The following is a 111,762-nucleotide window of genomic DNA, read 5'->3' as shown; positions in this document are numbered from 1 at the left end:
GCGCCGATAGCGGCCGCGCGCCCGGCATGGCGGAGACCATGGGCGCCGGGGCGGTGGCCGGCCGCCTCGCCACCTCGGCGGCGGTCGGTGGAGGCATGCACGGGGTCCTGGAAACCAGCCATGCCGACAGCGCCGATGAGGGAAAGGGCATAGGCAAGGCCCTGGCCCGGAAGCTCGCGCAGTTCTTCGCGCAGCAGGGCTGGGTTTCGGCGGCCGCGCTCCGGTAGGCAACACAAAGGGAGGATGGAAATGGTCGAACAGTGCAGGCGCCCTTCGGGGTTGATGTCGTTCCTTGTGCTGGTGCTGCTTGGCATGGGCGGAATGCCCGGCCTCGCCGCGGCGCAGCAGCCGAGCCAGGCGCAGGCCAGCGCCGTCCGGTCCTCCTGCCGCGCCGACTACCAGGCGCATTGCTCCAGTGTTCCCCCCCGGCGGCCAGGCGTCGCTGGCCTGCCTGCAACAGAACATGGCGAGCCTTTCGCCCAATTGCCGGCAGGCGGTGGGTGCCATCGGCGGGGGCGCGCCGCAATCCGGCGCGGCCGTTCCCGGCGCCGCGGCACCGCCGGCCGGCGGCGCGGCGGCGCCGATGGGGCGGATGCCGCCCCGGGCGGAAGCTGGGGTGCTGCGCGAGGAATGCGGCGCCGATTACGCGACCCATTGCCGCGGCGTGATGCCCGGCGGCGGCCGCGCCTTGGCCTGCCTGGCCGACCGGCGGGAATCCCTGTCGCATGGCTGCCGCGAGGCGCTGATGTCGCTGCGGCAGGGACGGTAGCCACCGTCCGGCACTCGGTATGGCGGCCGGGCGCGACCTGTGCCCGGCCTTGAGGCGATTGGGAGGAAGGCATGAGTGCGGCACCAAGACTGGCGACCGGCAAGGCCCTGCTCCTGTGCTGGATCGCGCTGGCCATGCCCTGCGCCAGCCTGGCGCAGCAGGCGGCGGCGCCACCCGAGGCACGCTGGCCGCACAATGTCACGGTGGGCGGCGCCAGCGCCGTGGTCTACCAGCCGCAGGCGATCTCCTGGCCCGATCGCACCACGCTGAACGCGCGCGCGGCGGTTTCCGTCACCCGGGCCGGGAGCACCACGCCGGTGCTGGGGACCATCGAGGTCACCATGGCCACCCGGACCGATTTCGCGACCCGGTCGGTGATCCTGTCCGATCCGCGCCTGACCTCCTCGCATTTCCCCTCGCTCGACACTGGCCAGGCGGCGCAGTTCGAGGCCGCCATCAAGGCCTCCCTCAGTGACCTGGCCTTCAAGCAGGTGCCGCTCGATACCCTGCTCATCAGCCTGCGGGACAATGCCGCGGCACCGGAGGCGGCCGAGGTCAGGAACGACCCGCCGGCGATCTTCTACAGCGCGCGCCCGGCAAGCCTGGTGGTCTTCGATGGCGACCCCGTGATGGCGCCGGTCCCAGGCACCAGCCTCTCCTTCGCGGCCAATACGAATTGGGACGTGTTCCTCGACCCGGCCGGGTCCGGCACCTGGTACCTGCTGGACAATGGCAGTTGGTTCTCGGCGCCCGCCGCCTCGGGCCCCTTCAGCCCGGTGGTGCTGCCGCAGCCGATGCAGGCGGCGCTGCAATCCCTTCCGGACGGCCCGAATTTCGCCGAGGCGCGCAAGGCCATCCCCGGCCGGATGCCGGAGCCCGGCACCGCGCCCACCATCTTCGTCAGCACCAGCCCGGCGGAGATCATCGTCACCGCCGGCCCGCCGGCCTTCCGCCCGATCGCCGGGACCGCCCTGCAATATGCCACGAATACCGACAGCGCCCTGTTCCGCCACACCCAGACCGGGCGCTTCTACTACCTCGTCTCCGGCCGCTGGTTCAGCGCCGCCAGCCTGGACGGCCCCTGGACCTTCGCCACCCCCGACCTGCCGCCCGATTTCGCCCAGATCCCGCAGAACAGCCCGGTCAGCAGCGTGCTGCCCTCGGTGCCCGGCACGGCGCAGGCGCAGGAGGCAGTGCTGCAGGCCCAGATCCCGCAGCAGGCCACGCTGGACCGCAGCACGGCGCGGCTGGAGGTCACCTATGTCGGCACGCCGCAGTTCCGGCCGATACCGGGGACCCCTATCGCCTATGCGGTGAACACCACCTATGAGGTGCTCGAGGTCGGCGGCAAATACTATGCCTGCTACCAGGGGGCCTGGTTCACCGCCGCTTCCCCGACCGGGCCCTGGGCCCTGGCCGACAGCGTGCCGCCCGCGATCCATGGCATTCCGGCCAGCAGCCCGATGCACAACACCACCTATGTGAAGGTCTATTCGGCGACGCCGGCCGCGGTCACCTATGGTTATACGGCGGGCTACATGGCCGGCATGATCACCGCCGGCGTCCTGGTCTATGGGACCGGCTACCACTACCCGCCCGTCATCGTGCCGGGACCCGTCCCTGCCTATCTGCCCTATCCCTATACCTATGCGGGCGGCGTCTACTACAACCCGGCGAATGGGGTCTGGGGGCGCGGCGGGACCATCTACGGCCCCTATGCCACGGCCACCGGACGCTCGGCCTACAACCCTGCCACCGGCGCCTATGCGCGGGGCGGCGCGGTCTATGGGCCCTATGGCGGCGCCGGGGCCTTCTCGGCCTACAATCCCTCCACCGGCGGCTATGCCCGGGGCAGCGCCGTATGGGGGCCGGATGGCGGCACCGCGCATGGCAGCTACTACAATCCGCGCACCGGCGTCTCCGGCAGCACCACGCAGAATGCCAATGCCTACAGCCGCTGGGGCTCCAGCACCTTCGCGGGACCGAACCAGACGGTGCATACGGAAAGCGGCAGCAACAGCCGGGGCTCGGCCGGGGCCTTCAGTTCCTCGACCGGCGCCGAGGGCGCGGGCTATCGCGGCCCCAACAACAGCGGCGGCATGGTGCGGGGGGCCGGCGGCAATGTCTATGCCGGCCATGACGGCAATGCCTATCGGCATACCGATGACGGCTGGTCCAAATGGAACAACGGCTCCTGGCAGCCGGTGCAGCCGCCGACCCGCTCGGGCAATACCGGGGCGCAGCAGAATCCGCTCGGCGCCTCCCAGCCAAATTCGCGGCCGAATGCCGGCAGCCAGCAGGGCCAGCGCAATGCGGCCGGCACGTCCCAGGGCAATCCGCGCGCCAACCGCCAGGGGGCGCAGAGCTCAAGCTGGTCGCAACTGGAGCAGGATCGCCAGGCCCGGCTGGGCGGCGAGCAGCGCCAGCGCCAATTCGGCGGCGGCTTCGCGGGCGGGCGCAGCGGCGGGGAGGGCGGCGCACGCGGCTTCCGGGAAGGCGGAGAGGGCGGGTTCGGCGGCGGCTTCCACCGGCGGTGAACCCGCCGGGCCATGCGCCTAGAGCATGATGCGTTCACCTTCGTTCACGCATCATGCTCCAGGCCTTTGTTTGATCGCGTGATTCACGCTTTTCGGTGCGAGCACCTCAAGCGATCACGCTCTAGCGACCCGCCATGCCACGCAGGCGGGGCGCCCTGCCGCTGCCTGCGGTGACGATGCCGTTCTCGCCGCTGGCGGCGACATAGGCGCGGATCACCGGATGGTCGCGCACCATGCGCTCGCCATAGCCCACCAGCGCGTCCACGTCGGCATCCGGGATCGTCAGCCCCGTGGGAATGGCCTGCAGCCGCAGGCGGTCCGCGGGGTCGGCGATGCCGGACAGCGCGAGATGCACCACCGTTCCCTCGACATCGCCGCAGGGATGGCCATTCACCTCCCGCGCCTCGCCGCAGCGGAGCGTGCGGAAGCGCTCCGTCATCTGCCTCACCTGTTCGGCGGTGAGGGCCAGGGTCTCGGAATTATAGGCGTCTATCTGGGTGCTGGAGACGGCCGAGAAGATCTGCGTGAGCCCGCTCACGACCCGCCGCTGCCCGAGCGCCCGGTCCGGCAGGGCCTCCCCATCCACGCTGAGCAGCAGGATGCGGCGCGTGCGCAGCGCCACCTGGCGGGCCAGCGTGTCGTTCGCCTCCAGCCCGGTGAGGATGTTCAGCAGCCCGCGCAGCGCCAGGTTGTCGGCGATGCCGCCATCCATCAGGTGCACCCATCGGGTCTGCCCGGGGTCGGCATAGAGATTGGCGATGCGCGCCAGCTCGGCCCGCCGCATGGTCGCGCTCGCGGATTGCGCCCATCGGGCGGTCGGGTCCAGGGGCGGGCGAAGCCCGTGGCATTTTTCGGCGTGGTTCTCCAGCGTGATCGGGCTGAACAGGATCGGGAAGGCATTGCTGGCCGCGACCGCCCGCGCCAGCGGAAAGGAATTCAGGTCCGAGCAGAGCATCCCGAAGGTGCCGCCCAGGAAGGGGAAGGCCACCTCATTGACGATGTCGGTGGCATTGACGGAGATGAGCGGCGGCCCGCGGCGGAGAAGATCGGCATAGGTCGCGCCACGGAACATGAGTTGGTCATAGACCGCGGCCATGTAGTCATTGGTGCCGACCAGCGGATTGGCCAGCCAGTCCCAGTTCCAGGGCAGCAGGTAGATGCCCCAGATATGCGCATTGATGTCGCGCTTGAGGAATTCCCGGGGGAAGGTCTCGAAGCTGCGCTCGCGGTGGAGGCCGTAATGCACGGCCGGGAAGCTGCCGCCGGAGACGCCGGAGATGTAGTCGACATCCTCCAGCAGCGTCCAGCCGGGCCGGCCCGCCGGGCGCACCGGTATGTCGCGCAGGCCGCGCAGCGCCCCATGCGCGAAGGCCGCGGACCGCTTACCGCCGCCTGAGAAGGCCAGCAGCACCAGCAGGTCGCTGCGGGCGGCCGGCCAGGTGGAGGTGCCGCCCAGGATCTCCGCCGCGAAGCGCCCGGGTCCGTAATTGGCGGCGAAATCCGGCCGCCCCGCCGCGTCCATCGGCAGGGGGCGGTTCATCGGCACATGCAGGCTCTCGCAGGCGGCCAGGAGGAGAAGCGCCGCTAGAGCGGACCGCCGCAGGGCGGAACCGCCCGGAGGCGTGAATCTGCTCACCAAACAACAGGCTACAGCGGCGTGCCGAACCATCAATTCGGCACGCCGCTGTAGGCCCGGCAGCAGCCTGGCCCCAAGCGTGGCGCCACGGCGGCGCGCGGCCGCGCCGGGGCGAAAACCGAGGGGCATGGCGGTCCTGTCCTGCCTGTTCCTGCCAGGCGGAGGGTGGAACGCCGGCGCGGAGGACTTCAAGCGGATTGATACGCCACTGCCATGATTCCCGCCGGGGTCAGGCCGCCAGCCGCTGCCGCGCCTCGGCCCGTACCAGATCGGCGCATTTCTCGCCGATCATGATGCAGGCGGCATTGGTATTGCCCGAGACCACCGTGGGCATGATGGAGGCATCGGCCACCCGCAACCCCTCGATGCCGCGCACCCGCAACGCGGGGTCCACCACGCTTTCCGGGTCGCCGCCCATGCGGCAGGTGCCGGAGGGATGGTAGATGGTCGAGCCGGTGCGGCGGATGAAGCCAAGGATCTCGTCATCCGTGGCGTGTTCCGCGCCGGGAATCACCTCCCCGGCGATCCAGGGCGCCATGGCCCGGGTCGCGGCCAGGCGGCGGCCGAGCTTCACGCCCTCGACCATGCAGCGCCGGTCGGTCTCGGTCGCCAGGTAATTGGCGTGGATCACCGCCTTCTCGCCCGGGTCAGGGCTGCGCAGCGTGATGCTGCCGCGGCTCTCCGGCCGCAACTGGCAGGCGCTGATGGTGAGGCCGGGGAAGGGGTGCAGTTCCAGCATGGTCTTGTCGGTGCTGAAGGGCAGGAAATGGTACTGCACATCCGGCGTCTCGCTGCCCGGCAGCACGCGCGCGAAGAGCCCCGCCGTGCCGGCGCTGACCGTCAGCGGCCCGGTGCGGCGCAGCGCGAATCCGGCCCCCATCAGGAAGCGCCCGAACAGGCTGTGCCGCTTGGTATTGAGCGAAACGGGCTTCGTCACGCGGAAGGCCAGCCGCGCCTGGAAATGGTCCTGCAGGTTGCGCCCGACGCCCGGCAGGTCATGCGCCACGGCAATGCCCGTCTCCCGCAGATGCTCCGCCGGGCCGATGCCGGAGAGCAGCAGCAGATGCGGCGAGGCGATGGCGCCGCCGCAGAGGATCACCTCCCGCGTCGCGCGCAGCACATGCTCCGCACCGTCCCGCCGCAGCCGGACGCCGGCGGCGCGGCGGCCCTCCAGCACCAGGCCGGTGGATTGCGCGCCCGTCACCACCAGGAGATTCGGCCGCTTCGCCGCGGGGCGCAGATAGGCCTTGGCGGCGCTGCACCGCCAGCCCCCTCGCGCCGTCACCTGGTAGAGGCCGGCGCCTTCCTGGGTGGGGCCGTTGAAATCGGGGTTGCGCGGGAAGCCGAGTTCCACCGCCGCCTCGATGAAGGCCAGCGCCAGCGGGTTGCGCTCGCGCAGGTCGCTCACCGCCAGCGGACCGCCGCTGCCGTGCAGGTCGTCGGCGCCGCGCTCCTGGTCCTCGGCGCGGCGGAAACAGGGCAGCACATCCTCGAAGGACCAGCCGGTGCAGCCGAGCTGGCGCCAATGGTCGTAATCCGCGTGCTGGCCGCGCACATAGAGCAGCCCGTTGATGGCGGAGGAGCCGCCCAGCACGCGGCCACGCGGCCAGGGGATGCGGCGGCCCTCCAGCTCCGGTTCCGCCTCCGTCATCAGGTTCCAGGAGAGGGTCGGGTGGTACATGGTCTTGGCATAGCCGATCGGCACATGCAGCCAGGGGTTCCAGTCCCGCGCGCCGGCCTCCAGCAGCACCACGCGAACCGCAGGGTCTTCCGAAAGCCGCGCCGCCAGGGCGCAGCCCGCGGAGCCGGCGCCGACCACCACGTAATCCGTGCCGGCGGGCAGGGCGCCGCTCATGCCTGCCGCCTCATCGGGCCGAAATGCACCATGATCGCTTCCCCCCGAAGCCGGTTCTGCGCGCAAGGCTAGGACGGCACCCGGCGCCAGGCCAGGGGGCTTGAAGCCGCCCCGGCGGCAGCGGAAACTCCCGGGCCATGAGCCCCCTCGACATGCTGGCCGAGACCCTCGGCCCCCGGAACTGCCTGCGCGATCCCGCCGATCTCGCGCCCTATGCGGTGGATTGGCGCGGTGCCTATCACGGCATGCCGCAGGCGGTGCTCAGGCCCGGCACGGTGGCGGAGGTCTCGGCGGCGGTGCGCGCCTGCGCCGAGGCGGGCCTTGCCATCGTCCCGGCCGGCGGCCGCACCGGCCTCTGCGGCGGCGCCGTGGTGCAGGAGAACGGCCCGCCCGCCGTGGTGCTGAGCCTGGAGCGCCTCAACCGCATCCGCGATGTCGATGCGCGCGACTTCTCGCTGGTGGCGGAGGCCGGCTGCATCATCCAGCAGGTGCAGGAGGCGGCGGCTGCGGTGGACCGGCTCTTCCCGCTCTCCTGGGGGGGCGCAGGGCTCGGCGCAGGTGGGCGGCGCGCTCTCCACCAATGCCGGCGGCATCCGCACCATCCGCTGGGGCAATGCGCGGGACCTGGTGCTGGGGCTGGAGGTGGTGCTGCCGGATGGCCGCGTGCTGAACGACCTCCGCCGCGTGCGGAAGGACAACAGCGGCTATGCGCTGCGCCACCTGTTCCTGGGCGGCGAGGGGACGCTCGGCGTCATCACCGCGGCCGCGCTCCGCATCGTGCCGGCGCTGAAGCGGGTGGAGACCGGTTTCGTCGCGGTCGCCTCGCCGGAGGCGGCGCTGAACCTGCTCTCCCGCGTGATGTCGAGCGGCGCCGAGGTGATCGCCTTCGAGCTCATCCTGAAGCGCTGCATGGAGATCGTGGAGCGCCACGGCCAGCGCGTGCGCATGCCGATGCCGCTCGACAGCCCCTGGTATGTGATGGTGGAACTGGCTGCCTCGCACCCCGCCGTGCCGCTGCGCGCCATGCTGGAGGACACCCTGGCCGAGGCCATCGAGGCCGGCGAGGCCACCGACGCCGTGCTGGCCGAGAACGAGGAGCACCGCGCCGCCTTCTGGCGCATCCGCGAGCACTACCCGGAATGCACCCGCGCGGCCGGCCCCTCGGTCAGCACCGATACCGCCGTGCCGGTTTCCGCCGTGCCGGGATTCCTGGCGCGGGCGGAGCGGGAACTGGCCGCGCGCTGGCCGGAAGGCCGAATGGTCGCGGTCGGCCATGCCGGGGACGGCAACATGCATCTCGGCCTGATGGCGCCGGAGGGCATGGGGCGCGACGAATGGCTGGCCCGCGCCGCCGAGGCGGAGCCGCTGGTCAATGCCATCGCGGTGGAACTGGGCGGCAGCTTCTCGGCCGAGCATGGCATCGGGCAATCCAAGCGCCATGCCATGGCGACGCACAAGGACCCGGTGGCGGTGGAACTGATGCGCGGCATCAAGGCGGCCATCGACCCTAAGGGGCTGATGAATCCGGGGAAGGTGCTGCCGTGACGGACCAGGCGCGGGAGATTGCCGAACTGCGGCGGATGATCGCGGCCTCCCGCCGCGCCGTGGTCTTCACCGGCGCCGGCATCAGCACCGAATCCGGCATCCCCGACTTCCGCAGCCCGACCGGCATCTGGGCGCAGATGAAGCCCATCTATTTCCAGGACTACATCGCCTCCGCCGCCCTGCGGCGGGAAGCCTGGCGCCGCAAATTCGCCAGCGAGCCGGTGATGCGCGCGGCCGAGCCGAATCGCGGGCACCGGGCGGTGGCGCGGCTGCTGCGCGAGGGCAAGGCGGCTTCGGTCATCACCCAGAACATCGACGGGCTGCACCAGGCCTCAGGCATCCCGGAGGACCAGGTGATCGAGCTGCATGGCAACTCGACCTATGCGCATTGCCTGGATTGCAGCCGGCGCTACGAAATCGACGCCCTGCGGGAGGCGTTCGAGCGCGAGGGCGAGGTGCATGGCTGCACGGCCTGCGGCGGGCTCATCAAGACGGCGACGGTCAGCTTCGGCCAGGCGATGCCGGAGGCCGCGATGCTGCGGGCCGAGGCCGAGATCCTGGCCGCGGACCTCTGCATCGTGCTGGGCTCCTCGCTCGTCGTCTATCCGGCCGCCGGCTTCCCGGAGATGGCCAAGGGCAATGGCGCGCGGCTGGTGATCGTCAACAACGAGGCGACCGGACTCGATCCCCTGGCCGACCTGGTGATCCATCGCGGCATCGGCGATGTGATGGGCGGCGCCGTCGGGGTGAATTATTGATCCGGCCTGGGTAATCTTGGGCTATGCAGCGTAGCGAAAGGTCCTATGCCCGAAGAAGCTGCGGACGCGATCGGGTAGCTTCGACAGCTTGCGCATGTGGCCGATGGCGGCACGCTTGAGCTGCGCCTTGCTGCGTGCCGGCTCCTGGCGGGTGACCGCCTGCTTCAGGTCGCCGTTGACGCCCTCGTCCGGATTGAGCTCGGGGCTGTAGCCGGGGAGGTAGAACACCTCGATCTCGGCCTCGCGCCCGACGAGCCAGTCACGGACCTTGGCCGAGCGATGGACCGGCAGGCGGTTGAGGATGAGGACGACTTTCTGGCCGGCATCCCGGACCAGACGGGCGAGGAAGCGGAGCAGGTCCGGTGCCGTGATGGCGCCGTCCAGCACCATCCAGCGCAGCTCGCCCTTGTTGGTCACCGCCGAGATCAGGCCGAGGTTGGCCCGCTTGTGGTTGACCCGCACCTCTGGCGTGCGGCCCCGGGGCGCGTAGCTGCGGCCGCGCACGTCATCAGAGCGCAGGCCGGTCTCATCACCCCAGAAGACAACGCTACCCTCGGCTTTGGCCCGGGCGGCAATCGCCGGGTAATCGTGCCGCAGCCAGCGCCGCACCGCTGCCGGGTCCTGCTCGTAGGCCCGTCGCAGCGGCTTCTGGGCGGTGAAGCCCCAGCGCGCCAGGTAGGTGCCCATGGTGCGCACCGCCAGCCGCACCCCGAAGCGCTGCCAGATCAACTCCCGCACCGCGGCTCGGCTCCAGAGCGCAAACGGCAGGCCCAACTCGTCAGGTGTGTGGCGCTGGATCAGGACCTGGGCCTCCAACTCCTCCTCGGCGCCAAGGAACCGTCCATGCCCCGGCTCCGGCCCGCGCGGACCAGTCTGCAGCCCGGCCGCGCCCCGCTCAGCGTAGCGCTTGACGATGTCGAATACCCCGGTCGGGCTCAGCCCCACCTGCGCCGCAATGGCATCATAGGTCTGGCCAGCTTGGCGTAGCCCGATCACCTGTCGCCGGCGTTCCTCTTGCGCCGCCGCCGGCAGCTTGCGCATGTCCACATGCTTCATGCCGCCCATCTGGGCCGATCCTACTTGCCCTCAAGAGCACCCAAACCGGATCAATAGGGCCTGCCACCACGCAACTAAACCCCCGCCGCATCCCGCAGCACCGCCTCCGCCGCCGCGGTGAAGCGCCCGTCGGCTTCGTGCAGCACCAGGCCCGGCTCGATCCGCGCCGGGCCGCGGCCGCCGCGGCAGGCCTGCAACAGCAGGCGCTTGGCCGGCTGCCCCGCCTTCGGCCAGAAGGGGAGCAGCCGCACGCCGCCGCAGCCCGTCGCCGCCAGCGCCGCCATCCCGGCCGCCAGCCGCGTCGCGGGCAGCACCAGGGTGAGGCTGCCGCGCGGCGCGAGGCCGGCGGCGAGGAAGCCGGCCCAGGCCTCCAGCCCGGCGCCGGCCTCATGCGTGGCGTGGCGCCGCACCAGTTCCGGCGGCGGGCTGCCGCCGGGCCAATAGGGCGGGTTGGCGAAGGCATGGTCGCAAAGGGGCAGGCCGCGTGCCAAAGCGGGGTCGCGGATGTCGCCGCAGATCACCTCCACCTGGCCGGCCCAGCCATTCGCCGCCGCATTGGCACTGGCCAGCGCCGCCAGGGCAGGGTCGCGCTCCACCGCCGTGATCCGCAGCCCCGGCACCCGCGCGGCCAGGCAGAGGAAGCCGGCGCCGCTGCCGCAGCCGGCCTCCAGCACGCGCTGCCCCGGCCGGGCCGGGATGCCGGCGGCCAGCAGCACGGCATCGAGCCCCGCCCGCAGCCCGCGCCGAGGCTGGCGCAGCAACACCCTGCCGCCGAGCAGGCGGTCTTCCGTCAGATCCGGGGGCGGCCCGCTCATTCGCCGGCCTCGGCCAGCACCTGGCGGGCCCGGGCGGCATCCTCGCTGGGCACCGCGAGGCGGCGGGGGAAGGCGCCGATGCCGCCCTCCATGGCGCTGATATGCGCATCCAGCACCATGCAGGCGATGCCGGCATCGCGCAGCAGGGCCGCGAGGAAGCTGATGCGCACCGGATCGGTGCTCTGCGCCACCACCTGCATCTTGGGTTGAAATCCTTGATTTTGCTGTGCTTGCCGCCAAAGGACCGCGTGGTTATGGTGCCGCCCTCCATGCCAGGGTCAAGCGAAGTGGATGCGGAAGCGGGTACCATGCCCGAAGCCTCGCCGATCAAGCCTGCTGCTGCCGGCGCCGAAGGCGCGCTGGACGCGCTGATCACGCTTGTCCAGGCCGATCTCGAATCCTGCAACCGCCTCATCGTCGACCGGATGCAGAGCCCGGTCGCGCTCATTCCGCAGCTTGCGGCGCATATCGTGGCGGCCGGCGGCAAGCGGCTCCGGCCGCTGCTCACCCTGGCGGCGGCGCGGCTATGTGGTTACGGGGGGGCAGCGGCATGTGGCGCTGGCCGCCTGCGTGGAGTTCATCCACACCGCCACCCTGCTGCATGACGACGTGGTGGATGAAAGCGCGCTGCGCCGCGGCCAGGCCAGCGCCAATGCGCTGTTCGGCAACAAGCCCTCGGTGCTGGTCGGCGATTTCCTCTTTGCCCGCGCCTTCCAGCTGATGGTGGAGGACGGGTCGCTGCGGGTGCTGGCCATCCTCTCCGAAGCGGCCGCGACCATCGCCGAGGGCGAGGTGCTGCAGCTCGTGACCCAGAACGACACCACCACGACCGAGGCGCAATACCTGCAGGTAGTGGAGGGCAAGACCGCGGCGTTGTTTGCCGCGGCGACGCGGGTCGGCGCCGTGGTCGCGGAGCGCCCGGCGGTGGAGGAGGCGGCGCTCGACGCCTATGGCCGCAACCTCGGCATCGCCTTCCAACTAGTGGACGACGCGCTGGACTATTCGGCCGAGCAGGAGCGGCTCGGCAAGACGGTCGGCGATGATTTCCGCGAGGGCAAGATCACCCTGCCGGTGCTGCTGGCCTTCGCCCGCGGCTCGGAAGCCGAGCGCGGCTTCTGGCGCCGCACCTTGGAGGGGCGCGAACAGGGCGAGGCCGACCTGGCGGAGGCGCTCGGCCTGATGCAACGCCATGGCGCGCTGCGCGACACGGTGGAGCGGGCGCGTGCCTATGGCGATGCCGCGCTCGCGGCGCTGGCGCATTTCCCCGATGGCGCGGAGCGGCGGGCGCTGGCCGGCATCGTGGAGTTCTGCATCGCCCGGGCACGATAGGCCAAGGCGCCTCCTCGCCGGATGTCGCGAGCAGTTTCACTGCCCTGCAATCAATGCGCGGTGCCACTTGCCAGGCTAATGCCCTAGCATGGAACGACCGGTCCGCGGCAGGGCCGGATCATTGCAAAAAATGTCATCCGGGAAGAACAACGGGAGGAAACCATGGCCCGTCATGGCGTCTATCCGAAGGATATCATCCCGCCCCTGTCCGACTATTTCGCCTCCGGCCGTTTCGGCCGGCTATTCGGCAAGCTCCCCGCCTTCGCCTCCGATACGCCGATGAGCCGCGCCGCGCTCATGGAGATCGGCAAGCCCGGCGGCATCATGGATGCGGGGGACGAGCTCGGGGCCGGCCCGGAGGCGCTGCTCACCGACCCCGCGCTCTCGGCCAACAACCCCAACAATCCGTCACTTACCGCCGGGATGACCTTCCTCGGCCAATTCCTCGACCACGACATGACCTTTGACCCGACCTCCAGCCTCGAACGCCAGGTCGATCCCGAGCAGATCGCGAATTTCCGCACCCCGAGCTTCGGGCTCGACAATGTCTATGGCGCCGGGCCCGGCGGCAGCCCGCATCTCTATGACCAGCTTGGCGGCCGCGGCATCGAATTCCTGCTGGAGGAATGCGGCACGCCGGGCAGGCAGGACCTGCCGCGCAACAGCCAGAATGTCGCGCTGATCGGCGACCCGCGCGACGACGAGAACCTCGTCATCTCGCAGTTGCAGGTAGCCTTCCTGAAATCCCACAATGCCGTCGTCGATTACGTGCAGAACGAGATCGGGCTCACCGAGCCCGGGCCGGTCTTCACCGAGGCGCAGCGGATCGTGCGCTGGCACTACCAATGGATCGTGGTCCATGAATTCCTGCGCCGCACCTGCGGCGACGCGGTGGTGGACGACGTGCTGCAGAACGGCCGCAAATCTTGCCAATTGGCGCAACGAGCCCTATATCCCCGTGGAATTCTCGGTCGGCGCCTACCGCTTCGGCCATAGCCAGGTGCGGCCCTCCTACCGTGCCAATTTCACCGGCAATGGCGGCGGCCCCTTCTTCGCCATGATCTTCACGCCCACACCCTCCGACCCCGCCGATCCGGATGACCTCTCGGGCGGGAGGCGGGCGCCGCGCCGCTTCATCGACTGGCCGACCTTCTTCGATTTCGGCGATGGCCAGGTGAAGCCCAACAAGAAGATCGATACCACGCTCTCGACGCCGCTCTTCCACCTGCCTGGATCGGTGGTGCCGAATCCGGGGGCGACCAACCCCGCCTCGCTGGCGCAGCGCAACCTGCTCCGGCACCTCACCTTCGCGCTGCCCTCCGGGCAGCGGGTGGCGAAGGCAATGCAATTGCCGGTGCTCTCGGATGGCGACCTCTCGGCGCTGAAGCCGCATGGGCTCGACGACCACACGCCGCTCTGGTTCTACGTGCTGCGCGAGGCCGCGGTGGTGCAGAATGGCGAGCGTCTCGGCCCGGTCGGCGGCCGGATCGTCACCGAGGTCTTCCTCGGCCTGCTGGAGGGCGACCGCACCTCCTACCTCTCGCAGGACCCGGATTGGGAGCCCTTCCTGCCGACCATCGACGCCTCCAGGACCGGCGAGGATTTCCGCATGGTGGACCTGCTGCGCTTCGCCGGCGTGGCCTGAAACCCGCGCCGCAGGTTCACCCGGTGCTCCGCGGCGGCAGCCCCGCGACGGCGGCTGCCGCCATCAACTCCGCCCCCACCCACCATTCCTGCCAGGCACCGAAGCTCAGCATGGCGGTGACGCTGCCGGCCGCCAGCACCGCCGTGGCCGCCGCCGGCCGTGCCGTGCGGGCGGCGGCCTGGCCGAGCAGCAGCGCCAGCAGGGCGCCCAGCGCCGCACCGGGCAACCCAAGCTCCAGCCATAATTGCAGCGCGCCGTTATGCGGGTGCAACGGCAGCATCTGGGCGGTGGGGAGCCAGCCCGCCGCATCGGGGCCAGTAAGGCCGAAGCGCTGCAACTGCGCGGCGGCGGGATGCGCGGTATTGCCGGGGACCACCCGGCTCGCCTCCATGCCCCAGCCGAGCAGCGGGCGTTCCGCGATGCGCCCGGCCACGAAATCCCAGATCAGCAGCCGATGCGCGGCGGAGGGAGGCAGGCCGCCCGCCGGCAACCCGCGCGCCAGGACCGGGCCAAGCACCGCCGGCATGGCCAGGATCGCCACCGCCAGCGCCGCACCCAGCAGCCGGGGCGCCAGCCGCGGCGCCATCCAGGCGATGCCGCCGGCCAGCGCCGCCACCAGCACCGCCAGCTTGGCCGATTCCCCCGGCAGTGCCACCAGCACCGCCGCCCCCGCGATCAGCAGCAGCCCGCGCAGCCAGCGGGCCAGGCCGGGCGCCACGGCGATCAGCGGCAGCCAGAGCGCCATGGCCGAAGCCGCGGGCTTCAGGCCGAAGGCGAGTTGCGGCGGAATCTCGCGCAACCCGCGCACCGCGGCGCGGATGGCATTGCCCGTGGCGGCATCCAGCCCCGCCAGCACCAGCCCCGCTACCAGCCCGCCCGTGGCGGCGAGCATCAGGCGCTGTCGCGCCGGCACCGTATCCGCCGCCACCGCCCTCGCCGCCGCCGCGCCCAGCGCGACGAAGCCGCCGAGTTGCAGCGCGGTGCCAAGCGCTCGCCAGGGCTGCAAGGCCCAGAGCGCCGTCACGGCACCCCAGGCAAACAGCGCCAGCGCCGCGGCGGCCAGGGCGCCCCGCGGCCAGGGCCAGGCGCCATGCCGCCGCCGGTGCAGCAGCACGCAAGCCAACAGGGCCGCCAGCGCGATCGGCGCCAGGGCCTTGGATTGCAGCACCCCCGCCACCGGCGCCACCGCGAGGGCGATGGCCAGCGGCAGGCTCGGTGGGGCGCCCGGATGGGAGCCGGGCGCCGCCTGGCTCAAACCGCGGCGAGGCTCTCGCGCCGCACCGTCACCGCGATCTCGTCGAGCGACTTGGCGAAGCGGTTCAGCATCTCGTCCACCTCCTCCTCGGTGATGATGAGCGGGGGCGAGAAGCCGATCGAGTCATTGGTCATGGAGCGCAGGATGATGCCGTTCTGCTCGCCGATCTTGGTCAGGCGGATGCCGACCTTCTGCGCCGGGTCGAAATTCTTCTTCGTGGCCTTGTCCGCCACCAGCTCGACCCCGGCTATCAGCCCGGTGCCGCGCACCTCACCGACCAGCGGATGGTCGGCGAAGCGGGCGCGAAGCTGCTTCTGCATATGCGCGCCGACCTGCCCGACATGCGCGCCGATGCCCATCTCGTCATAGATCTTCAGCGTCTCGATCGCGACCGCCGCCGGCACCGGGTGGCCGGAATAGGTGAAGCCGTGGCCCCAGGTGCCGATGGAGGAGGAGCCCTCGGCGATGCCCTGGAACACCCGCTCATTCACCAGCACCGCCGAGATCGGCAGGTAGGAGGCGCTGAGCGCCTTGGCGCAGACCAGGATGTCCGGCTGGATGCCGAGGGTCTGGCTGCCCCAGTAGTTGCCGGTGCGCCAGAAGCCGCAGATCACCTCATCCACCACGAAGAGCACGTCGTGCTTGCGCAGCACCGCCTGGATCTTCGGGAAATAGGTGGCGGGCGGCAGGATGACGCCGCCGGCGCCCATGATCGGCTCGGCCCAGAAGGCCGCCACCGTCTCCGGCCCTTCCTTGATGATGGCCTCGTCCAGTTCCTGCGCCAGGCGGGTGGCGAAATCCTCCTCGGACTCGCCGGGCAGCGCGCCATGGTAGTGGTGCGGCGTCGAGACGTGGTGGAAGCCCGGCAGCGGCAGGTCGAAGAGCTTGTGGTTCGCCGGCAGGCCAGTGAGCGAGGCCGCGGCCAGGGTGATGCCGTGATAGCCCTTCAGCCGGGCGAAGATCTTCTTCTTCTCCGGCCGGCCGATGGCGTTGTTCATGTACCAGATCATCTTGATCGCGCTGTCATTCGCCTCCGACCCGGAATTGGCGAAGAACACCTTGCTCATGGGCGAGGGCGCGCGCTCGATCAGCATCTCGCTGAGATCGACCAGCGGCTCATGCGACTTGGCGGTGAAGGCGTGGTAGAAGGGGAGCTTCCGCATCTGCTCCGCCGCGGCCTGCACCAGCCGCTCATTGTCGAAGCCGAGCGAGGCGCACCAGAGCCCGGCCACGCTCTCGATGTATTCCTTCCCCTGGTCGTCCCAGACCCGCACGCCCTTGCCGCGGCTGATCACCACGGGGCCATTCTGCAGATGCGCCTTGTGGTCGGTATAGGGATGCAGCGCATAGGCGATGTCGCGAGCGGCGGTGGAATTGCGCGGAGGGGTCATGGCGGGGTTCCTGGACGGTCCAACGGCAAGTCTAGGCCGGGATCACGCCGCAACCCAAGAGCCCTGGCGCCGCGCCCGTTGCGGCAGCATCCGGGACCGGCCACCGCCGCGCCCGGGCGGAGCCAGCCTCTTTCGCTTGCCCCGCCTCCCGCCGTCACGCTATGTCCGGTTGCATTCCTGCGAGGCGTTTCCAGCCATGGCGCGCAAGCGGCGGGCGATCATCCATATCGGCACCGCGAAGACCGGCTCCACTTCCATCCAGCGCATGCTGGCGGCAAATCGCGCGGTGCTGCTGCACCATGGCTTCGCCTATCCCGCCTCGCCCGGGGAGAAGAACCATTTCCGCCTGGCGATCTATGCGGGATCGAGCGCGCAGGTGGACAAGATGGCTCGCGTCACCGGCGAGGCCGGCGACGCCGCCTGGGTGGCGGAGCGCCTGGAGGCCGACCTCGCGGCGGAAATGGCGGCGCTGCCCGAGAGCGTCCATACCGTCATCTTCTCGAACGAGCATTGCTACCGGAAGGTGGATACGCCGGCGGCGGCGCGGCGGCTGAAAGCGCTGCTCGCCCCGCATTTCGACCGCTTCACCGTCATCGCCTATCTGCGCCGGCAGGATGAATTGGCGGTGAGCCTCTATTCCACCCGGATGCGCAGCGGCAGCAGCGACACGGATCTGCTGCCGCCGCTGGAGGGCAGGCGGCGCAACGCCCAGCGCTTCGACTGGGCGCTGATGCTCGACCGCTGGGCCGAGGCTTTCGGGCCGGAAGCGGTGGCGCCGCGCCGCTTCCTGCGGGAGGCTTTCCCGGGCGGCGACCTGCTGCGCGACTTCCAGGCCGCCTGCGGCATGGACGGGCTCCTGGACATCGCCGGGGAGGCGGTGCGGAACCCGTCGCTCAACGCCGCCGCCCAGGAATTCCTCCGCCGCCTCAACGCCGCGACCCGCGGCGGCGAGGCGGAGGAGGGGGACGAGAAGGTGCCGGAATTCATCCGCCATGTGGTGGACAGCCGCTTCGGCGGCCCCGGGCGCCGGCCCTCCCGTGCCGAGGCCGAAGCCTTCTGCGCGGCCTTCCGCGACTCCAACGAGCGGCTGCGCGCCACCTGGTTCCCGGCGCTCGACCAGGTCTTCCCGGCGGATTTCTCCCGCTACCCAGAGGCCGCCGACCCGCTGCCCGCGGAGGCCGAGGTGCTGGAGGTGGCCATGGCGGTGATCCGGCACCAGGCCGCGATGCAGCCGGGCCAGGTGGCGGAGGCCGCCTTCCGGCGCGCGCAGGAGAGGGTGGCATCCGGCGACCCGGCCGGGGCGCGGCGCCTGTTCCACAAGGTCCTGGGCAAGGAGCCGGCCCATGCCGGGGCGCTGCGCGCCCTGCTGGAACTCGGCCGCACCGATCCCGCCATCGCCGGGGAGGCCGCGGCGCGGCTGCGGCGCGCCCTGGCGGCGGAGGCCGGAAACCCCATGCTGCAGGAATTGGCCGCCGGGCTGGAATGAAGCCGCCGGCGTCTTGTATCCTCGGGCCGATTCAGACCTTCGGGCCAAGCCCCGCGGTCATCAGGCCGGCTCAGCGCCCCGCGACCATCCCGCTGGCGCCCAGGCCGCGCAGGATGGAATCGGCCAGGGCGGCGGCCAGGCAGCGATAGCCGCGATCGGTATGGTGCAGCCCGTCCGGGCCGATCATGGCACTGGCCGGCGCGCCCGCCGCTGCCCAGATCCGCATCAGGCCGGCACGGGAGAACAGCGGCAGGTGCTGCGTCGCCGCCAGGTCGCGCAGCGTGGCGTCGAAGCTTTCGAAGCGTGGCGAGGTCAGGATGCGCGGCGCCCGCTGGCTGTCCATCAGCACCACATCGGCGCCGGCCTCTTGCAGCCGGGCCAGGCCGCTGGCCAGGGCGGCGCGGAAGACCTCCGGGTCCATGCCGCGCAGCACCGCATTGGCACCGGCCTGCCAGACCACCAGGGTCGGCGACGAGTCCAGGACATCGGCCTTCAACCGGGCCAGCATCTCCTGCACCTCCTGCCCGCCGATGCCGCGGTTCAGCACGCGCAGCGCGACGCCGGGCAGCGCCGCCCGGAGCCGCGCCTCAAGCTGCGCCGGATAGGTCTGGTCCGGGCTGCTGGCGCCGGCCCCCTCGGTGGAGGAGGAGCCGAAGGCGATGATGGTGAGCGGCCTGCCCTGCCGCAGCGCCGCCCGCGTCACCGGCAGCGGCAGCGCCTGGCTGGCGGATGCCGGGCACCCGGAGGCCGGGCGGTCCGGGGCATCGCGCTCCGGGGCCAGGGGCTCCGCGGCCAGGCTGGGCGAGGCCAGCGCAAGCAGCAGGAGGGCGCCCAGCCAGCAGGTAAATCGTCTCATTCTGCGACATTGCCGCAACCGCGCGAGCAGCGCCAGCGGTTACAGGCCGTATGGCGGCCGCCTCCCGCGGGTGTCATGGGAAGGCGCTTGCGCGGGATGGGCCGCATCCCGCATTGCTTGCCGCGGAGGTGGCGATGCGGGCTCTCATCCGCGGCGGTGGCGGCCGGGACCTGCGGGCGGATTTCTTCCGCGGCCTGGCCCTGTGGTTCATCTTCATCGACCACGTGCCCGGCAACCTGCTGGGCGAATTGACGCTGCGGAACATCGCGCTCTGCGATGCGACCGAGGCTTTCGTCCTGCTGGCAGGCTATGCGGCGGGCCTCGCCTATGGTGCCTCCCTCGACCGCAAGGGCTGGACCTTCGCCGCCGCCGGGCTGGTGCGGCGGGTCGGCACGCTCTATGTCGCGCATATCTTCCTGCTGGTGGTCTTCACGGCCCAGGTGGGCTTCTCGGCCGCGGCGCTCGACAGCAATGCCTATCTGGACGAGCTGCATCTCGACATCTTCGGGGAGCAGCCCTACCGCGCGCTGCTGGAGGCGCTGCTGCTGCGCTTCCAGCCGGCCTTCCTCGATATCCTGCCGCTCTACATCGTGATCCTGCTGCTGCTGGTCCCGGCGCTGCCGCTGCTGCGGCGGCCGGGGCTGCTGCTGGCCCTCTCCGGTGCCTGTTATCTCGTGGTCCGGTTCTTCGAGCTGAACCTGCCGAGCTGGAACGGCGGCGGCTGGTTCTTCAATCCCATGGCCTGGCAGTTGCTGTTCTTCATCGGCTGCACCCTCGGCTATACGCCGCGCCGCGGGGCGGTGCGGGCCGCGGCACCGGCCGTGCCCCTCAACCCGGCGCTCGCGCTGGCCGCCGTGCTGGTCCTGCTGCTGGGCGTGGCGGCGCTGACGGTGGCCTGGCACCGGCCGGAATTGCTGGCCCTGGTGCCGGAGCGGCTGGCGGTGCTGCTCACCACCATCGACAAGACCTCGCTGCACCCCTTCCGGCTGCTGTCCATCCTGGCGCTCGCCTATCTGCTCGGCCATGCGGTGGCGGCGGACGCGGCCTGGCTGCGCAGCCCGCCGGCGGCACCCTTCGTGCTCATGGGCCAGCACGGGCTGCCGGTCTTCTGCGCCGGCATCTTCCTGTCCTTCCTCGGCCGCCTGGCGCTGGAGGTCGAGGATGGCTGGGCCATGCAGCTTGCCGTCAACTTGGCCGGGCTGGCGGCGATGGTGGGGATCGCGGTGGTCGGCGCCTGGTACCGGCGGGAGGCGGCGGCCGGCCCGAAGCCCAATGCCACCCTGGCCGCCGCCCCGGCCGGCCCCCGCGCCGGGGCGGCAACGGAATCCTTGCCGGTGCCCGCCGTCTCGCCTAGGACTCAGGCGTAATGTTCGCGCTGCGACCCGCGCTGCTGCTGCTGCTGGGCGCGCTGCTGGCCCCGGCCGCCGCGCGGGCCGAGTCTGCGGCCTGCGGCGCGCCGCCCGAATTGCTGGAAAGCGGCGCCGCCCTGCCGGTCACGGCCCGGGCCATCGCCACCGGCCGGCTGCGGGTGGTGGCGACCGGCTCGGCCTCGGTGCTCGGCCCCGGCACCAGCGGGCCGGAGGCGGCCTGGCCGATGCGGCTGCGGGCGCTGCTGGAGGCGCGGCATCCCGGGCTGCGGGTGGAGATGGTGGTGCGCGGCGCCCGCGGCCTCACCGCAACCGACACCGCGGCGCTGATCGCCGAGGAACTCGCCCAGGGACAGCTCCAGCAGGGAGGGGCGGTGCAACTGGTGCTGTGGCAGGCCGGCACGGTGGAGGCGGTGCGCGGCCTCGACCTCGACGACATGGTGGATGTGCTGAACACCGGCCTGGACCTGCTGCGGGCGCAGGGGGTGGATGCGGTGGTGATCGACCCGCAATTCTCCCGGTTCCTGCGCGCCAACGCCAATATCGACGCCTATCGCGACATGCTGCGGCTGGTGGCGGCGGCGCATGCGGTGCCGCTGCTGCGCCGCTACGAGCTGATGCGCTACTGGGCCGAGACGGAACGGGTGGACCTGGAACGGGCGCCGCGCAGCCGGCGCGTCGCCGTGGCGGACCGGCTCAACGACTGCCTCGCCCGCGCCATGGCGGAGTTGCTGCAAAGCGGCATGGCGGAGGCGCAACCGGCCCCGCGCCCCTGACCCCGCCGGCCAGCGGGAGCCCTGGAAGCCCCGGCGTTTCCGCCGCGCCGCTTCCCCCCCTATATCTGGCCCTTCCGCGCCGGCCACGCGCGCGCCCCGAGGACCCATGCAGACCAGCTTCACCCCGGAACAGCTCAAGGACCCTGATACGCGGGAGAGCAACGGCATCCTCCGCACCTGCGTCCATTGCGGCTTCTGCACCGCCACCTGCCCGACCTTCGTGCTGCTGGGCGATGAGCTGGACAGCCCGCGCGGCCGCATCTACCTCATCAAGGACATGCTGGAGAGCGGCAGGCCCGCCACGGCCGAGGTGGTGAAGCATGTGGACCGCTGCCTCTCCTGCCTCTCCTGCATGACCACCTGCCCCTCCGGCGTGCACTACATGCACCTGGTGGACCATGCCCGCCGCTATATCGAGGAAACCTATGAGCGCCCCTGGCCGGAGCGGATGCTGCGGCGGATGCTGGGGATGGTGCTGCCCTATCCCGCCCGATTCCGCGCGGCGCTGCTGGGCGCCCGGCTCGGCCGGCCCTTCGGCGGGCTGATCCCCGGCGCCTCCATGACCGGGCAGCGGCTGCGCGCCATGCTGGGCCTGGCCCCCGGCGCCGTGCCGCCGCCGAGCCCGATGCAGCACCCGCAGGTCCACAAGGCCAAGGGCGAGCGGCGCGGCCGGGTGGCGCTGCTGACCGGCTGCGCCCAGCAGGTGCTCGCGCCCTCCATCAACGAGGCCACCATCCGGCTGCTGACCCGCATGGGGATCGAGGTGGTGATCACCAGGGAGCAGGGCTGCTGCGGCGCGCTCTCCCACCACATGGGCCACCACGACCCGGCCATGCGGCTCGCCCGCGCCAATATCGCCGCCTGGAGCCGTGAGATCGAGGGGGAGGGGGAAGGGTTGGACGCGGTGGTGATCAACGCCTCCGGCTGCGGCACCACGGTGAAGGATTACGGCCACATGTTCCGCGAGGAGCCGGCGCCCTGGAAGCAGCGCGCCGAAAAGGTTGCCGCCCTGGCCATGGATATCTCCGAGGTGCTGACGAAATCGGCTACGCCCCCTCGCGCGAGGCGCCCGGCCTGACGGTGGCCTATCACTCCGCCTGCAGCCTGCAACATGGCCAGCAATTGACCGGCGTGCCGAAGGCGCTGTTGCAGCGGGCCGGCTTCACGGTGAAGGAACCGGCGGAGGCGCATCTCTGCTGCGGCAGCGCCGGCACCTACAACATCCTCCAGCCCGAGATCGCGGCGCGGCTGCGCGACCGCAAGCTCGGGAACCTGGACCGCACCGGTGCCGACCTGATCGCCGCCGGCAATATCGGCTGCCTCACCCAATTGGCCGGGGACCGGATGCCGGTGGTGCATAGTGTGGAACTGCTGGACTGGATGGCCGGCGGGCCGGAACCCGCCGCGGCGGCCGCGGCGCGGGCGGCCAGGGCGGCGCGCCTGCCGGCCTGAAAGCCGCCGCGGCGCCTGGTATCCTCGGACCGATTCAGACCTCCGGGCCCAGTGGCCCTGCGGTCATCGGGCCGACTCAGCTTGCCACCGTATCCGCCATCCGGGCGCCGCGCGTGCCCATCGGTCGTTCCGGGCCGGTAGTGGTGTCGCGGGCCGTCTGGTGCTCCATCTCCGCATCCAGCTCCGCCCCCGCCAGCACGATGGTGGCCGAGAGCCAGATCCAGGTCATGAAGCCGATGACGGCGCCGAGCGAGCCGTAGGTCTCGTTGTAATTGCCGAAATTCGACACGTACCAGGAGAAGCCGAGCGAGCCGATCGCCCAGAGCACCGCGGCGGTGGCGCTGCCCCAGGAGATCCAGCGCCATTTCGCGCGGTCGCGGTTCGGTCCGTAGCGATAGAGGAAGGCCAGGAACAGGCCGATGGCGGCCAGCAGCACCGGCCAGCGGGCCAGGCTCAGCAGCCATTCCGCGCTGCTCGGGAGGCCGACGAATTGCAGCACGACGGGCAGCACCACCACCCCCAGCATCGCCACCAGGATGAACAGGATGCCGCCCAGGGTGAAGGCCATGGTGATCGCCAGCCGGCGGAAGAAGCCGCGCGTCTCCCGCTCGTCATAGACGACGTTCAGCGCATCGACGATCGCCTTGCTCGCCTGGTTGGCGCTCCAGAGCGAGGTGGCGAGGCCGATGAGGGCACTGAGGCCCAGCGTGCCGCCGCCCTTGCTGGTGATGCGCTTCACCTGTTCCTCGATGATCTCCATGCCGCCGCCGGGCACCACCGCGGAGAGCGTCGCCAGATGTTCGGAGATGGTCGCGGGTTCGGCGAAGAGCCCGTAGAACGAGATCAGCGCCGCCAGCGCCGGGAACAGCGCCAGCAGGCCATAGAAGGTGACGCCGGCGGCCTCGGTCAGCACCCGGTCGTTGGACACCTCGGCGGCGGTGCGCTTCAGGATGTCCCACCAGCCGCGGGCCGGAATCTCGCTCGGGGCATCCGCGTTGCGGCCGCGGCCGGGCTCGCGCGCCCGGGCCCGGTCCTGCGCGCCATGTCCCCTGGAGGGGTGGCCTGACTCTGTCCGGGCGGGGGCGGAGCGGCGGCCGAAGCTGGCCAGCAGCAGGCCGGTGGCGGCGAGCGCGGTGGCAAGAAGGGCACTGGGTTTGCGGTCCGCCGGCATGGCCGTCTCCAGGGGAAGGGGCAGCGGCGATGCGAACGCATGAGGCGCGGCTTGGTGCCGCGACCGGCACGAAATGCCGTTGCCGCAACCGGCCCGGGCATGCAGCGCCCCTGCCGCGGCAGGCCCGGAGCATGGCCGCTTCTGGCCGCGGCGATCATGTTCTAGGGTCCGCGCCCCCCGATCCAAGGACCCGCGCATGACCCTGCCCCGCCGCCTCCTGCTGCTTGCCGGCGCCGCGGCTCTGGCCCGCCCCGCCCTGATCCGCCCTGCCCGGGCGCAGCCCGCCGCCTGGCCGGACCGCACCATCACCCTGGTGGTGCCTTTCCTGGCCGGCGGCTCCACCGATATCGCCGCCCGGGTCCTGGCGGAGCGGCTGGCGCCGCGGCTCGGCCCCGCCGCCCGGATCGTGGTGGAGAACCGCGGCGGCGCGGGCGGCGCGGTGGGCAGCGAATGGGTGCGGCACCGGCCGGCGGATGGCCATACGCTGCTGCTCGGCACCGCCTCCTCGCATGCCACCAATCCGGCGGCGCTGCCGGCCCAGACCCCCTATGACCCGGTGGAGGATTTCACCAGCATCGCCATGGTCGGCGGCGGGCCCCTGGTGCTGGTGGTGCCGGCGGCCTCCCGTTGGCAGACGGCGCAGGAGTTGATCGCCGCGGTGAAGGCGGCGCCGGGCCGCTATTCCTGGGCCACCTCCGGCGCCGGCGGGGTCGGGCATCTCACGGGCGAATACATGAAGATGGCGGCCGGCGGCATGTCGGCCGAGCATGTGCCCTATCGCGGCGGCTCCGCGGTGATGGAGGCGCTGGCCAAGGGCGAGGTCGAGTATTCGCTGGAGGTGCTGGCCTCAACCGCCGCGCATATCCGCGACGGGCTCTCGCGCGGCCTGGCCGTCACCTCGCGCGAGCGGCATCCGCTGTTTCCTGACATGCCGACCCTGGACGAGTCGGGGCTCAAGGGCTTCGAGGTCACCACCTGGAACATCCTGTTCGGGCCGAAGGGGATGCCGCCCGCCCTCACCGTGCGGATCAACGCGGCGGTGCGGGAGACCCTGGCCGACCCCGCCGTGGCGCAGCGCCTGGCCGCGGCCGGGGTGGACCCGGCGCCGCCGCGCTCGCCGGAGGAGACGCGCGAATTCCTGGCGGCGGAGCTGGCGAAATTCCGCGACATCGTGGCGCGCGCGGGGCTGCGGCTGGGGCGTTAGAGCGGATCGCCGCAGGGCGGAACCGCCCGGAGGCGTGAATCCGCTCTGCAAACAACAGGCTACAGCGGCGTGCCGAACCATCAATTCGGCACGCCGCTGTAGGGCCGCGCGGCGCACCATCTCAGCGGCCACCGCCGAGGGCCAGGCGGGTGGCGTCATCCGCCGGGAAGAAGCTCTCCAGCATGAGTTCCGAGAGGGTCACGTCGATCGGCGTGCCGAAGACCGTCGTGGTGCTGAGGAACGACAGCAGGCGGCCGCCGCCATCCCGCAGCCGCAGCGGCACGGCGACACCGGCCAGGTCGTCGCGCGGCGCGGCGCTGGCCCGGCCGGGATAGGCCTCCAGCTCGGCCAGCAGCGCATCGAGCACCGGATCGGCGCTGGCCGCGATCTGCTGGCGCAGGCGCTCCAGCAGGTGGCCGCGCCATTCGCCGAGATTCTCGATCCGCGGCGCCATCCCCTCCGGATGCAGGCTGAGGCGCAGCACGTTCACCGGCGGCGCCAGCAGCCCGGGCGCCACGCCGGCGAGCAGCGGCGCCACCGCCGCATTCGCCAGCACCAGGTTCCAGTGCCGGTCCACCGCCAGGGCCGGGAAGGGCTCATGCCCGCGCAGCACGAGCTCGACCGCGCGGCGCGCCGGTTCCATGGCGGGAACATCGAGCGGGCGTTCGGGATAGCTGGCCGCGAAGCCACCCGCGGTGAGCAGCGTGTTGCGCGCCCGCAGCGGCAGTTCCAGATGCTCGGCGAGGCGGAGCAGCATCGCCCGGCTCGGCTGCGCCCGACCGGTCTCGATGAAGCTGAGATGCCGGGTCGAGATTGCGGCGTCGGAGGCAAGGTCGAGCTGGCTCCGCCGCCGGCGCTGGCGCCATTCGCGGAGCAGGTTTCCGACGGGAAGGGAGGCGGCGGCGCTCATGCGGCCTCGATACACCGCGCGGCGAGCCGGGTTCCATTACCTCCGGAGTAATCGACCGGGGCCGCCGGGCTGGCCATTTTCGCGCCGCACCGGGCGACGTGCCGGTGCGCAGACAAGGAGATCCGAGGATGAGCCGCCACCACGACATCGCGCAACGCTACCTGGCGATCTGGAACGAGGGCGATGCCGCCCGCCGCCGCGCCGGCATCGCCGAACTCTGGGCGAGCGACGCGCGCTACGCCGATCCGCTGATGGCGGGTGAGGGGCATGACGGCATCGAGGCGATGATCGCCGCCGCCCGCACCCAATTCCCCGGCCACCGCTTCAGCCTGGCGGGCACGCCGGACGGGCATGGCGGGAACCTGCGCTTCTCCTGGAGCCTGGCGCCCGAGGGCGGCGCGCCCATCGCCCATGGCACCGATTTCGCGACCCTGGATGCCGAGGGAAGGCTGGCGCGCGTCACCGGCTTCCTCGACCAGCCTTCGCCAGCCGGCTGAGCCGGCCCGATGACCGCAGGGCCGCATGGCCCGGAGATCTGAATCGGGCCGGAGATGCCAAGCGGCCCGATGACCGCAGGGCCGCATGGCCCGGAGGTCTGAATCGGGCCGGAGATGCCAGGGTGCCAGGGCGGTCCGCCTCGGCGTAATGCGCGCCGGGGCGGGCCGGATGGTTCCGGCCCTTGCCAGCCCGCCCCGGCCGCCCGACCTTCCCTCCATGCGCCGGCTGATCGCCCTCCCGCTCCTGCTGCTGCCCCTGGCCGCTGAGGCCCAATCTCCGCATCCCGCGACGCCGCGCGCCGCCGCCCCGCGCGGCGCCGAGGCGCGGCGGCTGGAACTCGACCGAGCCTTCGAGGCGCTGCAAGCCGCGCCCGACGAGGCCGGCGCCGCGCTGGTCGAGGGCCGCATCCGCCAGCTCTGGTCGCAGGGCGCCACCCCGGCGGTCGGGCTGCTGCTCCGCCGCGGGATGCGCAACATGGAGGCGCAATTGCCCGGCGAGGCGCTGGAGGATTTCGACGCCGCCATCACCCTCGCCCCGGAATTCCCCGAGGCCTGGCACCTCCGCGCCCAGGCCAATGCCAGGACCGGCGACCTGGCGGCGGCGGCGCGCGACCTGCAGGAGGCGCTGCGGCTGGAGCCCCGGCACTGGGCCGCGCTGCTCAGCCTCGCGGCCCTGCAGGAGGAGGCGGGCGATGCCGCCGCGGCGCTGCGCAGCCTGGAGGCGGCGCTGGCGATCAACCCGAAGATGCCCGGCGGCGCCACCCGGCTGCGTGAGCTGCGCCGCAAGGCGGAAGGCGACGTCACCTGAGCGCCGGAAAGCATCAGGTTCGGGCGCCACATCGCCGCAACCCGCGGATGGCGGGCGGCCCGGCGGCGCAGCAGATTGAGGCCATGTCGAACCTCCCTCCCATGCCCGATCCCGAAGCGGCCCGCTGGGCGGCGCTGCTTTCCCGCAACCCCATGCCCGACTGCGGCCCCTTCCTCTACGCGGTCACGACCCAGGGGGGTCTATTGCCGGCCCGGCTGCCCCGCCCGCCCGCCGCTCCGGCGCAACGTGCGCTTCTATCCCGATGTCCCGGCGGCCGAGGCGGATGGCTTCCGCGCCTGCAAGCGCTGCGACCCCAAGGGCGAGCGCGCCGGCATCCATGCCGCCGCCATCGAGGCCGCCTGCGCCATGATCGAGGCTTCCGAGAGCATCCCCTCCCTGGCCAGCCTGGCCGACCGCGCCGGCTATGCCCGGCATCATTTCCTGCGGCTGTTTCGCGAGATCACCGGCGTCACGCCGCGCAGCTATGCCGAATCGGTCCGGGCGCGGCGGTTGCAGGCCTCGCTGGCGGCGGGCGAGCGCGTGGCCGAAGCCGTGGCCGGCGCCGGCTATGGCAGCGAGAGCCGGGTCTATGAGGCGCCGGGCCGGGTGCTCGGCATGACCCCCGGCGCCGCCCGGCGCGGCGGCGAGGGCGAGGTGATCCGCACCGCCACCGCCGAAAGCGCGCTCGGGCCCCTGTTGGTCGGGGCGACCGAGGCCGGCGTCTGCTTCATCGGCTTCGCCGAGGATTTTGCCGCGCTGGAAGGCGACCTGCGGCGGCGCTTCCCGAAGGCGCGGGTGGAAGCGGCGCCGGAAGCGCTGGCGGAGACCATGCGCCAGGTCGTGGAATTCCTGGAGGAGCCGAAATCCGCGCTCAGCCTGCCGCTCGACCTGCGCGGCACCGCCTTCCAGCGGCGGGTCTGGGAAGCCTTGCAGGCCATCCCCTTCGGCGAGACCCGCAGCTATGGCCAGATGGCCGAGGCGATCGGCGCGCCGCGGGCGGTGCGGGCGGTGGCGCGGGCCTGCGCGCAGAACCACGTCTCCCTGGCCGTGCCCTGCCACCGGGTGGTGGGCAGCAATGGCGACCTCACCGGCTATCGCTGGGGCGTGCCGCGCAAGCGGGCGCTGCTGGCGAAGGAGCGCGCCGGCAAGGGAGAGTAGCGCTCCCTTCATGGCGGGGCGAGGTGGCGGTGCCAGGTGGCCCCGCTCACCGGAAGCCGGCCGGTCCGCCGTGGTAGGCCGGGCGGCGGCCGGCATTCCGGACGCTGCCACAGCACCCGATTGGCCAGCCGGAACAGGGTTTCGGACAAATCCGGCCTGGGCAGCGCCCGCCAGGGCCAGGCAGGGCGGCATGGGAGGACGCCGCGTCCATGCGGGACGGAGCTCGGCCAGTCTCCGGTGGGGTGAAGAGGCGGTGCATCGGGGAGTGCCTCCCGCCATGGGTTGCGCAAGAAAAGAACGTAACAAGAACACTCGGCGGGCGCAAGCATCATCGCCCCGCCGCGCTTCCACCGGATGTGATGTCGGGCTGGTGCCACGCCACCGCAAGCCGGGGCGCGGGATGATAGCCTCGCCGGGCCGGCGAGGATCGGCCCCGCCGCAGGAGGTCGTCCGCATGCTGTCACGGAGAAGCTTCGCTGCCTGCGCCATCTGCGCCGCGACCGGCCTGGTGGCGTCCCGGGTGGATGCCCAGACCCAGCCCGCCCAGACCCCTGGGGCTTCCCGGAGGATTATCCAGAGCACCGACCTGGACGAGAAGCACGTCGCCATGCTGGCGGTGGTCGAGATCCCCGCGGGTGCGACCGTGGCGCGGCACACCCATCCCGGCGTCGAGTCCGCCTATGTCCTCGAAGGCGGCGTGGAAATCTCGGTCCAGGGCCAGCCCGACAGGCAGGTCCGCGCGGGCGAGGGATTCCAGATCCCGCCCGGAACCCCGCACAGCGCCAAGGGCGGCGACAAGCCGAGCAAGCTCTCGATCACCTATGTGGTCGAGAAGGGCAAGCCGCTGGCCTCGCCGGCCTGACCCTTCGCGGTATCGGCGCCGCCGTGAGACGGCGGTCCTCTGCGCCTTCGGCAAGGCGCGTCGCGGCGGCAGCCTGCCGAGCCTCGCCGGTGCCGGTTCCGCGTTGCCCGCCCTACTTCACCGTGGCGACCCGCAGCGCATTCGTGGTGCCCGGCGTGCCGAAGGGCACGCCGGCCGTCACCACCACCTCCTCGCCCCGGCCCGCGAAACCCTCCGCCTGTGCCGCGCGCAGCGCCTTGGCCACCATATCGGTCATGGAATGCAGCTCCTGCGTCATCAGCGGATGCACGCCCCAGACCACGGCCAGCCGCCGCGCCGCCTCCTCGCTGCTGGTGAGGCCGAGGATCGGGCAGTCCGGGCGTTCCCGCGCGACGCGCAAGGTGGTGCTGCCGGTGGAGGTGAAGGTGGCGATGACCTCGGCGCCGATGGTATGCGCCACCTGGCGCGCCGCGGCGGCGATGGCGCCGGCGCTGGAGGGCTCGGGCTCCGGCCGCGCCGCATCGGTGAGCTGGCGCCAGCCCGGGTCCTGCTCCACCCGCGCCACGATGCGGTCCATCATGTTCACCGCCTCATAGGGGTATTGGCCGGCGGCGGTTTCGGCCGAGAGCATCACTGCATCGGCGCCGTCGAAGACCGCCGTCGCCACGTCCGAAGCCTCGGCGCGCGTCGGCGAGGGGGCGGCGATCATGCTCTCCAGCATCTGGGTCGCGACCACCACCGGCCGTCCCGCCGCGCGGGCGGCGCGGACGATGCGCTTCTGCGCCAGCGGCACCTCCTCCGGCGGCAATTCCACGCCGAGGTCGCCGCGCGCCACCATGACGCAGTCGGTGAGCGCGATGATGGCATCGAGGTTGTCGAGCGCCTGCGGCTTCTCCAGCTTCACCATGATGAGCGCGCGGCCATCGGCGATCGCCTTGGCCTCCGCCACGTCCTCCGGCCGCTGCACGAAGCTGAGGCCGACATATTCAATGCCGATCTCCAGCACGAAGGCCAGGTCCGCGCGGTCCTTCGCGGTCAGCGCCGGGATCGGCAGCACCACATCCGGCACGTTCACGCCCTTGCGGTCGGACAGCGGCCCGCCGACCACGATCTCGGTCTCCAGATGGTCCTCGCGCCGGTGCGTGACGCGCAGCCGGAGCTTGCCGTCATCGAGCAGCAGCGAAGTGCCGATCTGCGCGGCCTGGATGATCTCGGGATGCGGCAATTGCACGCGGCGCACATCGCCCGGCGTCGGACTGAGGTCGAGGCGGAAGGGCTGGCCTGTCTGCAACTGCACCCGCCCGCCGCGGAACTGCCCGACGCGCAGCTTCGGCCCCTGCACATCCGCCAGGATGCCGATCGGACGGCCCACCTTCTGCTCCAGCGCGCGGATGGTGGCGATGCGGGCGGCATGGTCCTCATGCGTGCCATGGCTGAAATTCAGCCGGAAGACATCGGCGCCGGCGCGGAACAGCCGCTCGATCATCTCCGGCGTGGCGCTGGCCGGGCCGAGCGTTGCCACGATCTTGGTGCGCCGCCGGCGGCGGATCGGGATGCGGGTTGCCATGTGGTGGAAATCTCCCGGATGGGGCGGCGCCGGAGGCGTTCAGCCGATCAGCACGGCGCGGATGTCGTTGACATTGGTGAGCGTCGGGCCGGTGACGATGAGATCCCCCAATGCACCGAAGACCCCGTGGCTGTCATGGGAAGAAAGCATGGCGCGCGGATCGAGCCCGGCGGCGCGGGCGCGCGCCAGGGTGTCCGGCGCGGCGATGGCGCCGGCGGAATCCTCGGTGCCGTCGATGCCATCGGTATCGGCCATCATCGCCCAGATGCCGGGCTCGCCCGCCAAGGCGAGGGTGAGGCCCAGCAGGCATTCGGTGTTGCGGCCGCCGTGGCCGGGCTTGGGCGCGCGAATCGTCACCGTGGTCTCGCCGCCCGAGAGCAGCAGGGCGGGGGCGGGCAGGGGCTGGCCATGGGCGCGGACGCCGCGGGCGATGCCGGCCAGCACGGTGCCGACCTCCCGCGCCTCGCCCTCCAGCGCATCGCCGAGGATGAGCGGCGTGAGGCCCGCCGCGCGGGCGGCCGTGGCCATGGCTTCCAGCGCCATCATGGGCGTGGCGATCATGCGGTATTCGGCCGTGGCCAGGCGGGGGTCGCCGGGCTTGGGGGTTTCCTCCGCCGCCGCCGCCAGATGCGCGGCGACGGCGGGCGGCAGGGCGATGCCGTAATGCGCCACCAGGGCCCGCGCCTCGGCGAAGCTGGTCGGGTCCGGCACGGTGGGGCCGGAGGCGATCACCGCCGGGTCGTCGCCCGGCACGTCCGAGATGGCGAGCGTCACCACCCGCGCCGGGTGCGCCACCGCCGCCAGCCGCCCGCCCTTGATGGCGGAGAGGTGCCGGCGCACGCAATTCATCTCCTGGATGGTGGCGCCGGAGGCGAGCAGCGCCCGGTTCACCGCCTGCTTGTCGGCCAGCGTCAGGCCCGGCGCCGGCAGCGCCAGCAGCGCCGAGCCGCCGCCCGAGATCAGCACCAGCACCAGGTCCTGCGGGGTGAGCCCCTGGACCAGGGCGAGGATGCGCCGCGCCGCCGCCTCCCCGGCCGCATCGGGCACGGGGTGGGAGGCTTCGACGACTTCGATCTTCCGCGTCGGCACGGCATGGCCGTAGCGGGTGACGACCAGGCCCGAGAGCGGGGCATCGGGCCAGGCGGCCTCCACCGCGGCGGCCATGACGGCGGCGGATTTGCCGGCGCCGACCACCAGGATGCGGCCGCCCGGGCCGGGGCGTTCCGGCAGGTGCCGGGCCAGCACGGCGCGCGGATCGGCGGCCTGCACCGCCGCGTCGAACAGGCTCCGCAGCGCGGCCCGCGCCCGCGCATCATCCCAGGCCATGCTGGTCCCTCCCTCTGCGCCGCCCATCATCGGGAGGTTGGGCGCCCCGGCAAGCCGCTTTCTGGTGGTGGTAGGCGGGGGAGCCCCGCTGCGGCGAAATCAAGGGATGCCGTTGCGGCCATGCTCCCGGAAGCCCGGGCGCTCGCTCAGCCTTTCAACATAGGCCATGACGGCGGGGTAGTCCGGCCGCGGCATCGGCGTCTCCAGCCAGCGGTTCACCGAAAGGCCCAGCACCATGTCGGCGAGCGTGAAGGCCTCCCCGGTCACGAAGGCCCCCCGTGGCGGCAAGCCGGCCTTCGAGGATGCCGATCATCGCGTTCCAGCTCCGCGCGCTGGCTTCGATCTGCGCCTGGTCGGCGAAGCCGGGGTCACGGCGCACGAGGGCGAGGAAGGCATAGCGCCAAGCGCTGTTGAGGTCGGTCGCCTGCCAGTCCATCCAGGTCTCGACCAGCGCCCGGCCGCGGGGCGATGCGGGGAGGAGGTCCGTCCGCCCATGCCTGGCGGCGAGGTAGCGGCAGATCGTGTTCGATTCCCACAGGATGCCCGCCTCGTCCTCGATGACCGGCACCAGCCCGTTCGGGTTCATCGCCAGGAATTCGGCCGTCCGGGTCGAGGCGAAGCCGGTGCCCCAATCCTCGCGCTGGTAGGGGAGGCCGATTTCGCGGCAGGTCCAGAGGACCTTGCGGACATTGATCGAGGATGCCTTCCCGAGAATCCTGAGCATGGGTGCCGCCTGCCCTTAAGGGTGCCGCGTTGCCGAGGCTGCGAAACAGAGCGGGGAGGCCCGGCTCGCCGCCCCCTGGCGGCGCGGCCCATCCTGCCCCAGATTTGGGCCGGCGAGATGGAGGCACCACGATGGCCGCACCCGAGATCGACGACCGCACCCGCACAGAGCTGGAGGCCGCCGCCTTCCGGCACCTGGTCGAGCACCTGCGCGAGCGCAGCGACGTGCAGAACATCGACATGATGAACCTGGCCGGCTTCTGCCGGAACTGCCTCTCCAAATGGTACCGCGCTGCCGCGGAGGAGAAAGGGGTGCCGCTCTCGGACCCCGAGGCGCGGGAGATCATCTACGGCATGCCCTACAAGGACTGGCAGGCGCAGCACCAGAAGGAGGCGAGCCCGGAGCAGAAGGCGAAATTCGCCGAGACCGGCAAGGGGCATTAGCCCGAATCCCGCTCCGGCCGGAAACACGCGCGTTTCCGGCCCCGCCTGCGGTTCCGTGCAATCGCCAATCCGGCGGCCGCGGCGCCGGGCAGGGCGAGCGCCGAAGGTTCCGGGAGGTTGATCCGGGGTGAGGCGCCGCCATGGCCGGCAGGTGGCCTGTCGGCCGGCGCTGTTGACGGGCCCCCAGCAGTTCGACGGGACGGGGCCGGGGCCCGGCAGGGCTTGAGCCAGGCCCGGCCAGCCCCCGATACTCCGCCGGGTGTCGGCGCTCGGCGAACCCGCCCCCACCACCGGGGGATCCGATCGCCCGACCGGCCCATGCGGCCGGCATCCCGCCGGCCTCCCGGAGAGGAGGACACGCCATGGAGACCAGGATCGCCGAGGTCGCCCCCGGCATCTACCGGCTCTCGACCTTCGTGCCCGAGATCGCGCCCCCGGCCGGCTTCACCTTCAACCAGTTCCTCCTGCTCGGCGACGAGCCGCTGCTGTTCCACACCGGGCTCAGGCGCATGTTCCCGCTGGTGCGCGAGGCCGTGGCCCGCATCATCCCGCCCGAGCGGCTGCGCTGGATCGCCTTCGGCCACTACGAGGCCGACGAATGCGGCGCGGTGAACGAGTGGCTGGCCGTGGCTCCCCATGCCGAGGCGGCCCATGGCCACACCGGCTGCCTGGTCTCGCTGAACGACATGGCCGACCGGACGCCGCGGATGCTGGCCGATGGCGAGGCCATCGACCTTGGCGGCGGCCGGCGCCTGCGCTGGCTCGATACCCCGCACATCCCCCATGGCTGGGACGCCGGGGTGCTCTACGAGGAGGCGAGCGGCACCCTGCTCTGCGGCGACCTCTTCACCCAGCTCGGCGACGGCCCCGCCCTGACCGAAGCGGAGGTGGTCGGGCCCGCGATCGCCGCCGAGGACCTGTTCGGCTTCTCCAGCCTGAACCCGGGCATGGGCTCCACCATCCGCCGGCTCGCCGATCTCTCGCCGCGCACCCTCGCCCTGATGCACGGCCCGTCCTTCGCAGGCGACGGCGCGGCGGCGCTCCGCGCCCTGGCCGACGACTACGACCGCCGGGTCCGGGCGGCGCTCGCCTGAGGTCCGGCTCCCCTTCAGCCAACCGGCCACCCTCGGTGCGGAATTCATGCGCCCCTTCTTCCAGCGGCGGGGAATGTGAAGCGGCTCTCCGCCCAACCGGCCGGTTCCGGTTACGGCCATTCGTGCCCGGGGGCCACCGGCGCATCACCTGGGGACGTTTCGGTTCCCGGCCTGCGCGCGCCATTGGCGAGCGGCCCTGCCGGGGCTATACCGCCTCGCGATTTCAGGGGGGGGGGCCATGGCCGAGGCGGCGGAGAAGGAACAGGATACCGAAGTCGGCGGGATCGCCGCCGACCGGCTGCGCTCCATCATCGAAAGGGTGGAGCGGCTGGAGGAGGAGCGGAAGGCCCTCGCCAGCGATATCAAGGACATCTATGCCGAGGCCAAGAGCGCCGGCTTCGACGTGAAGGTGATCCGGCAGATCATCTCGATCCGCAAGCAGGAGCCCGCCGACGTGGAGGAGCACGAGACCCTGCTCGACCTCTACCGCCGGGCGCTCGGCATGTAGGGCCGGGGGCACGGGGTTCCGGCCCGTGCCCAGCTTCCCGGCGGCGGGCGGGGGCGCCCTGTCCGGGCACCGCTGGCCGCCGCCTTGGTCCGGCGCTAGCATGGCCGCGCCCGTCCTGCCGACGGGCCCGCCGGAGTCCATGCCGATGCCGGACGACCCTCCTGGCCCTGTGCCCGAAACCGCCACCGACGCTCCCCTCGATCCCGGAGCGATCACCGGCTGGCACGCGCATGTCTATTACGACCCCGCCGCCACGCGCGACCGGGCGGCGCTGCTGCGCGAGCGGATCGTCGCGCGCTTCCCGGAAGCGGTGCCTGGCCGCTGGCATGATGCGCCGGTCGGCCCGCATCCCACGGCCATGTACCAACTGACCTTCACGCCGGCGCTGTTCCCGCGGATCGTCCCCTTCCTGGCACTGAACCGGCAGGGGCTGACCGTGCTGGTGCATCCCGAGACCGGCTGGCCGCGGGCCGACCACCTGATGCATGCGCTCTGGCTCGGCGCGGTGCTGCCGCTCAAGGCGGAGGTGCTGCCGGAACAGGCCGGCACCTGACGCTTGACTCGTTGCCGGAGCGCCCCGACCCTCCGCCCCCGGAAACCGGGAAAGCCATGAGGTCGATGCCGATGCCGATCCCGCTCAGCCGCCGCGCCCTGCCGGCCCTGCTCGCCCTGGCCGCCGGAAGCCCCGCCGCCCTGGCGCAGGAGGCCGCCTGGCCGGCGCGGCCGCTGCGCTTCGTCGTGCCCTGGCCGCCCGGCGGGCTGAACGACCTGATCGCCCGCGCCTTCAACGACCGCGTCTCGCGCGCCCTCGGCCAGACCATCGTGAACGACTTCCGCGCCGGCGCCGGCGGCCGCATCGGCGTGGCCGAGGTCGCCCGCGCGGCGCCGGATGGCTACACGATCGGCATGGGCAATCTCGGGCCCCTGACCATCTTCCCGAATCTCTACCGCGACATCCCCTATGATGTCGGCCGGGACCTCGCGCCGGTGATGATATTCGCCGCCTCGCCCCTGGTGCTGGTGGTGAACAGGGACCTGCCGGCGCGGAACGTGGCGGAGCTGATCGCCCTGGCCAAGGCCCGGCCCGGCGCGCTGAATTTCGGCTCGGTCGGCATCGGCACGGCGCAGCACCTGATCTTCGAGATGCTGCGGGTGCGCGATGGCATCGCGATGGAGCATGTGCCCTATCGCGGCAATGCGGATTCGCTGATCGCGCTCATGGCCTCCGACGTGCAGGCGATGTTCGAGACCCTGCCCACCATCCTGCCGGCCATCCGCGACGGGCGGGTACGGGCGCTGGCGGTGACGACCCCCTCCCGCGTGCCGCATCTGCCTGATGTCCCGACCTTGGCGGAATCCGGCTATCCCGAGATCGAGGTAGCCACCTGGTATGCGGTGATCGCCCCTGCCCGCACCCCGGCGCCGGTGCTGGACCGGCTCTACGCGGAATACACCGCGGTGTCGCTGCTGCCGGACATGCAGCGTTTCCTGGCCGAGCAGGGGCTGATCTACCTGCCGAACACCCGGGCGGAATTCACGGCCCGGATCGCCGCCGAGACGGAGCGCTGGGGCCGGATCATCCGGGAGCGCGGCATCAGCGTGGGATAGAGCAGATCGCCCGGCACGAGGGAGAAGCCCGATGGCAGATGCCGAGATCGAGGTCATCCGCAGGCAATTGGCCTCGCATCCGCGGCCCGCGGACCTGGCCGAGCGGCGCTGGCGCCTCGACGCGCTGGGCCAGCAATATTCGCTGCCACCGGATGTGCGGGTCGAGAAGGTGTCGGCGAACGGCGTCGCCGCGGAATGGACCACGACGCCGCAGGCCAACCCCGCGCGGGTGATCCTGTTCCTGCATGGCGGCGGCTATATCTCCGGCTCGCTCGACAGCCACCGGCACATGATCGCGGAGGCGGGGCGGCAGGCCGGGGCGCGGACGCTGGCGCTCGACTACCGGCTGGCGCCCGAGCATCCCTTCCCGGCGGCGCTGGAGGATGCCATGGCCGGCTACCGCTTCCTGCTGGCCCAGGGCATTGCGCCGGCGCATGTCGCGATGGCCGGGGAGAGCGCCGGGGGCGGCTGCGCCGTCGCGGCGCTGGTCGCGCTGCGCGATGCGGGGGTGGCGCTGCCGGGCTGCCTCTGGTGCAGCTCGCCCTGGGTTGACCTGGCGGTCAGCGGCGGCAGCATCGAAGCCAAGGCCGCGGTCGATCCGCTGCTCGGGAAGCCCTATCTGCTGGAGCTGGCCGCGGCCTATCTGCACGGCGCCGATCCGCTGACGCCCTTGGCCTCGCCGCTGCATGCCGACCTGCGCGGGCTGCCGGCCATGCTGATCCAGGTCGGCTCCGCCGAGACCCTGCTTGACGACGCGGTGCGGCTGGCCGGTGTGGCGGGAGGCGCGGATGTGCCGGTGACGCTCAGGATCTGGCCGGACATGATCCATGCCTGGCACCTCTTCTACCAGCAGGTGGCGGCGGGCCGCCGCGCGCTGGTGGAGGTGGGCGCCTTCATCCACGCGGCGCTCGGCTGAGGCCCGGCGAGACAAACCGGCCCGGATCGGATCATATTGCCTGCATGGAGACGGATACCCTGCCCATGGATGCCCAGCTTTCCTCCATCGGCGGCGCCGCCGCCTGGCGCGGCGAGGAACTCGCCGCCAGTCCCTTCTGGCCGCGCCGCCTGACGGCGCCGGAGATCGCCGCGCTCGATGCCGCGCTGGATCAGGTGCGGGCGCGCGGCCTGGCGCCGGCGGAGATCCGCGCCGCGGATTTCCCGATCCCCAGCCTCCGCCCGCTGCTCGATGGCGTGGCGCGGGAGCTGGAGGAGGGCAGGGGCCTGGTGCGGCTCTCCGGCCTGCCGGTGGCGCGCTACGCGCCGCTCGACCTCAAGCGCATCTTCTGGGGGGATCTGTGCCAATCTCGGCACGCCGCTGCTGCAGAACACGGCGGGCGAGGTGCTGGCCGAGGTGCGGGACGAGACCGGCACCGGCGCCGCGGTCGGTGGGGCGGCGGCCGGGCCGGTGCCCTCCGCCCGCGCCCGCTCGCGCTCCACCGGGCCGCTGCGCTGGCATACCGACAAATGCGACGTGCTGGCCTTGCTGTGTGCCTCCAACGGCATCGAGGGCGGCATCAGCAAGGTGGTCTCCACCGTCGCGGTGCATGACGAGATCGCCCGCCGGAACCCTGGCCTGCTGCGCGTGCTCTACCAGGATTTCTGGCGGATGCGCCCGGCCGACGAGGAGGGCGAGGGCCATGCCGACCGGGTCTTCCGCATGCCGGTCTTCTCCCGTGGTCCGGATGGCGGTTTCACCAGCCAGTACAGCCGCACCTATGTCGAGATGGCGCATGCCGAGCCCGGCGTGCCGCCGATCACGCCCGAGCAATTGGCCGCGCTCGACCTGCTGGCGGAGGTGGCGGACGGGATTTGCCTGCACGCGCCCTTCACCCCGGGCGACATCCAGTTCCTGAACCAGCATGTCAGCTATCACGGCCGCACCGCCTATGCCGATGACGCCAGGGCGGGCGCGCAGCGGGTGCTGCTGCGGATCTGGCTCGCCATGCCGAATAGCCGCGCCCTGCCGGCGGGCCATGCGGTGCAATGGGGCGATACCCGGCCGGGGGCGCTGCGCGGCGGCGCGGTCCGCGGGCGGAGCGCCCTGGCCGGATAGCGGCGGGTTGCGACGGTGCCCGTTCACAGAATCGCGCGTGAGGCATCTGTGCCGCGGGCGAGATTATAGGATGCCTTCCGTGGCGGATCGCCGTTGTGGCGCTCCGGCAGGGAGGATCCCATCGTGTCACGCAAGCTCGCTGCTGAGTTCTTCGGAACGCTCTGGCTGGTGCTGGGCGGCTGCGGTAGCGCCGTCCTGGCCGCCGCCTTCCCGGATGTGGGGATCGGGCTGCTCGGGGTGGCGCTGGCCTTCGGCCTGACCCTGCTCACCATGGCCTATGCGATCGGCCATATCTCCGGCTGCCACCTGAACCCCGCCGTGACGCTCGGCCTGGTAGCCGCCGGGCGGTTCAAGGGGGGGTGAGGCGCTGCCCTATATCGCGGCGCAGGTGATCGGTGCCTGCGCCGGCGCCTTCCTGCTCTATGCCATCGCCTCCGGCCAGCCGGGCTGGGACTTGGCGGTGAAGGGCCTGGCCGCCAATGGCTATGGCGCCGGTTCGCCGGGCCATTACGACATGACCTCGGGGCTGCTGATCGAGGTGGTGATGACCTTCTTCTTCCTGCTCATCATCCTCGGCGCCACCGCGGCGCGGGCGCCGGCGGGCTTCGCGCCGATCGCCATCGGGCTGGGGCTGACGCTGATCCATCTCATCAGCATCCCGGTCACCAATACCTCGGTGAACCCGGCGCGCAGCACCGGCCCGGCTTTCGTGGTGGGCGGGCTGGCCTTGCAGCAGCTCTGGCTCTTCTGGGTGGCGCCGATCGCGGGCGGCGTGCTCGCGGGCGTGGTGCATCGCTGGCTCGGCGCCGAGGAGGCGCTGGATGTGGCGGACCGCGAACTCGCCGCGCGCAGCGCCGCGGCCTCGGCGGCCGAGGCGCTGGCGCCGATGACGGCGCGCGAGCCGCGCTGAGCCGGCCGGCCGCTGCGGGGCTATGGCCCCGCGGTGGTGCGGCCAGGCAGAAGGCCGGTGCCGCCGGGCTTGTCGCTGCCGGGCGCCGATCAAGCGGGAATGCTCCAGCCATAGGCTTTGGTCTCTTTTGTAAGATTCATGACCTGGTATTTTAAAATTCCGTCACAGATGGTAGATTTGCTTTCGCAATGGAAACTTAAGGTTTAGGGAACCTCCGACGAAGCGATCAGGGGTTTCAGGCACCTACCCCTTCGCGGGCACCGGCTTCGGAGGATGCGTATGGCGACGGCTGCTATCTCAAAAGGCGTGGCGAAGGTCGCCATTAGCAACACCCCCCAGGCGAATGCCGACCAGGTCTCGGTCGATGAGAACGGGCACAGCATGGTGGATGTGCTGGCCAATGACCTCGGTGGCGCGGCGAAGCAGTTCTGGTCCTTCAACCAGGGCAATCTGGCCGCACAGACCGGCATCGGCGATTGTTTGCACCTTGATGGGCTGAAGGTCACCTTCACCGGCGGCGGCCTGCTGGACGTGCAGGTGGTGGGCACCGGCTTCGACCACCTTGCCGCGGGCCAGACCCAGGATGTGAGCTTCAGCTACTCGATCCGCATGGCCAATGGCGCGATCGCGACCTCGACCGTGACGATCACCGTGGTCGGCTCGAACGACGCCGCGGAGATCACCGGCGCCGTCGCCGGTTGCGTCACCGAGGATACCAGCCCCGGCGCCGCCGGCACGCTGGCCGTGGCCGACAAGGATGACGGCCAATCGGGCTTCCAGGCCCAGGCCGATATGGACGGCACCTATGGCAGCTTCCATTTCGACGCCGCGACCGGCGCGTGGAGCTACGCGCTGGGCGAGGCGGCGCAGGCGCTGCACAGCGGCGACACGCATGTCGAGACCTTCACGGTGAAGTCCCTCGACGGCACGGCGCAGGACATCACCGTCACCGTGCATGGCACGGATGACGCGGCGGTCTTCGCCGGCAGCTTCGGTGGCGAAGTGACCGAGGACGAGAGCCCCGTCATCGGCGGCTTCGTGACCGTCAGCGACAAGGACGCCGGCGATGTCGGCTTCGGCGGCGATGTCGACGCCGATGGCGCCTATGGCAGCTTCCATTTCAGTGCCGCGACCGGCGAGTGGAGCTATGCGCTGGGCGAGGCGGCGCAGGCGCTGAACGGCGGCGAGACGAAGACGGAGGTCTTCACCATCACCTCCTTCGACGGGACGCAGCAGGACATCACCATCACCGTCCATGGCCAGGACGAGGCCCCGCCGCCGCCGCCGCCCGCGCCGGTGGTTGCGCTGGACCTGACCTACGATCCCGGCCAGGCCGCAAGCAACCTGACGAACGCGACCTTCGCGGGCCAGCCAGGCTCCAGCGGAGGGCCGAGCCTGAACGGGCAGTGGAACAGCTGGCTCAGCGGCCTCTCCGCCTGGCGCGCCGACCTCACCGGCCATCACGGCTCGGATCTCGACCCGTCGAGCACGACGGTGGCCTATACCTATGCCCAGGGCGGCCAGCAGAACACGGTGAGCAACGTCTTCGACAAGACCTTCAGCTACTACGCCACGCCGGCCGAGCCGGCCGAACTCTCGCTCGATGCCGGCGCGGTGCTGGTGCAGTACAGCAATGACCTGGTGCTCCAGTTCGCTGTGACCGGGGCCGCGGGCGACCTCGCCCTGCTCACCGCCAATACCAGCGTGAGCGTCACGGACCTGGATGGCGACAGCCTGGCCGACGATACGCTGATCGCCTTCAATGGCGGTGGCAGCCTCGGCCTGCTCAACGGTGCCTTCACGAGCATCAACGACCTCGGCGCGAATATCGTCTTCGCCTGAGCCAAAGGGGCTCCTGCCGGTGCACCGCCGGCAGGAGCCCCTTTTTCCATTCCGCGCGTCATGGCGGGGGCCCCTTCGGGCCGCCGGGGCTGGCCCCGGCCGGGCCGCCGCCCCATTCTCTGCGCGATGCCACCGCATGAGCCCCTGATCCGCCTCGGCGCCTTTCTCGGCGTGCTGCTCGTCATGCTGGCGCTGGAGCGGTGGAGGCCCTGGCGCCCCGGGCGGGCGCTGGGGGCGCGGCGCTGGCCCGCGAATCTCGGGCTGGCGGCGCTGGGCGCGGGGCTGGTGCGGATCACCGTGCCGGCGGCGGCGGTGGGCGCGGCGCTCTGGGCGGAGGCGCGGGGCCTCGGGCTGCTGCCGGCGCTGGGCGCGCCGCCCTGGCTGGCGGTGCTGGTCTCGGTGCTGCTGCTCGACCTGCTGGTCTATTGGCAGCACCGCATCACCCATGTCGTGCCGCTGCTCTGGCGGCTGCACCGGGTCCACCATGCCGATCCGGAGCTGGATGCCACCACCGGGCTGCGCTTCCATCCCGTGGAGATCCTGCTCTCCATGGGGCTGAAGATGGCGGCGGTGGTGGCGCTCGGCGCGCCCGCCCTGGCGGTGCTGGTCTTCGAGGTGTTGCTGAACGCCACCGCCCTGTTCAACCACGCCGCCATCCGCCTGCCGGCCTGGCTGGAGCCCTGGCTGCGCCTGGTGCTGGTGACGCCGGAGATGCATCGCATCCACCACAGCGAGGTGCGGGCCGAGACGGACAGTTGCTACGGCTTCTGCCTGCCCTGGTGGGACCGGCTCTTCGGCAGCTACCGCGCCGCGCCGGCGGCGGGGGAGGCGGTGGTGATCGGCGTGCCGGGCTGGCGCGAGGCGCCGCAGCAGCGGCTGGACCGGCTGCTGTGGCAGCCGCTGCGCGGCGCGCCCGCGGCTACCGGTACAGCGCCGCCACCTCGCCCCGGAAGCGTTCCAGCACCGCCCGCCGCCTGACCTTCATGGTCGGCGTCAGCAGCCCGTTCTCCACCGAGAAGGCGGCCGGCGCCTTGGCCCAGCGGCGGATGCGCTCGACATTGGAGAGCCGCGCATTGACCCGCGCCACCGCCTCCGCCACCCCGGCCTCCATGCCCTCGGCCGGGACCAGGATGGCGACGATGGCGGGCTGGCCCTCGCCGGCGGCGACGGCCTGGACGATCTCGGGCTCGGCCATCAGCAGCCCCTCGATCTTGGCCGGGCTCACCATGTCGCCGCCCAGGGTCTTGATGAAGTCGCGCTTGCGGTCGGTGATGCTGATGCGGCCATCCTCGATATGGCCGACATCGCCGGTATGCAGCCAGGGCGCCTCGCCCGGCGCATCGGGGCGGAGCGCGGCGGCGGTGGCTTCCGGGTTGTTCCAGTAGCCGTCCATGACCAGCCCGCCCCGCACCAGCACCTCGCCATCCGGCGCGATGCGGGCCTCGACGCCGGGCAGCGGCGGGCCGACGGTGTGGCGGTCATTGTCCCAGGGCAGGTTGACGCTGATGACCGGCCCCGCCTCGCTCTGGCCATAGCCCTGGATCACCGGCAGGCCGAGCGCCAGGAAGAAGCCCGAAAGATCGGGGTCGAGCCGGGCGCCGCCCGAGACCATGGCCAGCAGCCTGCCGCCGAACCGCGCCCGCACCTTCTCCCGCACCAGCCTGTCCAGCACCAGGTCCTGCGCGCGTTCCAACAGGGAGAGCGGCGGCCCGTCCATGCGGCGCAGCCCCAGCGCCAGGGCGCGTTGGAACAGCCAGCGCTTCAGCCCGCCCTCCTTCTCCACCTGCGCCAGCATCCGGCCGCGCAGCACCTCGAAGAGCCGGGGCACGGCGGTGACGACGGTGGGGCGGATCTGCTGGAATCCCGCCGCCAGCCGCTCGGCGCCGCGGGAATAGACCACCTCCAGCCCGAGCGAGGGCAGCAGGAAGCAGCCCACCGTATGCTCGTAGCTGTGGCTGAGCGGCAGGAAGGAGAGGTAGGGCGTGCCGTCCAGGTGCAGCCGCCCCACCACCGCCGCCAGCCCGGCGCGGTTCGCCAGCATGGCCCGGTGCGGCAGCATCACCCCCTTGGGGAAGCCGCCGGTGCCGGAGGTATAGATCAGGCAGGCCAGGCGGCCGCTCGGGATCTGCTCCACCTCGGCCAGCAGCAGCGGCAGGTCGCCCGGCGTGGCCTCCAGCGCCGCCCAGTCGAGCGCCCGGGTGCCGGGCAGTACGGGGGGCGGGGACTCCATGCAGATGAGCAGGTCCAGCCCCTCGGCCGCCGCCGCGCCCGCCAGCACCCGCTCGGCGAGGGCGGTGGTGGAGACGATGGCGGCGCGGGCACCGGAATCGCCCAGGATATGCCCATGGTCGCCCGGGGTATTGGTGGTGTAGGTCGGCACGGTGACGGCGCCGATCGCCATCAGGGCGCAATCGGCGATGTTCCATTCCGGGCGGCTGTCGCTGACCAGCAGCACCCGGTCCCCGGGCATGATCCCCGCCGCCCGCAGCCCCGCCGCCGCATTGGCGACGCGGAGCGCGAATTCGCCTGCGGTCACGCTCTGCCAGGCGCCGTCCCGCCAATGCCGCAGCATCGGCCGCGCCGGTCGCTGCCGCGCCAGGTCGAGCAGCATCCAGGGCAGGCTGTTCCAGGGCGCGGCGGCGCCGGCCCCAGCCTCCTGCTTTGATTGGCGCCCGATATCCGGCATGCTTCCGTCGTCTCCCCGGTCAGGCCGGTGCGATCCGGCCATCATTCATCAGCCAGCTTTCATCAGGCGGGGGCGGCTTGGCCCCGCCCGTCCAGGCCATATATGCAATCCGTGACCCGAACCGAACCCAATCCCTTGCCGCTTCGCTCCGCCGCGGGTTCCGCCGCGGGCGAAGGCACCCCCCGCCCGGCCCCCCTGGCCGCCCGTTCTCCCCTCGATTCCGGCGCCGCGCCAGGGGGTGGCGGCGCGCTGCCGGTCTGGGACCTTTCCGACCTCTATGCCTCGCCCGGGGACCCGGCGCTGGCCGCCGACCTGGACCGGGCGGAGGCGGCCGCCGGCGATTTCGCCGGGCGCCATGCCGGGCGGCTGGCGGGCCTCTCCGGCGATGCGCTGGCCGAGGCGATCGCCGCCTATGAGCGGATCGAGGAGGTGCTCGGCCGGGCCATGAGCTATGGCCAACTGGTCTTCGCCGGCGATGCCCAGGACCCCGCCAATGGCCGCTTCTACCAGACGCTGCAGGAGCGGGTCACCACCATCAGCAGCCACCTGCTTTTCTTCACCCTGGAGCTGAACCGGCTGGAGGAGGCGCAGCTTGAGCGCAAATTCGCCGGCAGCGCGGCGCTGGAGGGCTGGCGACCCTGGCTGCGCGACCTCCGCGTCTTCCGCCCCCACCAGCTCTCCGACGAGTTGGAGAAGCTGCTGCACGAGAAGGAGGTGACGGGCCGCGCCGCCTGGAACCGGCTGTTCGACGAGACCATCGCCGGCATGACCGTGCCGGTTTCGGGCGAGGACCTCACCGTCTCGGCCGCGCTGAACAAGCTCTCGGACCGCGACCGCGGCGTGCGGGCGGCGGCGGCCAAGGGCGTCTCCGAGGCTTTCGGCGGGCGGATCAGGCTGTTCTCGCTGATTACCAATACGCTGGCCAAGGACAAGGAGATCATCGACACTTGGCGGCACTATCCGCGCCCCGGCTCCTCCCGCAACCGCGCCAACATGGTCGAGGACGAGGTGGTGGATGCGCTGGTGGCGGCGGTGGTTGAGAGTTTCCCCCGGCTGTCGCACCGCTACTACGCGATGAAGGCGAAGTGGCTCGGCCTGGAAAAGCTCCAGCACTGGGACCGCAACGCGCCGCTGCCGGACGAGGACGACAAGCCGATCGCCTGGAAGGACGCGGTGGGACGCGTGCTGGCGAGCTACCGCGCTTTCAGCCCGGAACTGGCGGATGTGGCGCAGCCCTTCTTCAGCCGGCCCTGGATCGATGCGGCGCTCCGCCCCGGCAAGGCCAGCGGCGCCTTCGCGCACCCCACCGTGCCGAGCGTGCACCCCTATCTGCTGCTGAACTATCACGGCAAGTCGCGCGACGTGATGACGCTCGCGCATGAGCTCGGCCATGGCGTGCACCAGATCCTGGCGGCCGGGCAGGGCTATCTGCGCAGCGGCACGCCGCTCACCCTGGCCGAGACGGCCAGCGTCTTCGGCGAGATGCTGACCTTCCGCGCGCTGCTCGATGCCGAGCGCGACCCGAAGCGCCGTCGCGCCATGCTGGCCGGCAAGGTCGAGGACATGCTGAACACGGTGGTGCGGCAGATCGCCTTCTACCGCTTCGAGACGCTGCTGCACGAGGAGCGCCGCAAGGGCGAGGTCGCGGCCGAGCGCATCGCCGAGCTCTGGATGCAGGTGCAGACCGAAAGCCTCGGCCCGGCCTTCGAATTCACCCCGGATTACGGCGCCTATTGGGCCTATATCCCGCATTTCGTGCATTCGCCCTTCTATGTCTATGCCTATGCCTTTGGCGATTGCCTGGTGAATGCGCTCTATGGCGTATACCGGGACGGGACGGTGCCGGACTTCCAGCGGAAATACCTCGACCTGCTGCGCGCCGGCGGCACGCTCCGGCACAAGGAATTGCTGGCGCCCTTCGGCCTCGATGCCTCCGACCCCGGCTTCTGGAAGCGCGGTCTGGATGTCATCGCCGGGTTCATTGATGAACTGGCGCGCTTGCAGCGCGACGACGAGATCGAGGCCACCGCGTGAGCGACCGCAGCAAGGACAGCACGCTCTTCGGCGAGTTCCGCCGGATGGCGCGCACCTCGGGCGCGGTCGGCGGTATCGCCGCGCGCGTCGCCGGCCAGCGCTTCCTCGGGCTCCGCACCGACAAGGCGGCGCATGCGAATGACCTGAAGGCGGTGCTCGGCGGGCTGAAGGGGCCGCTGATGAAAGTGGCGCAATTTCTCTCCACCGTGCCGGATGCGCTGCCGGAGGAATACGCCCAGGAACTGGCCACCCTGCAGGCCAATGCACCGCCGATGGGCTGGGCCTTCGTGCGCCGGCGGATGCAGAGCGAGCTCGGCCCGCAATGGGAAAGCCGCTTCGCCAGTTTCGGGAGGGAGGCGGCGGCGGCGGCCTCGCTCGGCCAGGTGCACCGCGCCAGGCTGCCGGATGGGCGGGAGGTGGCCTGCAAGCTGCAATACCCCGACATGCCGAGCGTGATGGAGGCGGACCTTCGCCAGCTCAAGCTCGCCATGTCGCTCTATCGCCGCATGGACAGCACGCTCGACCACGAGGAGGTCTATGCCGAGATCGCCGAGCGGCTGCGGGAGGAGCTGGACTACCTGCGCGAGGCCGCGCAGATGCGGCTCTATGGGTTGATGCTGAAGGGCATCCCGGGGGTCGCCGTGCCGGTGCCGATCGAGGGGTATTGCACCCGGCGGCTGCTCACCATGACCTGGCTGGAGGGCCGCGCGATCCAGGCGCGGCTGGAGGAGGGCCCGCCGCTGGCGGAGCGCAATGCCTATGCCGAGGCGCTGTTCCGCGCCTGGTACGTGCCCTTCTACCGCTACGGCGTGATCCATGGCGACCCGCATCTGGGCAATTACCAAGTGCGGCAGGATGCGGCGGGGCCGGGCGGGCAGGGCATCAACCTGCTCGATTTCGGCACCATCCGGGTCTTTCCGCCGAGCTTCGTCGGCGGCGTCATCATGCTCTACGAGGCGGTGCGCGACCATGACGAGGAGAAGGCGCATGCCGCCTACGAGTCCTGGGGCTTCCGCAACCTCTCGCGCGAGACGATGCAGGTGCTGAACCTCTGGGCGCGCTTCCTCTATGAGCCGCTGGTGCAGGACCGCATCCGGCCGATCCAGGAGGTGGAGGACCCCGCCTATGGCCGCAAGCTGGCCGCCAAGGTGCATGAGGGGCTGAAGCGCACCGGCGGCGTGCGGGTGCCGCGCGAATTCCCCGCTGATGGACCGCGCGGCCGTCGGGCTCGGCAGCGTCTTCCTGCGGTTGCGGGCGGAACTGAACTGGCACCGGCTCTTCATGGAGATGATCGAGGGCCATTCCGAACGGGCGCTGGCGGAACGCCAGGCGGCGGCGCTGCTGGAGGCGCGGGTGCCAGGGGCGGGGGTGGCCGGGGTGGTGTAGCGGGCACTACCAGCGCGTCCAAGGTTCGCAGGAAATGCCGTCGCCATCCGCGTCGAGATGCTTCCAGTAGCCGGGCTGCCCCCGCTTGGCGGGGGCCAGGCCGGCGGCGCGGGCGGCATCGCAGTTGCGGAAGGCCAAGCCGTGCCGGACCGTCACCTCCACTGGCCAGGGATTCACGACGGTCAACCAGGCAAGGCCCGCGCCGGCGATGGCGGCAGTCAGCGCAATTGGGAGGAAGGTCCTCGCCCGGCGCCAATGGCGGCGGCGCCGGAGCGATGTGTCGTGGCGCCGCCAAGCCGCCCGGTTGCGCTCGCGCATGAGCGCCGCCTCCTCCACGGAGACGCGCCGCCATTCGGGGAGGAGGTTCATGCAGCCTCCAACCGTGCGCCTGCCTGGCGCTACGCCTCCTGCCGGCGGGCGGCCTCGCGGTCGTGCCTGCGCTGCGCTTCGCGTTCCGTGCGGCGCTGTTCCAGGCGCTCGGCCTTGCGCTGCAGCACGCGCTCCGCCTGGCGCTGGCGTGCGAGGAGTTCGGCGGGCGAGGGTTCCGGTGGCGGCGCCGGCGGCAGGGCTGCAGCCACCGGCGGCGGCGCGGCAACCGCGGGCGGAGTGTTGCGGGGCTTGGCGGATTTGCTGCGGCGGCGCGCTTTCATGCTGGCTCCAATGGGGTTGTGGCTGGGGCAGGGCATGGGCGGAGGAGAGCTGTGCTTCCGGGGCCCTTTGGACGGCCCTGTTCAAGCCGGGCCGAACAGGAAGTCGTCGGATGAATCTGCAATCTTGCGGATCAGCTTGTAGCCAAGCTTTGCCATCGCCGCGTGGCCGGTCTCGAACTCCTTCCTCTTGCTGCGCAACTCGACCCAGATCATCGGCTTGCAGCGCGCAAGCGTCTCCTGGCTGCCGGCGAGCACAGCTTCCTGCATGCCCTCAACATCGATCTTCAGGAAATCAAGCTGAGTGAGGCCGAGACTGTCGATCGAGACCACGGGATAGTCGCCGGCCGTTTCCGCCCGGAGAACGGTGCCGCCGGTATTATGCTCCACCCACCGCGCGAGAGCCGCCTGGCCGCTCCCGGCGCCAAGCGCCTGGTTGTGCAGCCGGACATTGCCAAGCCCGTTCAGCGCAATGTTCTTCGCGAGTATGCCGAAGGAAACGCGGGTCGGCTCGAAGGCATGCACCTCCTTCGCTTTGCAGATATGGGCGAAGAATACGGTGTGGTTGCCGATATTCGCCCCGGCGTCCAGGACAACCGAGTCCGGCGTTATCAGATCGCGAATGTCAGCGAGTTGCGGCGCCTCGAAGAACTCCCGCCGGGTGAAAAGCCGATGCTGGATCACATCGGTCATCGCAAGCGGAATGTGCAGCTTCACCCAATTGTCGTAGGCGGCGAATCCCAGAATCCTCTCGGGACCCAGCGCCTGGAACTTCATGACCCGGATCAACTCGTTGAGCCGCCCAATGATTTCCCGCGAATGGTCCACCGCCCCAGCAACATCACCGTCCATCGTTCGGCACCCTCACTGGAGCCGAAAAGCTGCATATGTGCATGTTAAGCATGATGAATTTACCACCAGATGAATTCAGGAAGGCTGGATACCCTTGATCTCTCGCCGCGGGTTTTCGTGGTTCCGCCCCCAGCCAGACGTCGCTGCATCGCTTCAACTCGCCAAGGCGTCGACCGCGCATGAAATCCCGGTGCCATCGGCCGCCAAGCGCAGCAGCAGGTTGCGCAGGCCCGGCAGCGCGGCCGGGGCGATCTCCATGTCGTTGCCGATGTTCCGCTCGACCACCGGGCGGTCGCCATGCTGGTCGATGATGGCCAGGCCATAGGCCAGGCCGCGATGCATCGCGATATCGGCGAAGCTGCGGCAGCGGCGGATGTACTGGGTGGTGTTGATCTCCACCACCGCCGTGCCCGGCCGGCAGAAGATGGTATTGGTGAGGCCGGCGCCATGCGCGCCGATCACGAAGCGGGCCTCGGCCATCACCTCCATCTGCCGCCGCAGCGGCAGTTCGGAGAAGGCGACGCGCTCCAGCCCGAGATCGGCGAAAGCCTCCAGCAGCACCGCCTCGTTCACGATCTGCCGGGTCGGCGCATCGGCGCGGGAGATCAGGATGGCGCGCCCACCCCCGGGCCGCGCGGCATCCGCTCCAGCAGCCCGTCCACCGCCTCGGAAAGGAAGGCGGTGGTAGTCTTCATGCGGGAGTTGTGGTCCTCGTAGCGCCTCTGGTCGATGAAGAAGAGGCAGTCCTCCAGCACGCACATCGAATCCGTGCAGTAGGCGATGCGCGGGGCCAGGTCGGGGAACAGGAATTCGATGGTCTGGGTGATGAAGCCGGCGGGCTCCTCGTAGAAGAGGAGGATGCGGTCGAGCGGCCCCAGGCCCTGCCGCAGGTATTCCCGGAGGGCGAAGAGGCGCGGCGCGATCTCGATCATCCAATGGAAGTAGTTGCGCGCGCCGGGCGCGCTGATGATCGCGCTCGTGCCGGGGTGGCGGGGCAGGCGGCCCCGGGCGGTGAGGCCGCGCACCTTCCCGGCCCAGAATCCCAACTCGCTTTCGTGCTTCGGATGGACCGAGCCCTGAATCGGCTCGCCGCGGTGCCAGATCGAGCCGCGGAACACGGTGACGGCCTCGGCCCGGAAGACCGGGTCCTCCTTCAGGTCGAGGTCGGAGGCGTATTGCGCCGCGAGGTAGCGGACATGCTGCGGAAAGGGCAGCGCCTTCGCCGCCACCTCATAGGTCGCCTCCGGCCTGGTGCGGAGGTCGAGCACCGGGAAGGGCCTCCGCCCGACGCGCCCAAGCAGCGGCCGGCGTGCCAGCGCCTGCATCTCGATCCCGTCCCTGCCGAAGGCCGGGACCAAATGCACCGCCCCCATGACCAAAACCTTATCAAACCTGTATGCTATTCTACTTGTAGGCTATCACAGGGTCAAACGCCGCCGCGCCCCCGCGGGCCGCGACCCTCCCGAGGCAGTGCCCATGCGTCCCGAGCTGATCCTCCATATCGGCCAGTCCAAGACCGGCACCAGCTCCATCCAGCGCTGCCTCGGCGCCCGGCGCGAGGCGCTGCTGGCCGAGGGGGTGCTCTATCCCCGCAGCCCCGGCGCGGCGAACCATGCGCTGCTGCCGGCCTCGGTGCTGCCGGCCGCGCTGGTCCAGGCGGGCCGGCTGCGCGACTTCCATCCGAATGTCTGGGAAGGCGTCTCGCCCGAGGCGCGGCTGGCCCGGTTCCGCCAGGACTTCGCGGCCGAGATGGCGGCGATGGGGCCAGGGGTGCGGCGGGTCATCCTCTCCGCCGAGCAATGCGCCGGGCTGCTGGTCGAGACCGAGGAGATAGGGCGGCTGCACGAGTTGCTGGCGCCGCGCTTCGCCTCGATGCGCGTGGTGGTCTATCTCCGCCGGCAGGACCAGCACGCGGCCAGTTCCTATGCCCAGGCGCTGCGGGTGGCGGTGCTGCGGCCGCCCGGCCTGCCCGAGGGCGGGCTCGAGCGGCTGCCGGGTTATGACTATGCCAGGCTGCTCGACCGCTGGGCCGGCGTCTTCGGCGCTGAGTCGGTGACGCCCCGCATCTTCGAGCCCGGCTCCCTGCTCGGCGGCGACGTGGTGGAGGATTTCCTCGCCCTCTGCGGCCTGGCGCTGCGCATCCCGAAGGATGATCCGGCGCGGCAGAGCAACCTCTCGATCGGACCGGAGGGGCTGGCCCTGGTGCGCGCGATGGGCAGCCATCTCGGGCAGGCGCTGCCCGGCGGGCTCAGCGCCGGCTCGCCGCTCTGGCGCCGCTTCATGCAATCGGTCTCGGAGGCGATGCCCGGCCGTGGCTGGCGCCCGGCACCCGAGGAGGCCGCCGGCTTCATGGCCGGCTTCGCCGCGGTGAACGAGGCGGTGCGCGGCCGCTGGTTACCGGAACGGAGCCGGCTCTTCTCCGAGGATTACGGCCAGGCCGCCTCCGCCGAATCCGCCCCGCCGACGACCGAGGCGGTGCTCGCCGCCGCCTGCGCCCTGCTGGCGCGGGAGATCACCGCCGCCCAGGCGCGGGAGGCGCAACAGGCCACCCAGCTCGGCCGGTTGCAGGAACAGGCCGGCAAGCCCGCCGCGGCCCGGAGCAGCTACCAGGCCGCGCTCCGCGCCGTGCCCGAGCATGCCGCCGGGCATTTCTTCCTGGCGCTGCTGGATCTCGCGGCCGGCGACCGGGGCGCCGCCACGGCGCATCTCGAAGTGCTGCGCCGCGCCCATCCCGCGGACCCCTTCACGGCGCGGCTGGAGCGCCGCGTCGCCGGAGCTTGAGCGTTCCGCCGGGGGGGGCTCCTGGAATTACGAAAATGTGATAATAAATCTCGCCAGGACTACGCCTTGTGGTTGTGGGGGACTGAGAGAAGCCGGCGAGAATGGCGAAGCGGGCGAGCCCCGGCATCCCCGATGGCGCCCGATCACGGTATAGTGTATAAACCATAAGTAGAAATACCGGGGCCAAGACCAAAACCCATCCGGCGCTGCCCCTGCGGCCGGAGTGGCGTGGCGGCGCGGCCCCGATCACCCCGCCCCGCCGGGCTCCCGGCGGGCGCGGAATGCAGCCACGGTATCCCATGAGGGCAGCGTGAATCCCCTTTCGGCCTCGCTCGTGAACGAAAGCGACAGCACCATCCGGGGCCTGGTCGAGATCGCGAATCCCAGGCGCGGCATCCATGGCTGGACGCTCGACCTGGCGGCGCCGGACCGGCCGCTGCGGGTCGAGCTGCTGCTCGACGGCAAGGTGGTGGCGGATTGCCTCACCGACCGGGCGCGCGACGATATCGGCCTGGCCGGCCATGCGGCGCCCGCCGCTGGCTTCTGCTTCGATGCCGCCACCTGCCGCCATGCCTCCGAGGGCGCGCCGGAAGGCGGCCGGTTCGCGGTGCGGGTCGCCGCGGCGCAACGGCTGCTGCGCTCGGCCGGGCCGCTGCCCACGGCGGCCGAGATGGCGCCGCCGCTGCCCGCCGAACCCGCCGGCGGGCCGCCCCTCCCGGCCATCGCCGTGCAGGAGAATCCCCTGGCCGCGCTGCAGGTGGTGGAGGCGCTCGCGGGGCGCCTTCTGCAGCAGCCGCTCGTGCCTCTGGCGGACCGGGTGGTGGGCTATATCGAGGCGATGGCCTGGGAACAGACCGGCCTGATCTGGATCTTCGGCTGGATGCAGCGGCAATTGCCCCGGCACTTCCCGGCGGTGATCGTGGATGGGGCGAGATACCGGGCCGCGGCGGTGCTCACCGGCTTTGCCCGCACCGACCTGCCGGAGGATGCCACCGGCATCTGCGGCATGCTGCGGACGGATTGGCGCCCCAGCAGCAAGGGTCCGGCGCCCTGGCTGCATTTCGGCGACACGGCGCAATACGCGCTGCCGGTAGTGGAGGACCTGGCCTTCCTGAGCGACAAGGAATGCACCAGCCGCATCGAGGCGCTCCGCCGCGCCAATGCGCTGGAGGGGGAGTTCACCACGCCGCTGCGCAGGCTGCTGGCCACGACGCGCAACTGGGCGCCCGACAATGCCGCCGCGCTCGGCCTGGAGGTGCGGGCCAATCTCGAAAGGCTGCTGGTCCTGCCCGGCTTCGGCTGCCTCGCGGAAGGCTGGGTGCTGAGCCCCTTGCAGCCGGTCAGCCATTTCATGCTGCGGGTCGGCCGGGCGGTGCTGGTCTCGGAACCCGGCGCCACCTCGCGCAAGCCGCGCCCGGACCTGCTGGGCCTGGCGCCCGGCGGGCAGAAGATGGTGGCGAAGGCGGGATTCGTGACCGCCTTCGCCGGCCGCATCGAGGAGGAGGATCTCGGCGAGGCGGTGCTGAAGATCGTGCTGGCCGATGGCAGCTCCACCAATCACCGGGTGGAGCCGGGCCATGCGCGGATCGTCGGCCATTCGGCGGCGATCGAGGACATGCTGGCGCTCTTCCCGGCGCTGCATGCCGAGGGTTTCTTCCCCGCCCTCTCGGCCAGCATCGGCGAGCGGCAGGGCCGCGATATCCGCAAGGCGGAAGCCTTCGCGCTGCGGCCCTGCCGCGAGGCGCTGGTCGCCGTGGTGCCGGACGACCTACCCGACATGGCGCTGCTCTTCGACGAGTTGTCGCGCCTGGCCTGGTCCGGCCCGCCGGAGCAGCGGCCGGGCATCGCGCTGCTGGCCTCCGCCGGGCAGCACCGCGCCGCCGTGCTCGCGCATCTCCACGACCTCGGCGGGGACGAGGCCGGCGGGCCCAGCCTGTTCTTCGTGGCCGATCCGGAGACCGCCATCTACGCGCTGCCGGAGGTGCTGGCGCGGCTGGAGGCGGAGCGCTTCGCCTTCATCGGCCCGCATGTCACGCCGAGCGAGGCGGGCTGGGCCGCGCTGCTCGCCGGGCTGGCGGCCGCGGAGAGCGGACCGCTGGTGCCGGCCGGGGATGCGGCGGCGCTCGGCATGGACCTGGCCGATCCCGCCGAATGCTTCCTCTGGAACCGCCGTGACACGACCGCCTGGCTACAGGCGACGCCCGCCTTCCTGGGCGGGCTGGCGAGCCGGGAACTCGCCCTGCCGGCGCCGCAGCCGCTCCCGGGGGAAGGGGTCGCGGCTTGGCGCGGCCGCCGCGCCGTACCGGGCCTGCTGGCCCAGCGCATCAACCGCCATCTGCGGCCGCCGCAGGCCGGCGCGGTCGTGGAGAAACGCGATGCTTGATTCCGCCGGGGCCTGGCAGCCCGATACCCCGCCGCCCCGCATCGCGGTCATCTGCCATACCCATCCCTCGGTCTCGAAGGGTGGCGCGGAGATCGCCGCCTATTCGGTGTTCCGCGGGCTGCGCAACCTCGGGCATGACGCGCTCTTCATCGCCTGCTGTTCGGATGCGGACCGCGGCCGCCTGCATCTCGGCCTGCCGCAGGAGCGCGCGATCTTCTTCGAGCCGCGGCGCTACGACCATTTCTACCATCGCGGCACGCTGCCGGTGGCGCGCGAGCTGACGCGGCTGCTGCAGGCCGAGGGGGTGGGGCTGGCGAATTTCCACCACTACATGTCGCTCGGCCTCGGCGCCATCGAGGCGGCGAAGCGCCAGGCCGGCGCGGTAGTGGTGGTGACGCTGCACGAATACCTGGCGATCTGCCACAACCACGGCCAGATGGTGACCCGGCCGGCGCGCTCGCTCTGCGACGGTGCCTCCCCGGAAGCCTGCAACGAATGCTTCCCGGAACACCACCGCAGCCAGTTCGTCCTGCGGCGCGAGGGGTTCCGGCGGGCCTTCCGCAGCGTGGACGGCTTCATCTCGCCGAGCTGCTTCCTGGCCGACCGCTATGCGGATTGGGGCCTGGAGCCGGCGCGGATCGAGGTGATCGAGAACGGGTTGCTGGGCCTCACCGGCGCCCCCACGCCGCCGCGGCCGCGGCGCGGGGGCGAGTGGGTCTTCGGCTATTTCGGCCAGATCAACGAGTTCAAGGGTGTCGATTTGCTGCTGCGGGCCGCCGCGCTGCTGGCCGAGCGCCGCGACCTGGCGGGGTGCTTCCAGCTCCGGGTGCATGGCAACCTGGTGGGCCGGCCCTCCTTCGTCGAAGCCTTCGAGAGGGCCACGGAGGAGTTCCCATTCTTCTCCTATGCCGGCGCCTATGCGAATTCCACCGTGCGGCGGCTGATGGCGGAGTGCGACTATGTCGTGGTGCCGAGCACCTGGTGGGAGAACTCGCCGACCGTGATCCAGGAAGCCTATGCGGCCGGCAGGCCGGTGCTCTGCTCCGGGATCGGCGGCATGGCGGAGAAGGTGCCGGAGGGCGTCACCGGGCTGCATTTCCGCCCCGGCAGCGCCGCCGACCTGGTGCGGGCGATGGAGGAAGCGGCCGATGCCGCGACCCATGCCCGGCTGGCCGCCGCCCTGCCGCGGCCCTTCGACGAGACCGAGATGGCCCGCCAATACCTCGCGGCCTTCGCGGCCGCCGGGCGACGGGCGGTGCCTGCCGCGGCGGCCGCCGGGCCGGAGGCCGGGGGGGGGACCGGGCCTGTTGACCGGCGCCCGCCTGCCGCGGATTGCGTTCATTCCTGAACGCCAACCCGCGGCAGCCTTTGTTCGCAGAGCAGATTCAGGCTCCCGGACGCTCGCCTCCGTCCGCGATCTGCTCTGGCCTTGCGGCGGCACCGGCATGCGATACAAGCCAGGAAGGGGAAGGGTGGCGCCAGCCGCGGAAGGCACCCATGGCCCTGTCCATGCCGCGCGGCGGGACGGCAGGCGGTGCCGGCGCGATGGTCCTGAGATGCCGGTCCTGCCGAGGCTCGTCGGTATTGAGGGATTCGAGGATGCTGGGGCTTCTCTTTGAAAAGCAGTTCGACGAGTATTTCGCGGCATTCCGCCAGGACCTCGGGCTGCTGGTCTTCTCGCATGTCCCGAAGACCGCCGGCAGTTCGCTCCGGGCCGAGATCGCCCGGGTGCTGAAGCCCGAGGCCAATATATTCCTGGATTACAACGACAAGACCAGGACCTACATGCAGGGCCTGGACGACGCGGTGGCGGCCTTCCTCGAACGGCACCGGAAACTGCCGCACCGCTTCGCCTCGGGCCACATCTTCGCCCATCACGTGGATGCCATCGCGCGGGAAGCGGGCAGCATCCGCCGCGTCACGATGCTGCGCCAGCCGGTGAAGCGGGTGGTTTCCGACTACCGCTACCAGTGCTCCCCGATGCATCCCGGGAATGAGGAATTCAGGCGGCGCTGCCCGACCTTCGGGCATTACCTGCAACGCGTGGAGGAAGCCAACAAGGCCACGCGATACCTGGTGCCCCATGCGCTGTTCCAGTCCGGCGACCAGGAGGCCTGCCTGGACTACATGCTCCGGACCTATGACTTCATCGGGATGCAGGAGATGTATCCGCTGAGCTTCCGGATGCTCTTCGCCCTGATCGGCCAGCCGAGGGCGCCGACGCTCCGCATGCGGGTCAATGACGGCGACGAGGCGGCCGAGCTGGCCGCGGACCCGCAGGTGCTGCGCGAGGTCGAGGACCGGAACGCGCTCGATCTCGGCATCTACAACGCCATGCTGGCGCGGTGGCGGTCCGTCCGGGACCCGCTGCTGGACTATCTGGCGACCCTGCCGGCGCAGCCTGGCGGACTCTGAACAGGTTCGGCCCGCCCGGCGCTTGACCGGTCACCATCAGGTACGCCGGTATGATACCGGTCCCCGCAAGAAAAAAGCCGCCCCGGATTTCTCCAGGGCGGCTTCGCTAGGCTTGCCGGGATGGCGCGGGCGCCACCCCGGAGGCTTTCGCCCTCAGCCGGCCATGGCCGCTTCCTTCCCCTTGCGGAGGTTCGGCAGCACCATCGCCAGCAGGGCAATGGCACCGATGGCCAGCATCGAGGCGCTGATCGGCCTCTCGATGAAGACCGTGGCATCGCCGCGGGAGAGCAGCATGGCGCGGCGGAGGTGCTCCTCCATCATCGGGCCGAGCACGAAGCCGATCAGCAGCGGCGCCGGCTCCATCTTCAGCTTGTTGAAGATGTAGCCGACGATCGAGAACACCACCGTCGTATAGACGTCGAAGACGTTGTTGTTCACGCTGTAGGCGCCGATCGAGCAGAAGACCAGGATCGCCGGATAGAGGAACTTGTAGGGCACCTGCAGCAGCTTCACCCACATGCCGATCATCGGCAGGTTGATGACCAGCAGCATGACATTGCCGATCCACATGGAGCAGATCAGGCCCCAGAAGAGGTCGGGCTGCGCCTCCACCATGCGCGGGCCGGGCTGGATGCCCTGGATGATGAGGGCGCCGACCATCAGCGCCATCACGGCGTTGGACGGAATGCCGAGGGTCAGCAGCGGGATGAAGCTGGTCTGCGCCGCGGCGTTGTTCGCCGATTCCGGCCCCGCCACGCCCTCGATCGCGCCGGTGCCGAACAGATGCCGACCCTTCGAGACCTTCCGCTCCATCATGTAGGAGCCGAAGGAGGAGAGCGAGGCGCCGCCGCCCGGCAGGATGCCGAGCACGGTGCCCACCGCCGTGCCGCGCAGCACGGAGGGGATGGCGCGGTGGAACTCCTCCTTGGTCAGCCAGAGGCTGCCGACCTTGGTCTTGAGGACCGAACGCGCTTCCGGCCGCTCCAGGTTCAGGATGATCTCGGCGATGCCGAACATGCCCATGGCCAGCGCGACGAAGCTGATGCCGTCCGAGAGCTCGGGCACACCGAAGGTGAAGCGCTGCTGCCCGGTCTGCACATCCGTGCCGACCAGCCCGAGCGCCACGCCCAGCGTCACCATGCCGATCGCCTTGGTCACCGACCCCTGCGCCAGCACGGCGGAGATGATGAGGCCGAGCAACATGAGCGAGAAGTAATCCGCCGGGCCGAAGGACAGCGCCACCGAGGTGAGCAGCGGCCCTGATCCGGCGACCACGACGGTCGCCACCGTGCCGGCGAAGAAGCTGGCCAGCGCCGCGGTCGCCAGCGCCGCCCCCGCCCGCCCGTTGCGGGCCATCTTGTAGCCCTCGAGCGTGGTGACGACCGAGGAGATCTCGCCCGGCAGGTTCAGCAGGATGGCCGTGGTGGAGCCGCCATACTGCGCGCCGTAGTAGATGCCCGCCAGCATGATGATGGCGGTGGTCGCGGGCTGGCCGAAGGTGATCGGCAGCAGCAGCGAGATGGTCGCCACCGGGCCGATGCCCGGCAGCACGCCGATGGCGGTGCCGATCAGCGCCCCGACCAGCGCGAAGGTCACGTTCGTGAAGCTGAGCGCGACGCCGAAGCCGTGCGCCAGGTTGGCAAGTAGGTCCATGGTCCGTCCTCCCCTATGTGGCGGCGGGGTTCAGTACTGGTTCGGCCAGACGGCCACGCGGATGTCGAGCTGCTTGATGAAGACCCACCAGCAGAGCGCGAGCAGGAAGATGGTGACGCCGAGCACCCCGAGCGGCCGCTGCCGGTGCTCCGGCTCCGCCAGGGCGCAGATGAAGATGGTGGCGATCAGCGCGATCATCAGCCCGCCCTTCTCCAGCAACAGGGAGAAGGCGCACATGGCGGCGTTGATATAGCCGATCAGGCGCCATCCGGCGGCCCAGCACATGACCAGCAAGCCGACCAGCATGCCGAAGCCGACGCCATTGTAGGTGCTTTCGAAGAAGCTCCCGAAGAGCGGCGAGATCCACCAGGCCGCGGTGCCGACGACGACCGCCAGCACGAGCATCCCGCTCTCGAGCCCGGTCCATCTCTGCAGCGGGTCGGGCCCGCTGAAGAGCGACAGGACCACGACCAGGACGCCCAGGCCCATCAGGATCCAGAAGACCAGCATGGGCATGTAGCCCGGGCCCATCCGGCGGGCCGAGCCGAGGGCATGGTCCTCGTTGAGCCAGAGCCCAACGGCGGCAATCAGGATGAGGAGCGCGCCAGAGGCGAGATCCTTTGCGTTCAATTTCATGTAGCGACCCTTCTCGGCTCCCAGACGCCTCCGGCACGGTTCGCCGGACCACAGGCAACGACACCCCTGGCCACGCACCCGGTCAAGCGACCGGCGCCCGTGACGGGCAGGACAGTTTCGCGGCGAATGGCCGTGCGGGTCCGTCCCCGACCGGCTCGTCGCCACGCAAGGCAGGGCCCGGACCGGTTCTCCGCGAACCGGGGGGCGGGCAAACCCTCCCCGGACCGGGGTCCGGGCAGCTTCGCCTTGGGCGGATGGCCGGGCTTCGTCAAGCGGCTCAGTCCACACGCGCACCGGAAGCTTGCACCACCGGCGCCCATCGCGCCACCTCCGCGCAGATGAAGGCGGTGAAAGCTTTGGGGGAAAGATCGGCCACCGTGCCGGGGGGCGCGGCGAAGCGGGCGCGCGGGGCGGGATCGGCCAGCGCCGCCCGCACCGCGCGGTTCACCCGCGCCCCGATCGCCCGGCCGGATTGCACGACGAGGCGGATGGCCTGCGCCGGCCGGCCGTCGGCCTCCCGTGCCTCGCCCGGCCCGCTGGACTGCCCACCCGACCGGGCACGCGCCGATAGCGGCCGTGCCGCGGCAGCGGCACCGCCCGCGAGCATGGCGCGGCGGAACATCGTCCCGGACATCTTCCTCCCCGTCTGGGTTGGCCGAGCGTATGGCATGGCCGATGCAAGCCAAGCAAGCCGGGGTTGCCCGGCACGCCGGGCGCGGGGCGGCGCTTGCCAGTGCCGCGGCTTCCCGCGATCCTCGCGCCGCCCATACCAGCGCAGGACCAGCCATGCCGAGCACCACCCAACCCTCCCCTGGCGCGTCCCTTGGGGACCGGCTCGCCAACAATCCCGAGACGCGCATCCGGGAAGCGACAGCGGCGATCGAGCCGCGGCTCGTGGAATTGCGCCGCGACATCCATGCGCATCCCGAACTCGCCTTCGAGGAGACACGCACCGCGGGTATCGTCGCCGCCGAGCTCGCGCGGCTGGGCATAGCGCACCGCACCGGCGTGGGCCGCACCGGCGTGCTCGGCGTGATCGAGGGCGGCCGGCCGGGGCCGACGCTCGCCATCCGTGCCGACATGGACGCGCTGCCGATCCATGAGGAAACCGGCCAGGCTTTTGCCAGCACCAACCCCGGCAAGATGCATGCCTGCGGCCATGACATCCACACCACCACCTTGCTCGGCGTGGCGGAGGTGCTGCGGGGCCTGGCGCCGCAGCTTGCCGGCCGCGTGGTGCTGGTCTTCCAGCCGGCCGAGGAGGTGCTGGAGGGCGCCGCGGCGATGATCGCCGACGGTGCGGCGGAGGGCGTGGATTTCGCGCTCGGCTTCCACAACCACCCGGACATGCCGGTCGGCCGCTTCGGCTATGTGCGCGGCGCCTCGCTCGCCGCCTCCGACCGCTTCGACATCATCCTGCGCGGCCGCTCCGGCCATGCGGCGCATCCCTATTCGGCGGTCGATCCCATCGTCGCCGCGGCGCATCTGGTGGCGCAATTGCAGACTGTGGTGAGCCGGGAGATGAAGCCGCTGCATCCGGCGGTGGTGACGGTCGGCATGTTCCAGGGCGGCACCACCTACAACATCATCCCGGAGCGCGTTCACTTGAAGGGCACGGTCCGCACCCTGCACACCGAAGCGCGCGACAAGGCCGAAGCCGCGATCCGCCGCCTGGTGGAGGGTGTCTGCACGGCGATGCGCTGCACCGCGGAGGTGGACTACCAGCGCAAGGTGCCGCCGCTGGTGAACAGCGACGAGGTGCTCGACCCCGCCATCGCCGCCGTGCGCGCGCAGATGGGCGAGGTGGTGGAGGAGGGCGAGCCTTCCATGGGTGCCGAGGATTTCTCGGCGTTTGCGGAGCGGGTGCCGGCCTTCCAGTTGCGGATCGGCGCCGGCGCGCCGGGGCGTGACGACCGGCTGCACAATGCCGGCTACCAGCCGGATGAGCGCTGCATCGGACTCGGCGTGCAGGCGCTGAGTCGCATCGCGCTGGACATGCTTTCGTGACCCACCGCATCGCGGAGTTGACGGCGCCGGAAGTCGCGGCGCGCCTCGCCGCCGGAGCCTGCGCGCTGTTGCCGATGGGCAGCCTGGAAACCCATGGGCCGCAGGCGCCGATGGGCGACTTCCTGCTGGCCGAGGCGATCGCCGATCGCATCGCCGCTTCCGCCGCCGCGCGCGACGCCGATGCGCTGGTGTTGCCCGCCATCCCCTTCGGCGGCGAAGACTTCTTCTCGTTCGTGCCGGGCGGGATCGTGCTGACGCCGGCGTTGCTTCAGGGTGTGGTCGAGGAAGTCTGCGGCAACCTGCTGCGCACCGGCACGCGGCGCATCCTGGTGGTGAACGGCCATGCCGGCTCCATCGCGCCGGTCGAGGCCGCCGCCCGCGCGCTGCGGCGCCGCCACGGCGTGCTTGTGCCGGCGCTGCATCTCTGGCGGATGGCCGGCGCGCTGCATGCGGAACTCGGCGGCAGCCCGGAAAGCCTCGGCCATGGCGGCGATCCCGTCTGGTCCGTGGCGCTGCATCTCCGCCCCGATCTCTGCCGGCCGGAACGGGCGCGCACACGGCAGGCGGTGCCGGAGATCCTCGGCCTGCCGGTCGCCAATTTCGGCACGCTGCGTTGCGCCGGGGTGGAGGTCGCGGTGCCGATGGAGGTGGAGGAGGTCGCCCCCGGCGGCGTTGCCTGCGCCGATAGCCGCCCTGGCAATGCCGAGCACGGCGGCCACATCGTGGCGCGGCTGGTGGGGGCCGGCGCCGCCATGGTGGCGCAACTGAAGGGCCAGGTCTCGTGAAGGTCTGCGTCTACGGCGCCGGGGCCATCGGCGGCCATGTCGCGGCACGGCTGGCGCGTGGCGGCGCCGAGGTCTCAGTCATCGCCCGCGGCCCGCATCTCGCCGCGATCCGGCAGCGCGGCCTCACCGTGCATGCGCATGACGGCCTGCTGCACAGCCGCCCGCGGGCCAGCGACAACCCGGCGGAGATCGGCCCGCAGGATGCGGTGGTGGTCACGGTGAAGGCGCCGGCGCTGCCCTCGGTGGCGGCCGGCATCGCGCCGCTGCTCGGGCCGGAGACCAGCGTGGCCTTCGTCATGAACGGCATCCCCTGGTGGTATTACGACGGCACGCCGGAAGCCGGCCGCCGCCTGCCGGAACTCGACCCCGGCGATGCGCTGCGTCGCGCCGTGGGCATCCCGCGCACCATCGGCGGCGTCGTCTATTCCGCCGCGACGGTCGTGGAGCCCGGCACCGTGCAGGTGGAGGCGAAGGACGGCCGCGTCATCCTGGGCGAGATCGATGGCAGCCTCACGCCGCGCCTGCGGGCGCTGGCCGCGGCCATCGCGGCGGGCGGCATGGGTGGGGTGGCGGTGCCGGATATCCGCGCCGCCGTCTGGGCCAAGCTGCTCGGCAACCTGATGACCGGGCCGCTCTGCATCCTCGCCCGTTCCTGCATGGAGGATACGCTGGCCAGCCCCGCGGTGCGCGAGACCGCCATCCGCATGGCGCGGGAGGTGACGGCGATCGCCGCCGCGCAGGGCTGGCCGATTGCCGGCGATGCGCCGGAGGCGCGCATCGCCCGCTCCTCGAAACTGCGGCACAAGCCCTCCATCCTGCAGGACCTGGAAGCCGGGCGGGAGATGGAGATCGACGCGCTGTTTGCCGCGCCCCTGCGGCTGGCGCGGGAGGCGGGGGTCGCGGTGCCGACCCTTGAAGTGATGACGGCGCTGGCGACCCGGGCGGCCATCGCCGCCGGGCTCTACCGGCCTGCGATGGAAGTGACAGCATGAAGATCTGTGTCTATGGCCCCGGCGCGATCGGCGGCCACCTGGCCGGGCGGCTCGCCAAGGGCGGCGCCGAGCTTTCCGTGGTGGCGCGCGGCGCGCAATTGGCGGCGATCCGCGAACGGGGGCTGACCGTCCGCGCCGCGGATGGCGAGATGCATTCCCGCCCCCGCGCCTCCGACAACCCGGCCGAGCTTGGCCCGCAGGATGCGGTGGTGGTCTGCACCAAGGTGCCGGCGCTGCCGGGTGTTGCCGCCGCCATCGCGCCGCTGCTGGGGCCGAACACTGCCGTAGCCTTCGTCACCAACGGCATCCCCTGGTGGTATTTCGACCGGCATGGCGGGACGATGGATGGCGCCCGCATCCCCGAGGTCGATCCCGGCGATGCGGTGCGGAACGCGGTGGGCGTGCAACGCGTGCTCGGCGGCGTCATCTATTCCGCCTGCTCGGTGGCGGAGCCCGGCGTGATCGAGGTGTCGAGCCGCACCAGCAAGCTGGTGCTGGGCGAGCCCGACAACAGCCGCAGCGAGCGTGCGGTGGCGCTGGCGACCGCCTTCAAATCCGGCGGCCTGCCCTGCAGCGTCAGCGGCGACATCCGCACCGAGGTCTGGGGCAAGCTGCTCAACAACCTGGCGAATGGCCCGATCTGCCTGCTGACCCGCCGCAACATCCGCGACACCTTCGCCGAGCCGGTGCTGCGCGAGGCGGCGCGGCAGGTGGTGGAGGAGGGGCTGGCCATCGCCGCCGCCATGGGCCGCCCGGTGCCGACCACTGCGGAGGACCGGATCAACCTCTCGGTCAATATCCCGCACAAGCCCTCCATCCTGCAGGACCTGGAAATGGGAAGGCCGATGGAGATCGACGCGCTGTTCCAGGTGCCGCTGCGCCTGGCGCGGGAATGCGGCGTGCCGACGCCGGTGCTCTCGCTCACCGTCGCCCTGGCGGTGCAGGCAGCGATCGCGGCGGGACTTCACTACCCGAGCGGCAAGAAGGCCGGGAGTTGACCGGTGCCGAAGCCGATTGGACAGATGCTGAATGAGCAATGGGGTGTTGGCGCGAAGCACGCTCTCTATCGTAGAACCGGCAAATTCTACATGCCGTTAGAACGATTCCCTGGCGCCCTCTTTGACACGAACGGTTACGTCGTCTTCCACACGAAAGAAGATTATGAGCACTCGCCGCATCTAAAATTCTACTCTTGTAGAACCGGTCCTCGCGTCACTGTGCCATGCGGCCTTTCGAACATTCCAGGATACACGCGGTTCAAGCTTTAGTGCCGGGTCTCGCAAGTATAACGTCGCCCTTCCCATCGCCCATCCCTGCGCGGCAGCATGTGGAGGCCATCCGTCGGATCGTATCCATCAGGGGAGGGAGCATGCAGCCGCTGATCGACCATGTCGTCGTCGATGTCCGGGACCGGATGGAGGAGGGGGCGCGGCGCTACCGGGCGCTGGGCTTCCAACTGACGCCGATGGGCCGGCACAGCCTCGGCTCCGCCAACCACCTGGCGATCTTCGGGCGGGACTACCTGGAACTGCTCGGCACCGACGTGCCGGGCGGCGCGCTCAGGCCCGACCTCGACCCCTATCCCGTCGGGCTGAACGGCCTGGTCTTCCGCGGCCATGGGGCGGAGGCGCTGGCCGCGGCGCAGCAGGCGGCGGGCGTGCCGGTGCAGCCGGCGCTGGCCTTCCACCGCCCGGCGGACCTGCCGGATGGCAGCCGGGCCGATGCGCAATTCAAGGTGGTGCGGCTGGACCGCGCCACCGCCTTCGATGGCCGGGTCTATTGGTGCGAGCACCTGACGCCCGAGCATGTCTGGCGCCCGGAATGGCAGGAGCACCCGAATGGCGCCCTGGCCGTCGCCCGCATCCTGATCGCCTCGCGCGACCCGGAACGCCAGGCGGCGCTGTTCGGCCGCATGTTCGGCGCCGATGCCGTCAGTGCCGGGCCGGAAGGCCGCCGCCTGCTGCGGGCCGGGGAGGCGGTGGTGGAGATCGCGCCGCAGGCCGCCGTGGCCTCGGAACTCGGCACGGCCGCACCCGATCCGGCCGGGCGCGGCGACTACCTGGCGCTGCTCGGGCTGCGCGTGCGCGATCCGCGCCGAAGCCGCGAGGTGCTGCGGGCCAATGGCGTCGCGGGCGTGGCGGAGCTGGCCGGCGGGCTGCGTGTCCCGGCGGCCGAGGCGATGAATGCCACCATCGACTTCCTGGCCTGACGCCTGGGCCGGGCCGGAGCGGCGCGGCGCCGCTTCCGGCCTCAGCCGCGCGGCAGCGCCGTCTGGCCGAGCACCCAGCCCTCCCAACGCCTGACCCAGGGGTCCTTTGGTACGAAATCTGGCCGGCTGCCATCCAGCACGCCGATCAGCCCGAGCAGGCCGATGACCGAATCGAAGCGGTCCTCGCCCGCCGCATCGGCACCGAACCCCGCCGCCACCGCCGCCGCCAACCCCGGGCAGGGCAGGACCCGGCGCGCTGCCATCGCGGCGAGCAGGCCCGGTGCCAGCGCCTGCCGCGGTGCCTGCGCCCGCTTGCTGCCGGCCAGGCGCAGCCCGCAATGGCGCAGCGCCTCGGCCGGATAGACCTCGGCCAGCACCGCCGCGCCCGGTGCCAGCAGCGCATGCAGCCCGCCCTCGAAGGGCCAGAGCCGGATCGGCGCGCCCGCCGCCAGCGCCGGCACCAGCCAGTCCCGCCAGGCCGCGATCGCCGCCTTGCCGGACTGGTTGGCACCGAGCGTCCAGAAGAGCGGCGCCCCGGCCGGGCGCTCCGCCGTGGCGCGGTCGCAGTGGCGGGAGAGGCCCTGTGGCCCCGCCAGGCCGAGCGCCGCCGCATGCGCCGCCCGGGTCATGCCGCGCACCCCCCGCGCCGGGTAGAAGGGCCGGTCCGGGCAGACGGTCTCCAGCCCGGGGCTGACCGCGAAGAAGCCCGGCCGCGCCGCCAACCCGCGCAGGAAGGCGGGGAAATCCGCCTCTGCCCGCCCCGCCGCATGTTCCCGCGGCAGGCCGAGCGGCAGGTCGAGGCCGAGCGCCACCGGCAGGCCGGGCGCCAGCAGCCGCGGCAGCAGCGCCGCGACCTCGCCGACCAGGGCCGGGGCTTCCGCCCGCCAGGTGCCAGCCTCGCGCCGGGCCAGGGTGATCCAGCGCTTGCGGGGGTCGATGCTCCAATCCGCATGGGCGGCGATCATGGCGCCCATGGCGGCCGCGGCTGTGCCATGCTTGGGTCGGCATCCGGGGGGGCGGCGATGGCGGCGAGCTATGACAGGGTATCGAAGTGGTTCCACTGGGTCACCGTAGGGCTGATCGCGGTGGCGCTGCCGGTGGGGCCGGTCATCAAGCACATCAAGGACAGCGACAAGATGGCCTTCTACGCCATCCATGAATCCGCCGGCGTGACCATCCTGGTGGTGGCGCTGGCGCGACTGGCCTGGCGCTTGGCGCATCCGGCGCCGCCTTTGCCGGAGCATGTCCCGAAGCCGTTGCGGCTGGCGGCCGGCACGGTGCACCGGCTGCTGTATCTGGTGCTGATCCTGCAGCCGGTGCTGGGCTTCCTCACCACCAATGCCTTCGGCTTCCCGCTGCGCGGCGAGACCGCCTATCTCGGCTTCATCAACCTGCCGAAATTCATGGAGGTCAATCTTCCGCTGGCCGAGTCGCTGAAGGCGGCGCATCAGGCCGTGGGCTGGTCCCTGATCGTGCTGCTGGTGCTGCATGTCGGCGGCGTGATCTTCCACCAGGGAATCCGCCGGGACGGCACGCTGCTGCGGATGGTGTAGCGCGGCCCGGCCGGGCGGCGCCGGGTCAGAACGGCTTCTGTGCGCGTTCCAGCAGCCGGGCCAGGAAGCCGGGCTTCTTCGGCGCCGCCGCGGTTTCGGCCTGCTGTGCGCGGAGGGCCGCGGCGCGCTCGGCCAGCGCCTCCTTCTCCTTCAGGGCGAGCCATTTCTCCAGGCTCATCCCCGCCTTGGCGGCCCGCTTCGCCTCATAGGCGCGCTGGCCTTCGGTCATCTTCCGCTGGTCCATGGCAATTCCCCAAGGCCGATTGGCGCTCCGCGCCACCCCGGGCGCGATACCGGCGGAGATGTGGCCGAGGCGGGGCCCCCAGGCAAGTCGCCGCTTTCACACCGGGGCTTGCCGGATGCGGTGGCGGTGGCACCTTGTGGCCATGGAAGCACGGGTGAAGGCGGGGATCTGGGTCTCGATGGCGCTGCGGCTGGCCGATATCTCCGGCCGCAGCGGCGCGGTGCTGCGCAAGGGGGACCCCGACAGCGGCGGCATCCTCTGCGTGCTGCGCGGGCGGGAGGGGCTGGTGGTGCTCAGCCAGGTGCGCGACGCCGAGGGCCGCCCCGCCTGGCTGCGCGGCACCGGCAGCGCGCCGGTCGATGACGCGGCGGCCGATGCCTATGTCGAGCGCCAGGTGCAGCGGGACCCCGACCTCTGGGTGGTCGAGTTCGATGCGCCGGACCTGAAGCCGCCCTTCGAGGGGCGTTTGCTCTAGAATTCATTTCCTGGCATTAAATCGCAACATTGTGTATCCGAACTGACGCTTCCGTGAGGTGTGTTTTCTCGCGCCATGGTTTCAAAGTCATTCGCGATGATTGCTCTCGCGCAGTGATGCGCGGAGTCGCACCGACTGAAACCAAAGCCCTGAAGCACAAGGTTCTGGAGGCCGCATGGTGACCCCCCGCCCAATCCTCATCGTCGAGGACGATGCCGCGCTGCGTGCCACCCTTGCGGAGCAGATTCGCCTGGAAGGCGATTTCACCGCCGATGAGGCCGAAAGCGCGAGCGAGGCCGAAGCGAAGCTCGGCAGCGCCGATGCCCGCTATGACGCCATCCTGCTCGATATCGGCCTGCCCGATGGCGATGGCCGCGATCTTTGCGCCAAGCTGCGACGCGACGGCCTGCGCATGCCGGTCATCATGCTGACCGGTCATGACGCCGAGCAGGACGTGGTGCGCGGCCTCGATGCCGGCGCCAACGACTACATCGCCAAGCCCTTCCGGCTGAACGAGCTGCTGGCCCGCGTCCGCGCCCAGCTCCGGGTCTTCGACAACTCCGAGGATGCGGTCTTCACCATCGGGCCCTACATGTTCCGTCCCTCCGCCAAGCTGCTGCTGGAGCCGGCCCGCAGCCGCAAGATCCGCCTGACGGACAAGGAATCCTCGATCCTGAAATACCTCTACCGGGCCGGCGGCAAGCCGGTGCCGCGGCAGGTGCTGCTGAACGAGGTCTGGGGCTACAACAGCGCCGTCACCACCCACACGCTGGAAACCCATATCTACCGGCTCCGGCAGAAGATCGAGCCGGACCCGTCCAATGCCCGGCTGCTGCTGACCGAGGGCGGCGGCTATCGCCTCGACCCCGTGGCGGGCACGCCGGCCGCGGGCTGACGCGGGAGGCGCCCCGGGCCGCAGCCGGTCCGGCGGCGCTTGCCGCGCCGGCTGTTACCGATCCGTCAGCCTGAGCTCGATCCGCCGGTTGCGCGCCAGCGCCTCTGGCGTATCGGCCGTATCCAGCGGCTGGTTGTCGCCGAAGGCGGTGGCGGCCACACGGTTCGCCGGAAGCCCCTCCTGGATCAGCAATTGCGCCACCGCGATGGCGCGCGCCGCGGAAAGCTCCCAGTTGGAGTTGAAGCGGGCAGTGCGGATCGGGTTGCGGTCGGCATGGCCATCCACCCGCAGCAGCCAGTTCACATCGGGCGGGATGCGCGAGGAAATCTCCTGCAACACCCGGGCGATGGCGCGGATCTGCTGCTGGCCGCGTTCCGAGAGCTCGGCGCTGGCCGGCGGGAACAGCACCTCGCTCTGGAAGACGAAGCGGTCGCCGACGATGCGCACCTCCGGCCGATCGCCCAGCACGTCGCGCAACCGGCCGAAGAAGTCGCTGCGGTAGTGCTGCAATTCCTCGACCCGCGCCGCCAGCGCCGCATTCAGGCGGCTGCCGAGATTGGCGATCTGCGTCTCCTTGTCGCGCCCCGCGGCCTCGGAGGCATCGAGCGCGGCGGCGATGCGGGCGAGCTGCGCGCGCAGCTCCTCGATCTGCCGGGTCAGCAGCGCCACCGCGGCGCGGGCGCTTTCGGCGAGGCGGGTCTGTTCCTGCGCCTGCCGCTCGGCGGCCTGGCGACGCGTGCCCTCCTCGCCCGTGCGCCGTGCCGCTTCTTCCACCTGGCGTTCGAGCTGGTCGCGCAGCGCGGTTAGGGCCCGCGTCTGTTCCGTGAGGCGGGCGAGATCCGAAAGCCGCGCCTCGATCGTCGCGCGATCGGCCTGCACCTGGCGGTCCAGCGCCGCCATCTCCTGGCGCATGGCGGCAAGCTGGCGCTGCGCCTCGGCAAGCTGGGCCTGGGTGTCCTGCAACTGGCGCGTCAGCCCGGCCAGCTCGCGCCGCGCCGTCTCCACGACGCCGCGGGATTCCGTGAGTTGTCGGTCAAGCTCGCCCGCCCGCGCCTCAAGCTGCTGCCGCGTGGCCTGCTCGGCCGCCAGGGCGCGGCCGGTATCGGTGAGCTGGCGGACGGTCTGCGCGGCATCGCCGCCGGCCGCCTCGGCGCGGCGCAGCGCCTCGGCCAATTGCGCCTCCAGCGAGGCCAGGCGCTCGGCGCCGCCGCGGCCGGCGAGTTCGAGGTCCGTCAGCCGCGCCGCCAGCCGGTCCCGCTCGCCCCGCGCCGTGTCGCGTTCGGTGCCGAAGCGGTCGCGCTCCTCGCGCGTGTCGCGCAGTTGCGCGGTGAGGGCGTCGCGCGCGGCGGCGGCGGCGCGCAACTCGTCGGCGGTGCGGGTCAGGGTGTTGCGAAGCTCGCTGGCCTGGCCGCGTTCCAGCGCCAGCATCTCGGCAAGCTCGGCGACCTGGCGGTTCAGCCGGTCCAGCGCGCGGTCGCGGGTGGTGAGGGCGACGGAGAGGAAGCCCTGGGCCAGCACGAAGACCAGCAGGACGAAGATGATGACCATGAGCAATGTGGAGAGCGCATCCACATAGCCCGGCCAGGCATTCAGCCCCTCGCCGCGCTGCCGCCGGCCGCCGCTCAGTGCCATGGTCTAGCCCGCAAACCCGGGGGCGGGCTTCATCGCGGCGCTTCCTCGGCGAGCGCCGCGCCGCCGGTCCGCTTGCGGGCCGGGGCCCTGCTTCGGGATCATCGCGGCGCTTCCTCGGCAAGCGCTGCGATGGTGCGGGCCAGCACCTTGATCTCGCTGCGGATCTCGGCGGTGGCCTGGGCGCGGCCCTGGGCCACCTCCTCCAGCAGCCGCGCCAGGTAGAGTTCGGTGTTGCGGAGGTGGCCGCGGGTCTGCTCGTCGATCGCGCCGGTGGCCTGGGCCTCCGCCAGACGTTGCAGCACCGGGCCGAAGGCCGCCTGCTGCTCCGCCACGCGCAGCATGAGGGATTGGCTGGCGCGCATCTGGTCGGTGAGGACGGAGAGCTTTTCGGTCAGCGTCATCATCGCCTGGCCGGTGGCGGCGCGGCCTTCCTCGCCGCGCGCCAGGATGCGCTGCAACCCCTCCAGGTTCTCGGCGGTCTGTTCCAGCAGCGCCTGGACATAGGCGGGGACGCTGCCGCCCTCGCCCTCCGGCCCCAGCACGCCGGAGGAAAGGCGGGTGATGCCCGCCAGCCATTCCTCCAGCTCATTGTAGAAGCGGTTCTGCGCCTGGCCCGCCGTGAGGTCGAGGAAGCCCAGCACCAGCGCCCCGGCGAGGCCCAGCATGGAGGAGGAAAACGCCGTGCCCATGCCCTTCAGCGGCTGCGCCAGCCCGGTCTTCAACTGGTTGAACAACTGGTTCAGGTCGCCCGAGCCGACCGACATGCCGCCGATCACATCGGCGACCGAGCCGATGGTCAGCAGCAGCCCCCAGAAGGTGCCGAGCAGGCCGAGGAAGATCAGCAGCCCCGTCATGTAGCGCGACAACTCGCGCGATTCGTCGAGGCGGGAGGCGATGCCGTCCAGCACGCTCCGCATCGCCGGCGCCGAGAGCGACAGCCGCTCCGACCGCCGCACCGCGAACATGCTGGCCATCGGGCCGAGCAGCCGCGGCGCCGGCTGCGCCGGGGCGCCGAGCCGGGGGGCGCGGAAATGCTCGATCCACTCCACCTCCGGCCGCAGGGTCAGCACTTGGCGCAGGTTCCAGGCCACGCCGACCAGCAGCACGCCGACGATCAGGCCGTTCAGCACGGGGTTGGTGATGAAGGCATGCGCCAGCTCGCCGCCCAGCAGGATGGTGACGAGCAGCACCACGCCGAGAAAGCCGAGCATGCGCCAGAGGAAACGGATGGGATGGGTCATGCGGCGGGGCTCATTTGGCGGCGGCGCGCTCGGCCCCGGGGGGCAGCACATCCACCGCATCCACCGCCTCCTCGGTGCGGCCGAGCGGGCGGAGGTCGATGCGGGTGGGCGGCAGCCCGCCTTCGGCCAGGGCCTGCTTCACCGCCAGCGCCCGGGCCAGGCTGAGGCGGCGGGCGGCGGAGGCATCCGCCGCCGGGCCGCTGGCCTGGGCCTGCAGGGTGACGCGGCCCTCCGGCTGCGCCGCCAAGCGGCGGCCGAGGTTGGCCAGGGTGGTGGAGGCTGCCTCCGGCGGGCGCTCGGCCCCGGCGGCGAAGCGGATGCGCCAACTGCCCTGCGGCAGGGCTTCCATGCCGGCCGGCAGCACCAGCGGCGCCTCGGGCGGCGGCGGGGCCATGGGGCGGGCGGTGGGGGGAAGCCGGGCCGGCTCGGGCGGCGCTTCCGCCGGCAGGCCGGGGATGGACTCGGCCTCCGGCTGCGCCCGGCCCTGGCCGGCGGGCAGCAGGACCGAGCCGAGCAGGGCCGCGCCCAGCAGGGCGCCGCGCGCCAGGATGGCGGGGAGGGGGAGCATCACCGGCGCAGACTATGACAGCCGCCCGCGCCACGTCCATCCGGGGCCGGCGCGTGGCGGGCTCTGGCCGCCGGCATCAGCCGGCGGGCGGGGCGGGGGCGGCTTCCGCCGCGCGCGGCGGGCGCTGGGTGGCGGCGATGCCCTCCGCCACCACCTCCCGCAGCCTGCCGTGCAGCACGGGGTTGCCGGCCACGACATTGCCCTCCGCATAGGGGTCGCCACCCTCGGGGTCGGTGGCATAGCCGCCGGCCTCGCGCACCAGGACCAGACCGGCCGCCATGTCCCACTTCTTGATGCCGAGTTCCCAATAGCCGTCATACCGCCCGGCTGCGACCCAGGCGAGGTCCAGCGCCGCCGCGCCGAAGCGGCGGACACCCGCCACCTGCGGCATGACGCGGGCCAGGATGTTGCTGAACTCCGCCTTGCGCGGCACCCCGGCGAAGGGGATGCCGGTGGCGAAGACCGCCTCCCGCAGGTCCTTGCGGCCGGAGACGCGCAGGCGCTTGTCGTTCAGGAAGGCGCCGACGCCACGTTCGGCCCAGAACATCTCGTCCACGGCGGGGTTGTAGATGACGCCGGCCACCAGCTCGGTGCGGTCCGCGTCGATGCGCTTCTCGATGCCGACGCTGACGGCCCAGTGCGGGATGCCGTGCAGGAAGTTGGTGGTGCCGTCCAGCGGGTCCACCACCCAGCGCCATTCCCAGTCCGCGGCGCCATGGCTGCCGCTTTCCTCCATCAGGAAGGCGAAGCCGGGGCGGGCGCGGGAGAGCTCGTGGCGCAGCGTCTCCTCGGCGCGGAGATCGGCCTGGGAGACGAAATCCCCCCGGGCCCTTCACGCTGACCTGGAGCTGCTCCACCTCACCGAAATCGCGCAGCAGGCGGCGCCCGGCCTTCTGGACGGCGGCCACCACGACATTGAGGGCGGGGGAGAGGCGGGGGGATGCCATGGGTGGGGCCCTAACGCCTCAACCCTTCGCCCGCTCCACATAGGAGGCATCGTCGGTCTTCACGACGACCTTCTCCCCGGTGGTGACGAAGGGGGGGCACCATGGTCTTGACGCCGTTGGAGAGCATGGCCGGCTTGTAGGAGGAGGCGGCGGTCTGGCCCTTCACCACCGGATCGGCCTCCACGACTTCCAGCGTCACCTGTTCCGGCAGGGTCATGGCCACCGGCTCGCCCTCGATCAGGCGGACGCCGACGGTCATGTTCTCGACCAGGAAGGGGAGGCGGTCGCCGAGGATGTCCTTCGGCACATGCGTCTGCTCATAGGTCTCGGGGTCCATGAGGATCAGGCTGTCGCCCTCGGCATAGGAGAAATTGTACTCCTTGTCCTCGGTCTGGAGGCGTTCGACAGTATCCGCCGTGCGCCAGCGCTGGTCCTTCTTGGCGCCGGTCTTGATGTTGCGCATATCCACCTGGATGATGGCGTTCCCCTTGCCGGGGATCATGATGTTCTGCTTGAGGATGGTGTAGCGCTGGCCTTCGAATTCGATGACCATGCCGGCACGCATCTGGTTGGCCTGCATCTTCGCCATGGCGGGGGTACCTGATCCGGTGGGTGGAATGAGCTTGGGGCGCCGACCGGCGACCCGCGATAGGGCGGGGGTTTAGTCCGGGAAGGGTGGGTGTGGCAACGGGTTGGAGTGACATCCGGCCGTTGCAACGAGCATCCCTGGTGCCCGGCATGCCGCCACTCGTTGCCAAGGCGGGAACCGTGCATGGGGGCAATATGTTCTGGGCGAGGAGAGCTGCGCGGCGCGGCGGTGCTCAATGAAGCCGGCCGAGGCTTGAGCTTATAAACCCGCCGGCTGTATTGCGGACCAAGCCATATCGGCGGGTCGCCCGCTGCTGCGGGCGGCCGCCCGGCGGAGAAAGGAGGCGGAGTGGCCCGGCAAGACGACGATCCCGCGATGACAGAGGGCGACCCGCCCCGCATTTCGACCGGCAGCGAGGGGCTCGACAATATCCTGGGCGGTGGGCTCGACCCGGACCGGCTCTATTTGTGCGAGGGGCGGCCCGGCACCGGCAAGACGACCCTTGCCCTCCAATTCCTCCGCGAGGGCGCCCGCCGGGGCGAGTCCGCGCTCTACATCTCCCTGTCGGAGACGGAGCGGGAGCTGCGCCTCGTCGCCAAGCGGCATGGCTGGTCGCTCGACGGCGTCACGGTCTTCGAGCTCGTGCCGCCGGAGGCGAGCCTCGACCCGAACCGGGAGCTGACGGTCTTCCATCCCGCCGAGATGGAGCTCAGCGAGACGACGCAGCTGGTCTTCGACCGGGTGGCCGCGCTGAACCCGTCGCGCGTCGTCTTCGATAGCCTCTCCGAGATGCGGCTTCTGGCGCAGAACTCCCTGCGCTACCGCCGCCAGATCCTGGCCCTGAAGCACTTCTTCACCAGCCGCGCCTGCACGGTGCTGATGCTGGACGACATGTCCTCGAAGAGCGACGACCTCCAGCTCCACTCGATCGCGCATGGGGTCGTCCTGCTGGAACAGATCGCGGTCGATTACGGCGCCGAGCGCCGGCGCCTCCGCGTGGTCAAGATGCGGGGCATGCCGTTCCGGGGAGGCTTTCACGACATCACCATCAAGACAGGCGGGCTTGAGATCTATCCGCGGCTGGTCGCGGCCGAGCACCACACGGAGTTCACCGGCGACCTCGTGCCAAGCGGCAACACCGCGCTCGACGCCATGCTCGGCGGCGGGCTGGAACGCGGCAGCAGCCTGCTCCTGCTCGGCGCGGCCGGCGTGGGCAAGTCCACACTGGCGCTGACCTATGCGATCGCCGCCGCGGGCCGTGGCGATCACGCGGTCATCTACGCCTTCGACGAGGGCCAGGGCACCATCACCGCCCGCGCCCGGGCGCTCGGCCTGCCGCTCCAGCCGGCGCTCGATGCCGGGCTGATCCGGATTCAGCAGGTCGACCCGGCCGAGCTCTCGCCGGGCGAATTCACCAGCCTGGTCAGAAACGCCGTGGAGGTGGATGGCGCGCGGGTCGTCATCATCGACAGCCTCAACGGCTATCTCAACGCCATGCCCGATGAGCGTTTTCTGATCCTGCAGATGCATGAGCTGCTGAGCTACCTCGGCCAGCTCGGCGTCCTGACCGCCCTGGTCCTGGCCCAGCACGGCCTGGTCGGGCCGATGCAGACCCCGGTCGACATCAGCTATCTGAGCGACACGGTCCTGATGCTGCGCTACTTCGAATTCGAGGGCACGGTGCGGCGCGCGCTCTCTGTCGTGAAGAAGCGCAGCGGCAGCCACGAGCACAGCATCCGCGAGTTCCGGCTCAGCCCACGGGGTCTGGCCGTCGGTCCGCCGCTCAGGGATTTCAGCGGCGTCTTCACGGGCACGCCCCGCTACACCGGCACCAGCTCCCCACTTCTGGCCGATGATGAACCCGGCAAGGACTGACCGGGAGCCTGCGCGGGTCCTGGTCCTCGCCCCGACAGGGCGGGATGGCGCAGCCTCGGCGGAGTTGCTTCGCCGGGCTTCGCTGGCGGCCTGCGTCTGCGCCGATCTCGCGGAGCTCGTCAGTGGCCTGGAGGCCGGGGCCGAAGCGGTGTTCGTCGCCGAGGAGGCGCTGCTCACCCGTCCCATCGAGAGCCTGCTGGCCTGGGTCGGGCAACAGCCGCCATGGTCGGACATGCCTTTCGTAATGCTGACCAGCCATCGCGAGCACCCCGCGGTCGTGGCCGGGCGCGGGCGCCTGGTGGCGGCACTCAGGAACGTCTCGCTCCTGGAGCGGCCGGTCCAGGCGATCACCCTGACCAGCGCCGTCCTGGCTGCCGTGCGCGCCCGCCGGCGGCAGTACGAGGTTCGCGCGCACCTGGCCGAGCGGGAAAGGGCGGCGCAGGAGCTGGAGGATCTGGTCGCCGCGCGGACACGCGAACTCGAAGCGGCAAACCGCGAGTTGCGCGCACAGATCGCGGAACGTGAGCGTGTGGAGGAGTCGCTGCGCCACGCGCAGAGGATCGAGGCCATCGGCCAGCTTACGGGCGGCGTGGCCCACGACTTCAACAATCTCCTGATGGTCATCTCCGGCGGGCTCGACATGCTCGACCGCCAGGGAGACCCCGCCCGGCGGCAAAGGCTCCTGGACGGCATGCGGCAGGCCGCCGAGCGCGGCGCGGGCTTGACGCGCCAGTTGCTTGCCTTCTCGCGCCGCCAGGCGCTTCGGTCCGAGCCCGTCGACATCGGCAGGCAGATCGGGGGCATGCGGGAGATGCTGGACCGCAGCCTGCGGGGCGACGTGCATGTCGCCCTCGATTTCGCCGAGGACCTCTGGCCAGTCCAGGTCGATCCGGGCGAACTCGAGCTCGTCATCCTGAATCTTGCGGTGAACGCCCGCGACGCCATGCCGGAGGGCGGCACGATCACCATCCGGGCCGAGAACCTTCCCGGCCTGGCGGACGACGACCTTCAGGGCGACTTCCTGCGTCTCTCGGTCATCGACACCGGGACCGGCATGCCGCCCGAGGTGGTCTCGCGCGTCTTCGAGCCATTCTTCACCACAAAGGATATCGGGAAGGGCTCGGGGCTTGGCCTCGCCCAGGTCTATGGATTCGCCAAGCAGTCGGGCGGTACCGTGCGCATCGACACTGCGGTCGGGCAGGGCACCAGGATCGCGCTGTTCCTGCCGCGGTCCAGCCTGGCGCCCGCGGCGGACCAGCGCCACTTTGGCGACCTCGGGGCCGAGCGGGTTTCAAGCGCCATGGCCGGCCACGTGCTCCTGGTCGAGGACGACAACGAGGTCGCAGCGCTCGTTGCCGAAATGCTGGCTCAGCTCGGCTTCGAGGCGACGCGGGCGGCGAGTGCCGCCGCTGCCCTCGGCGCCCTGGCAAATGGCCGCGCCGTTGATCTGGTATTTTCGGACATCATGATGCCGGGGGGGCATGAACGGCATGGAGCTCGCCCGCGAGGTGAAGCGGCGTCGGCCCGGGCTGCCGGTGCTCCTGACGACCGCCTATGCGGAGGCGGCGAAACGCGACGCGGAGGCTGAAGGCATCGCCCTGCTGCCGAAGCCCTATCGCCTGGAAGAGCTCGCAGCGGCAACCCGCGAGGCGCTTCGCCAGTAAGCGGCACGCGGCTGCTGGAATGTCTTTGCAGGGGGAAGGCAGGACAGGACCTGTGGTTGCGCCCGCACAAAGGGGCGGAAGTGCGCTTCAGTCGTCGTGCCGGCGCGGGAGAGCGGATGGGCATTGGGGGTGCCGTTCGGGCAGATGCACGCTCCACCCCATCAATCCGGCCGGTCCAGTGCGCTCAGCCCGCCGGGTCCGCCGCGCCGGTCATCGCCTCGCCGCCGATCTCGAATGGCCCGCCCACGATCCGCCCCACGCCCTCCGCCACCGTGAAATCCAGCATCCCGCGCCGCCCGGCCAGGGGTTTCGCATCAAAGACGAACTGCCCGATCCCGGTGCGGATGCCCCGCTTCTCCCGCAGCGGCGCCGCGTAGCGGTCGGCGCGGAGTTGCGCCACTTCCTGCCCATCCAGGCTGACCGAGACGGTCCAGCAGCGGCTCGATCCCTGGTCGGCGCACCAGCCGCGGAAGCGCAGCGCCTCCACCTGCCGCACCACGCCCCGCGGCACCGCAGCCCCTGGCACCTCCGGCCCGCGGCGCCCACGGACCGCGGCATAAAGCGCGACATCCCTGGCATTGGCCTCGCGGATGGCGCCGAGCGTCGCCGCATCGATGCCCGCGGCCAGGTCCGGCCGGTAGTGGCCCTCATTGTGCCGCACCGCCGGCAGCGCCAGGCCGAGATGGCGGGAGAGCGCCTCCAACCCGGCCTCGTATTCCTCCATCAGCCCGATGAAGCCGAATTGCCGCCAGTACTCGCCGAGATAGTCGCTCATCCGGTTGCGTTGCCGGGGCTGCCTGGCGAAGTCGAGCAGGCTGCCGGCATGACCCTTGAGCGTGACCTCGTGATTGTATTCGGAAAGCACCCGCGCCACCGGGTCACGGAGGAAGGTGACGAAGCTGTCCGGGTTGAACTGCCCCCAGTAGCGCTGCGCCGGGAAATGCCCCGCCAGCAGCATCCCCTGCGGCGCCGCCACATGCGCCCGCAGGTCGGTGGCCACCGCGGGGTCGCGCAGCGCCGGGCTGGTCTCCGGGTCCGGGCCGTAATCCAGCAGCACGGCGCGCTTCCCCGCCCGCATGGCCAGCGCGTGGCGGAGCGAGGTGCCGGCGGTCTTCGGGATATGCAGGAAGACGATGTCGCGGCGCGGGCCGGGGTCGGCCGGCATCATGCAGTCTCCGGCGGCGCGTGCAGGTGGTCCGGCCCGCCGAGCGGCGGCGCCACCCGCCAGCCCCCCGCCTCCGCCACCGCCATCTCCGGCCCGAGCGGCGCCTTGCCGCCGCCGCCAGGCAGATCCAGCACATAGGTGGGCCAGGCCAGGCCGGTGACGCGGCCGCGCAGCGCCCGCAGCAGTTCGCGGCCCTCCTCGATCGGCACCTCGAAGCGGGCGGTGCCGGGGGCGCGGTCGAGCTGGTGCAGGTAATAGGGCTTCACCCGGTTGGCGAGCATGGCGCGGAACAGCGCCTCCAGCGCCTCGGCGCTGTCATTCACCCCGCGAAGCAGCACGGATTGGCCGAGCAGCGGCACGCCCGCCATCGCCAGCCGCCGCAGCGCCGCCCGCGCCGGGGGCGCGAATTCCCGCGCATGATTGGCATGGAGGCAGAGGAACAGCGCCTTCTCCGTCTCCAGCGCCGCCAGCAGCGCCGGCGTGATCCGCCCGGGGTCGGCCACCGGCACCCGGCTGTGCAGGCGGATGATCTCGATATGCGGCATCGCCGAAAGCCGGCCGATGATCTGCGCGAGCCGCCGCGGCGAGAGCATCAGCGGGTCGCCGCCGGTCAGGATCGCCTCCCGCACCTGCGACGTGCGGGCGAACCAGTCGAGCGCGGCGGCAAGCTCCGCGTCGTTCAGCAGCCCGCCCTCGGGGCCCACCACCTCGCGCCGGAAGCAGAAGCGGCAATAGACCGGGCAGGCCAGCAGCGGCTTCAGCAGCGCCCGGTCAGGGTAGCGGTGCACCACGCCGGGCACCGGGGTGAAGGGAGCATCGGCGATGGGGTCGGCCAATTCCCGGGGCGATGTCACCAGTTCGGCGGCATCGGGCAGGTATTGCCGGGCGATCGGGTCGGCGGGGTCGGCGGGGTCGATCAGCGCCCGCACCGCCGATGTCACGGCGATGCTGTAGCGCGCGGCCACCTGCTCCACCGCCGGCCTTGCCGCTTCCGGCAGCAGGCCGGCGGCGGCGAGGTCGGCGGCGCTGCGGAGGGTGCGATGAGTGTTACCCAGAGCTTTGTCCCCTGGGCGGGGCGGGGTGCCATCGGGCATGGTCCAGCGGAACTAGTCTCCCCTCCGGTCCCCTGCAATGCCCCAAATGCGCACCCCCGCCTGGCACCCGGACAGCCTGGCCGACCGGCTGCCCTTCCTCCGCCGCCGCGCCCGCCTCACCGCCGAGACCCGCGCCTTCCTCACCGGGCGCGGCTACATGGAGGTGGAGACGCCCTGCCTGGTGCCGGTGCCGGGCATGGAGGTGCATCTGCACGCCTTCCGCAGCGAATACATCCCGCATCTCGGGGTGGGGGAGCGGCGGGTGCTCTGGCTCCGCACCTCGCCGGAACTGGCGCTGAAGCGGCTGCTGGTGGCCGGGGCTGGGCCGGTGTTCGAACTTGCGCGGGTCTGGCGCAATGGCGAAGCCGGGCCGCGCCACGCCCCGGAATTCACCATGCTGGAATGGTACCGGCCGGGCCTCGGCCTGGCCGGGTTGATGGATGAGGCGGAGGCGCTGGTCCGCGCCGTCTGCCCGCCCCGCGTCGCGCATGAGGGGGTGGAGACTGATCTTAGCCTGCCCTTCGAGCGCGTCACCGTGGCGGAGGCGTTTTCCCGCTGGTGCAACGGCCTCGACATCCTTTCCACTGTGACGCCCGCGGGCGAGGGGGATGCCGCCGCGCTGCAGGCCGCCGCCGCCCGCGCCGGCCTGCCGCCGCGCGCGGGGGAGGGCTGGGAGGACCTGTTCTTCCGCCTGCTGCTGGAACGGGTGGAGCCGCGGCTCGGCCGCGGCTGCGCGAGCTTCCTGACGCATTGGCCGGCGCCCCAGGCGGCGCTCGCCCGCCGCGACCCCGCCGACCCGCGTGCCGCGCTGCGCTTCGAGTTGTTCGCCGCCGGGCTCGAACTCGCCAATGCCTTCGACGAATTGACCGATGCGGCGGAACAGCGCGCCCGCTTCCACCATGACGTGGCCGAGCGCCACCGCCTGCACGGCGAGGGCTGGCCGGTGGACGAGGATTTCCTCGCCGCCCTGGAACACGGCATGCCCGCCGGCAGCGGCATCGCCCTCGGCTTCGACCGCCTGGCCATGCTGGCCTCCGGCGCGCGGCGGATCGCGGATGTGCTCTGGCTGCCGATGGACCAGGGGGCGGAATAGCGGCGCCGGAACCGCGAGGCCCCGCCGCACGCTGCTGCATGGCCCATTGCCGAATCGGATTCCGCCCATGCCGAGGCTGCCGCTCCTGATCCTCCTCGCCGCCACCGCCATGCCGGCGGAGGCGCAGCCGCTGCCGCCCATCGCCGGCCCGGTCCAGGCGCCGGCCGAAGCCCCCGCCACTCCGCCGCCCATGCCCAACCCGGCCGGGCCGCAGCGGGAGCGCTACCGGATCACCCTGGTGCCAGGGGCGGCGGTGGGCCAGGTGCTCTATGCGCCCTATGCCCTGCTGCTCGATACCGCGACCGGGCAGACCTGGATGCTGCCGCCGGTGCAGAACAACCAGCCGCTGCTCTGGACCCAGGTGCCCTTCCTGTCGGAGGCCGGCGCCAGGGTGGCGGTGCCCCGGTGAGCCAGGGGGTGAGTGCGGCCAGGCTGCGGGTCAACCGCGCGCCGGTGCTGACGCTCTGGGCGGCGGTCGTGGCGGAGCGGCTGGGCCATCCGCCGGAGACGGCGCTGACCCTCGGCTCCGCCCTGGCCGGGACCACCGCGCGGGCCAAGGCCAGGCGCCTCGGCATCGAGGAGGCGGGGGAGAGGCACCGGCAGCACGAGCGCGGGGCCGATACCGTGCATCTGCTCGGCCGCGACATTCCTGTGCTGCGGGCGGCGGATGGCAGCCTGCATGCCGCCTCGGAGGGCGACCGGCCGGCCTCGGCCGTGGCGGTGCGGGCCTATCTCGCGCGGGCCTTCGGCACGGGGCTGGGCGAGGCGCGGGCGGCGATGGAGGCGCTGGCCGCCGGCTTCGAAGCCGGCGAACTCAACCGCATCGGCTTCCGGCTCTATGAGCGCTTCCGCCCGGAGGTGCCGGAGGATGTAAGCGGCTGGGGCGCCAAGGGCGTGCTGGATCTCGGGCAGGTCAGGACTGCCGGGGAAGGGCACCCCTGACCGCGGCGCCGGCCCTCCGATGCCAGTGCCCCAGTCCTTCGGGTCAGCCGCCGGCGATGCCCTTGGTGACCATGCCGGTCCCGCCGCAATTCTCGCAGGGCTGGCCTTGCAGCTTGCCGGTGCCCTTGCAGCGCGGGCAGGTGTCCTCGCCGGTCCCGGGGGTGCCCGGCGGGGCGTCGTCGCCCGGATTCGGGCGGATGGTGCCAGAGGCGGCGGGGTTGCTGCTGCTGCGGTCGTTGTTGGCCATCGGCCCCTCCCGGATCACGCCTGCCGCCCCAACGCCACGGCAGTGCCGCCGTTGCCTCGGCTTCCACTCCCGGGCCTCGGCGCGACCGGCGGCGCCCCGCTGGTGCCGCGCCCGCCAAAGCGGGTTAGGCTTCGGGCCGGAACAAGGCCCAGGAGATTCCCCGCCCGTGCGGCTGCCGCCCCTTTCGCCGGCACTGGCCGGCCTGCTCATGCTGATCCTGGGCGTCGTGGCCGCGCCGCCGGCCCGCGCGCAGGATGCCTGCCCGGAGAATTTCGAGGCGCTGGCCGGCAGCAGCAAGCCGCTCACCTGCGCCTGCACGGCGGCGGCGACCGCCGGCGGTGCGGTCTGGGGCAGCGGCACCTATACCGCGGACAGCGCGGTCTGCCGGGCCGCGCTGCATGCCGGCATCGTCACCCCGGGCGGCGGCACGGTGACGCTGCGGCCGGAGCCGGGGCGGCCCTCCTATCCCGGCAGCAGCCGCAACGGGGTGGAGAGCCAGGACTACGGCGCCTGGGGCGCCAGCTTCCGCTTCGAGGGCCCGGTCCTCGCGGCACCCGCCGAACCCGCCGGCGCCAAGCCGCCCCCGGCCGCGCCGGAGCCAGCACCAGGCAAGCCGCCCGCGGCGGATGCCGCCGCCGCGCCAGCCGATCCCGGCCCGCCCGGCCAATGCCCGGATAATTTCGAGGCATTCCGCGGCACGACCGAGCCGCTGGCCTGCACCTGCCCGCCCGAGGCGACCGAGCGCGGCTCCGTCTGGGGCATGGATGTCTATACCGACGATTCCAGCATCTGCCGCGCCGCGATCCATGCCGGGCTGCTCGGCCGCCGCGGCGGCACCGTCACGCTGTTGCCGGAGCCGGGGCGGCGCGCCTATCCCGGCAGCACCCGCAATGGCGTACAGAGCCAGAATTACGGCCCCTGGCAGGGCAGCTTCCGCTTCCGCCCGGACCCGGCCCGGCAGCAGGCGCAAGCCCAGCCGCAGACCCCGCCGCCACCCGCCGCGCCCAGCCAGTGCCCCGATAATTTCGAAGCCTACAAGCATGAGACCGATCCGCTGGTCTGCACCTGCACCGAGCTGGCGGCGGCGCAGGGCGCGGTCTGGGGCACCGACCTCTATACCTCGGATTCCGCCATCTGCCGGGCGGCGCTGCATGCCGGCCGGATCACCCGGCGCGGCGGGCTGGTGACGGCGCTGCCCGAGCCCGGCCGCCGCGCCTATCCCGGCACCACCCGCAACGGCGTGCAGAGCCAGAATTACGGTCCCTGGGACGGCAGCTTCCGCTTCGGCGGCGAGGCGCCGCAGCAGCAGGCCGCCACCGGCCCGGCGACGCCCAGCCAATGCCCCGACAACTTCGAGGCCTACAAGCACGAAACCGAGCCGCTCACCTGCCTCTGCCCGGCCGAGGCGGGCTTCTCCGGCGCGGTCTGGGGCAGCGAGGTCTATACCTCGGACAGCCGCGTCTGCCGCGCGGCGCTGCATGCCGGGGCGATCGGCCGGATGGGCGGCACCGTCACGCTGCTGCCCGAGCCCGGCCGCCGCGCCTATGCCGGCAGCACCCGCAACGGCGTGCAGAGCAGCAACTACGGCCCCTGGGACGGCAGCTTCCGCTTCCAGCCGGGCAAGCCGCAGCAGGCCGCCGCCGCGCCGGTGCAGGCGCCGGTCGGCGAGACGCTGCGGGCCACCGGCCAGGTGCAGCTCTACATCACCTTCCGCACCGGCTCGGCCGATCTCGACCTCGCCGCCGCGCCGGTGCTGATGCAGTTGCGGGACGCGCTGATGGCGGACCCGGCGCTGCGGCTGCGGCTGATCGGCCATACCGACAATACCGGCACGCCCGCCGGCAACCGGCAATTGTCGCTGCGCCGGGCGGATTCGGTCCGGGCCTGGCTGGCCTCGCAGGGGGTGGACCCGGCGCGGCTGGTCACCGATGGGCGCGGCCAGGACGAGCCGATCGCCGAGAACACCTCGGAGGCCGGGCGGGCCTTGAACCGCCGGGTGCAGGCGGCACGGCTGCCCTGAGACCCTTCAGGGCAGTTCTGCCGCGATGCGGAACCCCTCGCCCCAGCGGGTGACATGCCCTACGGAGGGCGAGGGGAAATGCGCGGTGCAGAGCAGCCGCCCGGTGTCGCAATGGCATTCCAGGAAGCGCCGCCGCGTCACCGCGGCCTGGCGCTGGTCGGTATCCGCGCGCGTGGACAGTTCGGGGTAGCGGGCCTGGATCGGCGAATGGATCAGGTCGCCGGTCAGCACCGCCTGGGTCGCGCCGCGGCCGAGTTCCACCGCGTAGTGGTCCGGCGTATGACCGGGTGTCGGTGTCAGGCGGATATGGTCGTTCAAGGCATGGTCGGTGCGGACGAGATCGGCCTGGCCGGCCTCCATGATGGGCAGCACGCTGTCGGCGATGACGGGGTTCGGCGCCTTCGCGTGCTCGGCGGTCCAATGGGCGTATTCGCGCTCGCCGAAGACGTAGCGGGCCTTCGGGAAGGTCGGCACCCAGCGCCCGTCCCGCAGCCGGGTGTTCCAGCCGACATGGTCGACATGCAGGTGCGTGCACATCACGTAGTCGATGTCCTGCACGGTGAGGCCGGTGGCGGCCAGGTTGCGCTCCCAGGTGTCGTCCGTCTTCATGTGCCAGAAGGGGCGGGTCGGCCGCGGCTTGTGGTTGCCGACGCAACTGTCCACCAGCACGGTATGGTGCGGCGTCCGCACCACATAGGACTGGATGCAGAAACGCAGCAGCCCGCTCTCCGGGTCCAGCGCCGCGGGTTGCAGCCAGGCGCGGTTCTCCTCCAGCACCTCGCGCGTCAGGCCGGGGAAGAATTCCAGCGGGTCGAAGAGCGGGTCCTCCTGCTCGATCACCCGATGGATCGTCATGTCGCCGAGCTGGAATGTCGTGGCCATGGCCGGTTCTCCTCCCCGCGCGCCGTTCCGGCGGCACGGGTGGGATGGTAGCGCCGCCGGGGCCACTCGCCAGCCCCGATGCGCCGGCACAACCGGCCGCATGACAGCGCATCCGAATGCGGTAGAACCACCCCATGCACCATGCCACGCCGATGCTGGCGACACTTGTCGTCGCCCTCGCGCTGGCGCTCGCGCTCGGCACCGCCGCGCGGGCGCTGCGCCTGCCGCCGCTCTTCGGCTATCTGGTTGCCGGGGTGCTGCTCAGCCCCTATACGCCGGGCTTCGTGGCGGAGCGCGCCTTCACCGATACCCTTGCGGAGGTGGGCGTGGCGCTGCTGCTGTTTGGCGTCGGCCTGCATTTCCGGCCGCGCGACCTGCTGGCGGTGTGGCGCGTGGCCCTGCCGGGGGTGGTGGCGCAGGTGGGGGTCGGCACCCTGCTCGGCGCCGTGCTGGGGCGACTCGCCTTCGGTCTGGGCTGGGGGCCGGCCCTAGTCTTCGGCCTGGCGCTCGCCATCGCCTCCACCGCCGTCGCCACCCGCACGCTGGAGGATCGCGGGCAATTGGGCGGCGCCGTCGGGCGGATCGCGCTGGGCTGGCTGGTGGCGCAGGACCTGCTGATGGTGCTGGCGCTGGTGCTGCTGCCCGCCGCCAGCAGCGCGGGCACCGAGCACCTGGCCGCGGCGCTGCTCACCGCGGTGCTGGGAATTGCTGGGTTTCATCGCCTGCGTCTTCCTGCTTGGCCGCCGGGCGCTGCCCTGGGCGCTGACACGCCTCGCCCGCGGCGGCTCGCGGGAGTTGTTCACGCTCGGCGTGGTGGTCGCGGCGCTGGGGGTCGCCTATGCGGCCTCCGACCTCTTCGGCGTCTCCTTCGCGCTCGGCGCCTTCTTCGCCGGGCTGCTGCTCGGCGAGAGCGATCTCGGCCACCAGGCGACGGCGGAGACGGTGCCCTTGCAGCGCATCTTCGCCGCGCTGTTCTTCGTCTCGGTCGGCATGCTGCTCGACCCCCGGGCGCTGGTGGCGGCGCCGCTGGTCTCGCTGGCGGCGCTGCTGGCGGTGCTGCTCGGCACCGGCGGCGCCACCTTCCTGCTGCTGCTGGCGCTGCGGGTGGAGGCGGCCACCGCGGCGGCGGTGGCGGGGGCGCTGGCGCAGATCGGCGAGTTCTCCTTCCTGCTGGCCAAGCTGGCGATCGGCCAGGGCATCCTGCCGCCCGAGGCCATCTCGCCGATCCTGGCCGCGGCCTTCGGCGCCATCCTGCTGACGCCGCTCTCGTCGCGGCTGGCGCTGGTCGCGGCTGGGCGGCTGCGGGCTTGGCCCGGTTTCCGCCGCTGGGAGGTGGCGCGGCGCGGCCCGGCCATCGCGCCGCCGGCCGGGGTGGTGCTGCGCGACCATGCCATCCTGCTCGGCCATGGCCGGGTCGGGAGGGTGATCGCCGCGGCGCTGCATCGCCATGGCCTGCCGCTGGTGGTCATCGAGGCCGACCGCGGCACCGCCGAGCACGCCAGGGCGGCCGGCATCCCCACCATCTGGGGCGATGCGACCCGGCCGGAGGTGCTGGCCGCGGCCCGGCCGGAAGCCGCCCGGCTGGTGGTGCTGGCGCTGCCGGATGCCGATGAATCGCGCCGGGTGCTGGAACTGCTCCGCGCCGCCAATCCCGGCATCATCGCCGCCGCCCGGGCGCATGACGAGCGCGAGGCCGGGTTGCTGGCCGCCGAGGCCGAGGTCGGGCTGGTGGTGATGGGGGAACGCGAGATCGCCCTCGGCATGGCCGATTTCGCCATGCAGCGCCTGGGGGTGGAGGTGGTGGCAGCGCAGCGGACGGTGGATGCGATGCGGGCCGCCATGGCCGGGTGAGGCCGGCGCCAGGGGCATCCCTGTGCGGGAAGCCGCGCCACGCCTCTCCAGGGCCGGTTGCGCAGCGCGGCCCGTGGCCGGAAGGCATTGCTGCGCCTGGGCGGCTCGGGCAGGCTCGGGCCAGGTGCCCGGAACAGGGCGCGGCGGAGGAAGCGGCATGCGACAGGAGCCCGGACGGCGTCACCTCATGGCCGCGGCCGCCGGGCTGGCCGGCCTGGCACCTGCCGCGCGGGCCGAGACCTGGCCCAGCCGCCCCGTGCGCATCGTCGTGCCCTTCACCCCCGGCGGCAGCAACGACGCCATGGCCAGGCCGCTGAGCGAGCGGCTGCATGCCCGCCTCGGCCAGCCCTTCGTGGTGGAGAACCGGCCGGGCGCCGGCAGCGCGGTGGGGGTGGGCCTGGTGGCGCAATCGCCGCCGGATGGCTATACGCTGCTGGTCACCACCTCCTCCGTCGCCGCCATCGGCCCGGTGCAGGGCACCGGCTTCGACCCGGTGGCCGAGCTGGATTGCGTGGCGCTGCTGGCCCGCTCGCCGCTGGTCGTGCTGACGCCGCCATCCTCGCCGATCGGCAGCATCCAGGACCTGGTGCGGCTGGACCGGGAGCGGCCGGGGCGGCTGCATTTCGCCAGTTCCGGCCCCGGCAGCACCACCCATATCGCCACGGAATTGTTCAACCTGCGGGCCGGGACGCGGCTGCAGCACGTGCCCTATCGCGGCACCGCGGGGGGCGCTGACGGATCTGGTGGCCGGGCGGGTGGACCTGATGTTCACCACCATCGCCAGCGCCGCCGGGCAGATCCGCGGCGGGCTGCTCAGGATCATCGCCTATACGGCGGAGGAGCGCCCGGCAGGCTCGCCGCCGGCGCCGACCGTGAAGGCAGCCGGCATCGACTACGAATCCGGCATCTGGTGGGGCTTGTTCGCCCCGCGTGGCCTGCCGCCGGCGATCCGCCGCGGCCTGAACGAGGCGACCAACGCCGCCCTCCTGGCCCCCGCCTTCGCCCGCTACCTGCAAGGCGAAGGCGCGATCCCGAGCCCGATCTCCGCCGATGCCTTCACGGAATTCCTGCGCGCCGAAGCGGCCATGATGCGAGAGGTGGTGGCGGCGGCGAAGATCAGGGCGGATTAGCCGGCCCGATCAGCGAAGGGCCAGAGGGCCTCGCGCCATGAACCGGTCCGCCGGAGGCAGGCGGCACGGCCGCTTCTTCCCCTGGCGCTTGACGCCCGGCGGCCCGAACCCATCATGGCGGCTGGAGGACGCCATGCGGGATGTGCCGGCAGATGCGATCCTGCGCGGTGTCTTCCTCCGCACCGGCGACCGGCTGAACCGCACCACCAGGGAGTCTTGGAATGAACCAGCCGGCCAGGGAACAGGCGGGCCGCGGCCAGGCGATCCGCGACGGCATCGCTTCGCGCGGCCTGGTGCATGCGATGTCGGCGCATAACCCGCTGAGCGCCAGGCTGGCCGAGGAAGCCGGCTTCGATGCCATCTGGGCCAGCGGCTTCGAGCTTTCCGCCGCCTATGGCATCCCGGATGCCAGCCTGCTCTCGCTCACCCAGCACCTGGAGATGACGCGGGCGATCTGCGATTCCGTGGCGCTGCCCGTCATCGCCGATATCGATACAGGCTACGGCAATGCCATCAACGTCATGCATGTGGTCGCCGCCTATGAGCGGGCCGGCGCCGGTGCCGTGGTGATGGAGGACAAGCGCTTCCCCAAGGACACCAGCCTGCTGGAAGGCGGCCGGCAGGAGCTGGTCGGGGTGGCGGAATTCCAGGGCAAGATCGAGGCCGCCGCCGCGGCGCGCCGGGACCCCTCGCTGGTGGTGGTGGCGCGGACCGAGGCGCTGATCGCCGGGCTCGGCCAGGCGGAGGCGCTGGCCCGCGCCCATGCCTATGTCGAGGCCGGCGCCGACATGATCCTGGTGCACTCCAAGCAGAAGACGCCCGATGAGGTGCTGTCCTTCATCGCCGCCTGGGACGGCCGCGCCCCGATCGTGCTGGTGCCCACCGCCTATCCGCAGCTCACCGAGGCGGCGATGCGCGAGTCCGGCAAGATCGGCGTGGTGATCTACGGCAACCACGCCATCCGCGCCGCTGTCACCGCCATGCAGCAGGTGTTCCGGCAGATCCGGGCGGAGGGCGGGATAGCCGGCGCCGATGCCGCCATCGTATCGGTGGAGGAGATCTTCCGGTTGCAGGGCGTGCCGGCGATGAAGGCGGACGAGGCGAGGTATCTACGGTGACGCCGCCCCTGCCGCTGGCCGAAGCCCTTGCTGCGGCGCTCTCGGTGCCCGGTCGTGCCGCGATTCCCTTCCGGGATGTGGCCGGCGACCCCGAACGGCTTGTGACGCTGCATTGCCATCGCCCGGCCTCGCACCGGCCCGCGAGCCCGGTGGTGCTGGTGCAGCACGGCATGCAGCGGAACGGCGCCGAGTACCGGGATTATTGGGCCGAGGATGCGGAGCGCTTCGGGCTGCTCGTCATCGCCCCCACCTTCGGGCCGGAGCACTGGCCGACCGCCGAGCACTACAACAACGGCATGCCGCGCGACGATGACGGCCGGCTGCGGCCGCGCCATGCCTGGGGCTTCGCCAGCCTCGCCCGCATCCAGGCGGCGCTGCGGGAGTCCGGCCTCACCACCCGGCCGCGCGCGCATCTCTTCGGCCATTCCGCCGGCGGGCAATTCGTGCACCGGCTGCTCTCCACTCAGCCGCAGGATGCCTTCGAGGCGGCGATCACCGCCAATCCCGGCTGGTACACCCTGCCAACCCTCGACCGGCCCTATCCGGAGGGGCTGGGCGGGCTCGGCCTGGCGCGTGCCGACCTGGCCCGGCTGCTGGCCTTCCCGCAGCTCATCCTGGCCGGCGACCGCGACACCGACACCGCCGGCCCCAGCCTGCCGATGCAGGCGGAGGCGATGCGCCAGGGACCACACCGTTTCGCCCGCGCACAATTCTACCTGGAATTCGCCCAGGCCGAGGCGGCGCGCTACGGTCTGCCCTGCGCCTGGCGCTTGCAGAACGTGCCGGGCATCGGCCACGACGGCGCGGCCATGTCGCGCGTCGCCGCCGCGCTCTGGTTCGGCGGCGGGATGCCGGACAGCAGGACCATCGCCGGCTGGGCGAGCGCGCAGGGCGCGCTCTAGCATCCGCGCCGGAAAAGGGGACGACCATGCAGAACACCGAGGAAATCTGGCGCCTCATCGACGCCAAGCGCGAGCCTTTCACGGCGCTGAGCGACCGCATCTGGGGCATGCCGGAACTCGCCTATGCCGAGCACCGCTCCTGCGCCGAGCACACCGCCATGCTGGAGGCCGAAGGGTTCCGCGTGGCGCGCGAGGTTGCCGGCATCCCGACCGCGGTGATGGGCGAGGCGGGGGAGGGCGGGCCGGTCATCGCCATCCTCGGCGAGTATGACGCGCTGCCCGGCCTTTCCCAGGAAGCCGGCCTGGCCGAGCCGCGGCCGCTGCCGGGCGATGGCGCCGGGCATGGCTGCGGCCACAATCTGCTGGGCTCGGCGGCGCTGCTGGCGGCGACGGCGGTGAAGGACTGGTTGGCGGCCAACAAGCTGCCCGGCCGCGTCCGCTATTATGGCTGCCCGGCCGAGGAGGGGCGGCGCCGCCAAGGGATTCATGGTCCGCGCCGGCGCCTTCGCGGATGTGGATATCGCGATCTCCTGGCACCCCTCCGCCTTCGCCGGGGTGCAGGAGGCGCTGTCGCTCGCCAATACCCGCATTGATTTCAGCTTCACCGGCCGCGCCTCCCATGCCGCCGCCGCGCCGCATCTCGGCCGCAGCGCGCTGGATGCGGTGGAGCTGATGAATGTCGGCGTGAACTACATGCGCGAGCACATGCCGAGCGACGCGCGTATCCACTATGCCTATCTCGATGCCGGCGGCATCGCGCCGAATGTGGTGCAGGCCACGGCGAAGGTGCGCTACCTGATCCGCGCCCGCGACCTGCCGGAACTGCGCCGGCTGATCGAGCGGGTGCGCAAGATCGGCGATGGCGCGGCGCTGATGACCGAGACGAAGGTCGAGACCAAGGTGGTCAGCGGCGTTTCCAACCTGCTCGGCAATACGGCGCTGGAACGGGCCATGCAGGACAACCTGGACCGCCTGGGACCGCCGCCCTTCGATGCGGCGGACCGTGCCAAGGCGGCGGAATTCCAGGCGACGTTGTCGGAGGAGGACATCGCCTCCTCCTGGCGCCGGGTCGGGCTGCCGGTGCGGCAGGGCGTTTCGCTCTGCGACGTGGTGGTGCCGGCGGAGGCGAAGGGCGCGCCGATGGTCGGCTCCACCGATGTCGGCGACGTGAGCTGGGTGGTGCCTACGGTGCAGGCGCGCGGCGCCACCTATGCCATCGGCACCCCCGGCCATTCCTGGCAATTGACCGGCCAGGGCATGCTGCCGGCGGCGCACAAAGGCATGGTGCATGTGGCGAAGGTGATGGCCGGCACCGCGGTGGACGCGATCCGCGACCCCGAGCTGGTGGTGCGGGCCAAGGCGGATCTTGCGGCGCGCACGGCAAGCAACCCCTATGTCTGCCCGATCCCGCCGGAGGTGCAGCCGCCCATCCACATGTCGCGGGGCGCCGCGTGATGCGCCTCGACGAAACCGCATTGGGGGTCTTCGTCATCACGCCGACCCCCTTCACCGAGGACGGTGCGCTGGACGAGGCCAGCACCGACCGCATGACCGAGGCCTATCTGGCGGCCGGCGCCAGTGGCCTCACCATACTTGGCATCATGGGGGAGGCGCCGAAGCTGGATGCCGAGGAGCAGCAGCGCTTCGTCGCCCGCGTGCTGCACCGGGTGGCGGGCCGCGTGCCGGTGGTGGTGGGCGTCTCCGCCCCCGGCCTCGCCAGCATGCGGGCGCTGGCCGGGGCCGCCATGGGCGCCGGCGCCGCCGGGGTGATGATCGCGCCCACGCCCGGGCTGCGCGGCGATGACGCCGTGGTGGCCTATATGGCGCAGGCGGCGGAGGCGGTGGGCGATGCGCCCTATGTGCTGCAGGACTACCCGCAGTCGAACGGCATCCATATCTCGCCGGAGATGATCCGGCGCATGGCCGAGGATCCGCGGCTGGTGATGCTGAAGGCGGAGGATTGGCCGGGCCTCGACAAGCTCAGCGCGATCCGGCGGCTCTCGGCGGAGGGCCGGATGCGCCGCATCGCCATCCTCGGCGGCAATGGCGGGCTCTTCCTGCCGCAGGAGCTGGAGCGCGGCGCGGATGGCATCATGACCGGCTATGCGGTGCCGGAGATGCTGGTGCGGGTGCAGCGGATGCTGGCCGGGGGCGAGCGCGCGGCGGCGCATGACCTCTTTGACCTGCACCTGCCGCTGATCCGCTACGAGCACCAGCCGGGGCTTGGGCTGGCGGTGCGGAAATACGTGCTGGCCCGGCGCGGCATCATCGGCAGCGCTACGCTCCGCGCGCCGGGGCCGAAGCTCACGCCAGAGACGCGGGCGGAGGTGGATTGGCTGCTGGAGAGGCTCTCGCGGCGCGACCCGGTGCTGGCGCTGTAGCTAATCCGGAAAGGCCGGCGGCGGATCGTCCAGCCCCGCCGGCGGCTGCGCCAGCGGGTCGCGCGCCAGCAGCGCCGCGTCGTTCTCGGCCACCTTGTTCACCCGCGCCGCCACCGGCCAGACGGCGAGCCATTCCGGCGGGCAGGGGCGCAGCAGGTCGAGCAGCGCCGGTGCCTCGGCCGGTGCCTCGCCGAGCCAGAACGGCCAGGCCTCGCGCGGCAGGATCACCGGCATGCGGTGGTGCATGGCGGAGAGCTTGGCATTCGCTTCCCCGGTCACGATCGTATAGCTCCGCAGGATGCTGCCGTCCGGGGCCCGCCAGCCCTCCCAGAGCCCGGCCAGGGCCATGGGCGCGCCATCCGCCATGGCGATGGCGAAGGGCTGCTTGGCCTTCCCCCTCGGTCCGCCATTCATAGAAGCCGTCCGCCGTCACCAGGCAGCGGCGGCGGGCGAAGGCTTCGCGGAAGGCGGGTTTTTCGGTGAGCGACTCCGCCCGCGCATTGATCATCCGGCTGCCGACGGAGGGGTCCTTGGCCCAGCGCGGCACTAGGCCCCAGCGCAGCGCATCCAGGTGCCGCTCCCCGGTCTCGGGATGGCGGCGCACCACCAGCCCGTCCTGGGTCGGCGCGCGGTTCCAGCTTGCCGCCAAGTTGGGCAGCGGGTTCACCGCTTCGAAATAGCGCGCCACGGCGGCGGGGCCGCGCTGCTGGAAATAGCGTCCGCACATGCGCCTGATCCTACATCGGCGGCAGCCCAATCCCGTATAGGATTGGCGGCGACCAGGGGAGGAACGCCGTGCCCGAACTGGAGATCATGGGGAACCCGCACAGCAATTACGTCTGGGTCTGCCGCATCGCCTGCACCGAGAAGGGCGTGCCCTATACCCTGGTGCCGGTCCTGCCGAATTCGCCCGAGATCGCGGCCATCCATCCCTTCCGCAAGATCCCGGCGATGCGGCATGGCGCGGTGACGCTCTGCGAATCCCGCGCCATCTGCGCCTATATCGACCGGGCCTTTCCCGGACCTGCGCTGATGCCGGAAGACCCGGTGGCGCATGCACGGGTGGAGCAGTGGATTTCCCTGGTGAATACCAGCATCGACCCGGTCTGCATGCGGCAATACCTGGTGAGCTATGTCTTCCCCCGCACGCCGGACCGCAGCCCCGACCGCGCGGCAATCGAGGCCGCGCTGCCGGGCATGGAGCGGCAGATCGCGGTGCTGGCGGCTGCCGTGGCGCCGACCGGGCATCTGGTCGGCGCGGCTTTCACCCTGGCCGACGCCTTCCTGGTCCCGATCCTGCACTACCTCGCGCAGATGCCCGAAAGCGGCGCCATGCTGGCGAAGGCACCGGGGTTGCTGGCCTATCTGGAGCGGCATAGGGCACGGCCCAGCCTGGCGGAGACGCTGCCGCCACCGATGCGCCGGCGCTAAAGCAGCAGTGGTGCCGTCACGCGCCGGAGCAGCGGCACCGGCTCGGCCAGGTCACGCAGGCCGCAGGCCCGCAGATGCGCCGCGATGGCATCAAATTCCCTGGGCAACCGCGTGCGGTCCGCCGCATCGCCCTGCGGCACGTAGATCACCGTCTCGTAGCGCGCCCGGGTCAGCAGCACGCGGTAGGTATTGCGGACGAAAGCGAATTCCTTCGTATCCCGCTGCCAACCGGTGCCGGCAAAGCGGCGCGCCTGCCAGCCGCCCGCACCAGGCAGGAAATCCCCGCCCCAGGCGAGGCCGGCCACGTCCAGCTCAAGCCCCTGGCAGGCATATTCGGTGGCGCAGACCTCCAGCGCGTCGGAGGCGCGGACATCCGGCCAGCGGTTGAGGAACCAGTCGGCGATGTCCTCGCCCTGCACTTCGGCGCCAAGCCCCTCGGCACGCAGCCGCTTCGCCCCGGCGCTGCGCAGCAGCCCGGCGCGGCGTTGCCCGCGCGCCAGATGCCGCAGCGCGGCCCGCATCGTGCCGAGGTCGCGGGTCAGCAGGAAGGGCAGGGTGGGGGTAGCCTGCGCGATGGCCAGCGCCTCGGCAATGCGGCCATCCAGCAGCGCATCCACCCAGGCCGCGCCGGCGCTGTCACGCACGCTGCGGATCGGCACGGTGAGGTCGAGATCGGCATCGAGTGCCAGCCAGGCCGGCGCACCGGTGGCGAGGCGCTGCGCCGGGTCGGGTGCCGCCAGCGTGCTCGGCGCGGCAAGGGCACGCCAGCCGGCGCTGGCCTCAATCACGCGGCCCCATTCGGCCAGTCCGGCTTCGCCGGTATTGATCTCCTGGCCATTGCCGATCAGCGCCACCACCACAGCCCAGCCGGGACGGCGGCCCATGATCTCCAGCGTATGCGCGGGCTCGCTCATGGTAAGGCGGGAGGGGCGGTTCCGGGTGCCGAGCCGGGCCTTCGCCGCATCCCAGGCGCGCTGCGCCTCGTCGAAGACGATCAGGCGTTCGGGTGGCAGGCGCGTGGGATCAGTGGCGCAATCCTCCAGGAAGCGGTGCACATTCTGCAATGCGGCGCGGACGCGGCGCTGCGCTTCCGGCCGGCCGCATTCACCGCGCGCCACCGCATCCCGCGCCAGCGCCGCACGCAGCACGGTGACGAGCGGCGCATTGCCGGTGAGGAAGGCCGCGCCCTCCTGCCGCGCCGGCCCGAAGACGGCGTTCAGGCCACACAGGGTCTTGCCGGCGCCGGGAATGCCGGTAACGAAGACAACGCTGCGGGTGCCATCCCGCCGCGCCGCCTCCACCGCGCGCGTCACCGCTGCGGCGGTGCGGGTGAGGTTCGCCGCATCGGCGCGCGCGGTGGCGATCTCCGCCACGCCGTTCCGGGCATAGAGCATGGTCGCGGCTTCGACGATGCTCGGCACCGGGCGATAGGGTGCCGCCAACCATGCGGCGCCGTCCAGCGGCATGCGCGGCGGCGGTGCCTGGCACTGCGCCCAGGCCACCAGCGCGCCCAGGCCCGCGCCGTTGCAGCGGACCGGCGGCAGCACGCCTTCCCAGATCAGCGGCGGCTGCGGCGGCAGGGCGGCAGGCACCTGCATCGTGACCAGCACCGGCAGGATCGGGTGCAGGCGGCTGCCGGCGTGGAAGTCGCGCAGGTCGAGCGCGTAGTCCTCCGCCTCCGCCAGGGCAGCGGGCGAGGCGTCGGCGGTCTTGAATTCCAGGCAAAGGATCGCGCGATCGGTCAGCACCACCGCGTCGATGCGCCGTTCCAGCCGCAGCAGATCGAATTCCAGCGCGATGGTCCAGGCCATGCCATCGCAAGCCCGAATCGTATCGCGCAGCGCGGCGATCTGCGCCCGCCAGGCACCCTCCTGCTCGGAAGTGCCGGCATAGCCGCGCTGCGCCTGGGCGGAGGAGAGCCGGCCGACGGTATCTTCCGGGTCGCGCGCCAGCAACTCCGCGCCCGTGCAGGCGAACCAGGCCCTCACGCCCGCCGCCGCGGCCAGGTCGCCAGCAGCAGGCTGCCGCCCATCAGCGCGAAACCCATCCCATGCACCACCGAGAAGCTCTCCCCCAGCACCGCCACCGCCACCACCGCCGCGGTGGCCGGCAGGAAGCCGGTGAACAAGCCCGCCACGCCGGCTGGCACGCGCCGCAGCCCGGCATACCACAGCAGCAGGCAGAGCACGCTGGCCGTCAGGCTGTGGAAGACCAGCAGCCCGGTCAGGTCCGGCGCCGCCAGCGCGGCCATGGCGCCGATCCCCGGCAGCGCAAAGGGCAGCAGCATGGCGGCGCTGAAGGTCTGCATCCAGAGGCTCGCCGTCACCACCGGCAGGCGCCCGGCGAGGCGCTTGGCCAGCAGCACATAAATGGCTTCGCCGCAGACGGCGGCGAAGACCAGCGCATTGCCGAGCGCCGAACCCTCCCCGGCCGCGCCGCCGCGCGCCAGGGTGATGGCCGCCATGCCGCCCGCCGCCAGCGCCGCCGCCAGCCAGTGCCGCAGCGGCAGCCGCTCCCGCAGCCACACCGCGCTGCCGAGCGCCACCACCGCGGGCAGGCTGGCCAGCACCATGCCGCCCTCCAGCGCCGAGGTCAGGCGCAGCCCCGCCAGCAGCCCTGCATTGTAGAGCGCGGTGCCGAAAAGCGCCTGCAGCGCCAGATTGCCCAAGGTGGCGCGTTCCGGCCGCACCCGCCCATCCAGGACCCGCGCCAATGGCCAGAGCACCAGGCAGGCCAGCGCGCAGCGCAGGCAGGCGATGAGCGGGATCGGCAGGGCTTCCGCCAGCAGCTTGGCGACGCCGACATTGGCGCCGACCAGCGCCATGGCGCCGGCAAGCTGGGCATAGGCCAGGATCACCGGCGCGGCGTCATTCGGCCTCGCCATCCCGGCGGAAGGGCGAGAGGGTGGCCAGCGCGGCGATCTCCTCCAGCATCGCCGGCCGCTCCCGCGCCAGGAAATCACCCACGGCGCGGCGGAGGCCGGGGTGGTCGATCCAGTGCACGGAATAGGTGGGGCAGGGGAGGTAGCCGCGCTGGATCTTGTGCTCCCCCTGCGCCCCCGCCTCGACCCGCGGCAGCCGGTGCTCGATGGCGAAGTCGATGGCGCGGTAGTAGCAGAGCTCGAAATGCAGGAAGGGCGCATCCACGATGCTGCCCCAGTTGCGGCCGTACAGCGCGTCGCGCCCGAGCAGGTTCAGCGCGCCGGCCACCGGCTCGCCATGCCTTTCGGCGACCATCAGCACCACCCGGTCGCCCAGCGCCTCCGCCATCAGCGGCCAGAAGCGCGGCGTGAGATAGGCGCTGCGGCCCCATTTCTTGTCGGTGGTGCTGCGGTAGAAGCGGTGGAAGGCGGCCCAGTATCTCGGCGTGATCTCACGGCCGCGCAGCGTCTTCAGCACGAAGCCGGAAGCCGCGGCATCCCGCCGCTCGCGCCGGATTGCCTTGCGCTTGCGCGAGGACAGCGCGCCGAGGAAATCCTCGAAATCCGCGTAGCCCTGGTTGTGCCAATGGAATTGCAGGCCGAGGCGTTGCAGCCAGCCGGCCCTGCCCAGGGCCTGCCACTCCGCCTCCTGGCAGAAGGTGATGTGGACGGAGGAGAGGCCCAGCTCCTCGCAGCCCTGCACCAGCCCCTGGGCCAATGCGGTGACGGGCACGCCGCTGCCCGGCCGCACCAGCAGCCGCGGCCCCGGCACCGGGCTGAAGGGCGAGCAGACCTGGAGCTTCGGGTAGTAGCGGCCGCCGGCACGCTCGAAGGCATCGGCCCAGGCATAATCGAAGACGTATTCGCCCTGGCTGTGGCTTTTCCCGTAACAGGGCGCGCAGGCCACCACCTGGCCGGCGCCGTCGCGCAGCACCGCATGCTGCGGCAGCCAGCCGGTGCGGGAGATGGCGCTGCCACTGGCCTCCAGCGCCGCCAGGAAGGCATGGGAGACGAAGGGGTTGTCGGTGCCGGCGCAGGCATCCCATTCCGCCGCCGGGACATCGGCGATGCCTGGGTGAAGGGAGAGCGAGAACGCCGGAGAGTCGTCGGGCATGGGCCTAAGATCGCACGCGGCAGGGCCGGCGCAAGCGGCCCCGCTTCAGTCGGGCCAGCGCAGGAAACTGCGCGCGGTCTCGTCGCCCGTGCCGAACTGGACAAGCACTACCCCTGGCCGCCCCCGCACGCGGAATGTGAGGGAGCATTCCTGCGCACTTTCGGGCGGGATGTTCGCGTAGTCCGGGAACCACTGGACCGGGGCACGGGGTATGCCATCGGTGACCAGCCGCGCGACATCCCGTGCTCGCAGCGGTGTCTCCCGTGAGTGCTCGTTCAGGTAGGTGAACTGCAGGGTGAAGACGGATTCCTGTTGCCGCGGGGCGTAGGAGCGATTGAAGGTCGTGATCCCCACCCAGCCGCGGTCCCGCTGGATGCGCTGCCCCGGGCGCATGAGCGGCGCATCGGCGGGCGGCCCGGTGTCATCGTCACGCGCGCCCTGGGCAAGCGCGGAGCCGCCCGCCGTGGGATCGGCCCAAAGGCTGCCAAGGCCCGCCAGCATGGCCGCGCTCCAGACCATCAATCGGCGCCGTGGGCGAAACGCGCCAGTATCGGGCGGCAGTCCCGGTCCGTTTGGCCCACGTTGTTCCATCATGCCGACAACTCCTCAAATGCAGGTCCGCAAGCATCCATAGCATCGGGAGAAATGGCTTGTGCCCTCGCAGCACATCAAGCCGTGGCGAGCCGCGCCGCCGGGTTTTCTTGCGTCATTGCACCGATATGTCGACCGGCTGCTCCTCCCCGAACCGGAATACCAGGGGCGGCGGTGCAGGCAGATTGAAGCGCACCATGATGTCCTGATGGCTCCGGGGCGGAACATTGATCGCCGGTGGTGCCCATGAGGGCGCGATGGTCTGACGGCCCGACACGAGCTTCACGAAGCGCGAGGGATCGTGAGGCGAAAAATCGGGGCCGGTCGACACGCGGTAGTAGAGTTCCAGGGTGGCTAGTCCCTGGCCGGAACTCCGCCGGACCTCGATATTGCCGACCAAGACATCGTCCACGCGCTGCGGGGCTGGCGAGGCGGGGCGCACTGCCGGCGTCCTGCCCGGTTCCGTCTCCTGGCTTGGTCTTGCCGGCCGGTCGGGGGGAGGCGAGGACCTTGTCCAGATAGGGGCTCACGGCCGCGACCAAGCCACCCAGCGCGGTAAGCACCGCCGCAACGCCGGTGAGGATGCCCGGCAGGGTGGCCCACCACGATCCGCCCCGGTCCTGCTTCGACTCGCCCATCGCCAGCGATCTCCGCTGCGGAAGCAACAGACTACCACGAGCGCGCCGCTCAGGGACGAGAGGCAACCTCGAACATCCCCTCCACCTCGACCGCCGCATCGCCGGGCAGGGAGGGGACGCCGATGGTGCTGCGGGCATGCCGCCCGGCCTCGCCGAACAATTCCACCGCGAGGTCGGAGGCGCCGTTCATCACCTGCGCATGCTGGGTGAACTCGCCCGGCGCCGCGATGAAGCCGCCGAGCCGCACCACCCGCCGCACCCGGTCGAGATCGCCGGCCGCCGCCCGCAACTGCGCCACCAGGTTGATGAAGCAGAGCCGCGCCGCCGCCCGCCCCTGCTCGATCGAGACCCCGGCGCCGAGCTTGCCGGTGAAGGCAATCTTCCCGTCCTGCAAGGGGATCTGGCCGGAGATCACCACTAGGTTCCCGGTGACGTTGAACGGGATGTAGTTGGCGATCGGCGCCGCCGGGCTCGGCAGGGTGATGCCGAGTTCCTGGAGCCGTGCCTCAATGCGTCCAGCCATGCCCTGTCTCCCTGTGTCAGCCGACCAGCCGCAAGGACCGCCGCCTTCCGCGCGGGCTGGCCACCGGCAGCGCCGGCAGGTCGAGCGGCAGCAGCGGCGCCTGCTGCATCGCGCTGCCCACCGTATCCGGCGCGCAATCCTCCTCCGAGGGCTGCGGCAGGTCGCGGCGGCCGAGATAGTCTAGCGCCAGCCGCCGGAAGGCCCAGTCCAGCACCGAGGTGGCGCGCGGGATGGCCGGGTCGCCCTCCACCGCGCCGGCCGGGCCGAAGCGGGTATAGGCGAAGGCCTCCACGTAATCGGCCAGCGGCACGCCCCGTTGCAGGCCGAGCGAGACGGCCTGGGCGAAGCCGTCCATCAGGCTGCGATAGGCGGCACCCTCCTTGGAGAGGCTGAAGGCGATCTCCAGCAACCGGCCCTCGGCATCCTCGGCGGTGCGGAGCGCGGCGCGATGCCCGCCGACCGAGACATGCAGGGTGGTGCCGGCATGGCGGCGCATCGGCACCGGCCGCGGCGCCGGCTGCGCCGGGCCGGCCAGGGCGAGCGGCGCGGGCGGGGCGGCATGCAGGAAGGCCATGACCGCGCCGCACATCGCCTGCCGCGCCGGTTCGGGCACCGGGGCCAGCAATTCGGCGATGCGGCCGGGGAAGGCCTGGCCGGCACGCAGCGCGGCGCGACTCGGCACCTCGGCGATGCCGCCGGAGTCGGTGGTCAGTGCCCGGGTGGCGCTGGCGGCGGGGGCGATGCCGCCGGTCTCGGCGCCGAGCAGCGCCTCGGCGGCATCCGGCATGGCCAGGGCCAGCAGCGCGGCATGGCGGAGGCCCGGGGCGGCGGCGGCGGCATCCAGTGCGGCGCGGGCGGCGGCGGCGAGGCCGGGCACCGGGGTTTCCGCGGGCGGCGCCGGCCAGAACAGCGCCACGGGTTCACGGGCGCCGAGTCGCGCGGCGATCCGGCCCGATTCGGCCTCCGCCGCGCCAAGGGTCAGCGCCGCGATGGCGGCGCCGGTGGCGCGGCCGCCGGGGCTGTCATAGGCTAGGCCAAGGCCGGCCAGCAGCCCCGCCAGGTCGGCGAAGCCAAGCCGCAGCCGCGGTGACTTCGCGCCGGCCAAGCAGTCCAGTAGCCGGATGCCGGTGCCGCAGGCCTCGGCATAGGCTTCCAGGTCGAAACCGCCCTCGGGCTCCAGGAAGGCGGGCAGGTTCAGGACGAAGCGGGACTCGGCCTTCGCGTCGTTGCGCCAGACCTCGGCGCCCGGGGCGCCGCGCCGGGTCAGCAGCAGGGCGCGCAGCGCCTCCGCCAGATCGGCGGCGCCGGCCGCGTCCAGCACCCCGGCGCGCTGGCCGGCGCGGAGCGCGCGCTGGATCCAGGACTCGGCGGCGCGGGGCAGGGCGGCTGGTCCCTGGCCAGGGACCAGCGCCGCCAGCGCGGCGGCGGCTTCCTCCTCCCAGCCGAGCGGCAGGGCGACAGGACGGGGCAGGGCGTCGGGATCGGCGCCGGCGCGCGTACGGCGCAGCGGAACCCCTTCCCACAAGGTGCCTTGGATCGGTGCCATGGGGGGATGCTACGGTCCCCTCCCGGCCGGGGGAAGCCGTATTTGGTGGTCTGGGAGGGCCAGGGACGCAACATCCTGTGGATATCACTCCGCCACCGTCCTCTTTGCGCCAAAGGCGGGCCTGTGCGATGGTCCGCCGCCGCCCGGCCAGGCCGGCAGCCCGCCGGATCGGCGGTCCCGAAGGAGCGTTTCCGCCCCCATGTCCTTCCTGTTTCGCCTCACCTCGGGCCTCAGTGGCCGCAAGGCCGGCACCGACCGGTTCGGCAATGTCTATTTCGAAAGCCGGCGCAACCAGCCGATCTACGACCGGCCGCGCCGCTGGGTGGTCTATGCCGGCGCCGCGGACCCCACCGCCGTGCCGCCGGAATGGCATGCCTGGCTGCACCACACGACAGCCGCGCCACTGCCGGAGGGGAAGCGCTACCCCTGGCAGCAGGAGCACCTGCCGAACCTGACCGGCACGGCGGATTCATACCGGCCGCTGGGGCATGACTATGTCGGCGGCACCAGGCGCGTGACCGGCGGCGATTACGAGGCCTGGACCCCTGGCTCGTGACGTCCCGGTTCCTGAGCACGGGTCGCGGAGCCTGACGGCGTGAAGGGGCGCAGCCTGATGGAGGTGGCGACGGGCGCGGTCATCCTGGCCGTGGCCGCGGGCTTCCTGGCCTATGCCATCCTGCATAGCGGCCACGGCGCGGTGAATGCGGACGGCATCCTGCTGCGCGCCAATTTCGACCGGATCGACGGCCTCTCCAACGGCGCCGATGTGCGGATCGCCGGGGTCAAGGTCGGCACCGTTACCAGCAGCCGGATCGTCCCGGAGATCTTCGCCGCGCAATTGACCCTGCGCGTCGACCGCAGCCTGAAGCTGCCGACCGACACCTCGGCCGAGATCACCAGCGAGGGGCTGCTGGGCGGCAAATACGTCTCGCTGGTGCCGGGTGGGTCCGAACGGTTCCTGGCCGATGGCGGGCAGATCACCGAGACCCAGGGCTCGGTCAGCCTTGAATCGCTGCTCGGCCGGTTCATCTTCTCGGTCACGCAGATGAACACGCAACCGAACCAGGGCCAGGGAGGGCAGGGCCAGCCGGGCAGCAACCAGGGGGCCGGCGCACCGGCCGCGGTGCGATGATGCTGGACCCTCCCGCCCTCTGGCCGGGGACGGATGGCAGCCCGGTCTCCTGCCGGGAAAAGCTGAAGGTCCTGGCCGAGAACCACCGCGAGGCCGCGCAGGTGCTGCGCGACGCCTTCGAGGATGCGGTGCTGATGGGCGTGGAGGAAGCGGCGATGCGCCGCATCCTGGCTGAGCTGGTCGCCGCCCTGCCGAGCCCGAAGCGGCCCCCCGGAGCATGAGGGCGGTGTCCCGGGGTCTGATACCAACGGACCGGTCCAATGACCGGTCCGAGGCGCCGAACGGCGCCCGCGCCAAGTGGCGCGAAGCCAAGCAAACCGGAGGTTTGCGCCCGGCGATTGAGGGTAGGAAAAAGGCATACCAGGGGTCGATGAAATCGGCCGCTGGTATGAGGCGCGCCGCGCTGGCGGCGTTGCTGTCGCTGCCCGGTCTGGCACCGGCACTGGCCCAGGGCTGGGTGCCGCGGCCGGTGGCCGAATTGCAGCTGCTGGACAAGGTGACGGCCCGGGTTTCCGTGCTGCGCGCCACCGTGGGGCAGCCGGCGCAATTCGGCACGCTCAGCATCCTGGTCACGGCCTGCAATGCCCGGCCGCCGGACGAGGTGCCGGATGCCGCGGCCTACCTCGAAATTGGCGACAGCCGCCGCGCCGCCGGGCAGCAGGTGGTGTTCCGCGGCTGGATGTTCGCCAATGCGCCCGCTGTCAGCATGCTGGAACACCCGGTCTATGACGTGCGGGTGCTGGACTGCCGCTGAAGCGGCGCCCCGGCTATAGACCTTCGGCGACCGAACCCTCCTGCGGCTCGGGGCGATTTGCCAGCACCAGGATTTCCGAGGGCGGCAGGTCGCGGATCTCGACATGGGCGGTGCCATCCGGCCTCCGGCGGACCGGCAGGACGGAGCCCTGGGGATGCGGGCCGCCGAAGGGGCCGGCCGTTCCCGCTTCGGCCGTATTGAGCACCACCGTCAGCCCGCTGCCCGGCGGGTTGAGTCTGGCATCCACCAGGACATCGCCGCCCCGCGCCGCGGTGCCATGCCCATTGAGGACGCAAAGCGCCTCCTCGTCATCGAGGATGCGCGACCAGGCGACCAACTCGCCCGCCCCTGATGCGCCGAAGGGTCCGCCGAAGAGCGAGAGCGGGCGAAGATACTGCCGGCCATGGCGCAGCACCGGCAGCGCCCGCCGCAGCGCCGCACAGGCCGCGATGCGCGTGAAGGCGGGATGCGCCGCATCGAAGCAGTGGCGGCCGGCGGTGCCGAAGGGGCCGAAGCCGGGCAGCTCCGGGTCGAGGCATTCCGGTGCGGGCCGCATGCCCTCGGCGCCGCTGCGTCGCGGGTGCTCCGGCCCGAACATCGCCTCGCGCAGGTAGCGGTCGGACCCGCCCCAGCCGGGCAGCCAGCGGCGCTCGGCGGGCTCCGGGCCGGCGAATGCCTGCTCGGTGCCGTAATAGATGCAGGGAATGCCGAGCGTGAACATCTGCAGCGCGACGCCCGCCACCACCTGATGGTTGCTCGCCGCCTCGGCGGAGAAGCGCAGCTTCTGGCCGAAGACATGGTCGTGGTCATCCAGCACCGAGACGTGGCGGTCGCCGAGGTTGCGGTGCGACCCCATCACCGTGCGGCCGGGATCGAAGCGGTCGAAATAGTCGCCTGGCGGCGCGAGGCCCTTCGCGACCTGGTTCAGGGCGATCCGCATCTCGCCGATATCGAGCGCGGCGCTGAGATTGCGCTCCAGCGCATCGAGGTAGAAATTCTCTGCCGAATCGCCCCCGGCCACCTCGCCGAGCAGCAGGAAATTCAGCTTGCCGAGATTGGCGGCGAATTCACGGATGGTGCCGCAGAAATTCCGTGCCTCCTCGACGGCAACATGCTTCAGCGTGTCGATGCGGAAGCCGTCGCAGTCGGTCAGCGCGATCCAGTATTTGAAGCAGGCCGCCAGGTTCTCCAGCGTCCCGGCATGGCCGAGGGCAAGGTCGCGCAGGATCTCGAAATCCGTGCGCTTGTGCTCGGCCTCGGGATCGGCGAGGTCGCCGGCGCCGAGGTCGCCGGTCCCGGCCCTGGTATAGGCATCCGGATTGCGCAGCTCCTCCGGCCAGGCCGCGTCGTCGCGCCCGAAGGCGGTGCCGGCCATCGGCCGCCCCTCGGCATCGAGCCAGGCGCCGAAGGCATAGGCGCCGCGCGGCAGGTAGCGCGGCCGCCAGGCGCCGCCCGGAGTGGCCTCCGGATAGATCCAGTTGCTGCCCGTGTGGTTGAAGATGATGTCGAGGATGACGCGCATGCCCCGGCCATGCGCCGCGGCGCAGAGCTCCACCAGGTCCTGCCGGGTGCCGAGGCGCGGGTCGATTTCGAGGAAATCCTGCACGCCGTAGCCATGATAGGTGTCGAGGTGGCGCCGCTGCTGGAAGACCGGGCTGATCCATAGCGCGGTCACGCCCAGAGCTTGCAGGTAGTCGAGCTTCGACCGGGCGCCTGCCAGGTTGCCGCCCTGCCAGCGTTCCGCCCCCGAGGCCGCCCATTGGTCCCAGCGCCAGGACCCGCCGCCGGGCCGCGGGCGCGCCGCAGCGAGGTCGCCGCGGTCGAGCAGGGGGCGCCCGCCCTCCTGCCCGTCGCTGAAGCGATCCACCAGGAGGAAGTAGAGGATCTCGTCGCGCCAATCCTCCGGCGAGGCGTGGCAGTGCTGCCGGCGCGGCAGCGTGACGTCGCGGCGGATGCTCCCCGGCACCTGCCGCGACAGCGCCTTCTCGGCAAAACCCATCCTCTGGCCTCCCGATTCGCGGTTGCGTCCCGGTGCCGCCTACCGAGGCTGCGGCGGGCGGGCCGCATCCTGCCTTTCCTCCCCGTCGCGCTGCGCGGCGGTGCCCTCGCGGCCGGCCTGGACCATGGCCCGCAGCCGCGCCGGGTCGCGCAGCAGGATGGCCCGCGGCCCGCTCTCCACCAGCCCGCTGCGGCCGAGCGCCGCCAATTCGCGCGAGACCGCCTCGCGGCGCGCGCCGATGCGGGCGGCCAGGATATGCTGCTGCAGGGGCGGGCTCAGCACCAGCATGCCATCGCCCCGCGGCCGCGCCAGCCGCAGCAGATCGGCGCAGAGCCGGAGCCGCACCGGCAGCGTCACCAGCTCCAGGATGCGCTCGTCCTTGGCGCGGATCCGCTCGGCGAGCTGGTGCAGCAGGCGCCGGCCCAGCGCCGGGCTGTGCAGCACCACCGCGAGGAAGGCCTCGGCCGGCAGCCGGCAGAGCACCGTCCGGTAGAGCGCGGTGATATTGGCGGAGCGCGGCGCGCCGTCGATGGCGGCCATCTCGCCGAACAGCTCGCCCGGCCCGAGATCGCCGAGCACCAGCTCCTCGCCATCCGGCGCGCGCACCACGACGCGCACCGCGCCCTCGACGATCGCGAAGACATCGCTGCTGTCCTCGCCGAAATCGAGCACCACCGCACCGGGCGCCACGGTGAGTAGGCTGGCACTCGCCGCCGCCTCGGCAAGCCGCTTCGGCTCAGCGCCGGCGAAGAAGCCGATCCGGCCCAGCAGCGCGGCATCCGCCATGGCCGCCATCCCTCAGCGGCACCGCCGCTTCGGGCCGTGCGCGCGCGCACATCCCCCGGGGCGCGAGGGGCGCAGTCTCCGGCCTGCCAGGGATGGCAGGAAGCGGAGGCCGACATGACCCAGTGGAAGCGCCCCGACATTGAGGAGATGGCCGAGTTCCTGCTGAACCTGGCCGGCGTGGCCTACATCCTCGGCTTCCTCGTCGCGGTCGAGGCCGTGTTGCTGAAGCTCTTCTACTAGGGGTGGGCAAATGCCGCCGCCCCGCAAGGCGAGGGAGACATCACCATGGGATGCATGTGCGATCTGGCCGGCGCTGCCCTGGTCCTCGGCTCGCTGGCCATGCTGCCCCGCGCCTTCGCGCAGGAGGCTCGCAGCAATACCGTCCAGACGACGGGCGCCATGATGCCGCGGCCCGATCCGGGCATCGCCCCGACCACGCCGCTGCCGCCCGGCCTCCGCCGGTACACCCTGCCCGAACCGGCAGCCCTCGGCGGGAGCGCCGCGCATGGCCTCTGGCCGGTGGTGGTCGGCAACAGTGACGGCAACCCGGTCGTCGAATACCGGATGCCGCCACGCTGATCCGCGGGGCGCTGCCGCCCGTGGCGCGGCAGGCCATCCCGGGGGCTTCCGTCGCCGCGGGAGCCAGGCTTGCGGGGCTTGGCCCGGGGCGGGCCGGATCATGGACCGCATGGTCATTCCCGCACTCATCCGATGCCTCAGAAAATAATATCCATGTGAAAGGAGGGGTGCGGTCAATTCCCCTTGGGCAACAGGCCCGGAACCGCTTGCCGGGGTGGCGCCCCGCTCCGTCGTCCGGCGCGCCACCGGCCCAGGCGGGCGGGCCCTGGCCGTGTCGCCGGCGCCGGGGCAGCATGCCGCGGCAGGGAGGAAACGCCATGTCCGATGCCGCCGCCGCCGCCGGCCCGCTCGCGGGTGTGCGGGTGCTCGATCTCTCGCATGTGCTGGCCGGGCCCTATGCGACCTACCACCTGGCGCTGCTTGGCGCCGAGGTGATCAAGATCGAGAAGCCCCCCGGTCGGGGATGCGATCCGCGACATGGAAACGCGGCCCGCCCAGGGTGGCGTGACCGCCGCCTTCCAGGGCGTGAATGCGGGCAAGCGCGCGATCGCGCTCGACCTGGCGCAACCCGGCGGCCGGGCGGTGCTGGAGCGGCTGATCCCGACCGCCGATGTGTTCCTGGAGAATTTCCGCCCCGGCAAGATGGCGGGGCTCGGCTTCGAGCCGAAGCGCGTGGCGGCGCTGAACCCGCGGATCGTCTATGCCTCCGTCTCCGCCTGGGGCCAGGCCGGCGACCATGCCGGCCGGCCCGGCTACGACCATGTGATGCAGGCCGCGACGGGGATGATGTGGCTGCAGGGCAGCGATCCCGCGGCGCCGCCGGTGAAGGTGGGCTTCCCGGCGATCGACATGGCGGCGGGCCTGACCGGGGCGCTGGCGGTGATGGCCGGCCTGATGCGCCGGCGCGCCGGCGACACCGGGCCGATCGTGCTCGACATCTCGATGGCCGATGCGGCGCTGGCGCTGATGTCGGCGCCGGCCAGCCGCTACCTGATGGAAGGCGCCGCGCCGTCCCGCATCGGCAATGGCGCCTTCGCCGCGAGCCCCGGCGGCAACGTCTTCCGCACCGCGGATGGCTGGCTCGCCGTCGCGGCCAATACGCTGGCGCAATTCGAGGCGCTGGCCCGCATGCTCGGCCGGCCCGAACTGGCCACCGCGCCGGACTGGCTGCGCCTGCGCCCCGCCTCGCCGGATGCCATCCTGCGCGATTGCGGCACGCCGCGCCTCGCCGCCGCGCTGGAGGGCGCCTTCGCCGGCCGCGGCTCGGAGGAATGGGAGGCGCTGCTGGCCGCCGCCGGCGTGCCGGCCGCCGCGGTGCGCAGCCTGGCGGCCTTCCTCGATGGGCCCTATCGCCGCAGCCCGGGCTTCACGGGGCATGTGCCGGATCCGAATGCGCCGCCCGGCGGGGCCGGGCATGCGGTGCTCGGCGCCGCCTTCCGCATCAATGGCGCCGCGCCGGTGCCGCGCGCCGCGGCGCCGCGGCTGGGCGCGGATACCGGGGCGGTGCTTGCCGGGCTCGGCTATGCGCCGGCAGAGATCGCCGCGCTGCGGGCCGCGGGGGCGGTGCAGTGAGGCCGGCGGCTCCCTGGCGCCGCCGCGGCCTGCTGGCCACCGTCGCAGCCACCACCGCCGGCAGGGCCCTGGCGCAGGGCTTCCCGCAGCGGCCGGTGCGCCTGGTCGTTCCCTATGGCGCCGGCAATGTCACGGACCAATTGGGTCGGTTGCTGGCCGAGGCCCTCTCGCGGCGCTGGCCGCAAAGGGTGGTGGTGGAGAACCTGCCGGGCGCGGGCGGCACGCTGGGGGTCGCCGCGGTGGCCCGCGCGGCGCCGGATGGGCATACGCTGGTCCTCGCGGCGATGGCGGCGATGACGGTCACGCCGCATCTGCAACGCGGCCAGGTCGGCTACGACCCGCTGGCCGACCTGGCGCCGATCGGGCTGGTCGCGGTCACCCGCGGGGCGCTGGCGGTGCATCCCGCGCTGCCGGCCCGCAACCTGGAGGAACTGGCCGCGCAGGCCCGGCGCGCCGGGCCGGTCTTCTACTATTTGGCTGGCAGCGGCACCTTGCCGCATCTCAATATGGGATTGCTGAAATCGGCGCTCGATGCCCCGCTGGAGCACGTGCCCTATCGCACCAGCGCGGCCGGTCTCGCCGACCTGCTGGCCGGACGGGTGCAGGTGACGATGGACGCGGCCAGCGTGACCCTGCCGGCGATCCTCGACGGGCGGTTGCGCGCGCTGTTCTGGAACGGCCCCAGGCGCAATCCCGCCCTGCCCGGGGTGCCGACCCTGGCGGAGGCGCTGCCGGGTCTCGACCTCGCCAATCCCTGGCTCGGCCTGCTGGCGCCGCGCGGCCTGCCGGCGCCGATCCTGGCCTGGCTGGAGGCGGGATTGGCGGCCGTGCTGGCGACGCCCGGCTTCGCGGAAAGGTTCGACGCCGGGCTGGAGCCGCTGGGCGGCGGGGCAGAGGTCTTCGCGCGCCAATTGCGGGAGGACCATGCACGGTTCGGCGCGCTGCTCGCCCGGCTGAACATCCGGCCGGATTAGGCCCGATCGCGCCGGCCTCAGGCCAGGCGCGAGCCGTCCGCCATGCCCGGGTCCAGCCTGGCATGGACCTTGGAGATGCGGTCCACCCGCAGCCCCATGCGGCGGCCGTGCTCGCGCAGCACCGCCTCATCGGTGGCGCGGTAGTGGCCATAGATCCTGCCCTCCGCGACGAAGCTCTCGATCCACTCGATACCGGGTCCGATCGCTCGCTGGGCGTCGCAGAGGCCGATGGCCGTGGCGCGCAACCCTTCCTCGGTGAAGCTCTCGATGCCGGGGATGCCGCATTCCACGATGTAGCGGTGCATGGCCATCGGCCCGTTCTCCATCCGGTCGCCGCCAGGGCGGGCGGCTATTGCTGCGCCACACGCTCCGGCACGTCCACCGGCGTCACCCGCACCGGGGCGGTGCCGTCCTCCTTCATGCCGAGCCGCTCCGCGGTGCGGGGGCTGACATCGATGATCCGGCCGCGCACATGCGGGCCGCGATCCTCCACCTTGACCATCGCGCTGCGGCCATTCTCAAGGTTGGTCACCCGGGCCGTGGTGCCGAGCGGCAGGCTGCGATGCGCCGCGGAATTCGAGTTCCGGTCGAAACGCTCGCCATTGGCCATGCGGCGGCCGTGGAATTGCGGCCCGTAATAGGAAGCCTCGCCCTGCTGGCTGCGGTGCTGCCGTGGCCCGGCCTCGGCGGTCGGCACCAGGGGCTGGTCGCAGCCCGCCAGGCTGGTGATCGCCAGAGCCGCACCGATGGCCAGTACCCGCATCCCTCGCACGATTGTCTCCCAATCCTGTGACGTGACAGGGGGGCAAGACGCACGGGACGCTGCATGGTTCACTCGGGAGCGGGCTTTTCCCTTTCGCCTATTCCTGGTGCTAAGGCTTCTTCCACCATGACCATTCAGCACCGCACCGTGGCGGCGGCGGAGGCGGATGCCCGCCTCGACCGCTGGTTCCGCCGGCATTTTCCGCAATTGACCCAGGGTGCCCTGCAGAAAATGCTGCGCACCGGCCAGATCCGCGTGGATGGCAGGCGGGCGGAGGCGAATACCCGGCTCGCCGCGGGCCAGGAGGTCCGGGTCCCGCCCCTGCCGGAGGGGCCGCCGCCGGCGCCGCCCGGCCAGCGCCCGGTCGATGAACGCGATGCGCGCGAGCTGGAGCGGATGGTGATCCATCGCGACGACAGCGTGATCGTGCTCGACAAGCCGCATGGGCTGCCGGTGCAGGGCGGGCCCGGCATCCACCGCAACCTGGACGCCATGCTGGACGCGCTGCGCTTCGGCTATGAGGAGCGGCCGCGCCTGGTGCACCGGCTGGACAAGGACACCTCCGGGGTATTGCTGCTGGCCCGCACCGTCCAGGCCGCGGCGCAACTCGCCCGGGTCTTCCGGGAGCGCGAGGTGGAGAAGACCTATTGGGCCGTGGTGGTCGGCGAGCCCGCGGTGCCGGCCGGCCGCATCGACCTTGCTTTGGCCCGGCAGAGCGGCCCGCGCGGCGAGCGCACCACGGCGGTGGACGACCCCGCCGAGGGCGCCCGCGCCATTACCGACTTCAGCACCCTCGATGCGGTGAAGCAGCGCGCCGCTTGGCTGGAGCTGAAGCCGGTGACCGGCCGCACCCACCAGCTTCGCGTCCATTGTGCCGAGGCGCTGGGCAACCCGATCCTGGGCGATGGCAAATACGGCGGCTCGGCCGCGCATCTGGAGGGGCTGCCGGGGCAGTTGCACCTGCATGCCCGCTCCCTCCGCCTGCCGCATCCGGATGGCGGGGTGCTGGAGGTGGCGGCGCCGCTGCCGCCGCATATGCGCGAGACCTTCGGCTTCTTCGGCTTCGAGGCGCCGCGCACGCCCAAGGCCCGGCGGCTGAATCCGGGGCCGCGGCGTTAGGCCGGTATCGTCCCGCCGGAACGCCCCCCAGGCGATGCCGGCCATTGGCGCCCGTACCGCTGCCGCAGGGCGGTCCCGGTGCGGGCGGCAGAATTGGTCGCCGGGAGGTGGCCGCACCGCAGCCTGACGGCAGCCGGGCCGATCGCGGTCCCGGCCAAGCCGCAACCGTCCGGAGACGCGCATGTCCAAGCCACCACCCCAACCGCCCCGCCGCCGCTGGCTGCGCTGGCTGCTGATCGGGCTGGCGGTGCTGCTGCTGCTGCCGGTGGCGGCGCTGGCGGTGCTCTATGCGAGCTTCGACCCGGAGGCGCAGAAGCCCCGCATCGCGGCCGCGGTGGAACAGGCGACCGGGCGCCGGCTCACCCTGGCCGGGCCGGTCGGGCTGAAGCTCTCGCTGGTGCCGACCGTGACGCTGCAGGATGTGGCGCTGGCCAATATGCCGGGCGGCTCGCGCCCGGAGATGGCCACGGCGCGGCGGGTGGAGGTGCAGATGGCGCTGCTGCCTTTGCTCTCCCGCCGGGTGGAGGTGCGGCGGCTGGTGCTCGTGGCGCCGGATATCCTGCTAGAGACGGATGCCGAGGGCCGGCCCAATTGGGCCTTCACCCCGGCCCCGGCCGCGGCGCCGGCAGCCCCGGCGGATGGTGCGGCGCCGGCCACCACCCCGGAGGAGGCGGCCCGGCCGCTGGCGGTGGCGGTGGAACGGCTGAGCATCACCGAGGGCCGCATCGCCTATCGGGACGGCCAGACCGGCCGCACCCGGGCGCTGACCATTTCGCGGCTGGAGACGGAGGAATCGGGCAGCGGCGGCCCGCTGCGGCTGGACGGTGCCCTGGCGCTGGACGGGGTGCCCTTCACCCTGCAAGGCGAGACCGGCTCGCTGGCCAGGCTGGCGGCGCCCGAGCCTGACGCTGCCCCCTGGCCGCTGCGCCTGGCGCTGGCCGCGGAAGGCGCGCGGCTCACGGTGGAAGGCGGCATCGCCCGGCCGCGCGAGGCGAAGGGCTGGCAGGTGGCGGTGACGGCGGCGGTGCCGGACCTGGCGCGGCTGGCGCCGCTGCTGCCGGATGCGCCGCTGCCGCCGCTGCGCGACCTGGCGCTCTCGGCACGGCTCGCGGAAGCGGGTGGCGCCTGGCCGGAGGTCGCCGATCTCCGGCTCACGGCCGGCGAGAGCGACCTCAACGCGCTGCTGCCGGGGCTGCGGCTGCAAAGGCTGCTCGTCACCCTGCCACGCCAGGACCAGCCCCTGGCGCTGGAGGCGGCGGCGCAGGCCGGGGCGCTGCCGCTCCGGCTTGCCGGCACGCTTGGCGCGCCGGCGCTGCTGCTGCCGGGCGCGGCCGCCGGCCAGAACTTTCCGCTCGACCTCACGGCCGGCGCGGGCGAGGCCACCGCCAGCCTGCGGGGCGGCATCGCCGATCCGCGGGGGCTGAGCGGCATCGACCTCGCCCTTGCGCTGCGGGTGCCGGACCTGGCCGCGTTGGCGCCGCTGGCGGGCGGGGCGGCGCTGCCGCCGCTCCGGGATGTGGCGCTGGATACCCGGCTTGCCGAACGCGGGCCCGGCTTCCAGGGCGGCGCCTTCCTGCGCGGCCTCCGTGCCGCATCGAGCGCCGGCGACCTGGCGGGGGGATCTGACCTATGTGATCGGGCAGCGGCAGGGGGTGGCGGGGCAGCTCCAGTCGCAACGGCTGGACCTCGATGCGCTGCTGGCCCTGGCATCCGCCCGGCCCGCCGTGCCCGCGCCCGCACCGGCACCCGCACCGGCTCCCCTGGCCGCGCCGGCGGCCGACCATCGCGTGATCCCGGATCTCCCCCTGCCGCTGGAGGCCCTGCGGGTCACCGACAGTGACCTGCGCTGGACGGTGGCCGAGATGGTGCTGCGCGGCGTGACCTGGCGGCAGGTGGAGATGGCGCTGGCCATCCAGGACGGCAGGGCGCGGCTCGATCCCCTGGCCGCCACCCTGCCGGGCGGGCGCGTGACCCTGCGCGGGGCGGCGGATGTCACCACCGATCCGCCGACCGTGCAGGTGGCGGCGCAGGGCAGCGGCCTCGACCTCGACGCGCTGCTCGGCGCCTTCGGCGTGGCGCGGCGGCCGAGCGGCCGGCTCGACCTCAATGCCGACCTGCGCGGCCAGGGGCGCGGGCTGCGCGCGGTGGCGGCGGG

General features: G+C 71.8%; 103 protein-coding genes and 13 pseudogenes (2 of these 116 running past the window's edge). 69 read left to right on the top strand and 47 right to left on the bottom strand.

Features of this window, described 5'->3' with window-relative positions; translation table 11 throughout:
* From KSF81_RS21695 to KSF81_RS21685, 3 genes are all read left to right on the top strand, one after another.
* Positions 1 to 227, top strand: the final stretch of a protein-coding gene (locus tag KSF81_RS21695; RefSeq protein ID WP_217380724.1) for a DUF4410 domain-containing protein. Its footprint begins 532 nt before the window's first position; only the last 227 of its 759 coding nucleotides appear in the window; its start codon lies beyond the left edge, outside the window; its stop codon occupies positions 225 to 227.
* Positions 228 to 415: 188 nt separating this feature from the next.
* Entirely contained in the window at positions 416 to 769 is a 354-nt protein-coding gene (locus KSF81_RS21690; RefSeq protein WP_217380723.1) for a hypothetical protein, read from the top strand.
* A gap of 71 nt (positions 770 to 840) precedes the next feature.
* The gene (locus KSF81_RS21685; RefSeq protein WP_217380722.1) at positions 841 to 3,306 is read left to right on the top strand and encodes a hypothetical protein; all 2,466 of its coding nucleotides are present in this window, start codon (positions 841 to 843) and stop codon (positions 3,304 to 3,306) included.
* Between the two features lie 121 nt (positions 3,307 to 3,427).
* Here the strand turns inward: KSF81_RS21685 and KSF81_RS21680 are convergent, their stop codons facing one another.
* A complete protein-coding gene (locus tag KSF81_RS21680; protein ID WP_217380721.1) occupies positions 3,428 to 4,846 on the bottom strand; it encodes a patatin-like phospholipase family protein in 1,419 nt (472 codons plus the stop codon).
* A gap of 325 nt (positions 4,847 to 5,171) precedes the next feature.
* Entirely contained in the window at positions 5,172 to 6,797 is a 1,626-nt protein-coding gene (locus tag KSF81_RS21675) for a GMC family oxidoreductase (protein ID WP_217380720.1), read from the bottom strand.
* Positions 6,798 to 6,934: 137 nt separating this feature from the next.
* Here KSF81_RS21675 and KSF81_RS30285 point away from each other — a divergent pair.
* The 3 genes and pseudogenes from KSF81_RS30285 to KSF81_RS21665 all read left to right on the top strand — a co-directional run.
* A pseudogene (locus KSF81_RS30285) lies at positions 6,935 to 7,279 on the top strand (FAD-binding oxidoreductase); the annotation flags it as partial.
* A gap of 76 nt (positions 7,280 to 7,355) precedes the next feature.
* The gene (locus tag KSF81_RS21670) at positions 7,356 to 8,342 is read left to right on the top strand and encodes an FAD-binding oxidoreductase (RefSeq protein WP_309139647.1); all 987 of its coding nucleotides are present in this window, start codon (positions 7,356 to 7,358) and stop codon (positions 8,340 to 8,342) included.
* The gene (locus tag KSF81_RS21665) at positions 8,339 to 9,100 is read left to right on the top strand and encodes a Sir2 family NAD-dependent protein deacetylase (protein WP_217380719.1); all 762 of its coding nucleotides are present in this window, start codon (positions 8,339 to 8,341) and stop codon (positions 9,098 to 9,100) included. The genes KSF81_RS21670 and KSF81_RS21665 overlap by 4 nt, the downstream gene beginning before the upstream one ends.
* A gap of 21 nt (positions 9,101 to 9,121) precedes the next feature.
* Here the strand turns inward: KSF81_RS21665 and KSF81_RS21660 are convergent, their stop codons facing one another.
* The 3 genes from KSF81_RS21660 to KSF81_RS21650 form a co-directional block, all read right to left on the bottom strand.
* Positions 9,122 to 10,156, bottom strand: coding sequence for an IS630 family transposase (locus KSF81_RS21660; protein ID WP_217381808.1), 1,035 nt, complete (start codon positions 10,154 to 10,156; stop codon positions 9,122 to 9,124).
* A 74-nt stretch (positions 10,157 to 10,230) separates the two neighbouring features.
* Positions 10,231 to 10,971: a tRNA1(Val) (adenine(37)-N6)-methyltransferase gene (locus KSF81_RS21655; protein ID WP_217380718.1), complete on the bottom strand. Its 741-nt coding sequence runs from the start codon at positions 10,969 to 10,971 to the stop codon at positions 10,231 to 10,233.
* Entirely contained in the window at positions 10,968 to 11,171 is a 204-nt protein-coding gene (locus KSF81_RS21650; protein ID WP_217380717.1) for a DUF2007 domain-containing protein, read from the bottom strand. Before KSF81_RS21650 ends, KSF81_RS21655 begins: the two co-directional genes overlap by 4 nt.
* A gap of 108 nt (positions 11,172 to 11,279) precedes the next feature.
* Here KSF81_RS21650 and KSF81_RS21645 point away from each other — a divergent pair.
* The 3 genes and pseudogenes from KSF81_RS21645 (at position 11,280) to KSF81_RS21635 (ending at position 13,945) form a co-directional block, all read left to right on the top strand.
* Positions 11,280 to 12,300, top strand: a pseudogene (locus KSF81_RS21645) (polyprenyl synthetase family protein).
* Between the two features lie 162 nt (positions 12,301 to 12,462).
* Entirely contained in the window at positions 12,463 to 13,296 is an 834-nt protein-coding gene (locus KSF81_RS21640; RefSeq protein WP_217380716.1) for a peroxidase family protein, read from the top strand.
* Positions 13,259 to 13,945 (top strand): hypothetical protein, encoded by a 687-nt coding sequence (locus KSF81_RS21635; protein ID WP_217380715.1) that lies wholly within the window; start codon positions 13,259 to 13,261, stop codon positions 13,943 to 13,945. Before KSF81_RS21640 ends, KSF81_RS21635 begins: the two co-directional genes overlap by 38 nt.
* Before the next feature lie 16 nt (positions 13,946 to 13,961).
* Here KSF81_RS21635 and KSF81_RS21630 read toward each other — a convergent pair whose 3' ends face one another.
* The gene (locus KSF81_RS21630; RefSeq protein ID WP_217380714.1) at positions 13,962 to 15,200 is read right to left on the bottom strand and encodes an O-antigen ligase; all 1,239 of its coding nucleotides are present in this window, start codon (positions 15,198 to 15,200) and stop codon (positions 13,962 to 13,964) included.
* Entirely contained in the window at positions 15,197 to 16,591 is a 1,395-nt protein-coding gene (locus KSF81_RS21625) for an aspartate aminotransferase family protein (RefSeq protein ID WP_217380713.1), read from the bottom strand. Before KSF81_RS21625 ends, KSF81_RS21630 begins: the two co-directional genes overlap by 4 nt.
* 196 nt (positions 16,592 to 16,787) lie before the next feature.
* Between KSF81_RS21625 and KSF81_RS21620 the strand changes: the two genes are divergently transcribed.
* Positions 16,788 to 18,077, top strand: coding sequence for a hypothetical protein (locus KSF81_RS21620; protein WP_217380712.1), 1,290 nt, complete (start codon positions 16,788 to 16,790; stop codon positions 18,075 to 18,077).
* A gap of 70 nt (positions 18,078 to 18,147) precedes the next feature.
* Here KSF81_RS21620 and KSF81_RS21615 read toward each other — a convergent pair whose 3' ends face one another.
* Entirely contained in the window at positions 18,148 to 18,933 is a 786-nt protein-coding gene (locus KSF81_RS21615; RefSeq protein WP_217380711.1) for a GDSL-type esterase/lipase family protein, read from the bottom strand.
* A gap of 134 nt (positions 18,934 to 19,067) precedes the next feature.
* Here KSF81_RS21615 and KSF81_RS21610 point away from each other — a divergent pair, with 134 nt between their 5' ends.
* The 3 genes and pseudogenes from KSF81_RS21610 (at position 19,068) to glcF (ending at position 22,528) form a co-directional block, all read left to right on the top strand.
* The gene (locus tag KSF81_RS21610) at positions 19,068 to 20,300 is read left to right on the top strand and encodes an OpgC family protein (RefSeq protein ID WP_217380710.1); all 1,233 of its coding nucleotides are present in this window, start codon (positions 19,068 to 19,070) and stop codon (positions 20,298 to 20,300) included.
* A complete protein-coding gene (locus KSF81_RS21605; protein ID WP_217380709.1) occupies positions 20,300 to 21,076 on the top strand; it encodes an SGNH/GDSL hydrolase family protein in 777 nt (258 codons plus the stop codon). Before KSF81_RS21610 ends, KSF81_RS21605 begins: the two co-directional genes overlap by 1 nt.
* Before the next feature lie 106 nt (positions 21,077 to 21,182).
* Positions 21,183 to 22,528 (top strand): annotated as a pseudogene (glcF, locus tag KSF81_RS21600) (glycolate oxidase subunit GlcF).
* 76 nt (positions 22,529 to 22,604) lie between these two features.
* Here the strand turns inward: glcF and KSF81_RS21595 are convergent.
* On the bottom strand, positions 22,605 to 23,699 hold the full coding sequence (locus tag KSF81_RS21595; RefSeq protein ID WP_217380708.1) for a YihY/virulence factor BrkB family protein: 1,095 nt from the start codon (positions 23,697 to 23,699) through the stop codon (positions 22,605 to 22,607).
* Positions 23,700 to 23,895: 196 nt separating this feature from the next.
* On the opposite strand from KSF81_RS21595, the gene KSF81_RS21590 reads away from it, so the two are divergent.
* The gene (locus KSF81_RS21590) at positions 23,896 to 24,903 is read left to right on the top strand and encodes a tripartite tricarboxylate transporter substrate binding protein (protein WP_217380707.1); all 1,008 of its coding nucleotides are present in this window, start codon (positions 23,896 to 23,898) and stop codon (positions 24,901 to 24,903) included.
* 121 nt (positions 24,904 to 25,024) lie between these two features.
* Here the strand turns inward: KSF81_RS21590 and KSF81_RS21585 are convergent, their stop codons facing one another.
* Entirely contained in the window at positions 25,025 to 25,813 is a 789-nt protein-coding gene (locus KSF81_RS21585; protein ID WP_217380706.1) for a helix-turn-helix domain-containing protein, read from the bottom strand.
* A 128-nt stretch (positions 25,814 to 25,941) separates the two neighbouring features.
* On the opposite strand from KSF81_RS21585, the gene KSF81_RS21580 reads away from it, so the two are divergent.
* From KSF81_RS21580 to KSF81_RS21565, 4 genes are all read left to right on the top strand, one after another.
* The gene (locus tag KSF81_RS21580; protein WP_217380705.1) at positions 25,942 to 26,310 is read left to right on the top strand and encodes a nuclear transport factor 2 family protein; all 369 of its coding nucleotides are present in this window, start codon (positions 25,942 to 25,944) and stop codon (positions 26,308 to 26,310) included.
* A 169-nt stretch (positions 26,311 to 26,479) separates the two neighbouring features.
* On the top strand, positions 26,480 to 27,118 hold the full coding sequence (locus KSF81_RS21575) for a tetratricopeptide repeat protein (RefSeq protein ID WP_217380704.1): 639 nt from the start codon (positions 26,480 to 26,482) through the stop codon (positions 27,116 to 27,118).
* Positions 27,119 to 27,364: 246 nt separating this feature from the next.
* On the top strand, positions 27,365 to 28,276 hold the full coding sequence (locus tag KSF81_RS21570) for a methylated-DNA--[protein]-cysteine S-methyltransferase (protein ID WP_309139646.1): 912 nt from the start codon (positions 27,365 to 27,367) through the stop codon (positions 28,274 to 28,276).
* 454 nt (positions 28,277 to 28,730) lie between these two features.
* Positions 28,731 to 29,138, top strand: coding sequence for a cupin domain-containing protein (locus KSF81_RS21565; RefSeq protein WP_217380703.1), 408 nt, complete (start codon positions 28,731 to 28,733; stop codon positions 29,136 to 29,138).
* A gap of 112 nt (positions 29,139 to 29,250) precedes the next feature.
* Here KSF81_RS21565 and pyk read toward each other — a convergent pair whose 3' ends face one another.
* From pyk to KSF81_RS32390, 4 genes and pseudogenes are all read right to left on the bottom strand, one after another.
* Complete coding sequence (gene pyk / locus KSF81_RS21560) at positions 29,251 to 30,684, bottom strand: pyruvate kinase (protein WP_217380702.1); 1,434 nt, start codon at positions 30,682 to 30,684, stop codon at positions 29,251 to 29,253.
* Between the two features lie 39 nt (positions 30,685 to 30,723).
* Positions 30,724 to 32,010, bottom strand: a complete 1,287-nt coding sequence (locus KSF81_RS21555; protein WP_217380701.1) for a glycerate kinase — start codon at positions 32,008 to 32,010, stop codon at positions 30,724 to 30,726.
* A gap of 99 nt (positions 32,011 to 32,109) precedes the next feature.
* Positions 32,110 to 32,247: a hypothetical protein gene (locus KSF81_RS32395; protein WP_375293344.1), complete on the bottom strand. Its 138-nt coding sequence runs from the start codon at positions 32,245 to 32,247 to the stop codon at positions 32,110 to 32,112.
* 265 nt (positions 32,248 to 32,512) lie between these two features.
* Positions 32,513 to 32,734 (bottom strand): annotated as a pseudogene (locus KSF81_RS32390) (glutathione S-transferase N-terminal domain-containing protein); the annotation flags it as partial.
* Positions 32,735 to 32,865: 131 nt separating this feature from the next.
* Here KSF81_RS32390 and KSF81_RS21545 point away from each other — a divergent pair.
* The 11 genes from KSF81_RS21545 to KSF81_RS21500 all read left to right on the top strand — a co-directional run bounded on the left by KSF81_RS21545 (position 32,866) and on the right by KSF81_RS21500 (position 42,170).
* Complete coding sequence (locus tag KSF81_RS21545) at positions 32,866 to 33,177, top strand: DUF1244 domain-containing protein (protein ID WP_217380699.1); 312 nt, start codon at positions 32,866 to 32,868, stop codon at positions 33,175 to 33,177.
* A 362-nt stretch (positions 33,178 to 33,539) separates the two neighbouring features.
* Positions 33,540 to 34,271 (top strand): MBL fold metallo-hydrolase, encoded by a 732-nt coding sequence (locus KSF81_RS21540; RefSeq protein WP_217380698.1) that lies wholly within the window; start codon positions 33,540 to 33,542, stop codon positions 34,269 to 34,271.
* Between the two features lie 238 nt (positions 34,272 to 34,509).
* Positions 34,510 to 34,779, top strand: a complete 270-nt coding sequence (locus tag KSF81_RS21535) for a DUF2312 domain-containing protein (protein ID WP_217380697.1) — start codon at positions 34,510 to 34,512, stop codon at positions 34,777 to 34,779.
* Between the two features lie 145 nt (positions 34,780 to 34,924).
* Positions 34,925 to 35,332, top strand: coding sequence for a DOPA 4,5-dioxygenase family protein (locus tag KSF81_RS21530; RefSeq protein WP_217380696.1), 408 nt, complete (start codon positions 34,925 to 34,927; stop codon positions 35,330 to 35,332).
* Between the two features lie 71 nt (positions 35,333 to 35,403).
* On the top strand, positions 35,404 to 36,387 hold the full coding sequence (locus KSF81_RS21525; RefSeq protein WP_254453671.1) for a tripartite tricarboxylate transporter substrate binding protein: 984 nt from the start codon (positions 35,404 to 35,406) through the stop codon (positions 36,385 to 36,387).
* Between the two features lie 31 nt (positions 36,388 to 36,418).
* A complete protein-coding gene (locus KSF81_RS21520) occupies positions 36,419 to 37,303 on the top strand; it encodes an alpha/beta hydrolase (RefSeq protein ID WP_217380695.1) in 885 nt (294 codons plus the stop codon).
* Between the two features lie 423 nt (positions 37,304 to 37,726).
* Positions 37,727 to 38,440 carry a TauD/TfdA family dioxygenase gene (locus tag KSF81_RS21515; protein WP_217380694.1) on the top strand — a complete coding sequence of 238 codons (714 nt, stop codon included), beginning with the start codon at positions 37,727 to 37,729 and terminating at the stop codon, positions 38,438 to 38,440.
* A 123-nt stretch (positions 38,441 to 38,563) separates the two neighbouring features.
* Complete coding sequence (locus KSF81_RS30280; RefSeq protein WP_309139645.1) at positions 38,564 to 38,803, top strand: aquaporin; 240 nt, start codon at positions 38,564 to 38,566, stop codon at positions 38,801 to 38,803.
* A gap of 25 nt (positions 38,804 to 38,828) precedes the next feature.
* Positions 38,829 to 39,350: an aquaporin gene (locus tag KSF81_RS30275; RefSeq protein WP_309139644.1), complete on the top strand. Its 522-nt coding sequence runs from the start codon at positions 38,829 to 38,831 to the stop codon at positions 39,348 to 39,350.
* A 279-nt stretch (positions 39,351 to 39,629) separates the two neighbouring features.
* Positions 39,630 to 41,192 carry a VCBS domain-containing protein gene (locus KSF81_RS21505; RefSeq protein ID WP_217380693.1) on the top strand — a complete coding sequence of 521 codons (1,563 nt, stop codon included), beginning with the start codon at positions 39,630 to 39,632 and terminating at the stop codon, positions 41,190 to 41,192.
* Between the two features lie 126 nt (positions 41,193 to 41,318).
* A complete protein-coding gene (locus KSF81_RS21500) occupies positions 41,319 to 42,170 on the top strand; it encodes a sterol desaturase family protein (protein WP_217380692.1) in 852 nt (283 codons plus the stop codon).
* Here KSF81_RS21500 and KSF81_RS21495 read toward each other — a convergent pair.
* A complete protein-coding gene (locus KSF81_RS21495; protein ID WP_217380691.1) occupies positions 42,112 to 43,878 on the bottom strand; it encodes a long-chain fatty acid--CoA ligase in 1,767 nt (588 codons plus the stop codon). The two genes, KSF81_RS21500 and KSF81_RS21495, sit on opposite strands and share 59 nt — an antisense overlap.
* A gap of 195 nt (positions 43,879 to 44,073) precedes the next feature.
* On the opposite strand from KSF81_RS21495, the gene KSF81_RS21490 reads away from it, so the two are divergent.
* Complete coding sequence (locus KSF81_RS21490; RefSeq protein WP_254454190.1) at positions 44,074 to 45,912, top strand: M3 family oligoendopeptidase; 1,839 nt, start codon at positions 44,074 to 44,076, stop codon at positions 45,910 to 45,912.
* Between the two features lie 44 nt (positions 45,913 to 45,956).
* Positions 45,957 to 47,298: pseudogene (locus tag KSF81_RS21485) on the top strand (ABC1 kinase family protein).
* A 6-nt stretch (positions 47,299 to 47,304) separates the two neighbouring features.
* On the opposite strand, the gene KSF81_RS21480 reads toward KSF81_RS21485, so the two are convergent.
* The 5 genes from KSF81_RS21480 to KSF81_RS32385 form a co-directional block, all read right to left on the bottom strand.
* On the bottom strand, positions 47,305 to 47,616 hold the full coding sequence (locus tag KSF81_RS21480) for an excalibur calcium-binding domain-containing protein (RefSeq protein ID WP_375293376.1): 312 nt from the start codon (positions 47,614 to 47,616) through the stop codon (positions 47,305 to 47,307).
* Positions 47,617 to 47,696: 80 nt separating this feature from the next.
* A complete protein-coding gene (locus tag KSF81_RS21475) occupies positions 47,697 to 47,948 on the bottom strand; it encodes a hypothetical protein (protein WP_217380688.1) in 252 nt (83 codons plus the stop codon).
* 81 nt (positions 47,949 to 48,029) lie between these two features.
* The gene (locus tag KSF81_RS21470) at positions 48,030 to 48,797 is read right to left on the bottom strand and encodes an FkbM family methyltransferase (RefSeq protein WP_217380687.1); all 768 of its coding nucleotides are present in this window, start codon (positions 48,795 to 48,797) and stop codon (positions 48,030 to 48,032) included.
* Between the two features lie 153 nt (positions 48,798 to 48,950).
* Positions 48,951 to 49,403 carry a DUF563 domain-containing protein gene (locus KSF81_RS21465; RefSeq protein ID WP_375293375.1) on the bottom strand — a complete coding sequence of 151 codons (453 nt, stop codon included), beginning with the start codon at positions 49,401 to 49,403 and terminating at the stop codon, positions 48,951 to 48,953.
* The gene (locus KSF81_RS32385; protein ID WP_375293343.1) at positions 49,403 to 50,161 is read right to left on the bottom strand and encodes a hypothetical protein; all 759 of its coding nucleotides are present in this window, start codon (positions 50,159 to 50,161) and stop codon (positions 49,403 to 49,405) included. The genes KSF81_RS21465 and KSF81_RS32385 overlap by 1 nt, the downstream gene beginning before the upstream one ends.
* A gap of 112 nt (positions 50,162 to 50,273) precedes the next feature.
* Between KSF81_RS32385 and KSF81_RS21460 the strand changes: the two genes are divergently transcribed.
* The 4 genes from KSF81_RS21460 to KSF81_RS21445 all read left to right on the top strand — a co-directional run bounded on the left by KSF81_RS21460 (position 50,274) and on the right by KSF81_RS21445 (position 56,376).
* Positions 50,274 to 51,578, top strand: coding sequence for a hypothetical protein (locus KSF81_RS21460; RefSeq protein ID WP_217380685.1), 1,305 nt, complete (start codon positions 50,274 to 50,276; stop codon positions 51,576 to 51,578).
* Between the two features lie 310 nt (positions 51,579 to 51,888).
* Positions 51,889 to 53,961, top strand: a complete 2,073-nt coding sequence (locus KSF81_RS21455) for a hypothetical protein (protein ID WP_217380684.1) — start codon at positions 51,889 to 51,891, stop codon at positions 53,959 to 53,961.
* Positions 53,954 to 55,309 carry a glycosyltransferase gene (locus KSF81_RS21450; RefSeq protein WP_217380683.1) on the top strand — a complete coding sequence of 452 codons (1,356 nt, stop codon included), beginning with the start codon at positions 53,954 to 53,956 and terminating at the stop codon, positions 55,307 to 55,309. The genes KSF81_RS21455 and KSF81_RS21450 overlap by 8 nt, the downstream gene beginning before the upstream one ends.
* A 251-nt stretch (positions 55,310 to 55,560) precedes the next feature.
* Entirely contained in the window at positions 55,561 to 56,376 is an 816-nt protein-coding gene (locus tag KSF81_RS21445; RefSeq protein ID WP_217380682.1) for a sulfotransferase family 2 domain-containing protein, read from the top strand.
* Positions 56,377 to 56,529: 153 nt separating this feature from the next.
* Here the strand turns inward: KSF81_RS21445 and KSF81_RS21440 are convergent, their stop codons facing one another.
* From KSF81_RS21440 to KSF81_RS21430, 3 genes are all read right to left on the bottom strand, one after another.
* Positions 56,530 to 58,029 carry a tripartite tricarboxylate transporter permease gene (locus KSF81_RS21440; protein ID WP_217380681.1) on the bottom strand — a complete coding sequence of 500 codons (1,500 nt, stop codon included), beginning with the start codon at positions 58,027 to 58,029 and terminating at the stop codon, positions 56,530 to 56,532.
* Positions 58,030 to 58,059: 30 nt separating this feature from the next.
* Positions 58,060 to 58,665 (bottom strand): hypothetical protein, encoded by a 606-nt coding sequence (locus KSF81_RS21435; RefSeq protein ID WP_217380680.1) that lies wholly within the window; start codon positions 58,663 to 58,665, stop codon positions 58,060 to 58,062.
* Between the two features lie 277 nt (positions 58,666 to 58,942).
* Complete coding sequence (locus tag KSF81_RS21430) at positions 58,943 to 59,299, bottom strand: hypothetical protein (protein ID WP_217380679.1); 357 nt, start codon at positions 59,297 to 59,299, stop codon at positions 58,943 to 58,945.
* A 152-nt stretch (positions 59,300 to 59,451) separates the two neighbouring features.
* Between KSF81_RS21430 and KSF81_RS21425 the strand changes: the two genes are divergently transcribed.
* The 5 genes from KSF81_RS21425 (at position 59,452) to KSF81_RS21405 (ending at position 64,658) form a co-directional block, all read left to right on the top strand.
* On the top strand, positions 59,452 to 60,672 hold the full coding sequence (locus KSF81_RS21425) for a M20 family metallopeptidase (RefSeq protein WP_217380678.1): 1,221 nt from the start codon (positions 59,452 to 59,454) through the stop codon (positions 60,670 to 60,672).
* Positions 60,669 to 61,457 (top strand): creatininase family protein, encoded by a 789-nt coding sequence (locus KSF81_RS21420; protein WP_217380677.1) that lies wholly within the window; start codon positions 60,669 to 60,671, stop codon positions 61,455 to 61,457. Before KSF81_RS21425 ends, KSF81_RS21420 begins: the two co-directional genes overlap by 4 nt.
* A complete protein-coding gene (locus KSF81_RS21415; protein WP_217380676.1) occupies positions 61,454 to 62,449 on the top strand; it encodes a ketopantoate reductase family protein in 996 nt (331 codons plus the stop codon). Before KSF81_RS21420 ends, KSF81_RS21415 begins: the two co-directional genes overlap by 4 nt.
* A complete protein-coding gene (locus KSF81_RS21410) occupies positions 62,446 to 63,447 on the top strand; it encodes a ketopantoate reductase family protein (RefSeq protein ID WP_217380675.1) in 1,002 nt (333 codons plus the stop codon). Before KSF81_RS21415 ends, KSF81_RS21410 begins: the two co-directional genes overlap by 4 nt.
* A 371-nt stretch (positions 63,448 to 63,818) precedes the next feature.
* Positions 63,819 to 64,658, top strand: coding sequence for a VOC family protein (locus KSF81_RS21405; RefSeq protein ID WP_217380674.1), 840 nt, complete (start codon positions 63,819 to 63,821; stop codon positions 64,656 to 64,658).
* A gap of 41 nt (positions 64,659 to 64,699) precedes the next feature.
* On the opposite strand, the gene KSF81_RS21400 is transcribed toward KSF81_RS21405, so the two are convergent.
* Positions 64,700 to 65,632, bottom strand: a complete 933-nt coding sequence (locus tag KSF81_RS21400) for a DUF429 domain-containing protein (protein ID WP_254453668.1) — start codon at positions 65,630 to 65,632, stop codon at positions 64,700 to 64,702.
* 48 nt (positions 65,633 to 65,680) lie between these two features.
* Between KSF81_RS21400 and KSF81_RS21395 the strand changes: the two genes are divergently transcribed.
* Positions 65,681 to 66,211, top strand: coding sequence for a cytochrome b (locus KSF81_RS21395; protein WP_217380673.1), 531 nt, complete (start codon positions 65,681 to 65,683; stop codon positions 66,209 to 66,211).
* Between the two features lie 25 nt (positions 66,212 to 66,236).
* Here KSF81_RS21395 and KSF81_RS21390 read toward each other — a convergent pair whose 3' ends face one another.
* Positions 66,237 to 66,455 (bottom strand): hypothetical protein, encoded by a 219-nt coding sequence (locus tag KSF81_RS21390; protein ID WP_254453667.1) that lies wholly within the window; start codon positions 66,453 to 66,455, stop codon positions 66,237 to 66,239.
* A gap of 142 nt (positions 66,456 to 66,597) precedes the next feature.
* Here KSF81_RS21390 and KSF81_RS21385 point away from each other — a divergent pair, with 142 nt between their 5' ends.
* On the top strand, positions 66,598 to 66,930 hold the full coding sequence (locus KSF81_RS21385; RefSeq protein WP_217380672.1) for a DUF1491 family protein: 333 nt from the start codon (positions 66,598 to 66,600) through the stop codon (positions 66,928 to 66,930).
* 175 nt (positions 66,931 to 67,105) lie between these two features.
* Positions 67,106 to 67,825, top strand: a complete 720-nt coding sequence (locus tag KSF81_RS21380) for a response regulator transcription factor (RefSeq protein WP_217380671.1) — start codon at positions 67,106 to 67,108, stop codon at positions 67,823 to 67,825.
* Between the two features lie 54 nt (positions 67,826 to 67,879).
* On the opposite strand, the gene KSF81_RS21375 is transcribed toward KSF81_RS21380, so the two are convergent.
* The 5 genes and pseudogenes from KSF81_RS21375 to efp form a co-directional block, all read right to left on the bottom strand.
* Entirely contained in the window at positions 67,880 to 69,457 is a 1,578-nt protein-coding gene (locus tag KSF81_RS21375; RefSeq protein WP_217380670.1) for a peptidoglycan -binding protein, read from the bottom strand.
* A 98-nt stretch (positions 69,458 to 69,555) separates the two neighbouring features.
* The gene (locus KSF81_RS21370) at positions 69,556 to 70,698 is read right to left on the bottom strand and encodes a flagellar motor protein MotA (RefSeq protein ID WP_217380669.1); all 1,143 of its coding nucleotides are present in this window, start codon (positions 70,696 to 70,698) and stop codon (positions 69,556 to 69,558) included.
* Positions 70,699 to 70,708: 10 nt separating this feature from the next.
* Positions 70,709 to 71,266 (bottom strand): OmpA family protein, encoded by a 558-nt coding sequence (locus KSF81_RS31170; protein WP_217380668.1) that lies wholly within the window; start codon positions 71,264 to 71,266, stop codon positions 70,709 to 70,711.
* Between the two features lie 76 nt (positions 71,267 to 71,342).
* Positions 71,343 to 72,213 (bottom strand): annotated as a pseudogene (locus tag KSF81_RS21360) (inositol monophosphatase family protein).
* 18 nt (positions 72,214 to 72,231) lie between these two features.
* Positions 72,232 to 72,802: pseudogene (gene efp / locus KSF81_RS21355) on the bottom strand (elongation factor P).
* A 348-nt stretch (positions 72,803 to 73,150) separates the two neighbouring features.
* On the opposite strand from efp, the gene KSF81_RS21350 reads away from it, so the two are divergent.
* Together KSF81_RS21350 and KSF81_RS21345 are read left to right on the top strand one after the other, a co-directional pair.
* Positions 73,151 to 74,677, top strand: a complete 1,527-nt coding sequence (locus KSF81_RS21350; RefSeq protein WP_309139643.1) for an ATPase domain-containing protein — start codon at positions 73,151 to 73,153, stop codon at positions 74,675 to 74,677.
* Positions 74,678 to 74,825: 148 nt separating this feature from the next.
* Positions 74,826 to 76,265, top strand: coding sequence for an ATP-binding protein (locus KSF81_RS21345; RefSeq protein ID WP_217380667.1), 1,440 nt, complete (start codon positions 74,826 to 74,828; stop codon positions 76,263 to 76,265).
* A 260-nt stretch (positions 76,266 to 76,525) separates the two neighbouring features.
* Here the strand turns inward: KSF81_RS21345 and KSF81_RS21340 are convergent, their stop codons facing one another.
* Positions 76,526 to 77,509 (bottom strand): sulfotransferase family 2 domain-containing protein, encoded by a 984-nt coding sequence (locus KSF81_RS21340; RefSeq protein WP_217380666.1) that lies wholly within the window; start codon positions 77,507 to 77,509, stop codon positions 76,526 to 76,528.
* A complete protein-coding gene (locus KSF81_RS21335) occupies positions 77,506 to 78,600 on the bottom strand; it encodes a lysine-2,3-aminomutase-like protein (protein ID WP_217380665.1) in 1,095 nt (364 codons plus the stop codon). Before KSF81_RS21335 ends, KSF81_RS21340 begins: the two co-directional genes overlap by 4 nt.
* 46 nt (positions 78,601 to 78,646) lie before the next feature.
* Here KSF81_RS21335 and epmA point away from each other — a divergent pair, with 46 nt between their 5' ends.
* The 3 genes from epmA (at position 78,647) to KSF81_RS21320 (ending at position 80,635) form a co-directional block, all read left to right on the top strand.
* Complete coding sequence (gene epmA, locus KSF81_RS21330) at positions 78,647 to 79,693, top strand: EF-P lysine aminoacylase EpmA (protein WP_217380664.1); 1,047 nt, start codon at positions 78,647 to 78,649, stop codon at positions 79,691 to 79,693.
* A gap of 67 nt (positions 79,694 to 79,760) precedes the next feature.
* The gene (locus KSF81_RS21325; protein ID WP_217380663.1) at positions 79,761 to 80,102 is read left to right on the top strand and encodes a hypothetical protein; all 342 of its coding nucleotides are present in this window, start codon (positions 79,761 to 79,763) and stop codon (positions 80,100 to 80,102) included.
* Complete coding sequence (locus KSF81_RS21320) at positions 80,099 to 80,635, top strand: hypothetical protein (RefSeq protein WP_217380662.1); 537 nt, start codon at positions 80,099 to 80,101, stop codon at positions 80,633 to 80,635. The genes KSF81_RS21325 and KSF81_RS21320 overlap by 4 nt, the downstream gene beginning before the upstream one ends.
* Positions 80,636 to 80,678: 43 nt before the next feature.
* Here the strand turns inward: KSF81_RS21320 and KSF81_RS21315 are convergent, their stop codons facing one another.
* Entirely contained in the window at positions 80,679 to 80,882 is a 204-nt protein-coding gene (locus tag KSF81_RS21315; protein WP_217380661.1) for a hypothetical protein, read from the bottom strand.
* Positions 80,883 to 81,048: 166 nt separating this feature from the next.
* Between KSF81_RS21315 and KSF81_RS21310 the strand changes: the two genes are divergently transcribed.
* A complete protein-coding gene (locus KSF81_RS21310) occupies positions 81,049 to 82,902 on the top strand; it encodes an LCCL domain-containing protein (protein WP_217380660.1) in 1,854 nt (617 codons plus the stop codon).
* Positions 82,903 to 82,908: 6 nt separating this feature from the next.
* Here the strand turns inward: KSF81_RS21310 and KSF81_RS21305 are convergent, their stop codons facing one another.
* A complete protein-coding gene (locus KSF81_RS21305) occupies positions 82,909 to 83,784 on the bottom strand; it encodes an MBL fold metallo-hydrolase (protein ID WP_217380659.1) in 876 nt (291 codons plus the stop codon).
* Positions 83,785 to 83,918: 134 nt separating this feature from the next.
* Here KSF81_RS21305 and KSF81_RS32380 point away from each other — a divergent pair.
* The 8 genes and pseudogenes from KSF81_RS32380 to KSF81_RS21265 form a co-directional block, all read left to right on the top strand.
* Positions 83,919 to 84,437, top strand: a pseudogene (locus KSF81_RS32380) (cation:proton antiporter); the annotation flags it as partial.
* A 52-nt stretch (positions 84,438 to 84,489) separates the two neighbouring features.
* Complete coding sequence (locus KSF81_RS21295) at positions 84,490 to 85,635, top strand: NAD-binding protein (RefSeq protein ID WP_217380658.1); 1,146 nt, start codon at positions 84,490 to 84,492, stop codon at positions 85,633 to 85,635.
* Positions 85,607 to 86,305, top strand: a pseudogene (locus KSF81_RS32375) (tripartite tricarboxylate transporter substrate-binding protein); the annotation flags it as partial. The gene KSF81_RS21295 and the pseudogene KSF81_RS32375, both read left to right, overlap by 29 nt.
* 73 nt (positions 86,306 to 86,378) lie before the next feature.
* A complete protein-coding gene (locus tag KSF81_RS21285) occupies positions 86,379 to 86,765 on the top strand; it encodes a tripartite tricarboxylate transporter substrate-binding protein (RefSeq protein ID WP_217380657.1) in 387 nt (128 codons plus the stop codon).
* Between the two features lie 221 nt (positions 86,766 to 86,986).
* Complete coding sequence (locus KSF81_RS21280; protein ID WP_217380656.1) at positions 86,987 to 87,883, top strand: phosphonopyruvate hydrolase; 897 nt, start codon at positions 86,987 to 86,989, stop codon at positions 87,881 to 87,883.
* Positions 87,880 to 88,785, top strand: coding sequence for an alpha/beta hydrolase (locus KSF81_RS21275; RefSeq protein WP_309139642.1), 906 nt, complete (start codon positions 87,880 to 87,882; stop codon positions 88,783 to 88,785). The genes KSF81_RS21280 and KSF81_RS21275 overlap by 4 nt, the downstream gene beginning before the upstream one ends.
* Before the next feature lie 26 nt (positions 88,786 to 88,811).
* Positions 88,812 to 90,240, top strand: a pseudogene (locus KSF81_RS21270) (M20 family metallopeptidase).
* A complete protein-coding gene (locus KSF81_RS21265) occupies positions 90,240 to 91,166 on the top strand; it encodes a dihydrodipicolinate synthase family protein (protein WP_217380655.1) in 927 nt (308 codons plus the stop codon). The pseudogene KSF81_RS21270 and the gene KSF81_RS21265 overlap by 1 nt, the downstream one beginning before the upstream one ends.
* Here the strand turns inward: KSF81_RS21265 and KSF81_RS31635 are convergent, their stop codons facing one another.
* A complete protein-coding gene (locus KSF81_RS31635) occupies positions 91,167 to 91,580 on the bottom strand; it encodes an SOS response-associated peptidase family protein (protein WP_309139641.1) in 414 nt (137 codons plus the stop codon).
* 46 nt (positions 91,581 to 91,626) lie between these two features.
* Positions 91,627 to 91,893: pseudogene (locus KSF81_RS31630) on the bottom strand (SOS response-associated peptidase family protein); the annotation flags it as partial.
* Positions 91,894 to 91,961: 68 nt separating this feature from the next.
* On the opposite strand from KSF81_RS31630, the gene KSF81_RS21255 reads away from it, so the two are divergent.
* Positions 91,962 to 92,597 (top strand): glutathione S-transferase family protein, encoded by a 636-nt coding sequence (locus KSF81_RS21255; RefSeq protein ID WP_217380654.1) that lies wholly within the window; start codon positions 91,962 to 91,964, stop codon positions 92,595 to 92,597.
* On the opposite strand, the gene KSF81_RS21250 is transcribed toward KSF81_RS21255, so the two are convergent.
* The 7 genes from KSF81_RS21250 to KSF81_RS30990 form a co-directional block, all read right to left on the bottom strand.
* Positions 92,594 to 94,585, bottom strand: a complete 1,992-nt coding sequence (locus KSF81_RS21250; RefSeq protein WP_217380653.1) for a DUF2075 domain-containing protein — start codon at positions 94,583 to 94,585, stop codon at positions 92,594 to 92,596. The genes KSF81_RS21255 and KSF81_RS21250 overlap by 4 nt on opposite strands.
* Positions 94,582 to 95,481, bottom strand: a complete 900-nt coding sequence (locus KSF81_RS21245) for a DMT family transporter (RefSeq protein WP_254453664.1) — start codon at positions 95,479 to 95,481, stop codon at positions 94,582 to 94,584. Before KSF81_RS21245 ends, KSF81_RS21250 begins: the two co-directional genes overlap by 4 nt.
* Positions 95,465 to 96,631 carry a GNAT family N-acetyltransferase gene (locus KSF81_RS21240; RefSeq protein ID WP_217380652.1) on the bottom strand — a complete coding sequence of 389 codons (1,167 nt, stop codon included), beginning with the start codon at positions 96,629 to 96,631 and terminating at the stop codon, positions 95,465 to 95,467. Before KSF81_RS21240 ends, KSF81_RS21245 begins: the two co-directional genes overlap by 17 nt.
* A 45-nt stretch (positions 96,632 to 96,676) precedes the next feature.
* On the bottom strand, positions 96,677 to 97,132 hold the full coding sequence (locus KSF81_RS21235) for a hypothetical protein (protein ID WP_217380651.1): 456 nt from the start codon (positions 97,130 to 97,132) through the stop codon (positions 96,677 to 96,679).
* Positions 97,133 to 97,337: 205 nt separating this feature from the next.
* Positions 97,338 to 97,634: a hypothetical protein gene (locus KSF81_RS21230; RefSeq protein ID WP_217380650.1), complete on the bottom strand. Its 297-nt coding sequence runs from the start codon at positions 97,632 to 97,634 to the stop codon at positions 97,338 to 97,340.
* A 275-nt stretch (positions 97,635 to 97,909) separates the two neighbouring features.
* On the bottom strand, positions 97,910 to 98,383 hold the full coding sequence (locus tag KSF81_RS21225; RefSeq protein ID WP_217380649.1) for a RidA family protein: 474 nt from the start codon (positions 98,381 to 98,383) through the stop codon (positions 97,910 to 97,912).
* A gap of 16 nt (positions 98,384 to 98,399) precedes the next feature.
* Positions 98,400 to 99,929: a TSCPD domain-containing protein gene (locus KSF81_RS30990; protein WP_217380648.1), complete on the bottom strand. Its 1,530-nt coding sequence runs from the start codon at positions 99,927 to 99,929 to the stop codon at positions 98,400 to 98,402.
* A 199-nt stretch (positions 99,930 to 100,128) separates the two neighbouring features.
* Here KSF81_RS30990 and KSF81_RS21215 point away from each other — a divergent pair, with 199 nt between their 5' ends.
* The 4 genes from KSF81_RS21215 (at position 100,129) to KSF81_RS21200 (ending at position 101,815) form a co-directional block, all read left to right on the top strand.
* A complete protein-coding gene (locus KSF81_RS21215) occupies positions 100,129 to 100,485 on the top strand; it encodes an NADH-ubiquinone oxidoreductase subunit NDUFA12 family protein (protein WP_217380647.1) in 357 nt (118 codons plus the stop codon).
* A gap of 39 nt (positions 100,486 to 100,524) precedes the next feature.
* Complete coding sequence (gene mlaD / locus KSF81_RS21210; RefSeq protein WP_217380646.1) at positions 100,525 to 101,061, top strand: outer membrane lipid asymmetry maintenance protein MlaD; 537 nt, start codon at positions 100,525 to 100,527, stop codon at positions 101,059 to 101,061.
* The gene (locus KSF81_RS21205) at positions 101,058 to 101,282 is read left to right on the top strand and encodes a hypothetical protein (protein WP_217380645.1); all 225 of its coding nucleotides are present in this window, start codon (positions 101,058 to 101,060) and stop codon (positions 101,280 to 101,282) included. The genes mlaD and KSF81_RS21205 overlap by 4 nt, the downstream gene beginning before the upstream one ends.
* A gap of 167 nt (positions 101,283 to 101,449) precedes the next feature.
* Positions 101,450 to 101,815, top strand: a complete 366-nt coding sequence (locus tag KSF81_RS21200; RefSeq protein WP_217380644.1) for a DUF2155 domain-containing protein — start codon at positions 101,450 to 101,452, stop codon at positions 101,813 to 101,815.
* A gap of 13 nt (positions 101,816 to 101,828) precedes the next feature.
* Here KSF81_RS21200 and KSF81_RS21195 read toward each other — a convergent pair whose 3' ends face one another.
* Positions 101,829 to 103,814 (bottom strand): alpha-amylase family glycosyl hydrolase, encoded by a 1,986-nt coding sequence (locus KSF81_RS21195; RefSeq protein ID WP_217380643.1) that lies wholly within the window; start codon positions 103,812 to 103,814, stop codon positions 101,829 to 101,831.
* 39 nt (positions 103,815 to 103,853) lie between these two features.
* Complete coding sequence (locus KSF81_RS21190; RefSeq protein WP_217380642.1) at positions 103,854 to 104,600, bottom strand: Crp/Fnr family transcriptional regulator; 747 nt, start codon at positions 104,598 to 104,600, stop codon at positions 103,854 to 103,856.
* Positions 104,601 to 104,714: 114 nt separating this feature from the next.
* Here KSF81_RS21190 and KSF81_RS30985 point away from each other — a divergent pair, with 114 nt between their 5' ends.
* The 4 genes and pseudogenes from KSF81_RS30985 (at position 104,715) to KSF81_RS21170 (ending at position 107,725) form a co-directional block, all read left to right on the top strand.
* Positions 104,715 to 104,840 carry a hypothetical protein gene (locus KSF81_RS30985; protein WP_256444276.1) on the top strand — a complete coding sequence of 42 codons (126 nt, stop codon included), beginning with the start codon at positions 104,715 to 104,717 and terminating at the stop codon, positions 104,838 to 104,840.
* Positions 104,841 to 104,885: 45 nt separating this feature from the next.
* Entirely contained in the window at positions 104,886 to 105,179 is a 294-nt protein-coding gene (locus KSF81_RS21185; protein WP_217380641.1) for a hypothetical protein, read from the top strand.
* Between the two features lie 293 nt (positions 105,180 to 105,472).
* Positions 105,473 to 106,751 (top strand): annotated as a pseudogene (locus KSF81_RS21175) (CaiB/BaiF CoA transferase family protein).
* Positions 106,748 to 107,725 carry a tripartite tricarboxylate transporter substrate binding protein gene (locus KSF81_RS21170; protein WP_217381801.1) on the top strand — a complete coding sequence of 326 codons (978 nt, stop codon included), beginning with the start codon at positions 106,748 to 106,750 and terminating at the stop codon, positions 107,723 to 107,725. Before KSF81_RS21175 ends, KSF81_RS21170 begins: the two are co-directional and overlap by 4 nt.
* A 17-nt stretch (positions 107,726 to 107,742) precedes the next feature.
* On the opposite strand, the gene KSF81_RS21165 is transcribed toward KSF81_RS21170, so the two are convergent.
* A complete protein-coding gene (locus KSF81_RS21165) occupies positions 107,743 to 108,036 on the bottom strand; it encodes a nickel-binding protein (protein ID WP_217380639.1) in 294 nt (97 codons plus the stop codon).
* Between the two features lie 38 nt (positions 108,037 to 108,074).
* Entirely contained in the window at positions 108,075 to 108,488 is a 414-nt protein-coding gene (locus KSF81_RS21160) for a septal ring lytic transglycosylase RlpA family protein (RefSeq protein WP_217380638.1), read from the bottom strand.
* A gap of 126 nt (positions 108,489 to 108,614) precedes the next feature.
* On the opposite strand from KSF81_RS21160, the gene KSF81_RS21155 reads away from it, so the two are divergent.
* The 3 genes and pseudogenes from KSF81_RS21155 to KSF81_RS21145 form a co-directional block, all read left to right on the top strand.
* Entirely contained in the window at positions 108,615 to 109,607 is a 993-nt protein-coding gene (locus KSF81_RS21155) for an RluA family pseudouridine synthase (RefSeq protein ID WP_217380637.1), read from the top strand.
* A 181-nt stretch (positions 109,608 to 109,788) separates the two neighbouring features.
* A pseudogene (locus tag KSF81_RS30250) lies at positions 109,789 to 110,403 on the top strand (AsmA family protein); the annotation flags it as partial.
* A 718-nt stretch (positions 110,404 to 111,121) separates the two neighbouring features.
* On the top strand, positions 111,122 to 111,762 hold the 5' portion of the coding sequence (locus KSF81_RS21145) for an AsmA family protein (RefSeq protein WP_254453663.1). It continues 469 nt past the right edge of the window; 641 of the gene's 1,110 nt are visible here — the first part of the coding sequence; its start codon is at positions 111,122 to 111,124; its stop codon lies off the right edge, out of view.

This window comes from Siccirubricoccus sp. G192 (assembly GCF_019084075.1).
GTDB lineage: Bacteria > Pseudomonadota > Alphaproteobacteria > Acetobacterales > Acetobacteraceae > G192.
Note: the sequence above shows the minus strand (reverse complement) of the source record. Positions and strands in the feature narration are given on the sequence as shown.

Coding starts and splice junctions, on each gene's coding strand:
- KSF81_RS21685 (WP_217380722.1), top strand. CDS start 841: ATGAGTGCGGCACCAAGACTGGCGACCGGCAAGGCCCTGCTCCTGTGC.
- KSF81_RS21680 (WP_217380721.1), bottom strand. CDS start 4,846: ATGAACCGCCCCCTGCCGATGGACGCGGCGGGGCGGCCGGATTTCGCC.
- KSF81_RS21675 (WP_217380720.1), bottom strand. CDS start 6,797: ATGAGCGGCGCCCTGCCCGCCGGCACGGATTACGTGGTGGTCGGCGCC.
- KSF81_RS21660 (WP_217381808.1), bottom strand. CDS start 10,156: ATGAAGCATGTGGACATGCGCAAGCTGCCGGCGGCGGCGCAAGAGGAA.
- KSF81_RS21655 (WP_217380718.1), bottom strand. CDS start 10,971: ATGAGCGGGCCGCCCCCGGATCTGACGGAAGACCGCCTGCTCGGCGGC.
- KSF81_RS21650 (WP_217380717.1), bottom strand. CDS start 11,171: ATGCAGGTGGTGGCGCAGAGCACCGATCCGGTGCGCATCAGCTTCCTC.
- KSF81_RS21640 (WP_217380716.1), top strand. CDS start 12,463: ATGGCCCGTCATGGCGTCTATCCGAAGGATATCATCCCGCCCCTGTCC.
- KSF81_RS21625 (WP_217380713.1), bottom strand. CDS start 16,591: ATGACCCCTCCGCGCAATTCCACCGCCGCTCGCGACATCGCCTATGCG.
- KSF81_RS21620 (WP_217380712.1), top strand. CDS start 16,788: ATGGCGCGCAAGCGGCGGGCGATCATCCATATCGGCACCGCGAAGACC.
- KSF81_RS21615 (WP_217380711.1), bottom strand. CDS start 18,933: ATGAGACGATTTACCTGCTGGCTGGGCGCCCTCCTGCTGCTTGCGCTG.
- KSF81_RS21610 (WP_217380710.1), top strand. CDS start 19,068: ATGCGGGCTCTCATCCGCGGCGGTGGCGGCCGGGACCTGCGGGCGGAT.
- KSF81_RS21605 (WP_217380709.1), top strand. CDS start 20,300: ATGTTCGCGCTGCGACCCGCGCTGCTGCTGCTGCTGGGCGCGCTGCTG.
- KSF81_RS21595 (WP_217380708.1), bottom strand. CDS start 23,699: ATGCCGGCGGACCGCAAACCCAGTGCCCTTCTTGCCACCGCGCTCGCC.
- KSF81_RS21590 (WP_217380707.1), top strand. CDS start 23,896: ATGACCCTGCCCCGCCGCCTCCTGCTGCTTGCCGGCGCCGCGGCTCTG.
- KSF81_RS21585 (WP_217380706.1), bottom strand. CDS start 25,813: ATGAGCGCCGCCGCCTCCCTTCCCGTCGGAAACCTGCTCCGCGAATGG.
- KSF81_RS21580 (WP_217380705.1), top strand. CDS start 25,942: ATGAGCCGCCACCACGACATCGCGCAACGCTACCTGGCGATCTGGAAC.
- KSF81_RS21575 (WP_217380704.1), top strand. CDS start 26,480: ATGGTTCCGGCCCTTGCCAGCCCGCCCCGGCCGCCCGACCTTCCCTCC.
- KSF81_RS21565 (WP_217380703.1), top strand. CDS start 28,731: ATGCTGTCACGGAGAAGCTTCGCTGCCTGCGCCATCTGCGCCGCGACC.
- pyk (WP_217380702.1), bottom strand. CDS start 30,684: ATGGCAACCCGCATCCCGATCCGCCGCCGGCGGCGCACCAAGATCGTG.
- KSF81_RS21555 (WP_217380701.1), bottom strand. CDS start 32,010: ATGGCCTGGGATGATGCGCGGGCGCGGGCCGCGCTGCGGAGCCTGTTC.
- KSF81_RS32395 (WP_375293344.1), bottom strand. CDS start 32,247: ATGGTGCTGGGCCTTTCGGTGAACCGCTGGCTGGAGACGCCGATGCCG.
- KSF81_RS21545 (WP_217380699.1), top strand. CDS start 32,866: ATGGCCGCACCCGAGATCGACGACCGCACCCGCACAGAGCTGGAGGCC.
- KSF81_RS21540 (WP_217380698.1), top strand. CDS start 33,540: ATGGAGACCAGGATCGCCGAGGTCGCCCCCGGCATCTACCGGCTCTCG.
- KSF81_RS21535 (WP_217380697.1), top strand. CDS start 34,510: ATGGCCGAGGCGGCGGAGAAGGAACAGGATACCGAAGTCGGCGGGATC.
- KSF81_RS21530 (WP_217380696.1), top strand. CDS start 34,925: ATGCCGGACGACCCTCCTGGCCCTGTGCCCGAAACCGCCACCGACGCT.
- KSF81_RS21525 (WP_254453671.1), top strand. CDS start 35,404: ATGCCGATCCCGCTCAGCCGCCGCGCCCTGCCGGCCCTGCTCGCCCTG.
- KSF81_RS21520 (WP_217380695.1), top strand. CDS start 36,419: ATGGCAGATGCCGAGATCGAGGTCATCCGCAGGCAATTGGCCTCGCAT.
- KSF81_RS21505 (WP_217380693.1), top strand. CDS start 39,630: ATGGCGACGGCTGCTATCTCAAAAGGCGTGGCGAAGGTCGCCATTAGC.
- KSF81_RS21500 (WP_217380692.1), top strand. CDS start 41,319: ATGCCACCGCATGAGCCCCTGATCCGCCTCGGCGCCTTTCTCGGCGTG.
- KSF81_RS21495 (WP_217380691.1), bottom strand. CDS start 43,878: ATGCCGGATATCGGGCGCCAATCAAAGCAGGAGGCTGGGGCCGGCGCC.
- KSF81_RS21480 (WP_375293376.1), bottom strand. CDS start 47,616: ATGCGCGAGCGCAACCGGGCGGCTTGGCGGCGCCACGACACATCGCTC.
- KSF81_RS21475 (WP_217380688.1), bottom strand. CDS start 47,948: ATGAAAGCGCGCCGCCGCAGCAAATCCGCCAAGCCCCGCAACACTCCG.
- KSF81_RS21470 (WP_217380687.1), bottom strand. CDS start 48,797: ATGGACGGTGATGTTGCTGGGGCGGTGGACCATTCGCGGGAAATCATT.
- KSF81_RS21460 (WP_217380685.1), top strand. CDS start 50,274: ATGCGTCCCGAGCTGATCCTCCATATCGGCCAGTCCAAGACCGGCACC.
- KSF81_RS21450 (WP_217380683.1), top strand. CDS start 53,954: ATGCTTGATTCCGCCGGGGCCTGGCAGCCCGATACCCCGCCGCCCCGC.
- KSF81_RS21445 (WP_217380682.1), top strand. CDS start 55,561: ATGCTGGGGCTTCTCTTTGAAAAGCAGTTCGACGAGTATTTCGCGGCA.
- KSF81_RS21440 (WP_217380681.1), bottom strand. CDS start 58,029: ATGGACCTACTTGCCAACCTGGCGCACGGCTTCGGCGTCGCGCTCAGC.
- KSF81_RS21435 (WP_217380680.1), bottom strand. CDS start 58,665: ATGAAATTGAACGCAAAGGATCTCGCCTCTGGCGCGCTCCTCATCCTG.
- KSF81_RS21430 (WP_217380679.1), bottom strand. CDS start 59,299: ATGTCCGGGACGATGTTCCGCCGCGCCATGCTCGCGGGCGGTGCCGCT.
- KSF81_RS21425 (WP_217380678.1), top strand. CDS start 59,452: ATGCCGAGCACCACCCAACCCTCCCCTGGCGCGTCCCTTGGGGACCGG.
- KSF81_RS21410 (WP_217380675.1), top strand. CDS start 62,446: ATGAAGATCTGTGTCTATGGCCCCGGCGCGATCGGCGGCCACCTGGCC.
- KSF81_RS21405 (WP_217380674.1), top strand. CDS start 63,819: ATGCAGCCGCTGATCGACCATGTCGTCGTCGATGTCCGGGACCGGATG.
- KSF81_RS21400 (WP_254453668.1), bottom strand. CDS start 65,632: ATGGGCGCCATGATCGCCGCCCATGCGGATTGGAGCATCGACCCCCGC.
- KSF81_RS21395 (WP_217380673.1), top strand. CDS start 65,681: ATGGCGGCGAGCTATGACAGGGTATCGAAGTGGTTCCACTGGGTCACC.
- KSF81_RS21390 (WP_254453667.1), bottom strand. CDS start 66,455: ATGGACCAGCGGAAGATGACCGAAGGCCAGCGCGCCTATGAGGCGAAG.
- KSF81_RS21385 (WP_217380672.1), top strand. CDS start 66,598: ATGGAAGCACGGGTGAAGGCGGGGATCTGGGTCTCGATGGCGCTGCGG.
- KSF81_RS21380 (WP_217380671.1), top strand. CDS start 67,106: ATGGTGACCCCCCGCCCAATCCTCATCGTCGAGGACGATGCCGCGCTG.
- KSF81_RS21375 (WP_217380670.1), bottom strand. CDS start 69,457: ATGGCACTGAGCGGCGGCCGGCGGCAGCGCGGCGAGGGGCTGAATGCC.
- KSF81_RS21370 (WP_217380669.1), bottom strand. CDS start 70,698: ATGACCCATCCCATCCGTTTCCTCTGGCGCATGCTCGGCTTTCTCGGC.
- KSF81_RS31170 (WP_217380668.1), bottom strand. CDS start 71,266: ATGCTCCCCCTCCCCGCCATCCTGGCGCGCGGCGCCCTGCTGGGCGCG.
- KSF81_RS21340 (WP_217380666.1), bottom strand. CDS start 77,509: ATGATGCCGGCCGACCCCGGCCCGCGCCGCGACATCGTCTTCCTGCAT.
- KSF81_RS21335 (WP_217380665.1), bottom strand. CDS start 78,600: ATGCCCGATGGCACCCCGCCCCGCCCAGGGGACAAAGCTCTGGGTAAC.
- epmA (WP_217380664.1), top strand. CDS start 78,647: ATGCGCACCCCCGCCTGGCACCCGGACAGCCTGGCCGACCGGCTGCCC.
- KSF81_RS21325 (WP_217380663.1), top strand. CDS start 79,761: ATGCCGAGGCTGCCGCTCCTGATCCTCCTCGCCGCCACCGCCATGCCG.
- KSF81_RS21315 (WP_217380661.1), bottom strand. CDS start 80,882: ATGGCCAACAACGACCGCAGCAGCAGCAACCCCGCCGCCTCTGGCACC.
- KSF81_RS21305 (WP_217380659.1), bottom strand. CDS start 83,784: ATGGCCACGACATTCCAGCTCGGCGACATGACGATCCATCGGGTGATC.
- KSF81_RS21280 (WP_217380656.1), top strand. CDS start 86,987: ATGAACCAGCCGGCCAGGGAACAGGCGGGCCGCGGCCAGGCGATCCGC.
- KSF81_RS21265 (WP_217380655.1), top strand. CDS start 90,240: ATGCGCCTCGACGAAACCGCATTGGGGGTCTTCGTCATCACGCCGACC.
- KSF81_RS31635 (WP_309139641.1), bottom strand. CDS start 91,580: ATGAATGGCGGACCGAGGGGGAAGGCCAAGCAGCCCTTCGCCATCGCC.
- KSF81_RS21245 (WP_254453664.1), bottom strand. CDS start 95,481: ATGGCGAGGCCGAATGACGCCGCGCCGGTGATCCTGGCCTATGCCCAG.
- KSF81_RS21240 (WP_217380652.1), bottom strand. CDS start 96,631: ATGCCCGACGACTCTCCGGCGTTCTCGCTCTCCCTTCACCCAGGCATC.
- KSF81_RS21235 (WP_217380651.1), bottom strand. CDS start 97,132: ATGCTGGCGGGCCTTGGCAGCCTTTGGGCCGATCCCACGGCGGGCGGC.
- KSF81_RS21225 (WP_217380649.1), bottom strand. CDS start 98,383: ATGGCTGGACGCATTGAGGCACGGCTCCAGGAACTCGGCATCACCCTG.
- KSF81_RS30990 (WP_217380648.1), bottom strand. CDS start 99,929: ATGGCACCGATCCAAGGCACCTTGTGGGAAGGGGTTCCGCTGCGCCGT.
- KSF81_RS21215 (WP_217380647.1), top strand. CDS start 100,129: ATGTCCTTCCTGTTTCGCCTCACCTCGGGCCTCAGTGGCCGCAAGGCC.
- KSF81_RS21205 (WP_217380645.1), top strand. CDS start 101,058: ATGATGCTGGACCCTCCCGCCCTCTGGCCGGGGACGGATGGCAGCCCG.
- KSF81_RS21200 (WP_217380644.1), top strand. CDS start 101,450: ATGAGGCGCGCCGCGCTGGCGGCGTTGCTGTCGCTGCCCGGTCTGGCA.
- KSF81_RS21195 (WP_217380643.1), bottom strand. CDS start 103,814: ATGGGTTTTGCCGAGAAGGCGCTGTCGCGGCAGGTGCCGGGGAGCATC.
- KSF81_RS21190 (WP_217380642.1), bottom strand. CDS start 104,600: ATGGCGGATGCCGCGCTGCTGGGCCGGATCGGCTTCTTCGCCGGCGCT.
- KSF81_RS30985 (WP_256444276.1), top strand. CDS start 104,715: ATGACCCAGTGGAAGCGCCCCGACATTGAGGAGATGGCCGAGTTCCTG.
- KSF81_RS21185 (WP_217380641.1), top strand. CDS start 104,886: ATGGGATGCATGTGCGATCTGGCCGGCGCTGCCCTGGTCCTCGGCTCG.
- KSF81_RS21165 (WP_217380639.1), bottom strand. CDS start 108,036: ATGGCCATGCACCGCTACATCGTGGAATGCGGCATCCCCGGCATCGAG.
- KSF81_RS21160 (WP_217380638.1), bottom strand. CDS start 108,488: ATGCGGGTACTGGCCATCGGTGCGGCTCTGGCGATCACCAGCCTGGCG.
- KSF81_RS21155 (WP_217380637.1), top strand. CDS start 108,615: ATGACCATTCAGCACCGCACCGTGGCGGCGGCGGAGGCGGATGCCCGC.